This window comes from Marinobacter sp. SS8-8, from assembly GCF_030540945.1.
Taxonomy (GTDB): domain Bacteria; phylum Pseudomonadota; class Gammaproteobacteria; order Pseudomonadales; family Oleiphilaceae; genus Marinobacter.
Map to the genome: position 1 here is coordinate 114567 of NZ_JASSVN010000005.1, position 115343 is coordinate 229909.

Genomic DNA, 115343 nt, shown 5'->3' on the forward strand with positions numbered 1-115343 from the left:
AGCAAAAATCGGCCATCCCAAGGCTGGCGCCAACACCGCGTGGGTTCCGTCTCCCACTGCCGCCACCCTGCATGCCACCCATTACCATCAGGTCAATGTGGCCGACGTTCAGAAGCAACTGGAAAGCCGCACCCGTGCCGCCCTGGAAGACATCCTGACGGTACCGGTGATGGACGATCCGTCGTCGCTGAGCGTCGAAGACATCCAGCAGGAGCTGGACAACAATGCCCAGGGTATCCTTGGTTATGTTGTGCGCTGGATTGACCAGGGCGTTGGTTGTTCCAAGGTGCCCGATATCAATGATGTGGGCCTGATGGAAGACCGTGCCACTCTGCGGATTGCATCCCAGTTGCTGGCCAACTGGCTGCACCATGGCATCTGCTCCGAAGAGCAGATCATGGAAACCATGAAGCGCATGGCAGCCGTGGTCGACAAGCAGAACGCCGGTGATCCTGCCTATCGCCCGATGGCCGGAAACTTTGAGGACAGTGTGGCCTTCCAGGCCGCCCTGGATCTGGTTCTTAAAGGGCGTGAGCAGCCGAATGGCTACACCGAGCCGCTCCTGCACGCATACCGCCTGAAAGCGAAAGCCAAGTACGGGCAGTAAGCTCTGATAACAAAAAACCCCGCCGCGACGCGGGGTTTTTTGTGACCAGCTTTTCATAGCGGGGTCTGACCCCAAAGGGGTCAGACCTCTTTTTCACCAGAATGTGGATGGATCCCTCGAAAAAGCTGAAAATCGGGTCAGACCCGGTGCAGGACATCAGCGGCGTACAGGGTGTTCTGCAGCAGGGTGGCAATGGTCATGGGTCCCACACCGCCGGGGACCGGTGTGATGTAGGCGGCACGTTCGGACGCCGCCCCGAAATCCACGTCGCCGTGCAGTTTTCCGTCTTCCATCCGATTGATGCCCACATCAATCACGGTTGCGCCCGGCTTTACCCACTCTCCCTTGATCAGGCCGGGTTTGCCCACGGCTGCCACCAGAATGTCCGCTTCACGAACAAACTTCTCCAGATCCGGCGTAAACCGGTGGCAAACGGTTATGGTTGCGCCTTTAAGAAGCAGCTCCATGCTCATTGGCCGCCCGACGATGTTGGAGGCGCCCACAATCACGGCGTGCTGGCCCTTGTAGGGAGTATCGATGCTGTCGAGCAGGGTGATGATGCCCGCCGGAGTGCAGGGGCGCAGCGTGGGTTTGCGCTGCATCAGCCGGCCAATGTTGTAGGGGTGAAAGCCGTCCACATCCTTGTCTGGCCGAATCTTCACCAGAATCGGATCCGCATCCAGATGGTCGGGGAGGGGGAGCTGTACCAGAATTCCATCCACCGTCGGGTTCTCGTTCAGTTCGTCTATCAGTGCCTCCAGCGCGCCCTGGGATGTGTCTGCCGGCAGGTCGTAGGAGAGGGACAGGATGCCGGCTTCATCGCAGGCTTTGCGTTTGTTGCCTACGTATACGCGGGAGGCGGGATCGTTGCCGACCAGCACCACAGCAAGCCCTGGTGCACGAAGCCCTTGCTGCCTGCGGGCTTCCACGCCGATGGCGACCTGCTGTCTTACTTCGGCGGCAATGTCTTTTCCGTTGATCAGTTTGGCGGTCATGTCTCGTCTTGTCGGTTGGGCGTTGGTAACTTGGAGGCCGGGCATTGTCTCATGCTTCCGGGGGAACTCCAATTGGGGCGGCGCTAGCCTGCCCCGGGGGAACTTTCGTGCCGGTGTTTTGTCACTGGGGAACCGTCGCTTCAGGGAATTTAAAATTCCGTGTTGACGGAGCCAGTCGGCGCCGGTAATATGCGCGCCAACTTTGCTGAAGCACTTGTTGTTCAGTTCAGTCGGGGTATAGCGCAGTCTGGTAGCGCGCCTGCTTTGGGAGCAGGATGTCGGGAGTTCGAATCTCTCTACCCCGACCATTTTCTGGATATTCGGGTGGGCGAACGGTCAAGCGCCCGTAGCTCAGCTGGATAGAGCACCCGCCTTCTAAGCGGGTGGTCGCAGGTTCGAGTCCTGCCGGGCGCGCCATCAAGTCGTCGGCTTGGTCTGCGCCGGAGCGACCGTAACCGGCAAAGTTGAAACCTTGACGATTCGGTCGTCAAACAGAGAATACCGAAAGGTATGTCCCGATGTGGTGGACGTAGCTCAGTTGGTAGAGCTCAGGATTGTGACTCCTGCGGTCGAGGGTTCGATCCCCTTCGTCCACCCCACTTTTCTTTCAGGTTTGATTCCGCGTTTGGTGAATGTATTGATGGCGGTCTTGCCATCGGTTATTTCTCATCCCGTTGTGCGCGAGTGGCGGAACTGGTAGACGCGCTGGATTTAGGTTCCAGTGGGGCAACCCGTGAGAGTTCGAGTCTCTCCTCGCGCACCATTTCTTTCTTTTCTCGTTTCGCCTTTCTTTTCCGGTTTTGTCCCAGTTCTGGTTTCTGGTGGTTTCGCCGGTCTTATCGGGGGTGCGATTCAAAGTGCCCTGCCAGGTGATTCTCTCGGCGGGGCAAAGCATGATAAACTATCGGCTTTTAATTTTCGGTCCTTTTGCGGGGATTCCCCGAAACCGGACTTTTAGGTTTAATTTCATTCATATACCGAACCTGTAATTTGAGGATCTTCCATGCAAGTGTCTGTTGAAACGACCTCCAACATCGAGCGTCGCATGACGATTGGTGTGCCCGCCCAGGAAATCGACCAGGCGGTCCAGAAACGGCTGCAGGAAACCGCGCGTACCCTGCGCCTTAATGGTTTCCGTCCGGGTAAGGTGCCCATGAGTGTGGTCAAGCGTCGTTTCGGTGACAGCGTCCGCCAGGAAATTGTCGGCGAGGTAATGCGCGACAACTACATCAAGGCATTGCAGGAGCAGGATATTAATCCGGCAGGCTGGCCGAAGTTTGAGCCGAAGACCATGGAGGAAGGCAAGGACCTTGAGTTCGTAGCCATTTTCGAGGTGCTTCCGGAAATCGAGTTGGGCGATCTGAGCAAGATTTCTGTAGAAAAACTGACCTCTGAAATCACCGACATAGACGTCGACAACATGATCGACAACCTGCGTCGCCAGCAGGCCACCATGGAGGAGGTTGGTCGCAAGTCCAGGGAAAAGGATGTTCTGACCATCGATTTCAAAGGTTTCATCGATGGTAAGGAGTTTGAGGGTGGCGCGGCCGAAGGCCATCGCCTGACTCTGGGTTCCGGTCAGATGATCCCTGGCTTCGAGAAGGCCATCGTAGGCGGTAAGGCCGGCGAAGACATGGAGATTGAGGTTACCTTCCCGGAGGACTACCACAACGAGGATCTGGCGGGTAAGCCGGCCAGGTTCGAGATCAGGATTCACAAGGTCGAAGAGCCGCAACTGCCGGAACTGGATACCGAGTTCTTCAAGAAATTCGGTATTGATGCCGAAGATGAAGCGGCATTTCGTGAAGAAGTCAGAAAGAACATGGAGCGGGAGCTGAAGCAGGCAGTTGCGAACAAGGTCAAGAACGATGTTGTTGACGGACTGCTTGAAACCACCGGCCTGGACATCCCGGTTGCGCTGGTGGATCAGGAGATTGATCGCCTGCGCCAGGACGCGGTTCAGCGTTTCGGAGGCCAGGTTGATTTCCAGCAACTGCCGAAGGAGATTTTCCAGGAGCAGGCTGAGCGCCGCGTGAAAACCGGCCTCCTGTTCCAGGAAGTGGTCAAGAAGAATGACCTGAAGGCGGACCCTGCCAAGGTAGACGAAAAGATCCAGGAGATCGCGTCTACGTATGAACAGCCTGAAGAGGTTGTTGCACATTTCAGCAGTAATCCGGAGCAGAAGGCCCAGATCGAGTCCTCCGTACTGGAAGATGCGGTTGTTGATCACGTGCTTGAGCAGGCCGACGTTAAAGAAAAGAAGGTCAAGTACGAAGAGGCTGTGCAGGCTGGTCAGCCCCAGCGCTGATTTGCCCGGGGCCGGATTGGTTCCGGTCTGTTGGCCGACCCCCCAAAACAGCCGGCATGCCCGGCTGTTTTCATCTGGGGCTGCTGCTGGCAAAGTATGGGGTGCAACATTACTGAAACCGCCGTGGCATGAGTCCACGACCTATTGTTCTCAAGGAGTCCAGTCGCATCATGACGCAGAAACCAATTGATGGCCCCGCGATGGTGACCAGTTCCGGACTGGTACCGATTGTTATCGAGCAGACAGCTCGCGGTGAGCGGTCTTTCGATATTTATTCCCGTCTGCTCAAAGAGCGGGTGATCTTCATGGTGGGGCCGGTAGAGGACCACATGGCGAACCTGATTGTGGCCCAGCTCCTGTTCCTGGAATCGGAAAACCCGGACAAGGACATCCACCTTTATATCAACAGCCCGGGTGGTTCTGTGACTGCCGGGATGTCTATCTACGACACCATGCAGTTCATCAAGCCGGATGTCGCTACTCTGTGCGTCGGCCAGGCGGCCAGCATGGGCGCCTTCCTGCTCGCCGGCGGCGCTGCCGGCAAACGTGCCTGCCTGCCCAACTCCCGGGTGATGATCCACCAGCCACTGGGCGGTTATCAGGGCCAGGCAACGGATATCGAGATCCACACCCGTGAGATCCTCAAGATCCGGCACACCCTGAATTCAATCCTGGCCCACCATACCGGGCAGGATATGGAGACCATCGCCAAGGACACCGACCGTGATAACTTCATGGACCCGGCGCAGGCGAAAGAGTACGGGCTGATTGATTCAATACTTGATAAGCGCGTACCGAATAAATAATACTGGAAATAATCGCATCATACTTGTCCGGCGTATCAGACTTTGACGCCGGCAAAACGAGATCAGAGGTATTTCAATGGCAGATGAAAGAAACGGCAGGGGCGACGATAACGGCAAGTTGCTGTACTGCTCGTTTTGTGGAAAGAGCCAGCATGAAGTCCGTAAGCTCATTGCAGGGCCCTCGGTATTCATCTGCGACGAGTGCGTCGATCTGTGCAATGACATTATCCGGGAAGAAATCCAGGAAAATGCGCAGGACGAGCCGAGTGATCGCCTTCCTGCACCGGCCGAAATCCGCACTACCCTCGACGAGTATGTCATTGGTCAGGATCGCGCCAAGGTGGTGCTGTCGGTTGCGGTTTACAACCACTACAAACGTCTTCGTTACGGAGAGGGCAAGGGCGATGTTGAGCTTGGCAAGAGCAATATATTGCTGATTGGTCCAACGGGTAGCGGTAAGACCCTGTTGGCAGAAACCCTTGCGCGTATGCTGAATGTCCCGTTCACCATTGCCGATGCCACAACACTCACTGAAGCAGGTTATGTGGGCGAGGATGTCGAGAACATCATCCAGAAGCTTCTGCAGAAATGTGACTACGATGTTGACAAGGCCCAGCGGGGTATTGTCTACATCGACGAGATCGACAAGATTTCACGCAAGTCAGACAACCCTTCCATTACCCGGGATGTTTCCGGTGAAGGTGTGCAGCAGGCGTTGCTGAAGCTGATCGAGGGTACTGTCGCCTCGGTTCCGCCCCAGGGAGGCCGGAAGCATCCGCAGCAGGAATTCCTGCAGGTGGATACCGGAAACATGCTGTTTATCTGTGGCGGTGCCTTTGCCGGGCTGGACAAGGTCATCCGTGAGCGCACCGAGAAAAACAGCATTGGCTTCTCCGCCTCCGTGGCCAGTCAGGACGATGCCAAGAACACCGGTGATGTCATCAAGGACGTGGAAACCGAGGATCTGGTCAAATACGGCCTGATTCCCGAATTCATTGGCCGTCTGCCGGTGGTTGCAACCCTCAACGAGCTTGATGAGGAAGCATTGATCCAGATCCTGACCGAGCCCAAGAACTCCCTGACCAAGCAGTACCAGAAGCTGTTTGATATGGAAGGCGTCGAGTTGGATTTCCGGGACGATGCGTTGCGGGCGGTTGCCAAGAAGGCTATGGTGCGGAAAACCGGTGCCCGTGGATTGCGGTCGATCATGGAAGCAACGCTTCTGGATACCATGTACCAGATTCCGTCCGAGCATGACGTGACCAAGGTTGTAATTGACGAGAGTGTGATCAGCGGGGATTCCGAACCCTTCAAGATCTACGCCAGCAGTGATCACGCCAAGGCAGTCCCCGAGGATTGAGCCCGCTCGGATGAGCAGCCAGGTCAGACCGGGGTCAGGTGAAAGCATTCATCTGACCCCATTTTAGTTACGCCATTCCCCCGCTCTCCCTCCGGTAAAAATATTGCAATTTACGTCGGCGCCCCAATCAAGGGTGGTATGCTGAAAGAAATATCGTCAGAGGATTCCCTATGACCCGGATACCCGAACATGCCGTGCACGAATACCCGCTGCTCCCGCTTCGAGACGTAGTGGTGTTTCCGCACATGGTGGTCCCGCTGTTTGTGGGCCGAGAAAAATCCATCCAGGCTCTGGAAGCCGCAATGGAGGGCAGTAAGGAAATTCTTCTGGTTGCCCAGAAGGATGCTTCCACGGATGAGCCGGGCCCCCGGGATGTATTTGATATGGGCACCCTGGCCACCGTTCTGCAGATGCTCAGGCTCCCGGACGGCACCGTGAAGGTTCTGGTTGAAGGCAACGCCCGCGCCACCATCAGCGACATTACCGAAGGCGGGTACCTCTCCGGCAGTGCCGTTCTGATGGACGAGGAGAGTCTGCCGGAGCGTGAGCAAGGGGTGCTCATCAAGACCTTGATGGACGAGTTCGAGAAGTACGTGAAGCTTTCCAAAAAGATTCCCTCGGAAGTGTCCAATGCCCTGGCCGGGATTGAGGGGCTTGAGCGACTGTCCGATACCATGGCCGCCCATCTGGAAATGCGCATCCCGGAAAAGCAGGAGCTTCTGGAAGCCCTGGATATCCGTAAGCGCGTTAACCTGTTACTTGGCAAGCTTGATGGCGAGATCGACCTGATTGAGGTCGAGAAGCGCATTCGCGGCCGCGTGAAAAAGCAGATGGAACGCAGCCAGCGCGAGTACTACCTGAACGAACAGATGAAGGCTATCCAGAAGGAAATGGGTAACCTGGGCGAGGGCAACAACGATTTCGAAGAGCTTGAGCAGAAGCTGGAGGAAGCCGGTTTGCCGGAGGAAGCCCGCAAGAAAACGGAAACAGAACTGAACAAGCTGAAGATGATGTCACCCATGTCTGCGGAAGCCACCGTGGTCCGGGGTTACATTGACTGGATGCTGGCGGTGCCCTGGAAAAAACGCAGCCGTGTTCGTCATGACATAGAGAAAGCCCGTGAAATCCTGGACAGGGACCATTACGGTCTGGATGAAGTGAAGAAGCGAATCCTGGAATACCTGGCGGTTCAGAGTCGTGTGAAGAAAGTGAAAGGCCCGGTGCTTTGTCTGGTCGGCCCTCCCGGTGTCGGTAAAACCTCACTGGGGCAGTCCATCGCCCGTGCCACCAACCGAAAGTACACCCGTATGGCGTTGGGCGGTGTGCGTGATGAAGCCGAGATCCGTGGCCACCGGAAAACCTACATTGGTGCGCTGCCCGGCAAGCTCCTGCAGAAGCTGTCCAAGGTCGGAGTGAAGAACCCGCTGTTCCTGTTTGATGAAATCGACAAGATGGGCATGGACCACCGCGGCGATCCGGCGTCAGCTCTGCTTGAGGTCCTTGACCCGGAGCAGAACCACACGTTCAACGATCACTACCTGGAAGTGGACTACGACCTTTCCGATGTGATGTTTGTGTGCACCTCCAACTCCATGGACATTCCGCCGGCTTTGCTGGACCGCATGGAGATTATCCGTATTCCGGGTTATACCGAGGATGAGAAGGTAAACATTGCCCTGCGTTACCTGCTGCCCAAGCAGATCAAGGCCAACGGTCTGCGTAAGGGAGAGTTGAAGCTGCCGGAGGAAACGCTTCGGGACCTGATCCGTTACTACACTCGGGAAGCGGGCGTTCGTGGCCTTGAGCGCGAGATCGCCAAGATCTGTCGTAAGGTGGTACGCGACCACGTTGAGCACGTTGAGAGTGGCGACAAAGCCTCCGTAACGATCACGCAAGAGATGCTTGAGGACTACTCAGGGGTCAAGAAGTTCAAATACGGTCTTGCGGAGGAAAAAAACGAGATTGGCCAGGTAACCGGTCTGGCCTGGACCCAGGTGGGCGGCGAGCTTCTGCACATTGAGTGCGCGCTCACCCCGGGCAAGGGCCGTGTGGTCAAAACCGGCTCCCTCGGCGATGTCATGCAGGAGTCGATTCAGACTGCGCTGACGGTGGTTCGCAGCCGGGCACCGGGTCTTGGCATTGCTGATGACTTCCATGAGAAGCACGACCTTCACGTCCATGTTCCCGAGGGCGCAACGCCCAAGGACGGCCCGAGCGCCGGTATTGGCATGTGCACAGCGCTGGTTTCCGCACTCACCAAGATTCCGGTTCGGGCCGACGTTGCGATGACCGGCGAGATCACCCTGAGAGGCCGTGTGCTGGCCATTGGCGGGCTCAAGGAAAAACTGCTGGCAGCGCACCGAGGCGGTATCAAAACCGTTATTATCCCGGATGAGAATGTCAGGGATCTCAAGGAGATACCGGATAATATCAAGGAATCCCTGGAGATTCGCCCGGTGAAGTGGATTGATGAAGTTCTGGACATCGCACTGGCTTATCCGCCGGAGCCCCGGGCCGAGGATTCGTCGCCGGAAACCGGTTCAGGTAAGCCGCGTGATGAAGAAGGCGATGCGTCAGAACGCATAAATACACATTAAAGCCTTGATGAGTTGTTGACACGCCAGAGAGCCCGTTGGTATAACTGTTTCGCCGTGAAGCAGCCAATACCAAGGGCTCCCGCGCAGTAAGTGCCTATTCCAGACGCCGGTTTAAAGCCGCAGGGAATAAGAAAACTGAAGAATGGAATTCTCTGACCGCTTATGCGATAGTCGAGAACGCCCGAGAAAAAACAAACCAACCTATAACATCTTCAACCTGAAATCGAAGGGGTTTAGTGTGAACAAGTCCGAACTTATCGATGCAATTGCAGAGTCCTCAGATATCTCCAAAGCCGCCGCTGGCCGTGCTCTGGATGCAATGACCAGTTCCATCACCGGTGCCCTGAAAAAAGGCGATCAGGTAACCCTGATCGGTTTTGGTACCTTCTCCGTTAAAGAGCGTGCTGCCCGTACCGGTCGTAACCCGCAGACTGGTGCCGAGATCAAGATTCCGGCCTCCAAAGTGCCTGGGTTCAAAGCAGGCAAGGCCCTGAAAGACGCCGTTAAGTAACGGTTCTTTCTCCGGTGGCTCCTGTCACAGGGAGCCACCCAAGAAGAATTCAAGGCGCATTCCGAACCGGGTGCGCCTTTTTACGTTAAGCCGGCCCTTAACAGCACGCTGAAACCAATCACACTGCACGACCTTGAACAGGGATTCGGGAGAGACATGCTTCAAGATATTCGGGAAAATGCCCAGGGCACGATTGCCAAGATTATCATTGGCCTACTGATCGTGTCGCTATCCATCTGGGGAATGGACGCCATTATCGGCGGGTTTTCTGGTGAGCCTGAAGTGGCAACCGTCAATGGCGAGGATATTACTGAGCGGGAGTTCCTCCGCGCGGTTCAGATGGAAAGTCAGCGCCGGCTGTCCGCCATGGAAACCCCCGATCCGTCCTTACTCAACGAAGATCAGGTTCGTAAAGACGTTCTCGAATCCCTGATCAGGGAGCAGGTTCTGATTCAGGATGCCAATGCTCAGGGTCTTGCGCTTAACGCCGCTGACATTGACGCGCTGATTACCCGGATGCCCCAGTTCCAGGTAGACGGCCAGTTCAATCGTGATCGCTTCGTTGCCACGGTTCGCAACATGGGGATGGGTGTCACGGAATTCCGTGAGGCAATGCGCAAGCAGTATGTTCTCAATCAGATCAGGGCCGGCATTATCCAGAGCGCTGTTGTTGCTGATGAGAATGCGGCCCAGCTGTTACGCATCCAGAATCAGACCCGGAGTTTTCGGGTTCTAGACATCCCTGCCAGCGCGATTGCAGGCAATGTTGCAGTGACCGATGCTGATGTTGAGGCGTTCTACCAGCAGAACGCCGATGCGTTCCAGCAGCCTGAACGGGTAGATGCGGCGTACATTACGCTTTCGCTGGGAGCGCTGGCTGAGAATGTTCAGGTCAGCGACGAGGAACTCCAGGCTTATTATGACCAGCGTGCCGCCGGCCTGGCCAGTGAGGAGCGCCGTGCGTCCCATATTCTGATCGAGGAGGGCAGCGAAGCCGACCAGGCCATGACAGCCATCCAGAAGCGTCTGGAGGCCGGAGAATCGTTTGCTGATCTGGCCAGGGAATACTCCATTGATACCATTTCGGCCCAAGACGGCGGCGATCTTGGCTATGCTGGCCGGGGTATCTACGATAAAGCCTTTGAAGAAGCCCTGTTTGCCCTTGAAGAAGGTGAAATTTCCAGACCGGTACGGACGTCATTCGGCGTCCATCTGATTCGTTTGGAGGACATCCGGCGGTCCGAAGTACCGCCGCTGTCGGAGATTGATGATCAGTTGCGTCGGGAACTGGCTCGTGACAAGGCGCGAGAGCGTTTTGCCGAGGTTCGGGCCCAGCTTGCGGATTCGGCCTATGCGGCAGACGATCTGGCCGGACCTGCGAAAGAGCTTGGTCTGGAAGTGCGTGAAGCCAAGGGAATTTCCCGGGAAGGCGGTCAGGCTCCATTTGATCACGACGGCCTGGTTCGGCAGCTGTTCTCCAAAGACGTGCTGGAGGCCGGTTACAATACCGAGCTGATAGATGTGGGCGACAATGTGTCTGTGGTGGCACGGGTACGTAAATACCACGAGGCGGAGCAGCTGCCTCTGGCAGAGGTTCGCGAGAACATCCGGGCGACCCTGGAGCAACGCAAGACCCGTGAAGCCCTTGTTGAAAGGGCGGAAACAATCATAGCGAGCCTTGAGGCGGGAGAGTCCCTTGAGAGCGTGGGCGAATGGGCCAGCTACCAGAGCCTGGCCAGGAATTCCTCCGAGGCAGCCCCCGCTGTGATACAGCAAGCGTTTTCGCTGCCACGTCCGGATCAAGGCGAAGCCCGCTACGGCAAAACAGTGACAGCGGATGCCGCCTCCGTGGTTGCCCTGGAGGCAGTCAAAGACGGCGAGGTTGCCGAGGGCAGCACGGAACTGAACCAGCTTCGCGATTTCCTGGCATCGCTAGAGGGGCAGCGGGAGTATGCCGCCTATCAGCAGTTCCTGAGAAATCAGGCCGAAGTAGATCGCCCCTGATTTTCGCCAGGAAAAAGGACGCCGCCCGACACCCTGCGGATGTAATAGCGCGGCTGTAAAAGAAGGCCCGGCGTAATAATTTGCCTGGGCTTTTTTTGACCCCCTATCCGGCGGGGAGCGCACTGTAACCCGGTGGTCGTCCTCGGATGGGTGAAGTGGTCTAATTGTTTTGTACACCCCAGTTAAGCATAATTTGACTTAACTGAGGTGTCACAAAATGCTTGACCACGTCACCTGTTGGTGGAACCTGCTGGACGGCCACAGAAAGCACTAAACTCGCCTAACAATAACTCAGTTATTTAGCGGCTCATTTACATACAGCCGGCTGTCAAGGAGGCAGCCGGTGTGCATCTGGCTAACGAATAATTACGAGCCGATGAGTTGTTTGTCGGTCTGTTTGTCGGACACCTGAGTTTTACCAGCTGCGAATCTGAGGGCGACTGCCAATGTGAAAAATGCCGCTAAGCCGCCAAAAAGAGTAATTACGGGAACAATATTCATAGGATATGATCTCCAGTCGTTCTATTTTTGACCCTACGTCCGTTCTTCAGAAGCTTTGTCCCAACGAACAAGTAACAACCGAACCCACCCCTCGGACGACGGGTTGTGTGTAAGCTCACTATTAGTCTACGAGGAAGAAGCTCTGCGGGGTGTAGGCAGAAACCATTATCGCTCGTATGGAAATACCCGTATTTCGATAAAGAATCAGCCATAGTCTTAGAACCGCCCAAACCTAAATCATCTGCTTGCCGTTTGGTTCCGCCGAGGACGAGACTTTGCTGTCTCTCTCGGGTTGACGCCTGAAGCTGCCGCCTGAAGTACGTGAACATGGGGTCAGATGAAAATGGGGTCAGATGAACTTTTCATCTGACCCCATTTTCATCTGACCCCGATAAACAACCCCGATAAACATGCAGACCCGAGGCGCTTGGCCGGTGGCGCCAGGGTAAAGGTCTTATGCTGCGGATTTGGAGGGGCGGGTGAGGCGCAGGAAGATAAGCTGCTCTATTAATCGTTTTGCTATTCTTTCTGTGGCGGTGGTCAGGTTTCGTTTGGCGGGAACCGGGTGGGCTTGAGGCTTTCCTTGATTTTCTTGAGATGGCCGAGGAAATCCGCGCCGCGCTTGAGGGTTACACCGGTTGCCAGAATGTCGATGACGGTCAGGTGAATAATGCGTGACGACATCGGCATGTAGACCTCGGTGTCTTCTGGCGCGGTAACGCCCAATACCACCGTGCAGGTTTCCGCCAGGGGCGAGTCCGGGTTTGTGATGCCGATCACGGTGGCGCCGTTGGCGCGCGCCAACTGGGCAATGTCCACGGTTTCCCGGGTCCGGCCGGTGTAGGAAATCAGCACGATCACATCACCGACGCTGGAGCCTGCGGCAACCATTCGCTGCATCAGGGCATCGTCGTAGGACATGACCGGGATATTGAAACGGAAAAACTTGTGCTGGGCGTCAAGTGCAACCGAGGCGGAGCCGCCCATGCCGAAGAAATTGATCTGTTTGGCCTGGATCAGGTAGTCAATGGCGGTGGCCAGTGCTTTCGGGTCCAGCGCCTGCCGGGCCTTGTCCAGGCTGGCAATGGTGCTGAGCATGATTTTGTCGGCGAATTCGGCAACGGTGTCATCGGGTTCGATATTCTGGCCGATGTAGGGGGTGCCGGTGGCAATGCTCTGCGCCAGGCGGATCTTGAAGTCCGGGAACCCGGTAGCCGAGAAGCCCCGGCAGAATCGGTTGACTGTGGGTTCGCTGACATCCGCCGCCCTGGCCAGGGCGGCTATGCTGTATCGGGTAGCCGCGCTTGGATCGCGGAGAATGGCTTCGGCCACTTTCCGTTCGGATTTGTTAAGGACATCCAGCCTGGACTGGATGTCCTCAAGCAGGTTGTCGTCTCGGTGCGCCTGGTTCGCGGCCATCAATGGTACTCCCTGAATCATGGGCGGTCGGGTCGTTTTGTAAAAACGCGCTGATTATACCGTTTTTTTATCATTTTTTGGGTAGTAAAAATATCATTATTTGCATTTTTTTCTTGGAAAAATCCGTTTTTAGTGTCATTATTTGTTTAACATTACTACATTATGGTTTGTCGTTGGGTCCTGGCCGCCGACTGCCCACCGACTGCCCACCAGAGAGAAGGAACCAATGGCCAACAAGATCAACACCCGTTGTGACTTGATGCTATTCGGAGCCCTGGGTGACCTCGCCCAGCGTAAACTGTTCCCGGCCCTTTACCAGCTGGAGCGCACAAGCCTGCTGGCGGAAGGCAGTCGGGTGCTGGCGATTGCGCGCACTGACGCCGATACCGAAACCGTGCGCCAGCAGCTGTTCGAGAAGCTCAAGCAGCATGTAAAGCCGCAAGAATTTGATCCGGCCCTGGCGGAAGCCTTTCTGCAGCGTGTCGATTATCAGGTTCTGGATTTTAATGAGCCCGAAGGGTTCCACTTGCTTAACCAGTGGCGTGATGATGCCCGCAACGAGCTCATCGTTTATATGGCAACTCCGCCCTCCATGTATGGCGTAATCGCCAGGAACCTTCGGTCGGCCAACTGCGGCACCGAGAAGACCCGGGTGGTGGTCGAGAAGCCGATCGGACACGACCTTGAGTCATCAAAGGTTATCAACAATGAGCTGGGTGAGGTCTTCAAAGAGAATCAGCTGTTCCGGATTGACCATTATCTGGGTAAGGAAACCGTCCAGAATCTTATCGCGCTGCGCTTTGCCAACAACCTGTTTGCCTCTCAGTGGGATCAAAATCACATATCCCACGTAGAGATCACGGTGGCGGAGAGCGTTGGCATTGAGGGTCGCTGGGGTTATTTCGACAAGGCCGGCCAGATTCGCGACATGATCCAGAATCACCTGCTGCAGTTGCTGTGCCTGATTGCCATGGACCCGCCGTCGGATCTTTCGGCGCACAGCATCCGGGATGAAAAAGTAAAGGTGCTTAAGGCGTTGAAGCAGATTACGCCGGACATGATGGACAGCTACGTGGTTCGTGGTCAGTACACCGCCGGCACCAGTAACGGCAAGCCCGTTCCGGGATACCTGGAAGAAGAGGGCGCCAACAAGGGCAGCGCGACGGAAACCTTTGTGGCTTTGAAAGTCGAGATTGATAACTGGCGCTGGTCCGGCGTTCCCTTCTACATCCGGACCGGCAAGCGCCTGCCTGAGAAACTGTCGCAAATCATCATCCACTTCAAGCCGGCGCCGCACTACATCTTTGACCCGGACCAGAAGCATTTGGCCAACAACAAGCTAATCATCCGACTGCAGCCGGATGAGGGCATGTCCCTGAAGATTCTCACCAAGGACCACGGATTGGACAAGGGGATGCGTCTGCGCCAGGGTCCGCTTGAGCTGACCTTCTCTGAAACTTTCGATACGGACCGTATTCCCGACGCCTACGAGCGTCTGCTTTGGGAGGTCATGAAGGGCAATCAGTACCTGTTTGTACGCCGGGACGAAGTGGAATTCGCCTGGCGTTGGGTGGATCAGATCATTCAGAACTGGAGAGACTGTGGCGAGCCGCCCAAGCGTTACGCCGCCGGAACCTGGGGGCCTGTTGCGTCCATCGCCATGATCACCCGGGATGGAAGGAGCTGGTATGAAGACGTCTGATCTGCAGTTTCCTGAAGGCATCCAGGCCCGGTTTGGGAAAACCCCGGATGACGTGGCCCTGAATCTTGCCGACGCTGTTGCAGAGTTTCTGGTTGCCCGCCTGAAAGAGGTCCCCAGGGCAAGCCTGGTGGTTTCCGGTGGCTCCACGCCACTGCCGTTTTTCAAGGCGCTTTCCGGCAAGCCGCTGGACTGGGGCAAGGTGGATGTTCTACTGGCGGACGAGCGCTGGGTAGACGAAGACAACCCTGCGAGCAACACCCGCCTGGTGAGGGACAACCTGCTGCAGAACCATGCCGCATCGGCCCGATACCTGTCCCTCAAACAGCCTGGCGCCACGCCCGCAGAGGGGCTGGACGCAGTGAAAGCGGAGCTGGCGGGCCTGGTCCTGCCACTGGACGTGCTGATTCTGGGCATGGGTAACGACGGCCACACCGCCTCCCTGTTCCCGGACGCACCGGAGCTGGCGTACGCCATGGATCCTGAATGCCAGGACATCGTTGCCGCCACAACGCCGGCGTCGCAACCCCAGAAGCGCATCACCCTGACCTGGCCACCCCTGAGAGATGCCCGCTTCACTGCATTGCATCTCAGAGGCGAGGACAAACTGGCGATTCTGGAACAGGCAATGTCCGATCCGGGCAAGGTTCTGGAAATGCCCATCCGCGCCTTCCTCAAGCCTGGTTTGCAGGTGTTCTGGAGCCCATGAAAAAGCCCCGATCTTTGTTATGGAGAAAACCATGAATCAACTATCCGACTACCATCGCGAGCGCGTCAGGGCAGTGCTGAGCTCCTCACCCCTGGTGCCGGTAATCACCATTAACGATCCTGACGACGCCGTGCCCCTGTGCCAGGCGTTGGTTAATGGCGGCATAAACGTTTTGGAAATCACCCTGCGCACCGAACATGGCGTAAAGGCCATCGAAAAAGTCCGAAAGGCCATCCCGGAAGCCTGGGTAGGCGCGGGCACGGTCACCAGCATCGCCCACTACCGTCAGGTGGAGGCCGCAGGCGCTCAGTTCGTGATTACCCCGGGCGTGACCGAGGCCATCCTCGAATTCGGCGTAACCTCCGAAGCGCCGCTGTTGCCCGGCATTGCCACCATCTCCGAACTGATGGTCGGCTATAATCTGGGCTACCGCGAATTCAAATTTTTCCCGGCCGAAGTCGCCGGTGGCATCCCGGCCCTCAAAGCCTTCAGTGGCCCCTTCCCGGACGTCTCCTTCTGCCCCACCGGAGGCATCCGCCGTAACACCGCAGCTGACTATCTGGCCCTCGACAACGTCCAGACCGTCGGCGGCTCCTGGCTGACGCCTGAGGATGTGGTGGCGGCCAAGGATTGGTTTCAGATCACCGAGATTGCGCGGGGTAGCCTGGCTGATCTCTGATGTAATCTGCCGGATTATCCTTATGGGTAAGCCGGCCGAGATGCGTCAGGAATAGGAAAGTCAGCGAATATCAGAACCAACCCGAACAATCTTCATGGTATTGGTCCCGCCCTGGGCATTCACATAATCACCCTTGGTAATGACCACCAGATCACCATCCTTGACCGCCCCACGGTTAATCAGTTCAGACACCGCCAGAGCATTGGTCCGCTCATTCGGGAACCTTGCGGAATCAAACGGAATCGTCTGAACGCCCCGGAACATGACAACCCGATGCTGGGTTGAGTGATGACGCGAGAAGGCAAAGATCGGCAGGCTGGACTTGATGCGCGACATCAACCTTGGCGTGGCGCCGGTTTCGGTCATACAGATGATGGCCGAGACACCCTCCAGGTGGTTTGCGGCGTACATGGCGGACAGGGCGATGGCCTCGTCAACTTCCGCCATGCTCTCATGAATACGGTGTTTGGACTGGTGCATGGAGGGATGCTTCTCCGCGCCCAGGCAGATGCGCACCATGGCTTCCACCGCTTCTTTCGGGTAATCGCCAACCGCCGTCTCTGCGGAGAGCATGACCGCGTCGGTGTAGTCCATCACTGCGTTGGCGACATCGGATACTTCCGCCCGAGTAGGCATTGGGCTGGTGATCATGGATTCCATCATCTGGGTGGCCGTGATCACCGCACGATTAAGGACCCGGGCCCGGGAGATGATGTGTTTCTGGACACCTACCAACTGGGCATCGCCGATCTCAACGGCCAGGTCGCCGCGGGCAACCATCACCGCGTCGGAAGCGACGATAACCGCATCCAGTGCCTCCACATCGTCGGCAAGCTCGGCACGCTCGATCTTGGCAACGAGGCACGCATCGGAGCCTGCGTCCCGGAGCAGGCGGCGGGCAATGTGCATGTCCTCCGCCGTCCGGACAAAGGATACGGCAACGTAATCGGCGCCCAGCCTGGCTGCGGTAACGATGTCCTGTTTGTCTTTCTCGGTGAGCGCCTCGGCAGAAAGCCCGCCGCCACGCTTGTTCAGGCCCTTGTTGTTGGAAAGGGGGCCGCCGATCAGTACCGTTGAGGTGATGCTGTGCTCAGCCACTGACTGAACTTCCATTTCGATACGGCCATCATCAAGGACCAGAATATCGCCGGGCTCCACGTCCCGGATCAGCTGCTCGTAATCGATCCCGACTCTTTCCTCGGTGCCGGCTTCCTTGTCCATGGTGGCGTCCAGGATGAAGGTCTGGCCGGCTTTCAGCGTAACCTTGTTTTCTGTAAAACGGGCAATACGGAGTTTCGGGCCCTGCAAATCGGCCAGGAGAGCGACAAACCGCCCTTGCGCTGCAGCAGTTTCACGAACGCGGCGGGCGCGGCCGATGTGCTCCTCGGCGCTGCCGTGGGAGAAGTTCAGTCGGGTAACGTCCACACCGGCGCTGATGATGGCAGCAAGGGATTCCGGGGAGTCGGTGGCGGGGCCGAGAGTGGCGACAATCTTGGTACGCCTGAGCATGGTGGGTGTCCTTTGGTTCTTCAAAATGGTCTCGAGCAGAGTGGCGGAATGAACCCGGGCGGCCAGCGTTATTGGCTGGCCTTGATCAGGGCAATGGCATTATCTAGCATACGATTCGAGAAACCCCATTCATTGTCGTACCAGGCCATGACTTTTACGTGACGACCCAGAACCCGGGTGTGGTTGGCATCGTAGATGCTGGAAAGGGCGCTATGATTGAAGTCTACGCTGACCAGTTTCTCGACACTATAGCCCAGAACGGGATTGTTCTCGGCGGCCGCTTTTACCGCTTCATTCACTTCTTCCGCCGTTGTTTCCCGGCTGGCGATGAAGCCAAAATCCACCAGCGATACATTGATGGTGGGAACCCGAACGGCCAGGCCATCCAGTTTGCCGTTGAGTGCCGGAATGACCTTGCCAATGGCGGCAGCGGCGCCGGTCTTGGTCGGGATCATGGACTGGGTGGCGGAGCGTGCCCGGTATAGATCGGAATGGTAGACGTCGCTCAGTTTCTGGTCGTTGGTATAGGAGTGGATGGTTGTCATCAGGCCACTCTCAATGCCAACGGTCTTGTGAAGGGCTTCAACAACGGGTGCCAGGCAGTTCGTGGTGCAGGATGCGTTGGAAATGATGTCGTGTTCGGCGGTCAGCGTTTCGTGATTGACGCCGTACACCACCATGGCATCCGCATCCGGGCTTGGCGCCGATATGATGACTTTGCGGGCGCCGGCGTTCAGATGTGCCGCGGCTTTGTCCCGTTTGGTGAAAAGGCCGGTACACTCGAAGACAACATCAACACGGTGATCTTGCCAGGGCAGTTCTTCCGGGTTGCGCAGTGCGGTGATGGCAATCCGGTCGCCGTTCACGGTCAGGGATTCGGCATCGTGGCTGATGTCGGCATTAAACCGGCCGTGAACACTGTCATACTTGAGCAAATGGGCGTTGGTCCCGGCGTCGCCCAGGTCATTGATGGCAACAACCTGCAGCTGGCTCCGGTAGTTATTTTCATACAATGCTCTCAGAACATTGCGACCGATGCGGCCAAAACCGTTGATTGCGATACGGATCGTCATCGTCTGACTCCTTAGGTGGTCGTTTTTTGTTCGTTCAATCTCTTTGATGTAGTAAATATAACAACAAAAAAAGAAAAAATGAACGTTTTAAAGGTGGAAATGCCAAAAAAAGAAAGTAACATTACGTATATAAACGAACACTCTAAAAGTACGCAATGGAGCCCACCATGCACCCGACCGTCGACAAGGTTACCCAGAGAATTATCGAGCGCAGTCGCGCCAGCCGGCAGGACTACCTCAGCCGGATGACTGCTCTCAAAACCCAATCCCCGCACCGGAGTTCCCTCTCCTGCGGCAATCTGGCCCACGGTTTTGCGGCTTGTAACCAGGGCGATAAAGACACACTGAAGCTCATGAACAAGGCCAACGTGGCCATGGTAACGGCCTACAACGATATGCTTTCGGCCCACCAACCCTATGAAAGGTTCCCGGATCTGATCAGGGAGGCAGCCCGGGGAATGGGGTCCGTGGCCCAGGTTGCCGGTGGCACTCCCGCCATGTGTGATGGCGTGACCCAGGGTCAGCCCGGCATGGAGCTGAGCCTGTTTTCCCGGGACACCATCGCCATGAGTACCGCCGTGGCCCTGAGTCACAACATGTTCGATGCCACTCTGCTTCTGGGGATCTGCGACAAGATTGTTCCGGGCCTTCTGATTGGCTCCCTCAGCTTCGGTTACCTCCCCACCATCCTGGTTCCGGCAGGCCCCATGCCCTCGGGACTGCCGAACAAGGAGAAGCAGCGTATCCGTCAGCTCTACGCAGAAGGCAAGGTTGGCAAGGAAGAATTGCTTGAGGCGGAAAGCAAGTCCTATCACCGTCCGGGCACCTGTACGTTTTACGGCACCGCCAACAGCAATCAGCTGTTGGTGGAAGTGATGGGCCTGCACTTGCCCGGGGCGGCGTTTGTGAATCCTGATACGCCGCTGCGCGAGCAGCTCACACGGGCCGCGACCGAGCAGGTTATCAAGCTGTCGAAGCCTCACGGTGGCGAACTCGGTCTGGGCGACATGGTGGATGAGAGGAGCATCGTTAATGCCCTGGTGGCGCTGCTGGTCACCGGTGGCTCCACCAATCACACCATCCACTGGATTGCGATTGCCCGGGCGGCGGGTATCATCATCGACTGGAACGATTACGCCGAGCTTTCTTCGGTAGTGCCCTCCATGACCCGGATTTATCCCAATGGGCAGGAAGATGTGAATGCGTTCCACGAAGCCGGCGGAACCCCCTTCCTGATCAGTGAGTTGCTGAGCGGTGGCTACCTTCATAATGATGTGAACACAGTGGTCGGTTATGGACTGGAGCGCTACACCGAAATGCCGGAGCTGGCGGATGACAAACTGCTCTGGAAGCCGGCACCGGAAAAAAGTCTGCGCCCGGATGTGCTCAGTACGGTGGCAGAGCCTTTCGCACCGGATGGCGGCTTGCGGGTGCTCGATGGCAACCTCGGCCGTGGCGTCATCAAGGTGTCTGCCGTTGCCCCCGAACACCGGAAGGTGGAAGCGCCAGCGGTGGTCTTCAACGATCAGAACGAACTCAAGGCGGCGTTTGAGTCCGGCGATCTGGACCGGGATTGCATAGTAATTGTTCGTTTCCAGGGGCCGAGGAGTAATGGTATGCCGGAGCTGCACAAACTCACGCCTTATCTTGGAGTGTTGCAGGACCGTGGGTTCAAGGTGGGCCTGGTGACCGACGGCCGGATGTCTGGCGCTTCTGGCAAGGTGCCTGCGGCGATCCATGTCTACCCCGAGGCCCTGGATGGCGGGCCCCTGGCCAAGGTTAAAAATGGTGATCTGGTCTGCATGGATGCCGAAAAAGGTGTTCTTGCCATCCGCGTGGATGAGCAGGAGTTCGCCGGCCGGGAATCTGAAAAAGCGGACCTGACCGGGTATCATCATGGCTATGGTCGGGAGTTGTTTGGCTGGATGCGTCGCGCCGCCGGCAATCCCGAGGAAGGGGCCAGCTTTTTTTGGAATCACGAGGCATGACAGCAACACAGTATTCACTGGTTGGTGATATTGGTGGCACCAATGCGCGCTTGGCCCTGGTGGAGCGGGGCAGTGTCCGGCCGCACGCGATCAAAGTCCTGTCCTGCGGTGATTACAACAACCTTGATGGCGCGGTACGGGATTACCTGGCCCGGGTCGGGGTTGCCGGAGTCGGTGAGGCCTGTCTGGCCGTTGCCTCGCCGATGCGCGGAACCCAGGTGCGGATGACCAACAATCACTGGCGTTTTGATACTGAAGAAGTCCGGCAACAGTTTGGCTGGTCAGCCTTCAAGGTGATCAACGATTTTACCGCCATGGCGCTTGGCGTTCCCCATGTTGCGGATGGCCAACTGGTTCATGTTTGTGGCGGCCCGGGTGACAGCCGTCGCCCCAGGCTCGTTATGGGGCCGGGAACCGGGCTCGGGGTTTCCGGGCTGGTGCCGATCAGGCAGGGTTGGGTGCCGTTGATGACAGAAGGTGGGCACGTGGACTTTGCGCCGACGGACGATACCGAGATGGCGGTTCTGCGTATCCTGAAGGCCCGCTTCGGGCGGGTTTCGGTAGAGCGGATTCTGTGCGGTCAGGGCCTGCTGAATCTGTATCAGGCCCATGCTGAAATACAGGGTGTGCCTGCGCCGCTGGATGCACCGGAGAAAATCACGTCGGCGGCCCTGAACAACACGGATGCCCTGGCGTGCCACACCCTGCGGCATTTCTGCGAATTGCTGGGCCGGGTTGCCGGCAATGCTGTGTTGACACTTGGAAGCACCGGCGGTGTCTTCCTCTGTGGTGGTATCCTGCCCCGTTTCCTGGATTTTTTCCTGGAAAGTCCCTTCCGCAACGGCTTTGAGGACAAGGGCAGGATGCGGCCGCTGCTGGAATTCACGCCGGTTTACGTAGTCACCGAGCCATACACGGGGCTGTTGGGAGCCGCCGAGGCACTGGGTAATCCGGAGGTATGACGGCGGATTACGATTACCGGGGCTGACTCAGGGGTAACCTGTCATTTGGCTCTGATCGTAACGGTACTGGCGGTCTGCAGCATTCATGGTGGTTTTTCGGTACTTGTTGCATGGGGCCTGTGGCCTTATTGTCCCCCGGAAACATCGGTTTATGTGACTGTCCTGATGACGGGGTCTCCATGAGCGATAATCTCTCGCAACTTTCCTTTGAGAATCTCGTCCGCCGTGTGCGGGCCTGCACCCTCTGCGCGGACGCTTTGCCCCATGAACCGAGGCCGGTGATTCAGATTGCCGAATCTGCCCGTATTCTGGTGGTCGGTCAGGCGCCAGGGCGGCGCGTTCACGAAACCGGGCTGCCGTTCAACGACCCCAGCGGGGATCGGCTGCGGCAATGGATGGGTATTACCCGGGACACCTTCTACGACGAGCAGAAGCTCGCAATCCTGCCCATGGGCTTCTGCTATCCGGGAACCGGCAAGTCCGGGGACCTTCCCCCGCGGCCTGAATGCGCGCCCGCCTGGCGTGAGGCTCTTCTGGACCGTCTGCCGGACATCGGGTTGACTCTGGTCATCGGCCAATACGCCCATGCCTGGCATCTGGCCAACAGCCGGAAATCCGTAACGGCCAATGTCCGGCACTGGCGGGACTATTGGCCGGAGGTTCTGCCCATGCCTCATCCCAGTCCCCGGAACAATCTCTGGCTCCGCCGTAACCCGTGGTTCGAAGGAGAGGTTGTGCCTGAACTTCAGGATCGGGTTGTCCGGTTGCTGAGGCCGGACCTGAGCACAAAAAGCTCCGGCCGGAGCAAAGATGCCTGATGGAACGTCAGGCGCTGTGATGGAGAGCGGTCTTGCGAGTTTCTGGGATTGCGGTGTCCATGAGAAACCGGTCCAGGACCTCAACGTCGCTGCCTGTTGCATAGAGACCTTGCTTGGTCCGGCGCCAGAGAATGTCTTCAGAGGCCAATGCCCACTCATTTTTCATCAAGTGAAGCACTTCCCTTTCATACAGCGTGCCTGCGAAATGAAACCCCAGGTCTTCCATCGATCCGCAATCCTTGAGGATGTCATAGGAGGTCATACCGTAAGTGCGAACATAACGGCTGACGACCTTCTCGGAGAGCCATGGACAGTCGTGACTGAGCTTCTGCTCAAGTGATGCATGGTTGTCGAAATCGCCACCGGGCAGCACCGCTGTTTTGGTCCATCGGCCCCCTGCTTCGGGGAAGAACTGGCACAGCTTGTCGGTTGCCGCCTCGGCAAGCTTTCGATAGGTTGTAATCTTGCCGCCGAACACAGAAATAATGGGCGCCTTGTTCTTCTCGCTGCTGACTTCAAAGGAGTAGTCCCGGGACGCTTTCTGCGCGTTTTCCGTCTCACCGTCCATCAGCGGACGAACCCCTGAATAGGACCAGACTACATCCGCCGGTTCAAGCTGGCGCTTGAAGTGGGAGTTCACTATGCTCAGCAGGTAGTCGGTTTCTTCCGGTGAGATTTTTGCTTTTTTCGGATCCCCTTGATAATCCACGTCGGTGGTGCCCACCAGGGAGAACTCGTCTTCGTAGGGAATCACGAAGACAATGCGCTCGTCTTCGTTCTGAAGAATGTAGGCTTCGGTGCCCTTGTTGAGCCGCGGCACCACGATATGACTACCCTTGACCATGCGAATGGTTTTCGGCGCTGGCATGGAAAGAGTCTCGTCAAACAGTTTGCTTACCCAGGGGCCAGAGGCATTCACAATGACTTTTGCAGAGACGGTGGATTCAGCGCCGGAAAGCATGTTCTTAAGGGTGGCAGTCCATCGATCCTGACCGCGCTCTGCCTTGACACATTTTGTCCGTGTCAGAATTTGTGCACCCTTTTCTTCTGCCTTCTTTGCCGTCAGAACCACCAGCCGGGCGTCGTCCACCCAGCCGTCAGAGTATTCAAAGCCCCTGGTAATCTCGGGTTTGAGAGGGGAGTCTTCACCGAAAGAAATTGACCGGGAGCCGGGCAGGATTTCCCGTTTGGCGAGATGATCGTAAAGGAACAGTCCGGTACGAATCATCCAGGCCGGCCTAAGATGAGAACGATGTGGAAGCCTGAACCGCATCGGCCACATGATGTGGGGTGCGTTTCGCAGGAGAGCTTCACGTTCGGCAAGAGCTTCGCGAACCAGGCGGAACTCATAATGTTCAAGATATCGCAGGCCGCCGTGAATCAGTTTGCTGCTGCTGGAGGAGGTTGCGGATGCGAGATCATCCATCTCGCAGAGCAGTACTCCAAGACCTCTGCCAGCCGCATCGAGAGCAATGCCGGTGCCATTTACTCCGCCTCCAACCACCAGTACGTCGAACAGATCCTGACCGTGTGCCACTTTTCAATATCCCAAGACGAATGTTAATAAACAGTTGGAATTATGGGTAAGGGCGGAGTGTTCGTAAAGGAAAATATCCAACAAATTCGAACTTACTTGTCGATAATGTGAAGTTCCACACCGTTCGCCTTGAGTAGCTTCCGAATCGGCCCGGGTGGAGGCGCATCAGTAAAGACATGATCTGCCTGCTCAATGCTCCCAAGGCGAACCATAGCGTTGCGACCAAACTTGGAGTGGTCCGCCGCCAGCAGAACTTCAGCAGAGTTGACAATGATTGACTGGGCAACCCGAACTTCCCGATAGTCGAAATCCAGAAGGGAGCCGTCGTTATGAATGCCGCTGATGCCGATGATCCCGAAATCCATCTTGAACTGGCTAATGAAGTCCACGGCTGCCTCACCAACGATGCCACCGTCACGGTTCCGGACTTCGCCGCCGGCAATGATGATATGGAAGTCTTCCCGGGCAGACAGGATTGATGCAACGTGCAGATTGTTGGTGACTATGCTGAGGCCCCGCTTCTGCAGCAATGCCCTCGCAATGGTTTCGGTTGTAGTGCCGATATTGATGAACATGGAGGCGTTGTCAGGGATGTGTTCCACAAGTGCCTGAGCTATCCGTTCCTTGGCTTCCAGGTTCATGATCTTCCGATCCTGATAGGCGGTGTTCACAGTGCTTGAATCTACGCCGGCACCTCCGTGATGCCGCCTTAGCCGGTTTTGTCCGGCCAGCTCGTTGAGGTCTCGCCGGATAGTCTGTGGCGTTACCCGGAATTTCTCGACGAGCTGTTCAGTGGTTACGAATCCGGTTTTCTGGATCATCTCCATGATCTGTTCAAGACGACGTTTCTGAGACATCTGGGAGCCTTGTTATTATGTTCGGAAGCGAAAGTCTACCTAGCGCTTGGGGAAACTTCAAAAAAGCCCCGGCCATCTCGGGCGGGGGCTTTTGACTGAACCTAACTGCGGATCTAGAGGTTTAAAGACTTGCCAGCCTCCCGCCGGCGTTCCTCCCACTCTTCCCTTGTCTGGGCCGCCTGATCGCCGGGCATGGAATCGATGATGCTGAAATAATCGGAACTGTACTCGTCCTCCACGATGGTGTTTCTTGGTTTTACCTTGACCACATACACCGTCTGGACGTTCTGGTGGTCAAACTCCCGCCAGTACTGTTCGTCTTTCAGGAAGGTGTACCTGTGTCCTTCAAGGGCCTTGATGATTGCGCTGGTATCGGTAGTGCCTGCCCGCTCGACGGCATCCTTGTATTGATAGACGATACTGTAGGCAGAGGCAGCCGCGGTTGACGGGCGCATCTCGTAGCGCTTGGAAAAGGCTTCGACAAATTCCTTGCCGCGGGGGTAGTTCAGTTCGTAGGGTGCATTCCAGACCCAGGGGGAGCCGCCTACGATGCCTTCCATAATCGTGGGGCCAACCTGCCTTGCCATGCCCAGGGTGAGGTTGGGCACAACGATCTGCATTTTCTCGGTGAGCCCCATCTCATAGGCGACATTCAGAGCCCGCACCATGTCGTCACCGAACAGGACCATCATCAGGACTTTGGCATTGCTTGCCTCTGCCTGCTCAAGTGCTTCCCGGAAATCCGTGGTCAGGGCTCTGGGGAACGGGGTTTTGACGCCCTTGTGGCGTTCGGTGTCTTCGGTGCCAGAGAATTTCCGGACCGATTCTTCCACCGACCAGCCCCAGGTGTAGTCGGCGGTGATGTAGAAATAGTCGTCGCTGTGGTGGTTGGTTTTCAGGTATTGGCTCAGCGCCCTGGCTGTCATCCAGGCGTTGTAGGGCTCCCGGAACATGTGTGAGTGGCCTTCGGCGCCGGTCGTCGCGTTTGAGTAGGTAAGGGTGCCAAAGTAGATCCGGTTGCGGTCACGGGCCGCTTTGCCCGAGGCGATGGCTACCGCGCTGGAGACTCCGCCGAACACCATCTGGACGCCCTCACGGTCAATCAATTCCGCAGTGTTTTGGGCACCCCGGGCTGGCTCCCCCCGGGTATTCCGGATCACCAGCTCCAGTTGGCGGCCCATGACGCCGCCAGCCTTGTTGATCTCGTCAACAGCCAGAAAGGCGCCAAGACGCTGTTGCAGCCCCTGGTCCTTGTAACGGCCGGTCTGCGGGTAGTTCAGTCCGATTTTCAGGGTCTCGGCATAGACAGTGGTACTCACCAGCAATAGCAGGCAAGCAGAAAAGAGTACTTTTCTGATATTCATTCAGGTTGGCCTCCGGAATTGCAGCGCCGCTGGTGACGCGGGTTGCGGTTATTCTTTGATTATTTGTTAAGCAGAGCTAGTTTCAGCGCAGAGTATGGAGCCAACAATGGGACTAAAGTGGAATTTTGGGTAACAAATTGTAGGCTGGTGACACATATCAAAATTGCGAGGCCCCTCCGGAGGCTGTGAACGCCCCTGACTTCCTGAAAACCGTCATTTGGTTTCCGAACGGGGACTGGATACACTTCTCTCGAAACGGCCGGTCAGGCCATCAACGAGCGGAGAGCGTCTGGTGCAGGTAGTGACAGGAGGTAATCGCACGTTTCTGAAGTCCGGATTCCGGTGCCGGCTTGTCCTGGCAGGACTTATGCTCCTGCCTCTGACCGCCAGCGCCGACTGGTACAGATTCACCGATACCGCCATGACGACCCCCATCGAACTGGAGTTCTGGGCAGACGATAAAGAGCTGGCGGACCGGGTTGGAACAGAAGTGTTGGCGGTTTTTCATCAGGTAGACGAGCAGATGAGCCGCTACCGTGATGACTCGGAAGTTTCCGGGCTCAACCGCAGCGCGGCCAGCGGACCGGTTGCCGTCAGTGCGGGCCTGTTTCAGGTGCTGCAAAAGGCCCGGGAAGTGTCTCTTCTCAGTGACGGCGCGTTTGACATAACGTTTGGTTCCGTTGGTTATCTTTACGACTTCAGGGCCGGGAAAAAACCCACCAACGAACAGATCCGCTCCGGTCTGTCCCGGGTGAATTTCCGGGACGTGATCCTTGATGAGACCGCCGGCACTGTCGAATATGGCCAGCCAGGTATCCGGGTGGATCTTGGCGGCATTGCCAAGGGCTATGCGGTGGATCTCGGGATCGAGCATCTTGTCAGCCACGGGATCCGCCATGCCCGGCTCAGTGCCGGTGGTGATATGCGGCTTCTGGGCGACAAGCGGGGGCGGCCCTGGTACGTGGGCATCCGGGATCCCCGTTCCGAAGGCCGAAATGCCGTGGTTTTGCCACTGCAGGACGTGGCCGTGTCCACATCAGGAGATTACGAGCGCTTTTTCGTGGATGAGGCAGGAGCGCGCGTTCACCACATACTGTCGCCGGCAACCGGTAAATCGGTGCAGGGCGTTCAGAGTGTCACCATCATTGGGGAGAATGCGCTAACCACCGACGGCCTATCAACCGCCGTGTTTGTGTTGGGGCCGGAGAAAGGCCTGGAGATGATTGAACGCCTGCCAGGGATCGACGTGGTGGTTATCGACGACCAGAGGATGATGCATGTCTCTGAGGGGCTCGTTCCACCCGATCCTGAGTAAGGGTGGAGCGAGCCTGATCAGTTCCCGATCATACCGTTCACCACATTGGAGAAGGCAATCAGGCTGTCCTGCATGGTGCTGTTGCCCAGGCCATGGCCGGTAAAGCGGGTGCCGAAATCAGCTTGCTCGCCATGCAGCGCCATGTAATTCAGTAACACGGTTTGCACTAGCTGGTTAACGTTGTTTGCGGCCGGACTGGAGGCGGTTTCCACAGACGCATCCGAGCGCATGAAGCCGATCTGGTTGCGGATGGCCATTGGCCGGCCGGCCGGGTTATATACCATGAAAAAGGAGGCGGCAGTCTGCTGGTTGTCGCCGGTCCACTCGCCCTTGCCGCGGCCATCCATGGAATCGTCAATCCGTCCGTTACTGGACACCGAGCCGTCACTGAACACATAGAGCATCAGTGGCATGCCTACCCTTGCCGCGTATTCCAGGCAGGCGCCCATGCAGCGCCCCGCCTGTTCGTCCCGGCGTTCTCCGGTGCCGCGCTCGCCAGTGTGGTAGTCATAGCCGCCCATGGTGATCGTGCCTGCGCCGGCGTAGCCGTTTAACACCAGTTTCATCACCGACGCGGTTTTGCGGAACTCGCGATTGTTGTTGAACTCATCCCGGCTAAAAATGCCAGTGGGGCCAACAATCTCAAGGTCCAGTTCCGGATCAAGTTCTGCCGGATTTCCGAATCGGTCCGCCAGGTCGGCACTTTTTATGTAGCCGCAGCGGACCAGGTCCTTGACCACATCGTTGGTGGAAATGCCAGTGTTTATCTGGTTCATCTTGGCGTCGCTGATACGCTGGATGGATTCCATTACGGCCACCGCATCCGACTGATCCAGAATGCCGATAAGATCGCCCACGTCCACCAGACCAGTGACATCCGACGGCCGGTCAATCTTGGTGGGGCGAACCTCCGGATTGATCAGGTTCATTGGCGCCAGTGAGTTACCACCGGATTCTGAGCTCTGGGAGCCTACGAGGGAGAGCAGAGAACCGTCAGCGCCGGCCCGATGAATCCCGTACATCGGGTTATGGGGGTTATTGCCGGTATCGTTTTCGGAACGGGCGGCAATGATGGCGCCATTGGTTGCAGCACGGGTGCCCGCACTGGTGCTCTGCAGGATGCCCCGGAGAAAGCCGCTGTCTGAGTGGAATGCGAGACCCAGTTCGTTATTCACAAAGGCGGGATCGTTGGGCAGCATGTCACCCGGCAGTCCGAGCTTGTTGTAGCCGGCGGTGCTCAGGAAGTCCATCTGGCCACCGGATTTACCCATCAACACGTTGGAGCCGGCAATGTTGGCGCCACCGGCCAGGTCAAAGCAGATAAACGGAATCTTGCCGGCGCCCTGAACCGCAATGCCACAGCTTGCCTTCAGCGTTTCCAGGTCGGGTGAAAGCGCGGCAGAGGCCATCCTGGGGTTCCCGAACAGGCGGAACAGCGAGGCACCGAAAACCGTGGCGGACCCGGCCATCAACCCCTGGGCGATAAACTCGCGGCGAGTCTTTGGCCTACCGTGATCATCGTGGAGCAGGGGGCTGCCGTTGGCCAGGGGCTTTTTACGGGATTTGCGTATAAACATGGTCGGCTTCCTCTACTGAACCAGGGTGGTGGCGCTGCCAAGCACGGCGGCACAGCTTGCCTTGACGACGGTTTCGGTGCGGTCAGGCTCACATCCGGCACCACAGAGGGTCAGCTTGTCCATAAGTTTGCCCAATTCTGTCTGAATCTCACTGTCGCTTGGTTGCGAGGCCAGATTGCTGCCCACAAAGCGCGATAGCAGCGGCCCGGTAATCAGGCTTTTGCCACTGGCATCAAATGCGCTGCTGGCTGGTGCTGCAAAATCGAACCCGGGGAACATCTCTTGCCGCAGTCCGGTGTTGGACACCAGGGTGTCGCAATACTGGATTGCCATCTGGGTGACCGCCATCTGGTGGGACGACAGGAAACCCTGGATGGTTTCGACCGTTGGCAGTTGCTGCTTGACGGTGGTGTAAGTCGCGAATACAGCGGGGTTGGTCGTGGCAACGCCTGTCATCCGGGACATGGACTCGTTGATCTCATCGAAGGTTTTCAGACCGATCCGCGACGACGGCTCGAGATTGGCAGGCTCCGGCTGCGGAGGCAGGGACGGCTCTGACCGGGCAAAGCTGTTACCTCCCAGTTGGTCGAAGGTCAGGAAAAACTCGTCATTTCCGGGCCCGTTTTCCAGCGCAATGATGGTGCCCAAAGAAGAGAGCGGTTGCCCGGTGCCGGGCTCATAACTGTCAGCATCCAGGACAACGTCGAGATTGGCCCAGGCCTGTCCCACCGTCGCTTCTTTGCCATTGATGCCCAGTCGCATGCCCCGAAGCGCAATGTTTGACGGTTCGGCGGTGTCATCCAGGCTGATGAAGAAAGGACTGGTGAACCGGTACGCGTAACTGTCGAACTGGCTGACTTCGAACACAATGAAACTCTCGGGCACGTCGATCAGGTGAGAGACGCCGAACAACAGGTAGAACTTCTGGCCAACACCGACTTCGAAGTTGGCCTGGACCTGCTCCGGTGTCAGCGCACGATTATGGATGGCAACCATCCGGATCGCGCCCTGCCAGGGCGAATTGCCATCCGTTTCGTTGCCCAGCACCAGAGCGAAGCTGTCGTCCCATTCTGTCAACAGTCCACCGTCGTCCGGATCAACATCGCCGGTTGGAACGCCATTCACGAAGATCTGACGCCCGGTTGCCGGGGTGTAGTTCACCACAACGTGCTGCAGGGTTGCCTGCAGAAGCATGTCGGCGTCCTGGGTCGCGAAAGGCGTATTTTCGTCACTGGTGGTGCTGCGATGCAGTACTTCGTAACGCTGGAGCGATTGGCTAAGGGTAACGTTTCGCGTGGTGGATGAACCCGAGTAGGTCACGATACGGGCATCTTCCTGGGTAATATTTCCCGGGGCGACCCAGGCTTCGATGCTGTATTCACCTGAGGCGGTCAGCAAAGTGTGAAGCTTGCGACTCGCCGTGGTACTGCCCTGAGCCTTGCCGGCCGGGACCATGAAGCCCTGTTCGTTTTCGCCGGCCGGGCCAAGGTCGATGCCCCAGCCGCCAACCCAGTCGACATTTCCGCTGAGGGTCAGGTCCAGCGCCGGCGATACGCCGCTGGTGTCAAAGGCTGTCTGGCCTTCGCCAAACTTGAATTCGTAGAGGGCAATCACGTTGTCCTCAAAGCGGCCGCCGGAGTTTGCGAGCAGGCCGTCTGCCTCGAGGTTGAGTGCCTTGCTCGCAACCATCGCCGGGTCTACGGCTTGGGCGCTCAGGTTCTGGACCATTTCCAGAATCTTCAGCTCCATCAAATCGGCGGAAGCCTCGCAATCGTCATCCCAGCAGTTGTGGAAGTCATAGCGCAGGCGCTCGACCAGCCGGGATGCCCCGGGATTAATTGGATCAATACGGCTTTTCGCCTGTTCATAGGCCGTGGTGACATCGGCGCTGGCAATGTAGGGAGTCTGGCCACCATCAGCATGGCATTCGATGCAATACATTCTGAGTTCGGGGTAGACAAAGGTGTTAAACAGGTTGGTGTCGCTGGGCAGGGCAACCGTGGCACCCGGCTCTTTGAGGGCCGGAGCGCGGAGTTCGACGGTTTTTGCAGAGCCTTCAGAGCCGCCGGCCCAGTTGGAAATATAGGTGGTAAGAATGTCCACACACGCCGAAGTGCTCTGCAGCCAGCAATTATGGCCACCGGCCACCTTGGTCACCATTGTGGACTGGGATGGATCTGAAAGATTAACAATGGAGTTTGCCTGGGCATAGGCAAGGTTGACGTCCTGCTCGTTGACGAACGTCGGGGCCTGACCACTGGAGCCATGGCACGCGCCGCATTTATCCTGGGTAACCAGGTTGTCCCACACGGTGCGTTTAAAGTTGGCTACATCATCCGTCGCAGGAGCAGGCCCGTTATAGGTAACCGTACTGGAATTCTGGGAGGTATTCGGCAACTGTTCCGTGGATTCGCCACCACAGGCTGAAAGCAGTAGGGCCAAAGCAATGACAGCAAGGACCGATTTGAGGGAGCTCATGGAAATTCCTTTAAATGTGTTCATGGCGTCCTCACTCCCCCATGCAATACACAGCGGATTCTGCGAATACCTGCTTCAGGTCGTATCCCTGGCTTGCGAAGCTGGCAACCATATTGCTTGCCTGTGAACGGTCCGCGCTGTCTGATGGCGGTCGGAGACAGACATTCTCGAACACCTTCTTGACCTGGCACTCTGCAAAGGCATCCGAATGGGCGAACTCCCTGCCCAGGCTCTTGGCACCGCTGCCGGAACCCGGCAATGAGGGATCCCATCCCAGCCGGCGATTGGCGCCCTGGCGCCAGTAGTTATCCCAGCTGTCGTCGGGCGTCACATAGCCCTGCTCGAAAGTTGCAGAATTGATGTGATACTTGGCCTGAACCCGGGAGCCGGTCTCAGGATCCGTTTCGCCCATAGCGTTGTAGACCAAGCGGCCCAGCTCGCCATCAGGATCGGCATTGGCGTCGTATTCGTAATCGTAATAGGCAAACGCCTGGGCCATCGGGTCCATGCCGCTGTGGCAGCCCACACAGTTGTTCAGGAATACCCGGCTGTCGCCACCGGGACTGCGGGATACGTCCTGACGAATGCGGTCTGGTGGGAGGGTCACATCAGCGACCTGCTCCAGATCGTTGCACATGTGGTTGATCAGGGTGAAACGGAACATCGCACGGTTGGTGCCTGCGCTGAAGAAGGCCCTGGCTGAAGCCCTGGAGGTGATTACCCCGGCCGTGGCAGAGGGGGGTAAGCCGTTATAATTCGATTGGGGTTGCCGGATTAGATAATCTCTGTTGCCGAGATCAATAGCTTGTTCTTCAAGCCATTCATAATGATCATTGTTGCTTACCGAGTAGGGTGGGACGGCCAATTCCGATGAATTGCCCACGAAAATGACATCATCGTATAGGATTTTTCGGAAGTCTTCGTTTTCCCTCACTAAGCCGATCACAGTTGCAATATAGTCGTTCAGCGGAACGAATTTCGACATGGCCTCATTGGTCCAAGGTGCAGCGAAGTTCTTGAGAGTCACGTTGTAAAAAGCGGGATCATTCATGGCAATGAACGCTGCACCTTCTGGATCAGAAGGAATCAGGCTGGCCATGGAATCCAAGATGCTCTCAGAGGGTGGCACGCCGGCAATCCGGTCGTGAATCCGCTTGGCCTGTTCCCTGGCTCCGGCCTGGGCGAGGCCTGCCTGTCCAGACATCAGTGCGACGAGAACTGCGGTACTGCAAGCCTTGCTGATCAGGCTTCTGATCCTGTTCCGGGCGGTCATGTCCTTTCCCTCGATGATCGATAGCATTCGCACCTTAGTGCCTTTTGACATTTGTTAAAAGTTTACGGCTTGCTATATCCTCCGTTTTGAGTTGTGGGCCACGTTATTACATTGCGTTACGTAAAACCCTTGGAGCCTGCCATCGGAACTGACTTAATTTATGTCATGGAATGTCATCCGAAACAGGGTTTGTCACGTTGGAAATTAGGTCACCCAATCTAAACATCTGTCGCAGTGCTCGTCTGGCTATCGCGCTTGGTTCACTTGCTGTGCTTTCTGGCTGCCTTTCGAGTAGCGACAGCCAGCAGGCGGATCCGGTTGTTGTCGAGAATCCGGTGGCTTATGTAGAACGAGCTCTGCTTTTTGACGAGAACACCGGCGCCCTGGTGGAGGACAACCTCGCAGACCCTACGGCCTTCCGTCCCGGTGCCAGGCTGCTACTGAAGGCCAGTGCGACGGCCGATGCTGAAACGCGGGATATTGCTTCCAGAGCGTTCGCCGGGCCGGAATTTCTCGATGACAACGGCCAGTTGCGCTACGACGTTAAAGATCTTCATGTCTCCCATGATGGAGTCAGATTGCTGTTCGCCATGCGCGCCCCGGAAATCGAAGACGCCGATGACGAGGATCAGCCAACCTGGAATATCTGGGAATACGACGTCAGTACCGACGCCCTGCGCCGAATCATCGATTCGGACGTCACTGCGAGGGCCGGGCAGGACGTTGCGCCCGCCTATCTGCCCGATGGCAGAATCGTTTTTTCCTCCACCCGTCAGCGCATCTCCAAGGCGATACTGCTTGATGAAGGTAAGCCCCAGTACTCGGGCCTGGACGAGGAGGGTGACAGCCCTGCGTTTGTCCTGCATGTGATGGACGATGATGGCCAGAACATTGAACAGATCACGTTCAACCAGAGCCACGACCTTGACCCCTTGGTGGCTGACGACGGCACCATTGTGTTCAGTCGCTGGGACAATGCCGGCCAGACCCGCAACAACGGTGTAAACCTCTATCGCGTTAATCCCGATGGCACCGGGTTGAGCTATCTCTACGGTCGTCATTCCCACGATTCCGTGCCTGAGGCGAACGGCATTCAGTACCTTCAGCCTCGCAAGTCGGACAGCGGCAATCTGCTGGTTCAGTTGCGACCCTTTGAGAGTGATGATTACGCCTCTGTGCTGGCGGAGGTAGACGTCGAGCAGTTTGTCGAGGCCAATCTCCGCATCGACGGAACCGAGGGCACGGGTCAACAACCTCTGGTTCCCGGCGTGGGTCTGGACGGGCAGCTATCGTTGAAGGGCAGCTACGCATCGGTTTCTCCCTTGTTGGACGGGACCAATCGTTACCTGGTGAGCTGGACACCCTGCCGGTTGCGGGAGGTAGCAACCGACCGGATTGTGAATTGCACGGAAGATCGCCTGCAGTCGGAAGAGTATCAGCCCGCAGAGCCCGTCTACGGTCTTTGGCTTCTTGACATCAACAGTGAAACACAGCGGCCGGTGGTTCCTCCGGTAGAAGGTGTCCAGTTCGATGAAGCGGTCCTGATGAAAGAACGGCCCCTGGAAGGCTTCATCCCTGAATCGCAGTTTGCTGGTCCAGAAGGCACGCTGAAGGATGCCGGTTACGGCGTTCTGCACATTCGCAGTGTGTACGATATAGATGGTGTCGATACCACGCCTGCGGGCATCGATGTTATGGCCGATCCGCTGCAGACACCGCCCGAGGATCGTCCCGCCAGATTTTTGCGTCTGGAAAAACCTGTCGCCATCCCCGATGAAAACATCCGGGATTTTGATAACAGCGCGTTTGGCCGGAGCCGCGCTCAATTGATGCGGGAAATACTGGGTTACGTGCCGATTGAGCCGGACGGCTCCGTGAAGGTGGCAGTGCCGGCCAATGTTGCGTTTGCGATTAGCATTCTTGATGAACAGGGGCAGCGCATGGACGGGGTTTTGGGCAACAGGCATCAGAACTGGCTAACGGTACGACCCGGTGAGACCCTAGAGTGCTCAGGCTGCCATGACCCCGGTAATCCTGAACCCCATGGCAGGCCTGACGCTGGCCCTGAATCAGCGTGGAGTGGGGCAGTAACTACCGGACGCCCGTTTCCGAACACCGACCCGAGTCTTTATGCTGACATGGGCGAAACCATGGCCGAGGTGTTCGCGCGAGTTAACGAGATCCGCCGGCCGACGCCGGATGTGATCTATGCAGATGAGTGGTCCGGCGCCGAAGTGGACCCGAAACCCGAAAGCTTTACCTACGCCTATGCCGACCTCGAGACACCGCGGCCTATTTCCGAAGTTTGCGCGACCCAGTGGGCGCCGAATTGCCGGATTGTGATCAACTACGAACAGCATATTCATCCGCTCTGGAGTGTTAACCGAGAGGAACTCGATCCGGTCTCCATGGACGTAATCGACGCCACCTGCACTAGTTGTCATACCGACACCGATGCAGTAGATGCCCAGCAGGTGCCCGCCGGACAGCTGGATCTAACCGATGGCCCGTCACCCGATGAACCGTTGCACTTTAACGCCTACAGGGAACTGCTTTTCCCTGACAACGAGCAGGAGCTGCCGAATGGCGCCTTGATAGACGTGCTTGTAGATTCCGGGGAAGTGCTGGAGGACGAGGAAGGTAACCCGATTCTCGATGCCAATGGAGATGTGCAGCCGATCATGGTGACAGTTACTGTCCAGCCTTCAATGTCCGTCAACGGCGCCCGTTTCAGTAGTTTCTTCGATGTGTTCGCAGAGGGTGGAACACATGAAGATCGTCTCACGCCAGCCGAACTCAGACTGATCGCGGAATGGCTGGATGTTGGCGGCCAGTATTTCAACAACCCGTTCGATGCCCCGGAAGACTGATCCAAGGACTAATGCTCGCACCATGCCCATTGCCATCCTGATGTTCGTACTGTTTTTACCGGCCCAGAGCTGGGCCGGCTGGCTGTGGGGTCAGGGTGACGAGGACGTTGCGCAAGTGCAGGTGACCGAGCCTTACATTGAATGGCGAACCGGCCCGGCAACTGGCTATCCGGTTTTTCACACCAGCGAGCAAGGGGAATGGCTGACCATTCTTCAGCGCAAGACAAGCTGGCTCAAAGTTACGGACTCCCGTGGTCGGGAAGGCTGGGTAGCCGTTGCCGATATCGCCCAGACCGTGGACGCCACGGGTAACCGGGTGGATCTTCAGGTCCCGGACTTTGATTCTTTCAGTGATCGGAGGTTCGAGGCCGGTTTGATGATGGGCGAATTTGATGGTGCCGCCGTCACCGCCGGTTACGGTGGTTTCTGGATGACTCGGAACCTGTCCGCCGAGCTCTGGGTCTCCCAGATTCTGGGCAGCGCGTCGGAGATTCGGAAGGTCGATGCCAATCTGGTGCATCAGCCATTTCCACACTGGCGGGTATCCCCCTTTTTTACTCTTGGGGTCGGGCATATCTGGATTGATCCCAAGGCCACCCTGGCTCAGCCGGAAGAGCGGGACAACAGTATTGGCCAGGCCGGCCTGGGCATCCGGGCCTACATCACTGATCGATATTTCATCCGTGCCGAAGTGAAGGACTACAAAGTATTCACGACCCGGTCCACCAACGAAGAAGCGATAGAATGGAAAATCGGACTAAGCATCTTTTTCTGAAACAGCTGTGTGTGTCGGCGAGCCTCTTTATGGCCGCAGCGGCTGCGGCCCAGGATGACCGGCCGCTGATCGAGCCTGATGTTACCCCGGCGCCGGTCACCGAAGCGCTGATCGATACCGAGAATTTTGAGATCGGGGCCTTTGTTGGCGTGCTGAATATCGAGGACTTTGAATCGTCCCTGGTCTATGGCGGCAAGCTCACCTATCACCTGAGCGAGTCCTTCTTTTTCGAGGCCGGCGTTGGCTTTGCGGAGGGGGGTGAAACCAGCTTCGAGAAACTCGCCGGCAACGTCGAGGTGCTCACCGACAGTGAGCGGGACTACAGCTACTACAGCATCAACCTCGGTTACAACGTGCTCCCGGGGGAGGCGTTTCTCACCGAGAACTACGCGTTCAACACCAACTTCTACCTGATTGCCGGGGCAGGGGCCACCGATTTTGCTGGCGATACCCGGTTCACCCTCAATGCCGGCGCAGGCTATCAGGTGCTGTTGACCGACAGTGTTTCTGTTCACCTTGGCGTCCGGCAGCATTATTACCGGATTGATGTCCTGGGGGCGGAGAAAACCGCCATTAATACTGAGGTCAGCACGGGCGTGTCCGTCTTTTTCTGAACAGAGGAGCAATGGCTATGAGAGCATCCATGAAATCACTTGCAATGGCGGGCCTCCTGGCCTGCATCAGCCCCCTGGCAAACGCCGAGGCCATCAATGTGCCGGCGCCGGATTTTACCCTGGAAAGCCGGTCCGGGGAGAATCTGAGGCTGGAGGATCACCGTGGGGAAGTGGTAATGCTGAATTTCTGGGCTTCCTGGTGTGGGCCCTGCCGCCAGGAAATGCCGCTGATGGATACGCTTTACAGTCAATACAAGGACCTCGGCTTTACCATTCTCGCGGTCAATGTGGATGAAAACCGGGACGAAGCCCATCGTTTTCTGGACAAGGTTCCTGTGAACTATCCCATTCTTTACGATCCGGAAAGCTCTGTCAGTGAACTCTACGAAGTCCAGGCCATGCCGACGACCGTCATGATTGATCGCGATGGCAATGCCCGTTACCTGCATTATGGATACCAGCCGGGGTACGAAGACGATTACGAACAGCAGATTCGCGAACTGGTGCGCGAGTAACTTTCGGACGGAACTGTTATGCGAATTTTGTCGATCCTGTCTCCCATACTTCTGGCCACCCTGTTTGCCACAGCCTCTGGTTGTAGTTCTGTGGAGCCCTGGGTTAAACCATACGAGCGAGACAACCTGGCGGATCCCGTCATGAGTCTCAGCCGTCATGGCAAAGCGGATTCCTATATGAATCACGTCTATCAGGCCAGGGAATCTGCCCGGGGAGCGGAAGGCGGTTCGGGAGGTGGTTGTGGCTGCAACTGACGGCAACCGGTTCGTGCTGTCCGCATTGCTCCTGATCGTTCTGCTGCTGTCGGGACATCAGGCCCAAGCGGCAACGCTGCCGGTAGACAACGTGGATGTTCTTTATCATCGCTATGATGGCGGTGGCATGGTCATTGACGGTCCCTCGGTGTTGGTGCGCAAAAGCATTGGCTCGCAGTTTTCTCTTTCCGGACAGTATTACGTTGATTCCGTGTCGGCGGCGTCTGTTGACGTGCTGGCCACGGCCAGCCCGTACAAGGAAGAGCGCAACGAGTACACGTTTGGCATTGATTATCTGCACGACAAATCGATTCTGAGCCTCGGCTTTACCAACAGCACGGAAAACGATTACGAAGCCAATACGGTTTATTTCTCGCTTAGCCAGGAATTTTTTGGAGGCATGTCCACCGTGACCATGGGCTATGCCAGCGGCTGGGACGAAGTTGGCCGCGTTGGCAACGATTCCTTCAGCGAGGAAGCTGATCGCCGGAACTACCAGTTGGGTCTCAGCCAGGTGGTTACCCGCAACAGTCTGGTTGGTCTTGATCTGGAAGTGGTTACAGATGAGGGCTTCCTGCAGAACCCCTACCGTCAGAACCGCTATCTTGATCCGAATGATTCCACGGCGTTTCTTTACCAACCGGAACGTTACCCGGAAACCCGGACCAGTACGTCTGTTGCCGCCAGGGCGCTGTATTACCTGCCTTACCGCGCGTCGATCCGGGCCGAGTATCGCTATTTCAGTGACACCTGGGGCATCAACGCCCACACCATCGAACTGGGATACGTCCATGGGTTGAATGAACACTGGACCCTTGAGGGCTCCATTCGCTACTACACCCAGGGTGAGGCTGATTTTTACAGTGATCTCTTCCCGTTCGAGAACTCCCAGACTCACCTTGCAAGGGACAAGGAGCTGAGTTCGCTCTCCGGAACGACCCTGGCGGCTGGCGCGGTTTACGAGTGGAAGCAGACTTCCCTACCTGGCATTGATCGTTTGCAGTTCAGCCTTCTGGTGGACTGGCTGAACTTCGACTATGACAACTTCCGGGATGTCACCGCCGCCGGCGACTATCTCCCGGGTGAAGAGCCTCTCTATTCCTTCGACGCACTGGTAACCCGGGCCTCGTTGATTCTTGAATACTGAATTTGCAGGAAGATTGACCATGGCGACGTTTCTGAATAATCCCTTTCGTGTGCTGTTGACGGTATTGATCCTTGCAGGGGCCGGACCGGTCTTCTCCCAGGGCAGTGATTCGGGTAACGAAGACACAGCCGTTGCCGAGCGCGTGGAAGATCTGAAAAAGAAGGTCATTCGCCTGAACCGGGACCTGTTCATCCTCGAGGAAGATCTGCTGTTTCCCGCCAGCACCCGGATTGCCGTGTTCCTGAGTGTCGACACCGGCAAGTTCCTGGAACTGGATGCTGTGAAGCTGAAAGTGAACGATGAGATTGTGGCATCACACCTGTACACAGAGCGCCAGGTCAAGGCTCTTGAGCGGGGTGGCATGCAGCGACTCTACGTGGGCAACCTGAAAACCGGGGAGCATGAGATAACGGCCTTCGTGGAGGGAACCGGACCGGATAACCGGGTCTACAAGCAGGCGGCTTCCTTCGGGTTTGAAAAAGGGACCGGAACGGCCGCCCTGGAGATCCGGGTTGAGGATCGCTCGTCCAACTATCAGCCCTCCGTGTCCATCGTGGAGTGGGAGTAAACCGCATCGTGGGGTTGATGGGAAGCAAGCCGTTTCAGGGACGCCCGCTACTGTTCACGGGCGCTTTGCTGTGGCTGACGATTGGTATTCCGGCCCAGGCTGAGGAGTCGCAACCCGAACGGGCCAGAGACCTGCGATACGGATGGGCGCTCTATGACTATCATCAGGGAAATGCCTTTGAGGCTCTGACCCAACTGGCAGTTGCCCGCGAACAAGGCGGCATCCAGGGGCATGGCGATCACCCGGCGCTGGTAGAGGGTGGGCTCATGCTGTCCTGGGGTATGACCCGCGAGGCGAGTCGTTTGTTCACGCGGCTGCTGGGAGAAAACGGCGAAGGCAGCACGCTGTCCCCCGATATCCGCAATCAGGCCTGGTTCTATCTGGGCAAGGTCTTCTATCTGGAAGGCGAGCATACGCTGGCCAGTAAGAATCTGGACCGCGTGGATGGCGACATACTGGCCGACGCCAATTATGACCTGTTCCGGGAATGGATCTACCTGCGCGCCCGGCTGGCCATGATTTCGCCGCGATTCGGTGATGAATCTGAACTGACGTCTCTGAAAGGCCAGTTGGAAGCAACCGATATCTGGTCCCTCTACCTTCAGTACAACTCCGCAGTTTCCGCGCTGGATGCCGGTGACGCCGCTGCGGCAGAGACGGACTGGAAGGAATTGATCGCCATTCTTGATCAAACCAGACATACCGGCGAGCCGGATGCCGAGCGCCAGGGCCTGCTTGAGCGGGCCCGGCTGTCGCTTTCCCGGCTGCATCTTCGTGAAAACCACTTCGACGAGGCCCTGGAGGTTCTTGGCGCCATGCCGATGGATGGGGTCTTCTCGGACCAGGCTCTCTTTGACTATGCCGTAGCGGCGACGGGGCAGGGCCGGCCTGAACGGGCGCTCGACGCCCTTGAATCCCTGTCTGACCGCGCGTTGTTTCTGCCCTGGCGGCAACAGGTTCCCTTCGCCCGAGCCTATGTTCTGGAGCAGATGGGGGTGCCGGAGAGAGCTTTGCCGGCCTTTAAGCGGGCAGCCGACCATTATGAGGCCCGTATCGGCGAGCTCAGCGGCATCCGCAGCCGGCTCAGTGAAGAGAGCCTGATGGCCCAGCTCAGTGTCCAACGTGACGGCGACGGGATGCTTACGGATCCCTACGGCCGTCTTCGCGTGGAACCCGTCGACTTCGGTCTGGCGGAAGTGCTGGCCACGGAAGCGTTTCAGCAGGCTCTCGGCGAACTGAACGAGTTGTATCGGATGCAATCGTTCATTACCGAGCGACAATCCCGTTTCGACGCCTTCAGAACCATACTGGATACCCGGGAGCAGCAGCGTCAGGTTCGTATTGCCCAGACCCGGCAGGCACTCGAGGAGCAGCAGGCAGACCAGTGGCGTCAATTGCACCAGGAATTCCGGGAGACGATTTCCGCTGCGTTGGCAGGGGAGGATGCCGAGTTCTTTATGACCTCGGAACAAAAGGCTTTGAGGGACAAGCTTGATGAGGTCGAGACAACCCTTGCGGAGCTGCCAGACGATGACACCACGGCCAGCCAGCGTGCCACCTATCAAAGGATGCGCGCCTACCTGGATTGGTGGATCGTGGATGATTATGGTGTGAACCGATGGGCGGCGCAAAGGCAGTTGCGGGGCCTCAATCATGAAATGGAGCGCTTCCAGGCTCAGCGGCAACGGGTTGAAGCCCTGATGGCTGAAGACGCCCGCCAGGCAGAGCTGGCTCGCCGTATCGCTGACAGTGAACGGGAGCTTGCGGTTCTTGGGCAAGAGGTGTCTGAGGCATTGGTCAGTGCCCGGCAAATCCTTTTGAACAGGGTAGACAGGATGCTTGCCGCCCAGCAGGCCGAACTCAATGGTTACCTGGTGGCTTCCCGCCACGCCCAGGCCCGGTTGGCTGATAAGCTGTTCCGTGCCTCTCACAGTGCAGGTGCCGGCGATGAGTAGGCGGACACTTGTGACGATGGTCAAGGGAACAGTCGTTGCGGCGGCGTTTGTCCTGGCCAGTGGCTGCCAGATGCTGCAGTCGGTGATCCCCGGCGCAAGCGAGGAAATGTCCCAGGTCCGGGAGGGAACCCTGGCGGCGCTTCCGGTAATGGACGCTCAGCGCAGTGATGACGGCGCTTTGGACGAAGCCACGCAGAGCGGTGATGTCTCGATCGAAACCGTCATGGAAAGCTACAAGGCGCTTTTGCCGCTCGTAGACGACCCCCGGAAGCAGGTGACCATCCGGCATCGTCTGGCCGACCTGGAATTCCAACGGGCGGAGCGGAAAATGGCCGATGCCGCCGTGGATGAGCTTTCCGGTGCCATTGATGCCTATCAGCGTCTCCTGTCGGAACATCCGGATCGCGACGGCAATGACCAGATCTACTATCAGCTTGCCAGGGCCTGGGAACTGCGCGGTGCAACACCGCAGCAGCTGGAAGCACTGAACACCCTGGTCCGCCGCTATCCGGAATCGGAATACTGGATTGAGGCTCAGTTCCGTCGGGCGGATCTCTTGTTCATCGATGGTCGCTACCAGGAGGCGGAGCAGGCGTTCGACGAGGTTACCCTGGCCAGTGAGGAACGCATGGCCGACGCCTCGTTTCTGGTAAATGCGCACTACATGAAAGGTTGGAGCCTTTTCAAACAGGCGGAATATCAGGAGGCCCTGTTCAGCTATGTAGAAGTGCTGGATCTGGTCATGCCGGAGGGGCAGCCGGTGGCCGATGTTGATCAGCGGAGCCAGACCCTGATTGAGGATCTGTTCAGGGTAATGGGACTGTCACTGTCTTATCTTGACGGAGCAGAAACCCTCCAGGCGCTTTTTCGCCAGACCGGCGGGCGTCCCTACGAGATCCTGGTTTACGACCGTTACAGTGAGCTGCTTCTGGAAAGGGAGCAATACGGCGATGCGATCAATGTATTCGAAGCCTATATAGAAGACCACCCCACAAGCCCCTGGGCACCGCGCTATCACATACGAATCATAGAAACCCTCGAGCTCGCCGGCTTTACCCGTACCATTCCCGAGCGCAAGGCTAGTTTTGTCAGCCTCTACGGAATCTACAGTGAATACTGGCAGTCGGCAGGCCCGGACGCCACTGGCTTTATCGAGCAACAGCTGGAACAGCAGTTGCCGGAGCTGGCGGATCGTCACTACCTGTTGGCGGGCAAAGCGCCTGATGACAGGCAGGCCGACAATCAATACCGCAAGGCCGCCAGCTACTACGCCGAGTTTGCCGCTACCTTCCCGGATCATCCTCGCACGCCAGAGCGTCTGTTCCTGCTGGGTGAGACCTACCTGGAACTGGAGGACTGGCCTGCTGCTATTGCTGCCTTTGAACGGGTTGCCTATGACTACCCGGCAGATACATTGCCGGAGCGCGCTCCGGAGGCTGGTTATGCCTCAGTGCTGGCATTCCGGGAGTACGCCGACACCTGGGCCGATGAGCCCGTGTCTGCGCGGTTGGCCTATGAGGAGTTACAGCAGTTGAACCGACTCCGGTTTGCCAATGCCTTTCCCGGTGATCCCCGGGCGCCTGGGGTGTATTACCTTGCGCTGCAACGCGAATTTGACCGGCAAAACTCGGACGAGACAGTGGCCATGGCGGCTCGCCTTGTGGCCTGGCAGCCGGCACCTTCGGCAGAGCTGACCACAGAAGCTTTGCTATTATCCGGCCACGGATTGTCTGAACTGGCCCGATACGGCGAGGCGGAACAGGCCTATCGTGATGCCCTGGCGGTCATGAGTGAAGACGATGAACGCAGGGGCAGCGTGCGTGAAAACCTGGCGGCGGCGGTTTACCGGCAGGCCGAACAGTTGGCGGACGCGGGTAACGTCGAGGCTGCTGTCGACGAGTTTCTGAGGGTCGGTGCAGAGGTTCCCGAATCAGCTTTGCGGGCCAATGCGGAATACGATGCCACTGCTCTGCTCATCACTGCCAATTCCTGGGACCAGGCCATCAATGTGTTGAATGACTTCCGACGTGCTTTCCCGGATCACGAACTGATTGACACGGTTCCTGCAAAGCTGGCGCTGGCTTACCGTGAAACGGGGCAATGGGGGCGTGCCGCAGATGAACTCCAGCGCATGGTTGCGTTGGCCAGTACGCCGGAAGAACGGCGCGAAAACCTGTTGATTGCGGCAGAGCTCTATGATCAGGCCGGTAATCGGGATAAGGCTATCGATACATGGCGCACCTACGCTAACGCCCATCCTGAGCCGGCGGATGTGTATATGGAAGCGGCGAACCGGTTGTCTGAGCTCTATCGGGAAGAGGGGGATTCTGAAAGAAGGGATTTCTGGTTACGTAAACAGATGGAAACGGTTGACCGGGACCCGGAAGCTGCGGACGACCGTATGCGTTATCTGGCTGCTTCAGCGTCTGCGAGCCTGGCTCGCGAAGCCCTTGCACGATACGACAGTATCCGCCTGACGCTGCCGCTCAACGAGAGTATGACGGCAAAAACCGAAGCGCTCGAAAGGGCGGTAACGGCCTATCAGAAAACCGCCAACTATGGCCTATCGTTATTTGCCACTGAGGCGGGTTACCAGATTGCCCACATATACGCGCGTCTTGGCACCGATCTGATGGACTCAGAGCGGCCGACCGGGTTGAGCGAACTCGAATTGGCCCAGTATGAGCTTCTGCTTGAAGAGCAGGCTTATCCCTTCGAAGACAACGCCATCGACATTCATGAGCAGAATATCCGGCGAGCCCGGGAAGGCATATACGATGAGTGGGTCAGGCGCAGTTACGAGGCTTTGAAGGATCTGTTACCGGGGCGTTACCGGAAGGAAGAAGTGACTGCGGGAGTTGTCAATGAATTGGACTAGGGCTTACGGAATCTGTCTGCTGACCGTGCTCGCGATCTCTGGTTGTGTGTCGGCCCCGCCGGAGCCCGGAGATCCGACATCAGACGAGGCCTTGCTGCAGGCTTTGTTCCGTGAGGCCGTTCAGACCATAGAGCAGGGTGACCTGAACGAGGCCCGGTCACGCTTCGAGCAACTCGCCCGCGATTATCCTGACAAGGCCGGTCCTGCGGCCAATCTTGGTATTATTGCGTTCACGGAAGGAGACTTCGAGACTGCCAAACAGTGGTTTGAGCAGGTTCTGGGGGTCAGCCCCCAGCATGTCCATGCGTTGAATTATCTGGGCGTTATTGCCCGTAACGACGGAGAGTTCAGCGAAGCGGAGCAATACTACCGGGCGGCGTTGGCCGCCGATCAGGATTACGCCCCGGCGATTCTCAATCTTGCCTTTCTGCTGGATATCTATCTGGGCAAACCCGCCAAGGCTGTTGAGCTCTATGAGCGTTATCAATCCGCAGCCAGCGAGCCTCACCCAAGACTGGAAGACTGGATATTCGATGCGAAAAACCGAATCTGATGTGGAAGATGTGATATGAGACATTCCGCGTTGACACTATTGCTGGCTTTGACCCTCCTGGCCGCCAACTCCGGGGTTCAGGCTCGGGACTCGTCAGGTGTGGTGACCATTGAAGGAACACGCATTCGCGGCGATCAGGAGGTGCCCACGGTGATGTACCTGGTGCCCTGGCAATCACCGGAAGTGGAAGAGTTGCGGGCGCCGGACGAGCGTCTGATGGTCGGTCAGGGCCTCAGTCCGCTGGAGCGTTACGAATTTCAGCGGTTCATTCAGTACCACCAGGCCTTCATAAAGCAGGCGCCACCGGCAACCGGGGAGTGAACTGTGATGTTCATCACGCTACGAATGTGCCCGCGCGCAAGATTCAACAAACCCTCACACAGATTTTCGCGAACTTACCCTCCCGGGGGAGGGTCGCGCATAGACTGACCTGAAAACCGGACCATGGAGTGCCCAGAAAATGATTGATACCGCCGTTCGCTTCTTCCAGGAAGGTGGCTTTTTTATGTTTCCGATTGCCGTTGTGCTGATCATCGGACTCATTGTTGCCATTGAACGTTACGTTTACCTCTCCGCCCAGAAACTGACCAACCGCCGGGACTTCAATCGCCTTCATCAGATGATTGCCAGGCGCGACCTGAAGGGTGCCCTGAATTACACCCAGGAGTCCGGCAGTGCCATGTCGACCATGATCGGCTTCGGCCTTCAGCGCCTGGCCCGTCGCCAGGGTCGGGAGGAGATCGAGTACGCCATGGAAGAGGGCCTGCTGGATGTCATGCCGCGACTGGAAAAGCGCACTCAGTACCTGGCCACACTGGCCAACATCGCCACCCTGCTGGGTCTGCTCGGGACCATCATCGGCCTGATTGCTGCGTTCACCGCGGTGGCTGCGGCGGACCCGGCCCAGAAAGCGAGTCTGTTGTCGCAGAGTATTTCGGTGGCTATGAATACCACGGCATTCGGCCTGATGTCGGCCATTCCCATGCTGCTGATCCATTCCCTGCTGCAGACCAAGACCAATGAAATTGTCGACAGCTTCGAGATGGCCGGCATCAAGGTTCTTAACCTGCTCAGTGACGGCTCCGGCAACAAGTCCGCCGTTCAACCCCAGGCCCAGAATGCCGCTGCGCCAGCCCAAGTAGCGACACCGGCCGGTAGCCCGGCCTGATAACCCGCCAGAAGGATGTCAGGCCATGAGACGGAAACATCGTCGCCTACAGAGTGAGGCCGATCTCGACATCACGCCGTTCATGAACCTCATGATTGTGCTGGTGCCGGTACTGTTGCTGAATATGGTGTTCGCCCACACCAGTGTTCTGGAACTGAACTTCCCGACCGGTGAGAGCCTGTCGGCGGAGCAGGCCGGGGAACTGCAGATCCAGGTCGTGATCTACGAGGATCGGCTGGTGGTTGCCGATAACCAGGGCGGCGTGATAAAGAACATTCCCCGGCGAGAGGGCGAGTATGATTTTGCGCTGCTCAAAGATGTAATGAAGGAAATCAAGAGCCGGGTGCCGGACAAGAAAGATGTGGTCATCATGCCATCCCGCGAGACGTCCTATCAGTCTCTGGTTTCCGTGATGGATACGGTCCGGTCCTATGAAGCGGTGGTGGCCGGCAGCGTTGTGGAGGCCGAGCTTTTCCCCGAGATTTCACTGGGTGATGCCCCGGTTCAGGCCACGGGATCCGCGGAGGTGAGTTCATGAAAGAATCCGCCAGGGCCCGCCGCCAGAAACGCCACTACCGGCGCAATAAAAGCCAGGGAAAAATGAACCTGGTGTCGCTGATGGACATCTTTACCATCCTCGTGTTCTTCCTGATGGTGAACTCGTCTTCCGACGTGCAGGTACTCAATCAGAACAATACCATCAAGCTGCCGGATTCCTCCGCTAAGCAACCTCCGGGTGATGTGCTGGCGCTGACCGTGACCGACCGGGATATCCTGGTAAACGGTCGACTCGTGGTCAAACGGGACGCCTTCCAGACCTTTGAAGGGCAGGTGGAGCCGTCCCTGAAACAGGAACTGGACTATCAGGCCAGCCGTTCATCGGCACCGGCGCCAGAGGCGGGCCGGCCCATTACTATCCTCGCGGACCGGGAGCTGCCTTACGAGCTGCTCCGGAAAATCATGTCCACCTGTGTGGACGCCGGTTATGCCAGCATTTCCCTGGCGGTTAATCAGCGCACGGAAAAGGGGACCTGATCGCTATGGATTACCGCTATGGGTTGCCCTGGAACCGGGAGCGCGGGGAGCGTAAGCGGCTGCTGGCTGCCGCAGTCGTGGTCGTGCCGTTGTTCCTGGCTTTCGCAGGTTACGTCAGTTGGATAGAGCTGCCGGAACGGGACAGGCAGGAGCAGGAAGCTTTGCCGCCCCAGTTGGCCAAACTGATCATTGAGAAAAAGGAGCCGCCAAAACCGGTGCTGCCGGAGCCTGAGCCGCCGAAACCCGAGGAAAAGTCGGTAGAGCAGGCGAAACCTGAGTCTGAGCCCGAGCCGGTCCCTGAGCCAGTGGTGCTGGAGCCGCAACCGGAGCCCGAGCCGCGGGTTGCCGAGAAGCCAGAGCCGAAGCCGGAAGAGGTGGCCAAAGCCCGCGAAAAGGTAAAGAACACCGGCATTCTGGCCATGGGTAACGAACTCTCGAAACTCAGTTCGCTGGCGGAGTCGGTCAAACTGGATGCGCCGGTAGCCAGGTCCGCCGAGCCTATCGCCCGAAAAACTGGTGATACACTGGCTTCCCGCGCCACCACAAACTCCAAAAGCAGCGGTGTGAACGAGGAAGCCCTGAACCGGGAGGTCCGTCAGGTTGCCCTGGCCGAACGCCAGCGGGCAGAAGTGGCGGAAGCAGAAAGAATTGCCGCAGCAAAAGAAACCGCGCGCCGGGAACAGCAGGAAACGGCCGCCAGAACCCGGAGCAAGGAAGAGTTGCGCCGCACCATGGATGCCAACAAGTCGGCGATCTACAGTATTTACAACCGGGAATTGCGACGGAAACCTTCCCTGAGGGGAAGCATCACGCCAGAGCTGGTCATCGAGCCAGACGGGGCAGTGTCCAGCTGTTCGGTGGTGGAATCCACGCTCAATGAGCCGGCGCTCGAGAGCAAGATCTGTAACCGTTTGAGGCTGGTGGATTTCGGAGCCCGGCCCGGGGTAGACCAGACCCGCATCCGGTATCCGATTGAACTGCTGTCCAGCTAAAAATGCTGGACAGCAGCCTCACTCACCGCTGAACAACCGGAACAGGTTCCGTCCGTCCTGCTTGGCCCGATACATGGCAATGTCGGCACCTTGTAGCAGCTCGGAAGCGGTGGCGCCATCCCGGGGGTAAAGGCTGATGCCGATACTGGAACCCATTTTCAGTGACTCGCCGTTGATGCGGTAGGGATCATCGTTTCTGGCGATCAGGCGTTCTGCCACCTGATAGACATCGTCAGGATGTTCCAGATCGGGCAACAGGACAATGAATTCGTCCCCGCCGAGCCGGGCCAGGGTATCGTCTTCACGCAAACAGCTCTGGACGCGCCTCGTGAACTGCAGCAGTAATTCATCGCCGGCAGCGTGGCCAAGCCTGTCGTTCACGTTCTTGAAATGGTCCAGGTCCATAAACATGACGGCCAGCAGGGATGAACGGCGATGGGCATGGCGAATGGCGTGCTCTAGGCGATCCTCAAGAAGCCGGCGGTTTGGAATGCCCGTCAGGGCATCGTAGTAGGCAAGCTGGCGGATCTGCTCCTCGTTTTTCCGGTTCTGGGTGATATCCGTGAAAAGCCCGGCATAGTGCGTGGTATTGCCATTACTGTCAGTGATGGCGGTAATCGTCAGCAGCTCAAGGTAGATCTCTCCGGTTTTTCGCCGATTCCAGACCTCGCCACGCCAGTAGCCATGGGTAACCAGTGAATTCCACATGCGCTGGTAGAATTCGTCGTCGTGGCGGCCGGAGGACAGGAGCTGCGGCGTTTTACCGACAACTTCGTCCGGACTATAGCCCGTCAGGTGAGTGAACGCCGGGTTGACGAACTCAATGTTTACGTCCCTGTCCGTAACCATGATGCCTTCGAAGGAGGACTCGATCACCCGCTCCGCCAGTTGCAGGGTCTGCCGGGATTTCGCGAGTGCCCGGTCCCTTTGCTCCAGTGCTTCCCGCAAATCGTCCAGGTACATCTGCTCGGCACCCGCGAGCATGTCGTTGTAGCCAATCAGGCCAGTGACCTCACCCCGGCTGTTGGTTACGGCCAGATGCCGGATCCGGTGATTGATCAGCAGGTCCCTGGCACGAATTAACGGCTCGGATTCGCTGACGGTCAGTAATGGCCGGATGGCCAGGTCGGCGGCCAGGGCATTACCGGTATTGCACGCAATCAATCGGACTATATCCCTTTCGGTGAGAATGCCCAGCCCCTCGTCATGGCAATCGACCACGACGGCACCAGCCTGATGCCGATGCATGATCGCCGCAACCTCAGCGAGGGCAACCTGCCCATCCACGACCAGCGGGGGGTGCGGGATGGCGGTACTGACCTCCCTCAGCCGCAGGTAGGGCTCAAGTCCCTGATTGAGGGCAAGGTCGGTCTGGGACAGGATGCCCAAATGTGAACCGGACTCATCGACAATAAGGAAATGCCGTTTCCCGGTATCCCGAAACCGCAGGGCGGCCTCGCCCGCATCCATATCCCCGGGCAGGGTGAGCACCGGCGAGCTCATGACTGAACTGATCGGACGTTCAAAGCTGGCCGGCTCGGAAAAGTCGATTGTCAGGGCATCACGCTCGGTCCAGATGCCGGTCACCTGACCATTTTCGGTAATCAGAATCGAGCTGACCGAGCGCTCTGCCATCTGAGCCGCTGCGTCAGCGATGGGGGTGTCCGGAGAGCAGTGCAGCAAAAAACCGCTGTGCATGATGCGTGATATTGGTAGCGGTCGCCCCATGGGCTTTCCTTTCCTTTGTTTTATTATCAGTCTAACATTTCGCCGCATCCGCCGCTTTAACTTTCACATAGCTCCCGGGAGCGTCCTCAAGTGCGGGCAGTTTGCCATCTCCCGGTACGCGGGCTGGTACTTTCTCTTCAGAGAACGTAGCAATCCACTCAAGCCAGTGTGGCCACCAGGATCCCGGATGGTGTTCGGAGCTGTCGAGCCAGTCGTCGGCGTCCGGTACCAGCGTGTCGTTGGTCCAGTAGCCATATTTTTCCTTGTAAGGCGGGTTGATCACCCCGGCGATATGGCCCGAGCCGGAGAGTATAAAGCGAACATCACCACCGTGCGCCAGCGCGCCTTTGTAGGTGGTTTTCCACTTGGCGATATGGTCTTGCCTGGCCGAGAGGAAAAAGGATGGCACATCGATCTCGGACAGGTTGATGGATTCCCCGGCCAGGGTTAGTGAATCCGGCTGCACCAGCCGGTTATTCAGATACATTTCCCGCAGATAGAAGCTGTGCATCTTCGCCGGCAGGTTGGTGCCGTCGGTGTTCCAGTAGAGCAGGTCAAAGGCGGCCGGTTTCTGTCCCTTCAGATAGTTATTGGTCCAGAACGACCAGAACAGCTCGTTTTCCCGGAGCAGGTTGAAGGTAAAGGCCATGGCGCGGCCGTCCAGATAGCCCTTGCGCTCAAGCATGCGCTCGATCCCCCGGAGGGAGTGATCGTTGATAAACACGCCGATGCCGCCCGGGTCCGAAAAATCCAGCAGGGTTGTCAGATAAGTTGCGCTCGCCACCGGGTTGCGCCGCTTTTTCTTCAGCCAGGCGAGAGTGGAGCCCAACAGGGTGCCACCGATGCAGTATCCGATGACATTCATCCGTTCTTCGCCGGTGGTCTCGGTTACCGCATCCATGGCGGCCAATGGCCCCAGTTGCATGTAGTCGTCCCAGCCCTTGTCCCGGAGCGAGGGCCCGGGGTTACGCCAGGAAATGATAAAAACGGTCTGACCCTGGTTCACCAGCCACTGGATGAAGGAGTTCCTGGTGGTCAGGTCCAGGATGTAATACTTGTTGATCCAGGGAGGCACGATCAGAAGGGGACGCTTGCTGACGGTTTCCGTTGTGGGCGAATACTGGATCAGTTGCATCAGCTCATTCTGAAAGATCACCTTGCCCGGGGTGGTTGCCAGGTTGCGGCCTACCTCAAAGGCGGAGCGATCAGTCATGCCGACGTTGAACAGCGACGGATTCCGGCGCAGGTCTTCGATCAGTTGGCGGCCTCCATCAACCAGATTCATGCCCTTGCGCTCCCAGGTAATCCTGAGCACTTCCGGATTGGTTGCCGGAAGGTTCGAGGGCGAGAGCAGGCTGGTCAGTTGCCGGCCATAGAACAGCATCTGGCCCCTCCCCGCCTCGGGCATGCCTTCCATACCCTCCACCCAGTTCAGGAACGCCCGGGAATTGATCAGGTAGGCCTGGTGCAGAACATCAAAAGGCAAATGCCGGTGCCAGTCGTCAGCCTGGAAACGCCGGTCATCCGGCTCTGGCTCAGCCACGGGCTGTTTTTCCTTGCCGGTCAGCCGGGCAAGGGTGTAATACCCCAGCGCCAGGTGTTTGCGGGCCAGGCCCAGCTCCGCACCGGCAAACCTGAGCGGATGGAGCAACAGATCCTCGGCCATGGTCCGGTAGGCATCCGACATTTCAGTCAGGGTAGAGAGTTTCGCGTCGTCCATGACGCCTGCATCCCCGAGCAGCTTCTCCAGTTGCTGCTGCCCCTGCCGGACATTGGTTTCAAAGCGGTTGACCAGCTGTTTGACGGCTTTCCCGAGCGTATCCAGGCCGAACATGACAATCCCTTACTTGGCGGTTTTCGGGCCCGGTTTGGCAGTTTCTTCCGGCGCCTTCTCGAACACCTTCTGAATCTGCTCCCGGCTTTCATTGAAGTAATCCTGCCAGGCTTTCCAGTCCGAATTGAATTGTTCGCTGAGGGATTTAAGGGTTTCGGCCTGTTCGCCGGTCAGGGTTTTCAGCCCCTCCAGATCCCGTACTTCAGATACTTTCCGGGCCTGTTCCAGGGTGACATCAGCATAGCGACGGAAGGCATTCATCTGCATTTCGGCGGCCTTGCTGAACTGTTCGAACAGGGTCTCGTTCAGACGCGTGGCTTTTTCAGTCAGGTCGTTGGTCATTGCTACAACTCCTTTGTATACAGGTTAAATGAAGCCTTATTCTGCCTCAGTCGGCATGACAAAATTTTGACAAGTATCAACCCCAGGCTCAGCTTATGCTTTACTGTAGACGTTTGTATATCCCGGATTATCCGCACGGGGCAGGAGGCGTAATATGAGTGACCGCAAATCGGAACTGGAAACACTGCGGGCAGACCTGAAGGCCAGGCTTTCCCGTTATGAGGCGCATCAGCATCGAGAGGGCGGCGCGCTGGACAAGGACTTTGAGGAACAGGCCACCCAGACCCAGAACGACGAAGTGGTTGATTCCCTTGAAACAGAAACCCGCGCCGAACTGGCGCAGATAGAGCGTGCGCTTGAGCGTATCGAGAGCGGCGTTGGCGACGAGTGTGAATCCTGTGGCGAGGCCATTGACCCCCGCCGTTTGCAGGTGCTGCCCTATACCACCCTCTGCGTTGACTGTGCTGAAGACTGATCTCGTGGAACCAGGGGCGGCAGCCACGACAGAGCCACCGGTATTTCACACCCGGGGGCTCTGGCAAATGCGAGGCCAGGTGTGCCTGTGCGCCTCACAGGCTGGGGCGGTGGCACTCTGGATGCGGAATTTGTGCTCTGGGCCTCTGCCGATGAGCTTCAGATCCCCGAGTCCGCCATTTTTCGCAAGGATGGCCAGAGCCTTGTATTCCGGGTGGTGGGCGAACGGGGGGAGCTCACAACCGTTTCAACAGGCCGCACCAATGGGTTCTACACGGTCATTCTGGACGGCCTGAGTGAAGGCGATCTTGTGGTCCGCCATCCGGGTCGCCAGTTGGAAGATGGCAGTCGGGTGAGAGTCCGATAGTGTCGGCCTTTTCAGCGCCGACCCGGCCGATAATCACGATACTGGAGTACGGGAATGATCAATCGACTTGCACCTGTGGCCTGGGTAACCGTATTTCTGGCCGTGTTTTTCTGGTCTGCCATCGAGCCGAAGGATCGGGCAACCTGGGTGCTGGAGGTGTTGCCGGCAGCAGTCGGTTTTGGCTTGGTTATCTGGTGCTTTTTCCGGTATCCGCTCACGCCGCTGGTGTACCAGCTGATACTGGTGCATGCTATCATTTTGATGGTTGGCGGTCACTATACCTATGCTGAAGTTCCGGTATTTGACTGGTTCCGGGACTGGTTTGGCTGGGGGCGCAACAACTACGATAAACTGGGGCACCTGGCCCAGGGTTTCGTGCCTGCGATCATTGCCCGGGAACTGGTGATACGGTTCGGTGTTTTTGCCCGCCGCGGGTGGCGATCATTTTTTATCGTCTGCTTCGCTCTCGCCGTGAGTGCCTTCTATGAGCTGATTGAGTGGTGGGTCGCCCTGCTGAGTGGCGAAGCGGCCGAAGCCTTCCTTGGTACCCAGGGCTATGTGTGGGATACCCAGTCGGATATGGCCTGGGCACTGTCCGGTGCCATTCTTGCCCTGATTCTGCTGGGCCGTGTTCATGACCGTCAATTGCAGGGCCTGGAAGGTCGTGATCGTCACAGGTTTCACATTCCGGAAAATGGAATAGAGCGGCATGTCTGAACAACAACCGGCTCAGAGCACATCGGATGGACTTCCACGCAGCCAGGTCGCCGGCCTGATCCTTGGCGCCGCATTTCTGCTGGCAACAATGATTTTCCCACCCCCGGAAACCATGGGCGCAGAAGCCTGGGCAGCCCTGGGTCTGATGCTGTTGATGGCCACCTGGTGGTCAACGGAAGCCATCCCGATTCCGGTCACCGCCTTGCTGCCGATTGTTCTGGTGCCAGCGCTCGGGCTCGGGAACGTTGGCCAGGCCACGTCGCCTTACGCCCATCCGATTATTTTCCTGTTCCTGGGCGGCTTCACACTCGGGCTTGCCATGCAGCGCTGGAACCTGCACCGCCGGATTGCCCTCATGACCCTGAAGGCCGTTGGCAGTGAGCCGCGTCGGCAGATCGGCGGTTTTATGCTGGCCACCGCTTTTTTGAGCATGTGGGTAAGCAATACCGCAACGGCCATCATGATGCTGCCCATTGGCCTGTCGGTGGTGGGCATGTTGGACAGCGGTAATCCCAAGGGGGTTCGCCGCTATGCCACCGCGCTTTTGCTGGCCATTGCCTATTCCGCCAGTATCGGCGGCATCGCAACTCTGATTGGCACACCGCCCAATGCTCTGCTGGCGGCGTATCTGAGTGAAAACCAGGGCATCTCAGTCGGCTTTGCCCAATGGATGCTGCTTGGGGTTCCGGTCACGATCATTATGCTGGCCCTGGCCTGGTGGTGGCTGACACGTCGGGACTTCGGCCTGGGCAGTTCCGGTGATGGCGGCAGCGCAATACGGGAGGAGCTTGTTGCTTTGGGGTCGCTTGGCAGGGGTGAAAAACTGGTTGCCGCGGTATTCCTGGTCACCGCCAGTGCCTGGATTTTCCGACCGCTGTTATCAGACAGCCTGATGCCATGGTTAAGCGATACCGGTATTGCCATCGCCGCCGCTATTGCCATGTTTATTATTCCGGTAAATACCAGCAAACGGGAGTTCCTGCTGGACTGGGAAACAGCCAGGGGTATCCCCTGGGGGGTTCTGTTGCTGTTCGGTGGTGGCCTGGCAATGGCTGGCGTGATCAGCAGCTCCGGCTTGGCGGAATGGATCGCGCAAAGCCTCGGGGCGGCTGGCACCCTGCCAACGCTTGTGATGATTGTGATGGTGACAGGTGTGATTATTTTTCTCACCGAGGTTACCAGTAATACTGCAACGGCCGCCGCTTTTCTGCCCCTTCTGGGCGCACTGGCCATGAGCCAGGAAGTATCGCCACTGCTGCTGACGGTCCCGGCGGCTATCGCAGCCAGTTGCGCCTTCATGATGCCGGTGGCAACGCCGCCCAATGCGATTGTGTTTGCAAGTGGCCACATGCAGATCAGCGACATGATCCGGGCGGGCTTTGCCCTGAACCTCATGGGTATTGTGGTAGTGACGCTTCTGAGTTACCTGCTTCTGGGACTGGTTTTCACCTACTCTTCCTGAATCTCACCGTCGGTAATCAGGCGATGGTCATCGGGCTCCAGGTACCGTAGCTGGTCGTTGTGGAGACTGTTTTTGTGTTATCCCGTCAAACCCCGGGGTCCTCCCGGCCAGTGTCATGAACCAGTTCTCAAATCCTTTCTGGAAAGCCCCCTCTGCAGCGACAGATTTGAGGCACAGTTATCTTTAAGGGGGCAGGCTTTTCGGTATCTTACCGTAACAACATGTAACCCGATAAATACCGTGGCCAATAAAAACAGGGACTTCGTCTGACATGCTGCTGGTGCTCGCCGGATCCATTCTTACATTCACCCTGGTGCAGGAAGCGACCGTTGTGGAGCCTTTTGAGAAGGGCACCATCGTTATTGAGCAGGACGTGGATTCGGGCCCTGTTGAATTGCGCTCCGATGTCCGGGTCGAACCGCTGGTGGCGCAGAAGTTCCGGAACATTGTTCGCCAGGCCTACGATTACAGCTGCGGCAGTGCGGCGCTGACCACGGTGCTTAACTTCTATCTGGGGCGAACGCTGTCCGAGCGCCAGGTGATGGAAGGCCTGCTCCATTACGGCGAAAGCGAGCGGATTGTTGAGCGGCGCGCATTCTCCATGCTTGACATGAAACGGCTCGTTACCGCCCTCGGCTATCCGTCAGGCGGATTCCGGGCCACCATTGATGACCTCAAGGACCTTGATCACCCTGCAATTGTTCCGATCCATCATGCCGGCTTCAAACACTTCGTGGTACTGCGAGCCATAAGGGATGGGCGGGTTTTCCTTGCAGACCCGGCGGTGGGGAATCTTTCCTTCACCCTTGATCAGTTTGAGGAGAAATGGGACGACAACGTGCTGTTTATAGTATTTCCGGGAGGTGACAAGCCCCTCGACAACCTGGAGCTGAAAGAGGAAGACCTTCGCTTTGTCGACGACCAGACCATGACGCTGCTGGCGCTGGACAGGATACCGGAGTTTCACGAATCCACCGAGAGGCGCATCCAGAATCTGCTGGAGCGCCAGAAAAACAATCCCGATGGCAGCGTCCAGAACACCCGAAAGCAGTTGTATTACCGTCGTAATTAACTAGCCGGGGATCACCGGCGCCAGGAAAACTACTAATAAGAAAGGGAGTCAGGATGAATCGTTGGTTTGCACGAGGCGTTATCCTTGTTTCCATGGCAGGTCCGCTTTCGGGCATGGCCCTGGCGGATGAAGGAAGTGTGGATCAGGCGCGGGAGGCGCTGGCCAAACAGGAGGGAGACAAAGATGCTTCACGGCAGTTGGAAGAGGTATTCCAGGCTGCGGAGAAGAATTACTCCCTTCAGAAGAAGGGGTCTCACTACCTGCTTTACTCATTCGACTATACCTATACCGCCGACCAGCGGCTGGACCTTGCCATTACCAACGGCTCGGTGCGGAACCTTGACATAGTACCGTCGGCCACCCACTATTTCACCAATGCCTTTTCCTACGACTTCGGCCTGCTTGATAACCTGACGGTTGGTACCCGAATTCCACTGGTGGTCAAGTACGACACTCAGGATGAACTGAGTGTTTACGATTTCGGTGACATCTCCTTCACCGGCCGCTGGCAGCCCTTTGCCTATGTGCCTGGCAAGATGTCGACCACCCTGTTCGGAACCCTGACGAGCAAGACCGGCGTCAGCCCCTACGAGATCGATATCAACGAACAGCTCTCCACTGGCAGCGGCTATTATTCGGTCGGTGGCGGCGCGAGTCTGTCCAAGGTGCTGGATCCGGTGGTGATCTTCGGTTCGGTGAGCGCCACCTATAATCTGCCCGTAAAAGGCCTTCAGCAAGTCCGGGGAGCACGGCTGCTGACGGAAGTGGATCCGGGGTTCGGACTGTCGGGTTCGGCCGGCTTCGCCTATTCACTGTCCTATGACATCTCCCTCAGTATTTCGGCTCAGCTCAGCTACACCGACGAGACCCTGCTGAGTTTCTCGAATGGCGATCAGGCCGTGGCCCAGGACCAGATGACCGGTTTTCTGAGCCTGTCTCTGGGTACTCGCGTCAGCGATACCACAATAGTCAACACCAGTCTTGGCATCGGTCTCACCGAGGATGCGCCGGACTTTTCCCTGGGGGTCTCCCTGCCCATTAACTTCTCCGGCCTCAAAGAGTGACTGGTGTCGTTGACAAATTACGGGAAGGGAAGGATTTCATGGGACAGAAAAGCCACAATTGTCGGATTCTCGCGGCTCTGATTGCCACGACCATCTCGTGTGGTGCCCAGGCCCAGCTTGCGCAGAACCTGACCATTCATCCCAAGGCCCTGGCGCTCGGGAACGCGGTAACCGCTGATCCTCCGGGCATCATGGCGATTCACTACAATCCGGCGGGCCTGACCAAGCTGGAGGATCGCCAACTGGAAGTGAACCTGATGAGCGTCTACCTGGATATTGATGCGGGATTCACGGCACCTGAAGGCTACCAGATTTTTGGCATAGACGGGCTGGAGACTGATCCCCGGACGGGCAAGCAGAGGGACCCGGTTGCCAATACCCGCAGCCATACCAACAACGTGGCCCTGTATATTCCGGGCTATGGCATTCTGAGGGCGCCGCCGGGGCCGGCCGTTGCGCCATCGGCGGGTGTCAGCATCAATCCGCCCGGGTCCAAACTGACCTTTGGCAACGCGTTTTACATGCCGCTGGCAGCGGGTTTTTACCGGGACAAGGACGATCCGGGCCGGTACCAGCCCCAGGCCACCGCCTTGCAGAGAATTACCTATCTGTCACCAACGGTTGGTTACGAGATCAACGACCAGTGGTCGGTTGGTGTCGGTATTCACCTGTCGCAGATGGGTATCGCCGCGGATCAGTACATGCGGGCGCCCAACATGTTGCTGGGCGTGGCGGAAGTCCTTCAGGATGCCTTCAACTGTGAAAGCGGTGAGGAACCGCTGCAGCCATGGCTTGCGCTGTGTGGTGGTAATGTTGGCCCCTGGGATGATATTGGCGCCCTGAGCATCAACGTGCAGGAAACGCTGTCGCCCACTTTCGCGCTGGGTGTGATGTGGGAGCCGACCGACTGGTTCAGCTGGGGGGCAAGCTACACCTCGGAAGCCGAAATGAACCTGAAGGGCACCTTCGAGATCCAGTATACCGACGACTGGTCCGGCTTCTGGCAAAGCGTCAACGGGTCGGTGCTCGGTGCCATTACCTCGGCCATTCTGAGCCTGCCTTCCGGTGCTCCGAAGGAGGCGGGCAATGTCAGCATGGATCTGGTCTACCCACAGCACTTCCAGACAGGTGTCAGTGTCGACGTGCATCCGAAGCTGACCCTGAACGCGGACATTGGCTGGACCGATTACAAGCAGTGGGACGCTTTCGTTTTTCGTTTCGACCGGAACCTGGAGTTTCTGAATGCGGCGCGGATCCTCTCCCCAGACAACGCCACGCCGAATACCCTGAGACTGCCGCTGGGGTTCAAGAGCCAGTGGAACTGGGCCTTCGGCATGGAGTTTCACGCTTCCTCCCGTCTGGACCTGCGTGCCGGTGTGGAAATCCGGGATTCCGTTATCCCGGACGATCAGCGGCAGATCATGGCACCGTTTGGCGGAGCCAACCTTTATAGCGTTGGCATGGGGTATCAGTGGGACAAGAACACCGAGATAGATATGAACCTCAGTTATCTTCAATCGATCGAGTCGATTCCCGCAAACGCCAGTTGTAACGTAAACTGCGACAATATCAGCAACATTATCTACAACCCCTATGCAGGCCTTGATATCAAAACCTCGCTTCGGGTTGTCATGGCCGGCCTCAGTTTCCGGACAAAATTCTGAGTGCTGCCGAGAACCACAGGGTAATTGTTTCCAGTGACCGATGGCGCTTATCTGAAATTCGCACTGTACCTGCTGTTTGCCACAGCACTGACAGGCTGCCAGGTTGGCGGCTCTGTCGTCTCCGAGCGGGAGGGCTATTTTACCTGGGTTGATGAGCAGGGCAGGGTTCGGTACTCACCGATTGTCGGAGCTGCGGGGCCAGGCGCGGGTGAGAGCAGCGAGGAGGTCGTCGCCGGCGAATCCGGTGAGCCCGGCGGTGGGTTCGCTTTTAATTCCCAGCAACCCCGAACAGGCGAGCAAGCGGCGCGCGGAGAAGAAACCGAATACACCCTGGAGAACTACCCGGACGCGGAACAGCTTGAAAAGGACGGCTATATTCGCCCTGGCCAACCGCAACCCTACTTCACATGGCGGGACGCGGAGGGTAATGTCAGGGTCAGCTATTACCGGCCCGATACCCGCACGGATCGCCAGAAAGGCCTGGTAGAGCCGCCTGTCAGGATTACCGAAGCCAGCGTCTACCTTGCCGGCAATGGCCAGGCGGCATCCGGGCCGGCGCCCGGTTATGATCCGGATGCATTCGCCATACTTGGTATCGAACCTGCTGCCGGTGATTTTCTCGCCCGCTTTTCGGCCACCTGCTGTGAGTCCCTGGATATCCGGAATCGCGAGAGCTGGCAATCGGGCCGGGAGTTCGGCGTGACAATCTCGGAAAGTTCGAACGTTCACTCCTTCCTGACCGGTACCAGCCCCTATCTGCTGGTGGCACTTCCAGAGGCGGACAAGGTTGGCAGCCTTGTCATGCGGCTACGCTCCTACGCCCGAAACGGCGTTTTTGTCCCATCCCTGGTGTTTCTTGACCAGCAGATGGCGCCTATCCGGATAGTGACGGACCTGGTGATGGATTTCCAGCCGGAGAACTGGCGCCGCCGTGGTTACCTGGAAGCCTGGATACCCGCATTTCCGGTTCGGGGAGAGCGGTGGATGGTTGTATTCACCCGCGATGAAGACCTGAGGGGCCAGACCGTTATCGAAACCCGGGCTGGGCCGAAGAAAATCCCCCACGTCAGGCAGGGGGAAATTGCCGTGATGCAGGTGGAGGACTGAAGCCTCAGTCCTCCGGTCTGCCCAGGTCCAGCCACTGCTGCGACAGCCAGTAGTAGCTGCCATCGCCTGCGGGATGGGTGCAGTTGTATCGGAATCGCCGGCTGTTGAAGGTGCCGGGTGCCTGCACCTTCACTTTGCCGTCAATTACGTCAAAGTCGATACGCCCTTTACCGGAGGCGAAGCATGTCAGTTGGCCCGCATCAATCGGTTCAACCAGCGGGAAACGCAGGGTCGGTGGGTTTTCAGAGATCACGCCGTCCGGCAGCTCGCCGGTATCGATAGGGAAAGCCTTGCTGCGAAGCTTGTCTTCAAGGCTCCCCAACTGACCGTAGGCGTTGGCCATGGGAAAGCGGGGCAACCGGGTTTCCGCGGTTTTCGGGCCGATGGCGCCGGATTGCTGGCCGAATCCGTACCAGCCGCGCTCGGCGACTTCACGTTCGAGTGCTTTGTCAAATTCCCCGTAGGGGTAAGCGAACATGGGTGCCGGGGAGTTAAGTTCCCGGGCGAGGGTTTCCTGGGCTGAATCAAGACTGTTGTCAATCCGTGCTTGCCAGTCGCTTTCGGCTTCCCCCGGCTTCCGCGCCAGGTGGCCATGGTCGGCGCTGTGATTGGCTATCGTCACACCCGGACGTTCGGCCAGTTCCTTTATCTGGTCCCAGGTCATATAGCCGTTGCGGCCTACGGCGTCGGTGTTGACAAAAATCGTGTAGGGGTAGGCTTTGTCGGCCAGCAGGGGCGCCGCCGTCTCATAGACTGAGTCGTAGGCGTCATCGAAGCTAATGGCGATGCGGTTGCCTTTCCCGTCGGAGCCGGACAGTGTTTGCCTGGTGCCCTCCAGCAGACCCACAACCTCAAGTTCCAGGTCGGAGATCATCTCCAGTTGGCCCTCGAACAGGGACGCGGACGTGCTGGTGGCGGGCGGCGTCGAATCACTGACATGGTGGTACTGCAGTACAACAAGGTCAGCCTGCGCTGAAACGGCTGCTGCCATCAGAGCAACGACCACTGAGGGTTTCAGGAATACTTTGAGCGGCATAGAGTCTCCTGGGTCTGCGGTGCCCGGGCCGGTTCCGTGGGGCCGGTCAGGTGCTGTGACGAAAGTGGGCTTTCAGTACGGCAAAGGCCTGATTGAGATACTGAATGGTTTCGGTGTTGCCGCCGCGGTCCGGGTGTGCGTGCATGACCGCCCGGCGAAAGCGCTGCTTGACGGCTCGAAAATCCGCCGGAACGGCATTGAACCCCAGCACTTTGGCCGCCTTCCTCGTTTCTGACTGCGCCGGTGCCGGGCCAGGGGCACCTGACCGGAAGTCATCCATCATCCGTTGAATCGCTTCCTCCGGCAGTTGGTATTGGGAAAGGTCCAGGTAGAACTGGCGAAGTGTGTCGACACGGTCCGGACTCCCCTCGCCACTGACCACTGCCTGCGTTTCGATCCGGATGCCCAGGGGCGAAATACGCAGGCTCTCGCCGGTTTCGAATAGCTGGTCCCGCAGCCGGTAGAGCACATGGAACAACAGAAAGTGGACCGGGTAGAGCTTTTCCGGTTCGCTGAAAACGACGTCTCCGAGCAGTTCCCAGGGCGGTTTCTGAAGCACCTTGATCAGCGATAATTCATCCATTCCTGCCGGTGCCGTCCTGAGTTCGTGCTCGACAGCCACCAGCAGGTGCTGAATCTGCTGCTCCAGGCAGGCCTCTGGGTCCACCGCTTTAGGGTGTGAGGTGTTGGTCCGGGAATGGCTGTCTGTCATGGATCCAATGGTACGGTTTTGTGGTTTCGTGGTTTTGCTCTCGACGTCTTCGCGTTTGCGCGATGGCAATATATCCATGTCGGTAACCTGTCCCTGAATCCATGTCACGCGTATAATTCCACGTCCACTTGCCTTATGAACGGCCTTATGAACGTAGTTGGTATGTCCGAAGCAATGATCGCCAGTTCCGAACAGTCTCTCAACCCAGAGCGCGAACGCCGCCAGAAACTCGAGCTGAACAAACTGCAGAAACGCCTGCGCCGCGAAGTCGGGCAGGCGATTGCCGATTTCTCGATGATTGAGGCCGGTGACAAAGTCATGTGTTGTCTCAGCGGCGGTAAAGACTCTTACACCATGCTGGAGATTCTGCTTAACCTGCAGAAGAGTGCGCCGGTTTCGTTTGAGCTGATTGCTGTCAATCTTGACCAGAAGCAGCCCGGGTTTCCGGAAGAGGTGCTGCCCGAATACCTTGAGTCCATGGGTATCGAGTATCACATCATCGAGAAGGACACCTACGGTATTGTTAAGGAAAAAGTGCCGGAAGGGAAGACCACCTGCGGTCTGTGTAGCCGGCTACGTCGCGGAATTCTCTATAATTTCGCGGAGAAGCAGGGCGTTACCAAGATTGCACTGGGTCACCACCGGGACGACCTTCTGGAAACCCTGTTCCTGAACATGTTCCATGGCGGCAAACTGAAGTCCATGCCGCCGGTGCTGCATAGCGACGATGGCCGCAATACGGTCATCCGGCCGCTGGCGTTCAGCCGTGAGAAGGACATCGCCCGCTATGCCGCCCTCAGGGCGTTTCCGATCATCCCCTGCAACCTCTGCGGATCCCAGCAAAACCTCCAGCGCCAGGTGATCAAGGACATGTTCCAGAGCTGGGACAGGCAGCACCCCGGGCGCCTTGAAACCATGTTTCGCGCCATGTGCAACGTTGAACCTTCGCACCTGGCGGATACCAGCCTGTACGATTTCCGGGAAGGCAAGCGGCTGGGCGGCAAGCGCCAGGCGGTGCAAACCGCGGAGCCGTACGAGGCAAGCGGCTTTGGCCGCCTGGATGTGCTGAACATCTAGTGTTGCCAGTGCCCGGCCAGGTTTAGCAAGGGCAGGGTCCAGAGCCCGAACAGGATGAGCAGGCCACCGGTTAGCTTCCGGAACAGCGGGTGCTTCTGTAAACCCCGGATCCAGTTGGCCGCGAAGCCGGTGGCCAGCATGGAGGGTAGGGTACCGAGCCCGAAGAACAGCATGGTCAGTGCCGCCGAGCCCACTGTCGGCTGCATTGCAGCCCATCCGAGAGTGCTGTAGACCAGCCCGCAGGGCAGCCAGCCCCAGAGTGCCCCCAGGGCAAGCGCCTGTCCGCCGTGGTTTACCGGCAGGAAATGTCGGGTCAGGGGAGACAGTCGGCTCCAGATCGGTGCTCCGAGGCGCTCGATATGCCGGATTCCCTGCCACCACTGGCCCATGGACAGACCCATGAAAATCAGCAATAACCCCGCCAGGGTCCGCAGGACCAGGCCGGCCAGTTCCCACTGGCTGGCGGCGGAGGTACTGGCCAGTGCAATCAGGGTTGCGATCACCACGTAACTGCCGATGCGACCAGAATTGAAGGCAAGCAGCATGACCGACTGGCGAAGCCGGAAGCCCCTGCCAACGGGCAAGGCCATGGAAAGTGAGGCGCTGATGCCTCCGCACATTCCCAGGCAGTGAGTGCTGCCGAGCAGGCCAATCAGGAAAGCGCTTGGATAGCTGAGGTAGAGTTCCGGGTTCATCCTTGTTTCGGCTCATCCTCTCCCGATTTGGTCTTTGCGCCGGCCCCGATTGGTCTGCCCGGTGGCTTTTTTGTCCGCCGGCTTGTCGGTCCGCGCGTCGTCTGGGATCATGTCCTTGTCATCATCGTAGAGTATCCGGTGAGCGGGACCTTCAAGGTCGTCGTACTGGCCGTTTTTGACGGCCCATGAGAAGAGCACGATCCCCAGCGTCACCAGTATCAGCATTACCGGAACCAGGAACATTACGATTTGCACGGGTTAAACCTCGCGGAAAAGAGTATAGGGGCACGTTATCAGGCCAGCGTCCGGACGCCAACCGGGGGATTGTCCGGATGCCCCGCGCCAGGTGCTTTGCCAAGTCTCAGGGCGTTAAGGACAACAACCAGTGAGCTGAGCGACATGCCGATCGCGGCCAGCCAGGGTGGCACCATGCCAGCCGCGGCCAGTGGCAGCGCGAATATGTTGTAGCCAAGGGCCCACCACAGATTCTGGCGGATAACCTTGCGAGTCTGGTGGCTGGTTCTCAGGGCTTCAATCAGTTGTGATAGCTGACCGTTGAGCAGCACTGCATCGGCTTTCAATTGGGTCAGGTCTGCTGCGGTGCCCATCGCAACCGAAATGCCGGCTCCGGCCATGGAGGGCAGGTCGTTCAAACCGTCACCCACCATCATGATCTGTCGCCCCTCGGCCCTCAGCTTTTCAAGCACTGCGAGTTTATCTTCCGGGGAGGCCTGGCCGATGGCTTCATCAATCCCCAGAAGGGCGGCAATCTGATCGACATGGCCAGAGCGGTCGCCGCTCAGGAGCAGTGTGCGGATGCCTTCATCCTGCAAAGCCCTGATGGCTGGACGGGCATCGTCACGGAGTTGATCGTCCAGCCTGAAACAGGCCAGCCACTCCTTATCGGAGGCCAGCCAGATTTCCATACCCTGGTGCTGCCCGGTATCCGGGGATGGCGCCCCGGTATGCTGTGCTACGAATTCCCGGTGGCCAATAAAAAGTGCGAGATCCTCCAGCTTTCCGGAAAGCCCTCCGCCAAGGTGGTTCTCCACGTGTTCGATCACGGCTGCGGTTCGTTTATGGAAAACCCTGGCAATCGGGTGTTCGGAGTATTTTTCCAGCCCGGCAGCGAGCCTGAGGCAGGTTTGTTCGTCCATGCTGCCGACAATCGCGGTTTCCACCAGGCTCAGCTCACCCCGGGTCAGTGTCCCGGTTTTATCAAAAACCACGGTATCAACGGTGTTCATTGATTCCAGGGTATGTCCCCGGGTTGGCAGGAAACCAAGGCGGCGGAGCCTGACTGTTGCCGAGGTGATGGCTGTGGGTGTTGCAAGCGACAATGCGCAGGGACAGGTAACGACCAGGACTGAGAGGGTAATGTCGAACGCATTATCGGCCCCGGCCAGCCACCAGCCAATCCAGACGACAGGCGCAAGGATCAGCACCCGGCCAACGAACTTGCCTGCCATTCTGTCGGCCATCCTCGCTACCGGGGGTTTCTCTGACTGCACCCGGTCGAGAATCCTCAGGATGCCGGAGAGGCGGGTCTGGGAGCCGGCTTTCACCACCCGGATATCCAGGGGATTTTCACCGTTGACACTGCCGGCATGGACCAGGTCACCGGGGAACCGGGTCTCCGGCAGATACTCGCCGGTCAGGGCTGCCTCGTTGAGGGTTGACTGGCCCCGGACAATCTCGCCATCAATGGGCAGGGTTTCTCCCGGCCGCACGCGGATCGTATCGCCCGGTTTTACCTGGTGGGCGGGCACAATCTGTGAATCATTATCCGTCACCAGCGTCGCAACGGTGGGCTGGAAGCCGGCAAGAGCATTGCCGGTCAGCCCGGCGCGATAACGCGCCTGAACCTCAATATAGCGCCCCAGGAGCAGGAAAAAGGTGAACATGGACAAGGACTCGAAGTACACCTCTTCGCCACCGAGCACGGTCACCCAGGCGCTGGCGAGGTAGGCAAGTCCGATGGCGATAGCGACCGGCACATCCATGGTCAGATGCCGGCTCTGGATATCCCGGCGGGCATTGCGGAAAAACGGGGCGGCGCTATAGAAAACCACGGGCGTGGCCACCAGAAGGCTGAACCAGCGGAAGAAACTGACAAACTCCGGTGACAGGTCGCTTACCAGCTCAAAATACAGAGGAAATGCCAGCATCATGCTCTGGAAGGAGCCAATGCCGGCAATCGCAAGCCGGATCAGCATGGACCGGTGTTCGTCCTTGAGGACCTGTTCCGCTTCGTCTGCCTGGTAGGGGCGTGCGGTGTATCCCAGTTCGTGGATGGCAATCAGCAGGTCGCTCAGTGGCGCCTGATTCTGGGACCAAACCAGTCTTGCCCGCTGAGTGGTGTGGTTGACCGAGAAGGACACTACGCCCGGCAGCTTTTTCAGGTGGTTCTCCAGTAGCCAGATGCAGGCAGCGCAGGTAATGCCGCCGATCAGTAACTGGGCTTCCTGGGCGCCCTGGATGGGAGCAACAAACGATGCCTGGACCAGTGGATGGTCCATTTCCCTCAGGCGGCTCACCTCTGCCGGAGTCAGCTGTCTGGGGGTAACCGCAGTCTCTGTCCGGAGTTTGTAGAACCCGGTGAGCCCCTCATTGTGGATGGTCTGGCAAACCGCCTTGCAGCCCTGGCAGCAGAAATAGCGGGCTGTACCATCGAGTTCAAGGGTGATGGGCGGCTCTCCGTCGGCTGGCTCGCCGCAATGAAAGCAATCCAGGGAGGTCAACCTCGGGCATACTCCGCTGCTTTGACCGTTATTCCGCCTTCCGAGGGTAACCGGGTTTCGCCCTTCAGGCGCCAGTCATTGGCGGGCCCCCGAAGATCATAGTACCAGCGGCCTTCAATGTCTTCATGAAGCTGGCCGGCGAACCTGCCCGGGGCAATCTCCCTGAACTGAACGGTACGATCCTGGTCCGACAGGGTGGGATGAAACAGGTTAAGGACGAGATACGGAAAATCCGCAGGGCCATCAACGGTATTCAGGTTAATGGTAACGTTCCGTTTGTTGAAATCAATCCGGGCTTCCATGCCAAGGTTGGCAGCCTTCTCGTCCCGTGCGATGGACATATTGATACCGCGGCCTTGCTTGGACCAGTCGTCCGTCACCAACGAATTATCCATGCTCAGGGAAACCGTAATCGCGATGGCGCAATAGACGATTGACGCCGCGGGGAACATAACCAGGAACCAGAGCCAGGGTTGACGATACCAGGGGCCTGTTTGTGTTTCAGTAGTCATAAATCAATGTCCTGTTTCAAAAATTGAAATCGTCGCGAAATGCAGGATCAGCGCGTTGGACCAACAAACCGGCTTTCAGTTTCAAGGTTCAGAGAAGTCTCTGTCTCCGATTGAGCCCTGAACAGGATTTCGCTATTTGATTCGATGATGGATTCCGGCGGCACATCAACAACCGTAGGCACTGACCGGTTTTCCCCGCTTTCCACTGTGACTTTGGCTTCGGTAAGAATCCGGATATCTTCCATGCCGGTCACGGACAGGGAGAAGGTCTGGGGCACCTCGGACATGTTCACAATTTTCAGCGTGTAGGAGTTTTCAATCCGGCCTTCGCCGTTAAAGCTATAGAGGGCACCGCGGTCACGCAGTACATCCAGTTGCGCCGGAACCCGGGTTGCAATCGTGAAGATAATCGCCGCGATCATCAATGACAGCACCGCGCCATAACCAAAGGTGCGGGGCCTCATGAGCTTTGACGCCTTGCCTTCCAGTTCGTTCTCTGTGGTATAGCGAATCAGTCCCCGCGGGTAATTCATCTTGTCCATGATTTCGTCGCAGGCATCAATACACAATGCGCAACCGATGCATTCGTATTGCAGCCCGTCCCGGATATCAATGCCTGTGGGGCAGACCTGCACGCACTGGCCGCAGTCAATGCAATCACCCAGGCCGACTTCCGCAGGATCAACGCCCTTCTTGCGCCCACCCCTTGGCTCGCCCCGGTTCGGGTCGTATGAAACGACACGGGTGTCGGGGTCAAACATTACCGACTGGAAGCGGGCATATGGGCACATGTAGAGGCAAACCTGCTCCCGCATCCAGCCTGCATTCAGGTAAGTGGCAACGGTGAAAAAACCAACCCAGAAGTAGGCCCAGCCATTTGCCTGTAATGTGAAAAGGTCGCCCAGCAGTTCGCGAATAGGGTAGAAGTAGCCGACAAAGGTCAGGCCGGTGGCAAGGGCGATCAACAGCCAGACAGCGTGTTTGGCGGATTTTTTGGCCAATTTCCCCGCTGATCGGGGAGATTTGTCCAGCTTCATGCGCTTGTTGCGGCTGCCTTCGATCCGTTCCTCGACCCACATGAAGATAAAGGTCCAGACGGTTTGCGGGCAGCTATAGCCGCACCAGACCCGGCCGAACAGTGTTGTGACGAAGAACAGAGCAAAGGCGGCGATAATCAGCGTGCCCGAAAGAAGAATGAAGTCCTTGGGAAAGAAAGTAACGCCGAAGAGGTGAAATTCGCGGGCTGGCAGATCGAAATAAATCAGTGGTTGCCCGTCAAGCGTAACCCAGACAAGCAAAAAATATACACCCATCAGCATGGTCAGGCTGACATTTCGGATTCGCTGGAAGAAGCCTTTAACTTCCTTGACGTAGATCTTCTTGCGGCTGGCGTAGAGTTCGACGGTTCCGGATTTATTGTTTTCGCCGGAGGGATCAGAGGATGGGTCAACCTGTTTGACCGGAATCTTACTGCTCATGGTTACCTCCAGAAAAACGGTAATGCAAGGCAACAGGCCCTTGGGCTGCTGGTCTTTTCAAGCCTGCGCCCGCCCTGCGGGCGCAGGCTTGAAAAGACCAGGCCGGGGCACAAGACCCCGACCGGGTGACTCAGTTAGACAGGCTGTAAACGTAGGCTGCCAGAATCTGAATCTGGTCCTGCGAAAGCCGACCGCTTTGGGCTGGCATCTGGTTTTGGCGACCGTTCATGACAGTTTCTTTGACCCAGTCATAGTTAGAGCCGTAGAGCCAGGTGTTGTCTGTCAGGTTGGGGGCGCCCATGGCTTGGTTGCCCTTGCCGTCGGCACCGTGACAGGCCACGCAGGCCTGAGCAAAGACCTGTTCGCCAGCCTTTGCAGCCTCGGCATCCTGTTCCCGGCCACTGAAGCTCAGAACATAATTAACCACCTGGTCAACCTGCTCGTTGGTCATGCTGGGCATGGTGCCTTTGGCAGGCATGTTACCCATGCGGCCATTGTACAGGGTTGCCAGGATGGCGTCCGGCGTTCCGCCATAGAGCCAGTCATCGTCAGTCAGATTGGGGAAACCAACCTGGCCGCGGGCTGCAGAGCCATGGCAGACCGAGCAGTTGTTGGCAAACAGGCGCTGGCCGATTTTCATGGCATCGCTGTTTTCCGCCAGCTGCGGAACCGGCGTCTGGCCAAACTGGGCATAAATCTCGCCGTACTTGTCTTCAGCTGCGGCAACTTCGGCTTCCCACTGATTCGTGGAGGTCCAGCCCAGAAGGCCTTTCCAGTTACCAAGACCAGGGTACAGGGCAAGGTAGCCGAGCGCGAAAATACAGGTAGCGAGGAACAGATAGAACCACCACTTGGGCAGGGGATTATCGTATTCCTCAATGCCATCGAAGGAATGGCCCATAGTACGGTCGGTTTCGCTATCGGTCGTCTGGCTTTTACGGGTTGCCCAAAGCAGCCACCAGCAGCCGAAAACGGTACCGAGCACGATCACACTGATCCAGATGCTCCAGAAGGTACTCATTGTCTGTTCTCCGTTTTTTCCTGTTCGAGCGTACGCTTTTCCACGTCGTCATCGTCGAAGGGCAGGTGGGCTGCCTCCTCATTGGCTTTCTTGCGGTGGGCACTGTAGGCCCACCAGACGATTGCAAAGAAAACCGCCATTACCAGAAGAGTGTGAATGCCGCGTAACTCATTAATATCCATGGGTTCACCGTTTTTCTGAAATCACTGTACCCAGCTGTTGCAGGTAGGCGACCAGAGCCTCAATTTCAAATTTGCCTTCAACCTGGGCGGATGCGTTGGCAATCTGCTCGTCGGTGTAGGGCACGCCTAGGGTCCGGAGGGTCTCCAGCTTCGCGGCGGTCTTGGTATGGTCTACCTGGTCCTCAAACAGCCACGGGAACGCTGGCATATTCGATTCGGGTACCACACTGCGCGGATCGTACAGATGCTGGCGTTGCCAGGCGTCGGAATAACGATCACCTACGCGGGCGAGATCCGGGCCGGTACGCTTGGAACCCCACAGGAACGGGCGATCATAAACGAACTCGCCCGCGACGGAATAATGGCCATACCGCTCGGTTTCCGCACGGAACGGGCGGATCTGCTGGGTATGGCACACGTGGCAGCCTTCACGGATATAGATATCCCGGCCTTCCAGTTCAAGCGCGGACAGGGGCTCAAGGCCCTCCACCGGCTCATTTACGCTCTTCAGGAAGAACAGTGGGACTACTTCGGCAAGAAAGCCACCGCTGATGGTCAGGACAATCAGTACGATCATCAAGCCAATATTTTTTTCAACAATTTCGTGTTTCATCTGATCTCTCTCCCGTTACGCAGGCTGTGCTGCCGCATTGTCCTGCGCAACCGCGTCTTTCTGGCGCACGGTCATGTAGACGTTGTAAGCCATAACAAGCATGCCGGCCAGGAAGATAACGCCACCGAGGAAGCGGACAAAGTAGCCCGGGTACGAGGCTTCGAGAGATTCAACGAAACTGTAGGTCAGCGTGCCGTCCTGGTTAACTGCCCGCCACATCAGGCCCTGCATGATGCCGTTAACCCACATGGCGACGATGTAAAGCACGGTGCCTACTGTCGCGAGCCAGAAATGGGCGTTGATCAGGCTTGTGCTGTACATGGCCCGGACACCCCAGAGCTTGGGAATGAGGTGGTAAACCGCACCGATACTGATCATGGCAACCCAGCCCAGGGCACCGGAGTGAACATGGCCGATGGTCCAGTCTGTATTGTGAGAAAGCGCGTTCACCGTCTTGATGGACATCATCGGGCCTTCAAACGTAGACATGCCGTAAAAGGATAGGGAAACCACCAGGAAACGCAGGATCGGGTCGGTGCGCAGTTTGTGCCAGGCACCTGACAGGGTCATCATGCCGTTGATCATGCCGCCCCACGAAGGCGCAAGCAGGATCAGGGACATAATCATACCCGCGGTTTGTGCCCAGTCCGGCAGGGCGGAGTAGTGCAGGTGGTGACCACCGGCCCAGACATAGGTCGCAATCAGTGCCCAGAAGTGAACGATGGACAGGCGGTAGGAGTATACCGGACGATTGGCCTGCTTGGGGACGAAGTAGTACATCATGCCCAGGAAGCCGGCGGTCAGGAAGAAGCCCACGGCGTTGTGACCATACCACCACTGCATCATGGCGTCGGTGACACCGGCATAGGCAGAGTAGGACTTGAAAGCACTGGCGGGCAGCGCCATGTTGTTGCCAATATGCAAGACAGCAACCGTGATGATAAACGCGCCGTAGAACCAGTTGGCCACGTAGATGTGCGGGGTGCTGCGCTTCATGATGGTTCCGAAGAACACCAGGGCGTAACTGACCCAGACAACCGCGATGGCAATATCGATGGGCCATTCCAGTTCGGCGTATTCCTTGGAAGTGGTAAGGCCAAGCGGCAGGGTGATGGCTGCCGAAACGATGATCGCCTGCCAGCCCCAGAAGGTGAACGCTGCCAGCCCATCTGAAAACAGACGGGCCTGACACGTACGCTGCACTACATAATAGGCGGTGGCGAACAGGGCACTTCCACCAAAGCCGAAGATGACGGCGTTGGTATGCAGTGGCCGGAGACGACCGAAGTGGGTAAAAGGCAGGTCGAGGTTGAGGGACGGCCAGACCAGCTGTGCTGCAATCAGCACACCCAGGGCCATACCTACAATACCCCATACCACTGTCATGATGGCGAATTGTCTCACCACCTTGTAGTTGTATGTCAGGTTTGCATTTACTGTGCTCATAGCCTTACCAATGGGTTTAAAGTGGGGAAATATGCGGGCGCAAGTATGGAGAAACCACTAGCTGTTTGCAATGACTCAGGTCAACTCCTGACATCCGTCAACTGCGCCGAAATCAGCAACATGGCTTCCTTTCTCATGCCGTTATTGGAGTTGTTCAACGCCCGGAATGTGTGTTGCCTGGTTTGCAATGATAGACCCTCAGACAGCGGAGGTGAATTCTGTGACGTTGATTAAGATCAAAGGTTGGGGGAATCGCCCGCAAAGCGTGGCTATTTATGGATGGGTGCCTGAATTCCCGGGGGCTGCGCCAGTTCGGTTGCTTCAGGGGCCTTTATTTCAGGCTTCGGTTCCTTCGGAAAACAGCACGCGGTTGCGGCCTTCTTTTTTTGCGGCGTAAAGGGCTTCATCCGCCCGCTCGAAAAGCTGATTCTGGCTTTCGCCGGCACTCAGGGAGGCAATGCCCGCGCTCAGGGTGATCCTGACCTCGGTTCCATCGGGTGATGTCAGTGGTGTATTGGCGATGTCCGCGAGCAATGTCTCGCAGACTTTTCGAGCTCCGGCCGCGTCTGTTCCGGGCAGCAGGAGCGCGAACTCCTCGCCGCCAAACCGGATAGCAATATCCCGCGGGCGTTTCACATGCCTGGTCAGCATTTCGGCGATAAACCGAAGGCAGGCATCTCCAAAGCTGTGGCCCCAGGTGTCGTTGATTGTTTTGAAATGATCGGCATCCACCAGTGCCAGGGTCAGTGTCTGGCCGGTGCGGCGCGCCTCGGCACACAATTCAGGGAAAATGTTATCCAGGTGCCTTCGGTTGTGCAGGCCGGTCAGGGCATCGTTCGTGCTCAGCGTTGACAGCTGGCGATTGGCCTTTTCAAGCTCCCGCATGATGCTCCTCAGTTGTGCGGTACGCTCATGCACTTTGAACTCAAGCTCGGTGCGTGCGTTATGCTCCACTTCCAGCAACTTCTGGTTGAGCAGCCGCCACCGTTGCACCATGGCATAGTTCAGCAGAATGACCTGTCCACCCATCGCAAACTGCATCAGCGCTTCCCGGGCCAGGAAGTCGGTCAGATAGCCGAACGCCGCCAGTGCATAGATCAGGCCGCCAATCAGCATCACCAACCAGGCCAGCAGGTACCACAGGGCCGGCTGATAGCCCTGTTTCCAGCGAACAACAGCGATGACAAAGAGGCTTGAAATGACGGCCAGTGCCAGCACGGTGTTCAGCACAATGGTTTTGCTGTACGGCAAAAACAGCGTCAGCGCAAGAAATCCGACGCAGGACCAGGCCAGGGTTTTCAGCGCGGTTTCCGAGGTGGTGCCCTTGGAGACTTCCAGGAATGAACGGCCAAAAAGTGTCATGGCCAGCGCGGAAAGGGCCAGTGACAGGGGAATGGACATGTTGGCAAAGCCAGTAGTGTTGGGCCAGAAATACTGGTTGGCAAATCCGCCCATGGCAAACAGAAACAGCCCGAGGGCGGTCATATAAAAGGCGTTGTAAAAGTAGTAAGCCGTTCCAGAGCTGAAGAAAAGCAGCAGATTGAATACGGCAAGCACCAGTAACGCCCCGTAGAATAGTCCCTGGGTCAGCGTCAGGTGGTTGCTTCCGGCAATCACTTCCGCCGGGGTTTCCAGGCTCAGCGGAACATTCAGTGCTCCGCTGCTGTGAATCCTGAGGGTTATCGAGCGGGTTTCGCCGGCATCCAGTGTGACGGGCAGCAGAAAATACCGGTAATCTATGCCGCGAGAAGAAAACGGGTGCCGATCCCCGGTTACGATGGACTCTGTAGTACCCTTCCCCGTCTGCCAGAAGGTGATCTCGTCGAGCAGTGGGTAGCTGAGCTTCAGGTACCACAGGCTGCGCTCCGCCCCGGAGTTCCGGATATGCAGGTGAACCCAGTACACCGATTTCGTGGCACTGAAGACCAGGTCCCGGCCAAGTGCCGGTGTCCATGCAAGGTTTTCCGGAAGCTGCCCGGGCCTGGACGCACGATGGGCCGGTTCGCCGGGCGGCGCACTGTAGAAGCAGATGTACTGCATCAGCGCATTGCGTGCTGCGCTGTCCGTTGCCTCAAGCGTCGGGCACCCGGTCCTGAGCGAGCCGTCATCGGCCATTGCCAGGGCGGGGAGCAGCGAAAGGCTCAGGATGGCAAGCAGGCGCAAAATCAGCGACATTCGGTACTTCCCGCGGATATCTGAGCAGAAAGTGTAGTCAGAGAAGACAACCAGTGCTGTTAAACAGATTCAACTTTTGCAGGTTGGCTTTCCGTTCGCATCTTTCCGGTATTGCATGGAGCAGATTCTCCTGTTGTTTCGGTTCTGGCTTGCGCCGGCCCGGGCTCGAATCCGACGCCGGCCGTGAAATGACAGGCTCAGCTGCCGGTGAAGAAGCGCGGTGACCGGTGGTCGCTCTGCCGTGATATTCTGGTAAACGGGCTCCTCAGGGAGGCGGTTATCGGTTTTCGTTTGAATGCCCGCCATCTCTACCTTGGTCGTGAGGAAGTCATCTGTTTTATTGAGCGGACAGGTTAAAAGGCGCTCTGCTCCAGAACAGTGATGTGTTCTTCATGGTCCATCATGGGAATTAATTCAAGCATGAGGTTACGGCGTTCCTCGGAGTGAAACCAGCGTTCCCAGTCTGCCTCGGATTGCCAGTTTGCCAGGGTAATACGGTGATTGGGGTCGTGACTGTCGATCAGCGTTTCTCCCGATATGAAGCCGGGGGCGCTGACCGCCTGCCGCAAGACCATGCGAGAGCGCTCTTCGTAGGCTGATTCCAGTGTTTCAGCAATGTGACGTTCAATCAGAACCCGGATCATCGCAAACCTCCACGTGCTTTAACTGTTATAAACAATAATTTAGCAGGTATTTCCAAAAAATCAGCTGAAATGACAGGAGATAGGATTTGAATGCATCTGAGTATGACGCTGAACTGGACGCCCGTGGTCTTTTCTGCCCGGAACCGGTGATGATGTTACACAATCGCATAAACGATGTGGAACCGGGTGGCGTCTTGCGGGTCGTTGCCACGGACCCCTCCACTACACGGGACATTCCAAGATTCTGCCAGTTCCTGGGGCATGAATTGGTCGGTCAGGCGGAGTCCGACGATCTGTTCATCTACCTGATACGCAGGGGCGCATAAGAGGGGCTAGTAAAGCGAGAGGCCAACAAAGCGCGCCTTCAGACTTCCGGGCGCAGCTTCCGGAGGTGGCTCAGGAACTGGTTGCGGTTCATCTCACCCAGCACCCTCCGTTGGGGCAACTCCTCGCCGTTGCTGCGGTAGAACAGAATAGCCGGTGGTCCGAACAGGCCCAGTTCGTCAAGCATGGCCTGCTGCTCGGGCGTGTTGTCCGTTATGTCGATCTGCAGCAGCGTGTAGGGGGCGAGCGCCTGAATGACGTCCGGCTGGCTGAAGACGTTGCGCTCCATGACCTTGCAGGAAATGCACCAGTCGGCGTAGAAGTCCAGTACCACCGGACGCTCCCGCTCCCGGGCTTGTCTGAGCATGGCCCTTATTTCTGCAGGCTGTTCCACCCGCCGAAATTCCGCGTGCTGCGCACTGGCTGTGCCACCGTATCCGGCGGATGCGCTTGCCGTGGTAAAGGGTGCCAGTGGTCTGAACGGGTCGTTGGCGCCGCTGGCCGCGCCGGCAAGCAGGGCCAGGCCATAGGCAAACAGGACGAGGCCGAGACCCTTGCACGTGCGTTCCCAGCCTGCCTTTGCCGCATCAAACGCCCCGATCTGAACACCGGTGATGGCAATCAGCAGTCCCCAGAGAGTCAACGCCAGCCAGCCCGGCACCAGGCGTTCAACCAGCCAGATCGCCACTGCCAGCAACATAACGCCATAGACGTGTTTTACCGCCGTCATCCAGTGTCCGGTGGTTGGCAGCACTTTTCGACCGCCAACGGCAACCAGGATCAGTGGAATTCCCATCCCGAGGCCAAGCGCGAAGAGGGCGATACCTCCGATGACGGCGTCCTGGGTGGTAGAGATGTAAAGGAGGCTGCCGGCCAGCGGGGCCGACACGCACGGGGAAACGATCAATGCCGACAGCGCGCCGATGCCGAATATGCTGACCACCCGGCTGCCCGTAAGGCGATGGCTGGCATCGTTGAGGGGGTCGCGGATAAACCGGGGCAACTGAATCTCGAACAGATCGAACATGGAGAGCGCAAATATCACGAACATCAGGGCGAACAGGCTCAACACCCAGGGCGATTGCAGTTGCGACTGCAGGTTGAAGCTGGCGCCGAGCAAACCGGTCAGCACCCCCGCTGCGGCGTAGGTCAACGCCATGCCCAGTACATAGCTGCCTGCAAGGAGCAGGGCATGGCCGGTGGAAGGGGTATTTCTGCCGGAAACCAGCGTTGAAATAATCGGTACCATGGGCAGAACACAGGGCGTAAACGTCAGCCCCAGGCCAAGGAGCAGGAAGACGGCGGCAATCACCAGGGTGGAATGCCCGGCGAGGAAGCCGGCAAGGCCCGTCGCCGTCTCGGTGTTCACGGACCCCTGGTTTTCGGCGCCGTCGGCGCCTTCCGTGGAGGCACTCGGGGACCCGGCATCGCGGTTACCCTGGTAGAACAACACGTCCCGGGTCTGGGGCGGGTAACACAAGCCGGCCTTTGCGCAACCCTGGTAAGTCACCTGCAGTTGGGCTTCCCGAACACCTTCGGGCAGCGTGACCGGAACCCGGGCTTCCACCGGATCAAAGAATACAGTGGATTTTCCAAAAAATTCGTCTTCAATGTCCGTGCCGGGCCTGGAGTATACCGGGTTGCCAATGCCGACGCCCGGGTCCGCGGCCTCGATACTGATCCTTTCACGGTATAGATAGTGGCCCGGGGTGATGTCCCAGGACAGCACCACGCTGTCATTGTCGGTTGCGAAGCTGAATGGCAGGGCTTCGTCTACCGGGAGAAATTCATTGCCGTGACCACCGAACAGGGAACTCCCGCCGCTGCCCAGCGCCCAGGCCGGGTTGGCTGTTGACAGGAGCAGGGCGAGTGCCAGGATCAGATTCAGTGGGTTCGCCCATTGGCGTTTCATCTTCATTACTGCACAGAAGGCCGTCATTGATCGTAGAAGTTCCCGGTTAGTGTCTGATTCTGCCGGACTGTCGCAGTGCGATTGCCACTGGCGCCCGGTTTGCCACGCCCGCAGTGGACACCCGCCCCCCGTCAAAGTTCCCTCTGGTATTGACGGCGGTAAAGTCGCACAATAGCCAGCCAATGCACCACAGTCCAGATGATCTTATCGTGCTGTTTAATGACCTGTTCCGGGAAGCATACCGGACCGAGCTGGTCAGAGGCAGTGATGAACCTGAATACATACCGGAGAGCGGGCCGGACCGGCCGGCACGGGTTGTCTTTGCTCGCGGTTATTATGCCAGTGCTTTGCATGAGATAAGCCACTGGTGTATTGCTGGTGAGTACCGGCGCACGCTTCATGATTATGGTTACTGGTACTGTCCGGATGGCCGTACACCGCAGCAACAACAGGCATTCGAGCAGGTGGAAGTGAAACCCCAGGCCATCGAATGGTTGTTTTCCCTGGCCTCAGGATCCCGCTTCCACGTTAGCGTGGACAACCTTTCCGGAGGCGGAGCCGCCAATGAAGAGCGTTTCCGCCGGAGTGTGTGGGCGCAGGCGGGCGAGTTCCTGGAACGCGGGCTGCCGGCCCGTGCACAGGCTTTTTTTAGCGCGCTGGCGACATTTTATGGAACCGGAGAAATCCTCGGGGAGCGCTGGCGTGAAGATGCCCGGCGCATTGCTCCGTTACCTTCTGAATCAGGACATTTGCAGGAAAACTGAGACTCTATGACATCTGACCCAAAACACACCGGCGACCTGAGATTCAGTGATCTGAACCTCGACAAGCGTTTGCTGGATGCGATTACGGCCATTGGTTTTGAATTTTGTACCCCGATTCAGGCGGAAACGCTGCCCTGGACACTGGCCTGTGAAGATCTGATCGGCCAGGCCCAGACGGGTACCGGTAAGACAGCAGCCTTCCTGATCACGGCTATCCAGAGCCTTCTGGAAACGCCGATTCCCGAATCGGACCGGTGCGCCTCAGAGCCCCGGGTCCTTGCCCTGGCGCCAACTCGCGAGCTGGCCATGCAGATTGCCAGGGATGCTGAGCAGCTGTGCCAGCACACCGGCCACAACGTAGTCACGGTGGTGGGCGGCATGAACTATGACAAACAGCGGGATCAGTTGCAGAACGAGATTGTCGATATTCTCGTTGCCACCCCCGGTCGCCTCATTGACTTCCTCGGCTCCCAGGACGTGTTCCTCGATCAGATCGATATCCTGATCCTGGATGAAGCCGACCGCATGCTCGATATGGGGTTTATTCCGGATGTAAAGCGGATTATCCGCAAGTGCACGCCCAAGGATGATCGCCAGACGCTTCTGTTCAGTGCCACCTTCAATCAGGATGTTCTGAATCTTGCGTCTATGTGGACCAGTAATGCCGAGTTCGTGGAAATCGAGCCCGAGCAGAAAACGGCCGAGCGGGTAGAGCAGACCGTTTACCTGTTGGGCGATGACGAAAAGCTTCCGGTGTTGGTGAATTTCCTCAGGCGCCCGGAAGTGGAAAAAGCCCTGGTGTTTGCCAACCGGCGTGACCAGTGCCGCGACCTGGAAGAAGATCTCAGGAATCAGGGCGTGAAAGTGGCCTTGATGTCTGGTGAAATTGCCCAGAACAAACGTCTGAAAACCCTCGATCAGTTCAAGAAGGGCAGTATTCAGGTGCTGGTTGCCACCGACGTTGCTGGCCGTGGTATTCATGTGAACGGTGTCACCCATGTTTTCAACTACAATCTTCCGGACAATGCCGAGGACTATGTTCATCGCATTGGCCGAACCGGCAGGGCTGGCAAGCATGGGGTTTCCATCAGTTTTGCCGGTGAAAATGACTCTTTCTCACTGCCAGCCATCGAGGCTTACATCAGCCAGAAGCTGAAAACTGCGGTGCCTGATGAAGCGCTCATGGCGGCCATGGACAACCCGCCGATTACCCGCAAGCGTGGTCGCCGCCCTCAGGGGCAGGGTGGCCGCGGTGGTCAGGGCGGTCGCAATCAGCGTCAGCGCAGGAAATGACAGGCCGGATATTATTATGTTGATCGTAGCAGACGAAAACATTCCGTTACTGGACTCCTTTTTTGGCGATATCGGTGAGGTCAGACGTGTATCTGGCCGCTCGATGACTGCCGGTGAGGTTTGCGATGCCGATGTCCTGCTGGTGCGGTCCGTTACCCGGGTAAACCGTGAGCTGCTTGCAGGCAGCCGCGTGCGTTTCGTGGGTACGACCACAATTGGCACCGATCACGTGGACAGGGGCTGGCTCGAACAGCAAGGCATCCGGTTTTCCGCGGCGCCCGGCTGCAATGCCAACAGCGTTGCCGAGTACGTGCTGTCTGTCCTGTCGCTTTATGCGGAGAAGCGGGGTCTGGCCGACTGGTCGCGGCTCAGTGTCGGTATTGTCGGTGTGGGTCACGTTGGAGGCGAGTTGGCGCGCAAACTGGAACGTCTTGGTTTTGACGTTCGGCTTTGCGATCCGCCAAGAGCGGACCTGGAAGAAGGCCAGGAGTTTGTGTCCCTCGAAGAGGTCATGAAGTGCGATGTCGTTACCTTGCACACACCATTAACCCGTAAGAGCAACCATCCGACGTTCCACATGGTTGGCGAACAGGCGCTGGATGGTCTGGGTGCAAGCCAATTGCTTATCAACGCAGGCAGAGGCGGGGTTATCGACTCATCAGCACTGCTGGCTCGCCTCGGCAGGGGCAATGCGCCCACCGTGGTACTGGATGTCTGGGAGCAGGAGCCAAGAATCCACCCTGAGCTCGTTGATCAGGTATGGCTGGCAACACCGCATATCGCCGGGCACAGCCTGGAGGGCAAAGTTGAGGGCACGGAAATGATTTATCAGGAGTTGAGCCAGTTCCTTGGGTTGCCGGTTCGCAAAAAGGCGGGCCAGTTTCTGCCGGAGCCGGCCCTCAGCAAAATTTCCTTTACCAGCTCCGTGGAGGAGGAGGATGCAATCCGCATTGCATTAAGGGCATGCTACGATCCCCGCCGGGACGATATCCGGCTTCGGAACGCCATGAGCGGTTCGGTTGAGGAGCGAGGGGCGGCATTTGACCGGCTTCGTCGGGACTACCCGGTGCGTCGGGAATACTCAAGTCTCAAGATCCAGCTGAAGGGGACGAGTAAATCCCTGCAGGACAGTTTCCGGGCCATGGGATTCAAGCTGAAGATCTGATCGGCAGTGCAGGCGGGAAAGAAAGAACCGGAGCAGGGCCCCGGTTTTCTGTTACAGCTTTGCGCTCTGCAAGGCCTGGATGCGGTCTTCCAGCGGAGGGTGTGTCATAAAGAGCGCGCTCAGTCCGCCCCGGGCGCCGCGGTTGATGCCGAATGCCTGCAGGGTGTCGGGCATCTGGTCCGGGACCTCGCTCTCCTGCCTGAGCCGCGCCAGTGCACTGATCATCGCCGAGCGCCCGGCCAGTTGTGCTCCGGCGATATCGGCCCGGAACTCCCGGCGGCGCGAGAACCAGAACACAATGGTGCTGGCGAGGATCCCCAGTACGATTTCCGCCAGGATACTGACGGCGAAAAAACCGAGTCCATGGCCGCTCTCATTCCTGAACACCACACGGTCAACGAAGGAGCCAATCACCCGTGACGCAAATATCACGAAGGTGTTCACCACCCCCTGAATCAGCGCCAGGGTCACCATATCACCATTGGCCACGTGGCCGATTTCGTGGCCAAGTACTGCCCGGATCTCATCTTTGTTGAAGCGTTGCAGCAGGCCTTCGCTGACGGCCACCAACGCGTCATTCCTGTTCCATCCCGTGGCGAAGGCATTCGACTGTGACGCCGGAAAGATGGCCACTTCAGGCATGCCGATACCGGCGTTTTTGGCCAGTTCAGCGACCGTTCCGACCAGCCAGCGCTCGGCGGGTGTTCGTGGAGATTCAATGACCTTCGCCTTGGTGCTCCACTTGGCCATGGGCTTCGACAGGAGCAGGGAAACGATGGCGCCGGCAAATCCGAAGACGGTGGCGAAAGCCAGTAGCGAGCCATACTGAATACCGTTCTGGGCCAGGTAGCTGTCCACACCCAGCAGTCGCAGCGTGAAGCTGGCGACAAAGATTACGGCAAGGTTGGTTGCCAGAAACAGCAGAATGCGCATGTCAGGTCCCTGTTCAGTCTGTCACGAAAAACCGATGTTCAGACCGATATATAGGGCTTGGGTTCAATCAATCAACGTCCTTACGTTGATTTAATAATTGCCACTGTCAGCAAAGAAGACGGCTTGCATTACCTGGCTGATGCGGCCGGAGTTCCCAGTTTTGAGTGCGGTGCGCACCAGGTGGATATGGGTGGAAAGGTCGTCCTGAACCGAGGGGGGCAGGGTGCTGACGGATGCCTCATCCGCAATCCCCAGCTCCCGGGCCAGAGACGCCGGTGCCGGAGCGCTCAGGCGGATAAACGCACTCCGTGTCAGGACCGCCTGGTCCAGCGCTTCCTGGCGAATGGTATCAACATACCGAACCAGGCCTTCCTCGGCGAGCCAGAGCAGGGCGCCAAAGCAGGCCATGTGCCGCTTGCTGTGCAGGCCGAACTCGTCGGGCTCATCGGGCCCGGCAATATCTTCGACAAACAGGTTTGTCCGCCTCGGGAAGGCGCCATAAAGTTGCACAAGAGCAACTGCGGCATCCTTGTAGAATTCCTCGACGTGAAGGTCCGCCATGATGTGCCCCGCTACTGCTGGTATTTGCCCAGGAAGTTTCCGAGCCGGCCCATGGCGTCTTCCAGGGTGTCTTCCCGGGGCAGGAAAACCACCCTGAGGTGCTGCCTGTCGTCGATATTGAACGCCGAGCCCTGCACCAGAAGGATTTTTTCCTGCAGCAGCAGATCCAATACCAGCTTTTCATCATTCACGATGGGGAAGCGCCTGGGGTCCAACTTTGGGAACAGATAGAGCGCGCCCTGGGGTTTCACGCAGCTTACGCCCGGAATATCGTTGAGCATCCGCCAGGCTGTCTCCCGTTGCTCGCAGAGCCGTCCGCCCGGGGCTACCAGGTCGTTGATGGACTGGTAGCCGCCCAGCGCCGTCTGGATGGCGAGCTGGGCTGGCACATTGGCACACAGGCGCATGTTGGAGAGCATCTCAATGCCCTCGGTCAGGTCTTTGGCGCGGTGTTTGGCGCCGCTGATGATCATCCAGCCTGAGCGGTAACCGGCCGCCCGGTAGTTCTTTGAAAGGCCGTTATAGGTGAAGAACAGAACATCGTCAGCCAGTGAAGCGGTGGAGACATGCTGGGTGCCGTCGTAAAGAATCTTGTCGTAGATCTCGTCGGACAGAACGATCAGGTTGTGCTCGCGGGCAAGCTCGATCACCTGTTCAAGCAGCTCTTTTGAGTAGACGGCACCGGTCGGGTTGTTCGGGTTTATCAGCACAATTGCCCGCGTACGACGGGTAATCTTTTTACGAATATCGTCAATATCCGGGAACCAGCCCTGCTGTTCGTCACAGCGATAGTGCACCGGTTTGCCGCTGGACAGGGTAACAGCCGCTGTCCAGAGTGGGTAATCCGGTGCCGGGATCAACACTTCATCACCCGTATTGAGCATCGCCTGCATGGTCATGACAATCAGTTCGCTGACGCCGTTGCCAAGAAAGATATCGTCAATATCGACCTTGTCGATACCTCGCTGCTGGCAATAGTGCATCACCGCCTTGCGGGCGGAAAACAGGCCCTTTGATTCCACGTAGCCCTGGGCCAGGTGCATGTTGTAGATAACGTCCTGCTGGATTTCTTCCGGCACGTCCAGCTCAAATGTGGCCGGGTTGCCAATGTTCAGCTTGAGGACCCGGTGGCCTTCCTCTTCCAGTCGACGTGCTTCCCGCAGAACCACGCCACGTATTTCATAACACACGTTATCCAGCTTGGCGGATTTATAGTAGTTCTGCATGGGACCCGGGCTTCCTTACTTGTGAGATCGGAAAATGACGCCTGCCAAAACGACAGGCCTTTATTCTAGCGGAGCGACGACCGGCGGTAACAGGGGAATTATGATGAATTATGGCGTATTCAGGCAGATTTACAGTGCAAAGCTGAACCGTTTTGTAAATGTGCGTCCCGGAATGTCTGCAGGACCATGGTTTTTTTAACTGAATTGTGCACAATATAAATGTGGAAAAGGTAAATTCATCATGGGAGAGTCCGATGGCTGGCAGCACGATATACGACTTCGAAGTACGGGATATCCAGGGCAATGAGAAAAGCATGGCGGACTATCAGGGAAAGGTGCTCCTGATTGTTAACACCGCCAGTAAATGTGGATTCACACCGCAATTCGAGGGTCTACAGTCACTCCATAATGAACTGGGGAGCAAGGGGTTCGAAGTGCTGGGCTTTCCCTGCAACCAGTTCCTTAATCAGGATCCGGGCAATGACGACACGATCAGCCAGTTCTGTAGCCTGAATTATGGGGTTGAATTCCCGATGTTCTCCAAGATTGAAGTCAATGGCGACGGCGCCCATCCACTGTTCCGGTTTCTCAAGCGCGAGGCCAAAGGCCTGATGGGGTCAGAAAACGTGAAATGGAACTTCACCAAGTTCCTGGTCGGCCCCGATGGCAAGGTAGTCCGCCGCTATCCGCCCACAACCAAACCCGAGGATATTCGGGCTGACATCGAGAAGTTACTGCCGGCATGACCGTGCAGAGTGACCCGTTTGGCGACATGCAGAGTCTCGACAACCAGATCTGCTTCGCATTATACGTTGCAAACCGGGCGGTAACCGCTCGCTATCGTCCGCTGCTGGTGGATCTTGGCCTCACGTATCCACAGTATCTGGTGATGCTGGTGCTTTGGGAGCAGGCAAGAAGCGGACGGCTAACGAGGGTTTCTGATCTGGGAGCGCGGCTTCGGCTGGACTCGGGAACCCTGACACCGATGCTGAAGCGCCTGGCGGACCGGGGGCTGGTTATCCGCCAACGGAACCTGGATGACGAGCGGGTGGTGACGGTAGCGTTGACCAAAGCAGGGCATGACTTGCGAGAGCAGGCCGGTCAGATTCCCGGGCGCCTCTTGCGCGGCATTGGTGTCGAACCGGGCCGGCTGGTTGCGCTCCGGGATGAACTCAGGCGGGTCCTGGGTGCTCTGGAGCAGCAGGTGGGCGCCAGCGATTGATCACAGCCCTGAGCTCGTCATATTTATAGGGTTTGCTGATGTAATCGTTCATTCCTGATGCCAGGCAGCCCTCCCGGTCGCCCTCCATCACGTTGGCCGTAACGGCAATAATGGGCAGGTTCTTCCAGTCCGGGTTCTGGCGTATCCGTTGCGTTGCCGCATAGCCGTCCATCACGGGCATCTGGCAGTCCATCAGCACCATGTCATAATGCGTTCGTTCCAGCGCATGGATGGCTTTCTGGCCGTTCTCTGCGTGGTCTGTCCGGTGCCCCAGTTTTTTGAGCAGACTCGTGGCCACCAGTTGATTAACCTGATTGTCTTCGACAAGAAGAATCGACAGCGGCTGATCGGTGTCGGATTGCGATGGCTCCGGCGTGATGCTAACACGGTTTTTCGGGGAAGCCTTGACTTCCACGCCTGCTGGCCCGGCATCATGCACCGCCAGCGGCAGGGTAACAGTGACGTGGGTGCCGCTGCCCTCCCGGGAGTCCACCAGGATCTGGCCATGCATTCGCTCCACCAGCTGACGGCAGAGCATCAGCCCAAGACCGGTTCCGCCATAAAGCCGCGTGGTGTCCGCGTCGGCCTGGGAGAAAGGTGAGAATATCCTGTGCAGGCCCTCCTTTGACAAGCCAACCCCGGTATCTACCACGTCGATTCTGAGACTGCCGCCAGAATAGCCCGCCCGGACCCGGACGCCGCCCTGTTCAGTAAATTTGATGGCGTTGCTCAACAGGTTGTTGAGCACCTGCCGGAGCCGGGTCGGATCGCCTAGAAAACTCTCCGGGAGGTCCGGATCTGTTTCGTTAATCAGGTAAATGTTCCTGCGTCGGGCTTGTTGGGTATGGAGCGTTGCGCATTCCTCGATCAGCCGCCGGACGCTGAACGGGATGTTTTCGAGGCGAAGCTTGCCGGCTTCAACCTTCGAGATGTCCAGTATGTCGTTCAGAAGCTCCAGCAGGCTCTCGCCGGCACTCAGGGCGATCTCTAGCCGGTTGCGTTCAGCGGGATCAAGATCTCCCTCCAATGCCAGTGCAAGCAACCCCAGAACGCCATTCAGGGAAGTACGGATCTCGTGGCTCATGTTGGCCAGGAAACTGGCTCTCGCCCGGGCGCGGCGTACGGCGTCTTCCTTGGCTTTCACCAGGGCGCGGTTACCCCGTTGCAGGGCCTGGTTTTTCTCGGAGATTTCACGGGTACGGTCTGCAACTTCCTGCTCAAGCTGAGTGGAGTAGTGTTTCATGGCGCTCTCGGCATGCCGGAGTTGTGCCAGGCTGGTATCCATGGTTTCAAGGTGCTGGTTGATGATGCCAACCATGGTTCCGATCTCGTCTTCCCGGTGGTTGTGTGGTACCGGTAACCTGACTTTCTCCGGAGAATTCGCGCGCACCTGGACGAGGGCGTTGATGACATTGAGCATGGGTCGGGTGAGCACGAAATAGAAAATCAGAAGCAGCGCGGCGGACAGGATAAGGCTTTTGAATAGCCCGCTCATGAGAGTGTAGCCGGCTCGTTCAAGAAACTGAGCGCCATAGTGGAAGGTATCGATGGTGAGAACGAGTTCTCCGAGGGGCAGATCCTCAAGCCGAGGTACTCTCAGTTCCTGCCTGAACACCCGGTATGAGCCGAACAGAAGGTCGCTGGCCCAGCGGTAGGGCGACGTAGGGCTGCTTTTGCCAGAAGCCGCCATGGTCCCGTTCTCGCTGTCGACAATTCGGGCATTGATCACTGCCGGATGTTTGAGCAGGCCATCCAGCAATTCTTCCGCCAGCCGGATGTTGATGTTGTAGGCAATCTGGGAGGCCGGGCTGTTACTGATATCCAGCAGCGCGTGGATTTCGCTTTCCAGGGATTCCCTGGCGCGAAAATAATCCAGGGTGATCTGGATAAAATTGAGCACCAGCCCCAGGGCCATGGCAACCAGTACGCTGTCACGGGTGAGTCGGTAGGAAAGCCGCTGGTTGAAGCGTTTGCTCACGGGTATGCACTGTCCCTGTTGGCGGGCCAGACCTGGTTGCGACCCGGTCTGTGCCGTCAGTCGTAGTCGGCCTTTTTCTTCCACTCATCATCGTGGAGGAAGGTGTCCCATTCCCGGTCCAGCTGGGACTGGGATTCATGGTACTTGCTATCCTTGCCGTCTGCGCTCATTGCCTCCAGCTCCTTGATGCGTGTCCGGAAGCTCTTGACCGCTTTCATGGCAAGGGGGTTGTCACGGGACTTGCCCATTTCGGTGCTGGCCAGGTGATAGGCGTGGATGGCCTTGCGGAACTGGTTCTGGCGGACATAATCCCGGGCCTGGAACACATGCAGGTCCGCGTGGGTCTTGTGAACCAGAAACAGGACATACCTGAGGTTCTTCTTGGCAGTGCCAGCGTCAATCCGCCCGCTTTTATGCATTGCCTCAATCATTTTGAACAGATTCTGGAGCAATTCCTTGACGTAATTGGATTTTTCCGGGGAATCGATCTTTACCGGCACGGTGGTGTCACGTTTTTCCATGACCTGCTTTTTCAGGTCGGTTGCCGAATCCTGCCACTGTTTAACCGGGAGGCTGGACTTAAGCCCCGCAAGTTCGTTGCACGCGTCTTCCATGCGTTTGATCAGCAGGAGCTTAAGGTCGGCGGTCAGGTACTGGCCGGGGATCTCCGAGAGCAGCCGAAAGGCGCGGTTGTACGCGTCCTCCTGGGCGGTGATTTTCCGGGCCCGCTCGATTCGGGCGCGCTCTCGCATCTGGCTGATCACGATAATGACAATCGAGACGGTAACGATGGCAGCCAGCACAAGGATGATCGTAGTGGTATCCATTTTTTCAGTAACGACTCCGGCTTCAGGATCAACGGACGGCGGGAATGCGGGCCCTGCCTCAAAATACCGATATTATTCAGAAAGTATCCGGAAGATTAGCAGAAATACGGCGCTGAATCCGTTTTCAAATGTGAAAGTTCGTGTTGTACATTGATTACGTGAATCTTCCGTATCCGGTATATTGTCCCCGTGAATGAAGGTTCTTTTACCCCGTTATGATGGCGTTCCGGAGTTGTCTGTGGATATTTCCCGTGTTGATCTGAACCTGCTCGTTTATCTGGATGTGCTCCTGCGCGAGCAGAATGTAACCAAGGCGGCCAACCACCTGGGCATTACCCAGCCTGCCATGAGCAATGGGTTGAGGCGGTTGCGTGATCTGTTCAGCGATCCATTGCTGGTGAGAACCAGTGAAGGTATGACCGCCACGGAGCGCGCTCGGGAGCTTCAACCGCTGGTACGCGGGATACTTTCAGACATCGAGCAGGCAGTGCAGGAGAAGACGCCGTTCTCGGCCCTGGAAAGCCAGCGGGTGTTCAGGATTATGGCCAGTGATTACGCCGAGTCCTGTCTGATGCCCCGCGTACTCCGTCGCATTCGACAAGAGGCGCCACAGGTGACGCTGGACGTCCTGACCCCAAGTGACGTCAGCTTTCTCGACGTCGAGCAGGGCAGGCTGGACATGGCCATTAACCGGTTCGACAAGATACCCCAGTCGTTCCACCAGAAAACTCTCTGGACCGAATATTTCGCCTGCCTGATGAATGCCCGTAATCCGATGCTCAGGGAGCCGTTTACGCTCGATACCTATCTGGATGCCAGTCACATCTGGGTCAGCAAGACCGGCTTTGGTGTCGGCGTGGGTGTTAACCCGAAGGATGTCCAGCGCCTCGGCTGGGTTGACGAAGCCCTGTCCAGGATGGGGCGCAAGCGCCAGATTTCCGTCTTCACACGGCATTATCAGGTGGCAATGCTGCTTGCTGAGCAGCATGACCTGATTGCCACATTACCCTCCCGTGCCGCTTGGCTGCAGAGGGACAATCCGAATCTTGTCGTCAAGGAGCCGCCGTTCGAGATTCCGCCCTTTGAGTTAAAAATGGCCTGGAGCCCGTTGCTGCAACACAACGCCGACCATCAGTGGCTGCGCAAGTTGATCGTTGAAGTTGCCGGTGAAGTGGATGCCGAATTTGCCCCGTTCGGTGCCAGGTTCGAAGCGCCGGGTGGGCCACAGGCCCATCACTCAGGGCGGTAATTCCCGCAATTCCAGTGAGGGGCGGGCGGCATCCCACATTCGCTGGAAAGTCTCCGATAGAAGTCTCACCCGGCCACCGTCGGAGAACCTGGCAAAACCCTCCGGCTTGTAGAAATCATGCCGGTAAACCACGCCCTCCCGGTCCGCCAGGATGAACGGCTGATCCTCCACCGGGTAATCTTCATTGATCAGGCGCAGTTCCATCCGGCTGGGTAGCCGGCGCATAAGCTCGACCAGTTGGTGGCGGCGCTTCACCAGCGGTTTGTCATCGTGAACCAGCAGGCGTACCTCACTGAGTCGATGGCGCCTTGCGAGTGCGGAGATCAACTCCCGGAAGCGATGGCGGTCGTACAGATCGTGTTCCAGCAGGCGGTCGTAAAGCCAGATTCGCTGACCTGCCTGGCCAACCACGGAATCCATCAGGCCCAGGAGCCTGGCCTCGGTATCAAACAGCCAGGACTCCGTGTCATTCCCCAGAATCATCGGCCGGTCTTTGCCGGCAAGGGCCTCGGCCGCGAGATCCGGTGCCAGGCAACGCATATCAAAGTGAGGAATGCCGGCATCGTCGTAGACATCCGAGCAGACATGAAAGCCGGAACGCTGGTAGAAGGGGATAGCGTGTTCCTGGGCAGAGAGCCTGAGCTCTGAAAACCGGCCAGTGGATTCATTGATCAGGTGCCGCAGCAGGGCCTCGCCAATACCCTGCCCGCGGTACTCCGGCCGTATCGCCATGCGACCAATGTGGCCGGTTTCCTCCAGCGTCGAGAACAGCCGTGCGACGCCAGCGGGGGTGTTATCGGGCAGGACCGCCAGGTAATGATCCGCAATTTCGTCGGTTTCATCCCACTCCAGCTCCGGAGGGACCTTTTGCTCGTCAATGAACACCTGCTGACGAATGTCACGGATTGATGCCGGAGCAAGTTGCCAGCTGTATTTTCTGAACCGGATATTCATGATGATGCCTGACAAGGTGAGCGGGTGAGCCCTGATAAAACCGTGCGGAGCCATGGGTGAAGTGCAAAGCACTTCACGGGAAAGCCATGGACGGCTTGCCCCGGACCTTTAGCGCGACGCAGGAGCGATAAGCGCTAAAGGGCGGGGCCGAGCGTACATGGACGTATTCACAGCGTGTTTTATCAGGGCTCACCCGCTCACCGATAACTCAATCGACTGAGTCTATTCGAAGTAAACAGAGCCCTGATTATAGAGTGTGGTCAGAAGCCCAAGCAACGCTTCATCTTTGGCAAAACGAACCAGTGCAGCCATGTCGATGCGGGCCGCGGCGCACAGCAATGGAGCGAGGGGGCGGGCGTCGCCCTTGAGCAGGAACTGTTCGCCATCAACAAACAGGGCAGTCTCACTGGCAAAATCGTAATAGGCAAAGCGGGAACCTTCGTTCCAGCGCATCTGCTCGCCAGCGTGGATTGCCTCGGCAATACCCTCTGCGGATGCAGGCTCCTCGGCCGGCACAACAATGTCCATGCTCTTGGGTGCCGTCGAGTGCTGGCCGAACCAGAGGGCCAGTTGCCGGCGGTCCCCAAGCTTTTCCCGGATAACATTCTCCAGACGGTCAACCGTATCGGGTTGAATGGTGCCGGGGTTGTCCTGGATTTGCAGGTCCGGGTCGTTCAGATGGTCGGCGGCATCGGACTGGCTGCACAGAAAGTCGGTGAACCCGGTAAGAATGTCGTCGATGGTCGGCGCCCGGAAACCCACTGACAGGGTGATGCAGTCGTCCTCGGCAATACCATGGTGTCCGATGCCTGGCGGCAGGTACAGCATGTCGCCGGGGGACAGGGTGACGGTTTCTTCGCCATCCCAACTGCTCAGAATCCGCAGTGGGGTGCCTTCCACCTGCGGAGAGGCGTGGTCGCAGTGGCCGCCAAAGGTCCAGCGCCGGTGGCCCTGAGCCTGAAGCAGAAAGACATCATACTGGTCGTAGTGAGGGCCAACGCTGCCGCCCTTGGGGGCGTAACTGGCCATGATGTCATCCAGGCGCCAGTTGGGGATAAAACGGAAGTGTTCCAGCAGATCAGCGATGTCCGGCACCCAGTGGTCCAGCCCCTGAACCAGCAGGGTCCAGTCCTGCTCGGGCAGAGTGCTGAACCGGTCCGGCGAGAAGGGGCCATTATGGAGTTGCCAGGGTTTGCCGTCGTCGTTTTCAATGACAATCCGGGACTCCACGCCTTCCTCGCAGGCAAGGCCCGCGAGCTCATCGGCATCGACCGGGCACCGGAAACCTGGAAACGCCTGACGGATGACCAGGGGCTTCTTCTGCCAGTAGTCCCGGAGAAATTCACAGGGTGTCAGTCCGCCAAGCATGTCCATGGGTGTGCTCCCGGTTTCAGATGTTCTGTGCCTGATCGACCGCGTTGCCGATGTAACTGCCTGGCGTCAGCGCCATCAGTTCCGCCTTGGCTTGCTCCGGAATCTCAAGGCTCTCAACGAAATTCTTGATGACTTCCGGGGTCATTGCCTTGCCGCGGGTCAATGCCTTGAGCTTTTCATAGGGCTTTTCGATGTTGTAGCGGCGCATCACGGTCTGGATCGGCTCAGCGAGCACTTCCCAGGCCTGGTGAAGGTCGTCATCAAGACGGGCCGGGTTGATTTCCAGCTTGCCCAGTCCCTTGAGGCTGGCCTCATAGGCGATCAGGCTGTGGGCAAAACCAACCCCCAGGTTGCGGAGCACGGTGGAGTCGGTCAGGTCCCGCTGCCAGCGGGAAACAGGCAGTTTGGCGGAGAGGTGGCTGAACAGGGCATTGGCGATACCCAGGTTGCCTTCGGAGTTCTCGAAGTCGATGGGGTTGACCTTGTGGGGCATGGTGGACGAACCCACTTCGCCTTCCACGGTCTTCTGCTTGAAGTAACCGAGTGAAATATAGCCCCAGATGTCCCGGTCCAGGTCGATCAGAATGGTGTTGAAACGGGCGACGGCATCGTACAGCTCGGCGATGTAATCGTGTGGCTCGATCTGGGTGGTGTAGGGGTTCCAGTCAAGGCCGAGGCTCTCGATGAATTCCCGGGCAGTCAGCGCCCAGTCAATGTCGGGGTAGGCTGAAATATGGGCGTTGTAGTTGCCGACCGCGCCGTTGATCTTGCCCAGCAGCTCGGTTTCCCGAATCTGTTTGACTTGCCGGCGTAACCGGTAGACCACATTGGCCAGCTCCTTGCCTACGGTTGTGGGTGAAGCGGTTTGCCCATGGGTGCGGGACAGCATGGGCTGTTTGGCGTGGTCGTGGGCCAGTTGAGCCAGCTTGTCGACAACCCGTTCCATGGCCGGCAGCATGCCTTGGTCCAGACCTTCCCGGAGCATGAGTGCGTGGGACAGGTTGTTGATGTCTTCCGAGGTGCAGGCAAAGTGGACAAACTCGGTCACCGCATGCAGTTCCGGAACGCTGGCGATTTTGTCCTTGATGAAATACTCCACCGCTTTCACATCGTGATTGGTGGTGCGTTCGATTTCCTTAATGCGCTCGGCGTCCTCCAGGCTGAATTCGCTCACGATGCGGTCGAGTACGGCATTGGCTTCAGTGGAAAAAGCAGGCACTTCGGTTACGCCGGGGTGCGCGGCCAGTTTCTGCAGCCACCGGATCTCGACGGTCACGCGGTTCCTGATCAGGCCATATTCACTGAAGATTTCACGGAAGACGCTGACCTTGCTGGCATAGCGTCCATCGACCGGGGAAATGGCGGTCAGGGCGGTGAGTTCCATCGAATACCTCTCAAGTCATCAAAGAATCGTGTCAAAAGAAAATCAGGGGGTGCACATCATACACCAGCGCAGGCACTGAATCAGCGCTGTCAGTGGTACAGGGAGAGATTCGCTTCCTCGGCCAGTTTCCGGGTCAACAGGATGACCTTCTTGCGGGAAAAAATCAGTTGCCAGCGGCGCCCGCCGGTCTGGCGCCAGAGCACCGCCGACCGAATACCCGCCAGCAGAAGAGCCCGAACCTTCGCGGCGTTCTCATCCTGTTGCAGGACCGAGGGGTTGCCGCTCACCTGGATGCGCATCCGGAAAGTGCTGATGGTGTCTGCGTATACCGAGGCCAGGTTGCTGATCAGGTTGGGGTGGGTATAGCCGAAGTGGCTGGCGGTGTGCCGCGCCTGGTCGATCCTGCTGCCGATGACGTCCAGCATGTCTGACCGGCGGTTCAGCCTGGATTCCAGCTGAATGAGATTCAGGGCATAGCGCAGGACTTCAATATCCTGCTGCTTGCTCTGCTCGCTGAGCACAGAGGAAAGCGTTACCAGGCCCTCCCGAATATCCCGGAGTTCACCGCCGTAAACATCCAGGGTGTTCTCCGGATTCGTGGCAAACAGGGAGCGTATGGACGTTTCCAGACTGGCCTGGTTACACTGGCCGCCGTGGGCAATCTGCTGAACCAGGTTGGCGGCCTGGAAAACCCCGGCCAGGGCCAGGGTCTGGTCTTTCAGGGAACGGCTCATACGGATTCTTCCTGAGCCCGGGAACCGGTCAGGCGGGCCGGCAGGGGCTTGCCATCACGCCAGGTTTCCTCAATGACACCACCGCCGAGACACACCTCGCCGTCGTAGAGGACAACCGATTGTCCCGGCGTGACGGCCCGTTGGGCGTCCGCAAAATCGACCCGCAAGCCACCGTCAATGACAGAAACCTGGCAGTCCTGATCCGGCTGCCGGTAGCGGGTCTTCGCCTTGCAGCGGAAGGATTCTGAGGGAGGCTGGCCGGCGACCCAGTCAATCGGACCGGTTACCAGGCCCCGGGAGAACAGCAGGGGATGGAGCTTGCCCTGAACGGCAATGAGCACATTGCGACTGAGGTCCTTTTCCGCCACATACCAGGGCTCATCGCCAAATTCACTGAGGCCGCCGATGCCGAGGCCCTGGCGCTGGCCAATGGTATGGTACATCAGGCCCTGATGGCGGCCGATCTTCCGGCCATCCGGTGTTTCGATATCGCCGGGCTGGGCGGGCAGGTACTGTTTCAGGAAGTCCCGGAATTTGCGCTCACCGATAAAACAGATGCCTGTGGAGTCTTTCTTGTCGTGGGTCACGAAACCCTGCTGCCCGGCAATCCGGCGCACTTCCGGTTTCTCGAGTTCGCCCACGGGGAACAGGGTCCGTGCGATGCGGTCGCCTGAGACCGCGTGCAGGAAATAACTCTGATCCTTGTTCGGGTCCAGGCCCTTCAGCAACCGGGCCTTGCCCCGGGTGCCGGCAATCGGGCGCTGGCGGGCGTAGTGGCCGGTGGCAATATAGTCAGCACCCAGGGTGATGGCGTAGTCCAGAAAAGCGCGGAATTTGACTTCCTTGTTGCACAGAATGTCGGGGTTCGGCGTGCGGCCGGCCTGGTATTCCGACAGGAAGTGTTCGAATACCCGATCCCAGTACTCGGCGGCGAAGCTGGCAGTATGCAGTTTGATGCCGATGGCATCGGCAACGGCCCGGGCGTCCGCCAGGTCGGTCATGGCGGTGCAGTATTCGGTGCCGTCATCCTCATCCCAGTTCTTCATGAACAGGCCTTCAACCTGATAACCCTGATCCTTGAGCAGCCAGGCGGCCACGGAAGAATCCACACCGCCGGACATGCCGACGATCACGCGGGTGTTGCATGGGCTGGTTGCAGAATGAGCTTCAGGTGCGTTGGTCATTACAGCGTCGCTACCGGTTAAAAAACTGCGAGTTTACCATTTTCCTAGTACGCCGTCTTTGAATCGACGACGACGTCCAGCGGGTATTGGCGGCCGTTTCGGTAATCTTCTATGCACCGCAGGACAAGCGGGCTGCGAAGTTTTTCGCCGAGGCCACGAATCTCGTCAAGGGTCAGCCAGTGGGCGGCAATGATGCCGTCATCCAGGTGGTCTGAAACCTTCGCCCCTGCCCGGGCAACGTAACAGAAGCGATAATAGGTAACGCCATTGGCCGGCGCCTTGTAGGTGTAGATGCCCAAAAAGTGTACCGGGTCAATCTCCCACCCGGTTTCCTCCAGGGTTTCCCTGCGAACGGCATCGAGTATGGCCTCGTTTTCCTCGATATGGCCGGCGGGCTGGTTGAAAACAACCTTGCCGCCGCTGAACTCCTCCACCATGAGAAAACGTCCTGCCTGATCTTCAACAACAACCGCTACAGTGGCGTGGGGTGTCCAGGTCATGACTTTCTGGTTCTCCGGGATCGGGCCCCGGGTCCGGCACCACCGGGGCGGGATTTGGTGTTTGAGCTGGCCGGCAGGTTGACGGTGACTCTCCGGTATTCACCGGACTTCAGGCCATCCAGGGTCCAGTCGCCAATGCGGTAACGGATCAGTCGCAGCGTCGGGAAGCCGACCGCGGCGGTCATTCGCCGGACCTGCCGGTTCCTGCCTTCGGTCATGGTCAGCTCCAGCCAGCTGGTTGGAACGCTATCGCGGTGCCTTACAGGAGGTGTCCGGGGCCAGATGGCCGGCGCGGACATTCTTGTGGCTTTTGCTGGCCGCGTCAGGCCATCTTTCAGATCAACGCCTTCCGTCAGACGCCTCAGGGCGTCGTCTGAAATCTCACCTTCCACCTGCGCCCAATAGGTCTTGGGCATCTTGAGTGCCGGCGATGCAATCCGGTGCTGCAAAGCACCCTCGGATGTCAGCAGAAGCAGGCCCTCAGAATCATAATCCAGTCGACCGGCCGGATAGACGCCGGGAATCCGCAGGTAGTCCGCCAGCGTCGCGCGCGGCGAGTCTCCTCCAGCGGCGCCATCGTCGGTAAACTGGCTCAGGACCTGAAAGGGTTTGTTGAAAAGAATGAGCTCGGCCATGCACTCGCAGGTTTCCAGAAGTTGCAGTGTGCTTCAGAGGCTAGGGTACTTCAAAGGTAAGGACTGACAAAGTCAGATTTCGGCGTCGGATCGCAGCCGTTGGCAGGATCGCCAGGTTTTCAGAGAAAAACAACACACCCCACCCGCTCTCGCCGGTGGGGAGTCAGACCCAGATGCCAGACAGGTCAGCCGTTTACTGCACGGGGCGGATAACCGTCCCGACCGGGTTCCTGTTGCCCCGATGCTTTCGCAGCGTGGCTTCCGGCACCTGTCTGGGCCTTGCTGACGGGCTGCTCTTCCGGAATGATGTTGACTGCGTGAATGCCCTTGTCGCCTGGCTTTTTATCAAAGGATACGGCCTGACCGGCTTTCAGGGTCTTGTAACCGTCCATTTGGACCGACGAGAAGTGAGCAAACAGGTCGTCACTGCAACCATCCTCGATGATGAATCCGTACCCTTTGGCATTGTTGAACCACTTGACTTTGCCTCTTGGCATGATGAACTCCCCTGTTCTTTTGCTGTCACTGTTCTTGTTCATGGTTTCGTGGTGTTTGTCTTTCGGCGGTTGCACCTTCGATTCGAATCCCCGCCCGAATTGAGTTACACAAACACTGCATGGATTAACATTATTTTACAATGCCAGTTAACTTTCGGCCAATCGTTGCGTCGAGTCAATAGTTTCTGTGCCGGGAATGTGTGGTTGAACGCAGTCTGGAAGCGGTATCATGTTCGTATCGGGAAATATCCCGCGCGCCCTGCTTGAAAACCCCGGGGCCGACATCCACATTTAGACAGGAGCACCGATAAACCGGTAAGCAATGATGCGGACTATCGAAAATTCTCTACTAGTATTGAATCAGGGGGAGGACGAACAGCCGGGGCGGCAGGATGAGCTCAGCGTTGCTCCCGAGAAGCCTGCTCTCAAGCGCCCGGCGCGCTACAGGGTGGTGCTGCTGAACGACGATTACACACCCATGGATTTTGTGGTGGATGTGCTGATGACGTTCTTCGGAATGAACGAGGAAAAGGCGACACAGGTGATGCTGCTCGTCCATACGCAGGGAAAAGCCGTATGCGGGGTATTTACCCGGGACATCGCGGAAACAAAGGCGGCACAGGTGAACCAGTATTCCTCGGAATGCGAACATCCGCTCCTTTGCGAGATTGAACGTGCGGACTGAAAGACGTTGGGGTGGCCCATGCTGAGCAAAGATCTGGAAATTACGCTGAACACGGCCTTCAAGAATGCCCGCGATAAGCGTCATGAGTTCATGACTGTGGAGCATTTGTTGCTGGCCCTGCTCGATAACGAATCGGCGGTGGGCGTCCTGAAGGCCTGTGGTGCGGACCTCAAGCGACTTCAGGAGGAACTGGTCGAGTTTGTTGACTCAACAACACCATTGATCCCGAGCAGTGACAGTGAGCGGGAGACCCAGCCCACGCTGGGTTTCCAGCGAGTGCTGCAACGGGCGGTGTTCCATGTTCAGTCCTCGGGCAAGAAAGAGGTAACCGGGGCCAATGTGCTGGTCGCTATCTTCAGCGAGCAGGAAAGCCAGGCGGTGTATGTGCTCAAGAAACAGAGCATTGCCCGCATTGATGTGGTCAATTTCGTCTCTCATGGAATCTCCCGGGTTCAGGGCGTCGAAGATCAGGAAAGCCATGATCAGGCTTCCCATGAAGAAGCCGGAGAGGAGGGTGGCCCTTCCAAGCCACTGGAAAGTTACGCAACCAATCTCAACGAGCAGGCCCGCCAGGGCCGGATTGATCCACTCATCGGGCGCGAGCACGAGGTTGAGCGGGTAGTGCAGATTCTGGTGCGCCGTCGCAAGAACAACCCGCTGCTGGTCGGTGAGGCCGGCGTAGGCAAGACCGCCATCGCTGAAGGGCTTGCCAAGCGAATCGTGGATGGTCAGGTACCCGACATCATTTCCGATGCGGTGGTCTACTCGCTGGATCTCGGTGCCTTGCTGGCGGGTACCAAGTATCGCGGTGATTTCGAGAAACGCCTGAAAGGGCTGTTGGCGGAACTCAAGAAAGAGAGCCACGCGATTCTGTTTATCGACGAGATCCACACGATTATCGGTGCAGGTTCTGCGTCCGGTGGCGTTATGGATGCTTCCAACCTGCTGAAGCCGATGCTGAGTTCCGGGGAGATCCGTTGCATTGGCTCCACCACGTTTCAGGAATTCCGTGGCATCTTCGAGAAGGACAGTGCGCTGGCCCGCCGCTTCCAGAAAATCGATATCAATGAGCCCAGCGTTGAGGATACCTACCAGATCCTCAAGGGGCTGAAGCCGAACTTCGAGAAGCACCACGACCTCAAGTACACGGACAAGGCCTTGCAGGTTGCCGCGGAGTTGGCGGACCGGTACATCACTGATCGTCATCTGCCAGACAAGGCTATTGATGTGATTGATGAGGCGGGCGCCCGGCAGCGGTTGCAGCCGGAAGGCAAGCGCAAGAAGACCGTCGACGTAACTGATATCGAAGATGTGGTAGCGAACATAGCCCGCATTCCGCCGAAGAACGTCTCCACCAGCGACAAGGACCTGCTTCGCAATATCGAACGGGACCTGAAGATGGTGGTGTTCGGTCAGGATCCGGCCATCGAGTCGCTCTCTACGTCCATCAAGCTGGCCCGTGCCGGCCTGAAGGCGCCTGAGAAGCCGGAAGGTGCGTTTCTGTTCGCCGGGCCGACAGGTGTCGGTAAAACCGAGGTCACCAAACAACTGGCCAAGGTTCTGGGAATTGAGCTGGTGCGCTTTGACATGTCGGAGTATATGGAGCGCCACACGGTCTCAAGACTGATCGGTGCGCCGCCGGGCTATGTCGGATACGATCAGGGCGGCCTGCTGACGGAGTCTGTCACCAAGCACCCCCATTGTGTGTTGTTGCTGGATGAAATCGAAAAGGCCCACCCGGAAGTCTTCAACCTGCTACTGCAGGTGATGGACCACGGTACACTGACGGATAATAACGGCCGTAAGGCAGACTTCCGCCACGTAATCCTGGTTATGACAACCAATGCCGGGGCGGAAAGTATGGCCCGCCGTTCGATTGGCTTCAGCGAACAGGACCACAGCACCGATGGCATGGAGATTATCAGCAAGACCTTCACGCCGGAGTTCCGCAACCGTCTTGACGGTATCATCCAGTTCGGCGACCTGCAGAAGGACACCATTACCCATGTGGTGGACAAGTTCCTGACCGAACTGCAGGCACAACTGGACGAGAAGCATGTTGTGTTGCATGTGGATGATGCTGCGAAATCCTGGCTGGCGGACAAAGGCTACGACGTCACCATGGGTGCCCGTCCGATGTCCCGTCTGATTCAGGACAAGGTCAAGCGCCCGCTGGCCGAGCAGATCCTGTTCGGACGCCTGTCAGAGAAGGGCGGGGATGTGTATATCCATCTCCGTGACGATGAGCTGGTGTTCGAGTACGAGGACGAACCGGCGGAAGCCGTCTGAGGTGCCAACGTAAAGAAAAACCGCTGTCCGGGCAACCGGGCAGCGGTTTTTTATGGCTTGACAAAAAAAGCCCCCGAAGAGGCTTCCAGATGTCACCTGAGCCTTAGCGGGCGCGGTACACAATGCGGCCCTTGCTCAGGTCGTAGGGAGTCAGCTCAACCTTGACCTTGTCACCTGTCAGGATGCGGATATAGTTCTTGCGCATCTTGCCGGAGATGTGAGCGGTGACAACGTGACCGTTGCTCAGCTCAACCCGGAACATGGTGTTTGGAAGGGTGTCGATAATAACGCCTTCCATTTCAATGACATCTGATTTCGCCATTCAGTAGAAACCTCGTTTGGATATGCTTCTCGTGATTTTAAATTGCGCAATTCTGCCTGATTTGTCCGCGTTTGGCAAAGTCAGCCATCACTCAGTTCTCGCCAGCGACCGTCACGCAGCGCCTCAATGGGACGGAACCGGGTTTTGTAGTTCATTTTCCGGCACTGCCTGATCCAGTAACCGAGATACAGATGGGGCAGGCCCCTGCGGCGGGTTTCCTCAACCTGCCAGAGGATGGCGTAGGTGCCCAGGCTCCGGTCTTCCAGTTCGGGGTCGAATATGGTGTAAATGGCGGAGAGACCGTCGTCCAGCAGGTCCACGGCTGCCAGCCCGACAAGGTGGTCGTCCCTGCGGATTTCGAGGAACCAGGAATCGGTTGCCCCCTCCACCAGGAAAGACGTGAACTGCTCCCGGGATGGCGGGTACATGTCGCCGTCCTGGTGCCGCTGTTCAATGTAAGTGGCGTAGAGCCGGTAGTATCTTTCGGTGAAGCTGGCCGGCACCATTGTGCACTGCAGGTCCTCATTTTTCCGGAGTACCCGTCTCTGGCTACGATCAGGCCTGAAATCATCGACCTTCAGGCGAACGGGAATGCAGGCATTACACTGCTCGCAGTGGGGGCGGTAATAATGGGACCCGCTGCGGCGGAAGCCGAGGACAGTGAGCTGGCTGTAGAGTTTTTTGTCGATATGGGCCCGCGGATCCACGAACATGGTCGTTGCCTCGCGGTCTGGCAGATAGCTGCAATTGTGTGGTGGGGTCGCAAAGAATACCAGGGTTCTGAGATTGCTCATTTACGCCTCCGGCCCGGGCCATTGCCAGCGGAAGGTCCAGTCGGTCTGATCCGGTTTCTGATCGATGCTCGTCCTGAGTATAGATAAAAACTCTTCCCGGGGAATAACTCTGGCGCCCATGGTCAGGAGATGGCGGCTTTCCACCTGGCAGTCCATGATTCGGTAGCCCCACGCGTTTAGCTGATGGGCAAGGTGGACCATCAGCACTTTGGAGGCGTTGGTCTCCAGGGAGAACATGGATTCACCGAAGAAGCACCGGCCGATGGTCAGGCCGTACATCCCGCCGGCCAGATCGCCGCGGCGGTTCCAGACTTCGATGGAGTGCGCCGTGCCCATTCGGTGCAGTTTGGCGTAGCTGGTGATCATGTCTTCTGTGATCCAGGTGCCCTCGGCCCGGGTGGAGGCGCACAGGCGGATAATTCGCCCGAAGGCCAGATCAGCGGTGACCACAAAGCGTTGCTGGTTCAGGGTGCGGCGGAGGCTTCGGGATACGTGGATTTCGTTCGGGAACAGCACGCATCGGGGGTTGGGGGACCACCAGAGTATGGGTTGTTCGTCGCTGTACCAGGGGAAGATACCGTTCCGGTAGGCGAGGATGAGTCTGTCTGTGGACAGGTCGCCACCCAGGGCCAGTAGCCCGTCTGGGTCGTCCAGGGCTTCGTTGGCGGGGGGGAACCAGAGTTGGTCAGGGTCTAGCCAGGGTAGTGAGGTCATCCTTATCCGGCATTTACTGGGGGGTTGGGCTTTGGGAGTAGCGGCTGCTGGAACCCACTTCTGAAACATGCTGTGAATACGTCCATGTACGCTTGGCTCCGCCATCCATGGCTCCGCACAGTTTCAGAAGTGGGTTCCCAGCAGCCTTTGCAAACTCCTGAGTTCGCGTTCCTTCTTCGTACTCTTACTCAATCACAATCAGTTTTGTTGATCCAGAAACTTTTCAGCATCCAGGGCGGCCATGCAGCCGAAGCCGGCGGAGGTGACGGCCTGGCGGTAGACGTGGTCGGCTACGTCACCGGCGGCGAAGACGCCGGGGATGCTGCTCTGGGTGGCCATGCCTTCGAGGCCGGAGCGGATGCGGATGTAGCCGTTTTCCATGTCCAGCTGGCCCTGGAACAGGTCGGTGTTGGGTTTGTGGCCGATGGCGATGAAGACGCCTGCCAGTTCCTTGTCCTGAGTCGAGCCGTCTTTCATGCTTTTGATGCGCATGCCGGTGACGCCGGTGCCGTCGCCCAGGACTTCGTCGAGGGTGTGGTCCCAGACGATGTTGACGTTGCCGTTTTTGGCTTTCTCGAACAGTTTGTCCTGGAGGATTTTTTCGGCTCTGAGGCTGTCTCGGCGGTGGACCAGGGTGACCTCGTCGGCGATGTTGGAGAGGTAGAGGGCCTCTTCAACGGCGGTGTTGCCGCCGCCGATGACGGCGACTTTCTGTTTTTTGTAGAAGAAACCATCGCAGGTGGCGCAGGCGGAGACGCCCTGGCCTTTGAATTTCTCTTCGGATTCGAGGCCGAGGTACATGGCGGAGGCGCCGGTTGCGATGATCAGGGCGTCGCAGGTGTATTCGCCGCCGTCGCCCTTGAGGCGGAAGGGGCGGTTGCGCAAGTCGGCTTCGTTGATGGTGTCATAGACGATGCTGGTTTCAAAGCGCTCGGCGTGTTTGAGCATGCGCTGCATCAGTTCGGGGCCCTGTACGCCGTCATTGTCGCCGGGCCAGTTGTCCACGTCGGTGGTGGTGGTGAGCTGGCCGCCGACTTCAATGCCGGTAATCAGGGTCGGGTTCAGGTTGGCGCGGGCTGCGTAGACAGCAGCGGTGTAGCCCGCCGGGCCGGAACCGAGGATGATCAGTCGGGAATGTCTGGTGTCGCTCATTGAAGATCTCTCACTGAAAAAGCCGTAGGTTGCCCGGCCCGGTATTCAGGGCCAGACGCTTCAAGGAAAAGTGGAAAGGCTAACATGAAAGACGCGGCCTGCCATTTGTTTTGGGTAATACCGCTTATAAAACCTTGCTATTTACTCAAGCACTGGAACGGAGGCAAGCAGCTGTCTGACACGTTCGGTGCTTTTGCCGGATTCGCCCTGCTCCAGGCGATGTTCCGCCACGGCCGGGAAGACGGCCTGGATGTCATCCGGCAGTACGTGATGCCGGCCCTCCATCAGGGCCCATGCCTTGGCAGCTCGCAGCAGGCCGAGTCCGGCTCTGGGCGAGAGCCCGTACAGCAGTCCCGGCATTCTGCGGCTTTGCTCCAGCAGGCGTTGAATATAGTCCAGCAGGGCCGGGCTGGCGGTTATCCGGGTTACGGCTTCCTGGAGGGTCTTCAGATCGTCCCGGGAGAGCAGGGTGACAAGCCTTTCGGTCAGCACGCGCCGGTCTTCGCCTTCCAGCAGTTCCCGCTCGGCCCTGGGGTCGGGATAGCCCAGGCGCAGGCGCATCAGGAACCGGTCCAACTGGGATTCCGGAAGAGGATAAGTACCACCCTGTTCGCTCGGGTTCTGGGTGGCAATCACGAAGAACGGGTGGGGTAATGGCCGGGTTTCACCCTCGATGGACACCTGGCGCTCTTCCATGGCTTCAAGCAGGGCGCTTTGGGTGCGTGGTGATGCCCGGTTGATTTCATCGGCCAGTACTACCTGGGCGAAGATCGGACCCGGGTGGAAAACCAGGCTGCCGGCCTGTTTGTCGTACATGGAGTAGCCAAGCACATCGGCTGGCAGCAGGTCGTTGGTAAACTGGATGCGCTGGTAGCTGAGCCCCATCACTTTGGCCAGGGCATGGGAGAGGGTGGTTTTGCCCATGCCGGGAATGTCTTCAATCAGCAGGTGGCCCCGGGCCAGAAGCCCACAGAGAGCAAGACGGACCTGTTGATCCTTGCCCAGAAGTATCTGGTTCAGTTCACTGACAACGGTATCGACCAGTTTTTTCATTCCCGGCTCAGTCCCTCACGCGTTTGAGAATATCGCCATAGGCGTCAACCCTGCGGTCTCTCAGATACGGCCAGATGCGACGAACCGATTCACTGCGGTTGCGATCAATCGGTACGGTCAGTATGCATTCGGAGTTGTCATCGGCCCGGGCAAGAAATTCGCCCTGGGGGCCGCAAATAAAACTGTTACCCCAGAAGCGGATGCCATCGCCCTGGCCGGAAGGATCCGGCTCGGTGCCAACGCGGTTTGGTGCCACCACCGGCAGATTGTTGGCGACCGCGTGGCCTCGTTGCACGGTTATCCAGGCTTCCAGTTGCCGGGCCTGTTCGTCGGGGTTGTCGGTGACATCCCAGCCGATGGCTGTGGGGTAGATAAGAATCTCGGCGCCAGCCAGGGCCATCAGTCGGGCCGCTTCCGGGTACCACTGGTCCCAGCAAACCAGGACGCCCAGCCTGCCCACGGAGGTGTCAATGGGAGTGAAACCACTGCGGCCATCGTTGAACTGCGCGTCACCGGGGGTGAAGTAGAACTTTTCATAGAAACCGGGATCATCCGGGATATGCATTTTCCGGTACAGCCCGGCCATGGAGCCATCTTTCTCAAACACCACGGCGGTGTTGTGATAAACACCGTTCATCCGCCGTTCAAAGATGGACCCTACCAGGACAATGCCCAGCTCACGGGCCAGATCAGACAGTCTCTGGCTGGTCGGCCCCGGTATGGGTTCGGCCAGCCCGAAAACCGAGGTGTCTTCGGTCTGGCAGAAGTACAGCGTGGCGTGGAGCTCCTGCAGAATAATCAGATCAGCACCGTTTGCTGCGGCTTCCCTGGCAAGTTTTTCCGTGGTGGCGAGGCTGGCGGCCTTGTCCGGACTGCAGGCCTGCTGAATGGCTGCGATGGTGATCCGGTTGTTGCTTGAATCAATGCTCATCAGGTAACGACCCCGGCCGGAATCTGCATGGTGACACAGTGAAGGCTGCCGTGCTGATGAATCAGGGCCCGGCAATCAATCGGCACAATGTCGCGGGAAGGGAAGATCGCCTTCATGACGGTAATTGCCTCTTCGTCCTGGGCAACGCCATAGACGGGAAGCAGCACCGCACCGTTGATAATCACGAAATTCGCATAGGTGGCAGGCAGGCGTTGTCCGTCTGCATCCTGGATCGCCTCCGGCCAGGGCAGGGCTGTCAGCTTGTAGGGAGTACCGTTCGGCTGGCGGAATTCCTGCAACTCCTCCTCCATGGCAGCCAGGGCGCTGTAGTGTTCGTCTGCGACATCCGGGCAGGCCACATAACAGATGTGGTCCGGGGCGCAGAATCTGGCCAGTGTATCGACATGGCTGTCGGTGTCATCGCCTTCAAGATAGCCGTGGTTAAGCCAGAGAATGCGGGTAACGCCCAGAACCTCGGCCAGCAGTTGCTCAATCGCGGTCCGGTCCACGGAGGGATTTCGCGAGGGGGTCAGCAGGCACTCAGAGGTGGTCAGCAGAGTGCCCTGGCCATCGGATTCGATGGAGCCGCCTTCCAGTACAAAGTCGACTCGCTGCATCGGGGTGGCGCCGAATACGCCGGCGTTGGCCAGGTGATGGTTGAGGGCGTCGTCTTTTTCGAAGGGGAATTTTCCGCCCCAGGCATTGAAGCGGAAATCGAGCAGCACCGGGCCGTTATCGGTTGCGATGGTAATCGGACCATGATCCCTGGCCCAGGTGTCGTTTGCCGGTGCCGGAACGGTGCGTACCCGACCCGGAAAGCCGTTTTCCTCAGCGTACCGGTTCAGATCCCGGTCAAGTTCCTGCAAACGGGCGACGTACTCGCAGCTGATCAGGAGGTTCTCGTAGCGAAGTACGGCCCTGGCAATGTCGAGGAATACCGGCTCGACCTCATCAAGTATATCCGCCCAGTCTGTTCCGGGGTGAGGCCAGGTCAGCATTATGGCACTCTGGGGAGCCCACTCTGCGGGCAATACGCGTCTGGTTGTCACTTCGCAGCCACCTTAAATCACAAAGGACGCCATTCTAACCAAAGGTCGGCTGAACGTCAGGACATGAGTGGGGAAATTCGGGCCTTTGAGGGCCGCTATCGGCTATTCAGCGATTGTGCTTGAGAACGGTATGGATTACCCGATCATTTTCGAAATAAACGACAAAAGTCGGGTAGTGCCACTGGCTGATGGGAGGTTGGCCAACCGGACCCTGAATTTCCAGGGGGGCGCCCCAGGAAGCCCGCACCGAAGCCTGGCTCATTCCGGTGCCAGGAACGTTTGCCTGGTCGCGATCTGCCTGGGTTCCCACCGGTACGCGGATTTGCTCTGCAACCGCAGATGCGGCCGGGAAAAGGGTCAGGGTGGTAGACAGAGCCAGTACGCCGAGCAGGATTCTGTTTTTTTTCATTGATCGATCTCCATGAAGGCTAACGTCCTCTGAAAGTTTGCTCCGGAGGACATGGATAAAGCGTAATATCCGAAAAAGATCAGTAAAAGTCACCCGTTTTCCCAGTCTACTCTTTTTGGCGCTGGCGAATCTGCCACCGCATCACATGCCGCGCGATCTGCTGCCGGTCGCCGTCATCAATCCGGGCAAACTCGGTGTGGACCCTTGCCCCACCTGAGGCGTCGGGGTGTACCTCAAGTACCCGGGCGATAGCCTGAGGCTGGAAAAGCTCCGGCGGAAGTGTCATGCGGACCGCAAGCCGGTCCCCGGGTTGCCAGGCCGGCGCACTGCTTGAGAATGACAGGCCACCCTCGCTCAGGGTCACATCCTGCCAGTCCTCCGGTTGCAACGGATTTTGCTCAAAGGCCATAATGCGCGCAAGCGTATCCAGCTTGCCGTTCAGGGATTTGATGAGTCCGGTAAGTAACCGGTCTCTCTCGGCAAGGCTGGCAAGCTGGGACTTCACGTCCTGGTCCAGCCGCCTGAACTCCGCTTTCAGGCTTTCAAGATGGTCGCCGTCGAAAGCATCCGCATCCAGGGGTGTGTCGGGCGCAAGCTTGCGGATTTCCAGGCCGATTCGGTCTTCAATGCGGAAAAAGTCCCGGCGCTCGGGTGAATAATCCGCCGGTTCGCTGGGGATGTTGGATGACGGCATCTTGGCTCCGGAAAACTGAAATTTTATTGATACAGAGTAGTTTAGCAGTTTCCCTCTGTGCTGGAAGGTGCCAGGGAAAACCAGACCACGACAGATCTGAAGGTAGCAACAGGCGCCTCTCCATGTTCAGACCCTTATCGTTTTATATAGGCTTGCGATACACGGCGGCCAAGCGCCGGAATCACTTCATTTCCTTTATCTCCCTGACGTCGATGATCGGGTTGATGCTGGGTGTTGCGGTCCTGATTATTGTTCTTTCCGTGATGAACGGATTCGACCGGGAGCTCAAGCAGAGAATTCTCGGTATGGTGCCCCACGCCACGATTCAGGGCACAGGCCCCCTGGACGACTGGAAATCCGTGGATGCCCAGGTTGAGGAGCATCCCCGCGTGCTGGCAGCAGCGCCCTTTATTCAGGGGCAGGGCATGGTCACTGGCGGTGGGAATGTCCGCGGCGTGGTGCTCAATGGCATCCTGCCGGAAGAGGAACGCACCGTCTCCATCATTGAAAATCACATGATCGAAGGCAGGCTTGATGACCTGGTGTCCGGTGAGTTCGGCATTATTATCGGTCGGCTGATGGCGGCCAGTCTGCGCCTCCAGGTGGGTGACAAGGTTACGGTGGTGCTGCCAGAGGCATCCATAACGCCTGCGGGTGTACTGCCGCGGCTCAAGCGATTTACGGTAAAGGGCGTGTTCAGCGTCGGGGCGGAGCTGGATGGCAATTACGCCCTGATCCACATGGATGATGCCTCGAAACTCATGCGCACCGGAGGCAAGGCGCAAGGCATTCGCCTGCTGGTGGATGACCTGTTTGCAGCTCCCCGGGTAGCGGAAGAGGCTGCGAAGCAGCTTGGCGGGCGTTATTACGTATCCGACTGGACCCGCACCCACGGCAATCTGTTCCAGGCCATCCGCATGGAGAAAACCATGATCGGTCTGCTGCTTATGTTTATTGTCGCCGTGGCGGCGTTCAATATCGTGTCCACCCTGGTGATGGTCGTCACCGACAAAACCGGTGACATCGCCATTCTCAGGACGATGGGGGCGACTCCGGGCCGGATTATGCGGATTTTCATTGTTCAGGGTGCGGTGATCGGTATCTTCGGCACGGTCATAGGCACCTCACTGGGTGTGTTTGGCGCGCTCAATATCAGTACCTTCATTTCCTGGCTTGAAGGCGCGCTGGGGCACCAGTTTCTCAGTGCCGACGTCTATTTCATCAGCTACCTGCCTTCGCAGCTGCAATGGCAGGATGTTTTCATAATCAGTGGCGCCGGCCTTGCCATGAGTCTTCTGGCTACCATCTACCCGGCCTGGCGGGCTTCGCGAGTGGATCCCGCGGAGGCGCTTCGCTATGAGTAAGGAGCATTCGGTCATGGCGGATTCATCCCTGGTGATTGACTGTCGGCAGGTAACCCGTACCTACAGTGAGGGCCCCGAAAAACTCACCATTTTCTCGGATATTTCCCTGAACGTGGCGCCCGGAGAAACAGTCGCCATCGTTGGCAGCAGTGGCGCCGGTAAAACCACCCTGCTCAACCTGCTTGGCGGGCTGGACAAGCCGTCATCGGGCCAGATTTCCATCTGCGGCAAGGATATTCACCGGCTTTCCGAAGCCGGCCGCGCCAGGTTCCGTAACCGTTACCTTGGGTTTGTGTACCAGTTTCATCATTTGCTGCCGGAATTCTCGGCACTGGAAAACGTCATGATGCCCTGCGTACTGGGTGGCATGGCGGTCGCTGACGCCCGGAACAAAGCGGAAACGCTGTTAGGCAGAGTTGGCCTTGCTGCGCGCCTGACCCACAAGCCGGGTGAACTGTCGGGCGGTGAGCGTCAGCGGGTGGCCATTGCCCGGGCGCTGGTCAATGAGCCGGATTGTGTACTGCTGGATGAACCAACCGGCAATCTTGACGAGCACACGGGAGAAGGGGTCAGGTCACTGATCGAGTCGCTCCGGGATCAACTGGGCATTGCATTTGTCATGGTTACCCATGACATGAAAATGGCCCGGAGTCTGGGGCGGGTGTTTCGGCTTGAACAGGGTCGGCTGATTCAGGAAGCCTGATCGGTCTCCCGGCGACGTTTCCGGCGATTGACCCGCCGCACCTGCCAGTCTGTGCGTATTTTCCGGCGCCACAGGAATTGGATGACCAGGTAAGCAAGGCAGGCTGACACGGTCGCAACAATGAGGGACCCAAGATACAGGGGGATGCCTATGTCCATGAGCCGTTCAGTGATCCAGGACCATGACAGCTGAAACTCGAAACTGAGAACCGGGCGGCTAAGGGCCCAGGCCCCGACTTTGTAATTGAAATAGAAAATCGGTGGCATGGTTACCGGATTGCTGATCCAGACCAGAACAACCGACAGCGGCAGATTGGCGTTGAACCAGATCGCGAAAAATGCAGCAGCAAGCATCTGGAAGGGCATGGGTATGAAACAGAACCAGACACCGACAAGAAAGGCGCGGGCAACACTGTGGCGATTGATATGCCAGAGATTGGGTTCGTGAAGGATATCGCCCAGAAAGCTCAGCGACTGCATCGCTTGCACCTTCTCTGGTGAGGGCAGATAGCGTTTCATGAACTTCTTCGGCATTGGAAGTTCTGCCTTTAAACGGAGTTAAAAGACCGGCACATCGGATGTCGCCGGTAAATGTGACATACGGGAGGACAAGGATTGTCCGGAAGTCTGAACAGCTCGCCGTACCCGCCGGGCAGGCGCGGTGCCTCGGTCCTGGGCGTTATCGCCTTCTCTGGTGGCGTCATCTTACTGTATTGGCTGTCGATACTGCCACCTCCGCAGTGGCTGTTAGCACCCGGACTTCTGCTTTTTTTGACCCTTTTCCGTCCGGCGTCTGTCGTGATTCGCCGGTTAACGGTTTTGGCTCTCGGCTTTCTGGTGGGGCTTTCCTGGGCAGCATGGCATGCCCGTAGCCAGCTTTCGGAAGTGTTGCCGCCTGAAGCCGAAGGGAAACGTCTGTCGGTATCCGGTTACCTGTGTGATATCCCGTCACCGGGAAGTTTCGACAGTTTGCGCTTCAGTTTCTGTGTTACCCGTTGGCATAACCTTCCCCCGGTAAACGTCCCGGGCGCGCGCCCGCCCGATTTGCTGCGGCTGGCCTGGTATGGTCACGCAGCAGAGCGATTACCGGGGGGCCGTTTGCGCCTGGAGGTCAAGCTCAAAAGACCGCACGGGAACCTCAACCCGGTGGGTTTCCGGTATGAAAACTGGCTGTTCCGGAAAGGCTACCGGGCCACCGGCAGTGTCCGAAGCGTTCAGCTGGACCCAACCGTGCCTTGTTCCCTGCACTGCCGGTACCGGAGTGCACACCTGGCGTTGAGCGACTGGGTGCAAAACCGGTTCGGCGGCACCGAACACTTCGCACTGGTTTCCTCACTGTTGATTGGTCATCGCGGGTACATGACACAGAAGCACTGGGATGTTCTGAAAGCAACGGGAACCATTCATCTGGTCGCGATCTCCGGTTTGCACCTGGGGCTGGTCGCCCTGGGTGCGGGTTTTTTGTGCCGACGCCTCTTGCTGGCCTGGCCGGCCGGCCGCGTGAGCGAACTCAATGGACGCCGGATTGCCTTTGTTTCCGTACTGGTATGTTGCCTGGCCTACGCTCTTGCGGCCGGTTTTACCGTGCCCACCCGCCGGGCACTGGTCATGGTGATCGTGGGCGGCTGGCTGTTTCTGTTGGCCCGACAGTCACCCGTCTGGCAACCGTTTCTGGTTTCCCTGGCGGTGGTTTTGTTGCTGGATCCTTTTGCACCCCTGGATCAGGGATTCTGGCTGTCGTTTGCGGCCGTAGCGGTACTTATCGCCGTATTCTCAGCGCGACTGGCAGGAGCCGGTTGGTTGGCTAGCCTGTTGGTTGCCCAGATCTCGGTGTTTGCCGGCTTATGGCCAGTTCTGGAAACTTTCGGGCAGGGGCAGCCCCTGGCGGGATTGCTGGCAAACCTGATTTCGATTCCCTGGGTATCCCTCGTGGTTATGCCCCTGCTGGTCACGGGCGGGCTGATGACTGCCGCTATTCCGGAAGCGGCGAACCTGTTCGGTCCCGCATTTGATACGGTGCTCGGTCTGCTCTGGCATTTTCTGGACTGGCTCGCACGTTGGCAAGTGCCCGAAATCGCTGCCAGCACCGAAGAAATCGCTGCGGTATCGATGCTGACTGTGTTTATGGTGTTTGCGCCATTCAACGGGTTTCGGCTGGTGGCGGTTGTGTCGGCACTTGTGTGGCTGGGATCTTCACCCTCATCGTTACCGCAGAATGCCCGGGTGGATCAGCCCGAAATCCGGGTTTGGGATGTCGGGCAGGGCTTGTCGGTGCTTGTCCGTCACGGTCGGGAGGTCCTTGTCTACGACACCGGGCCGGCCGTGCCCGGGGTGTTTTCAGCCGTTGAATCGACGCTGTTGCCAACTCTGAAGGCCGAGGGCATCCACAGAATCGATACCCTGGTGATAAGCCATGGGGACAGTGATCACGCCGGAGGTGTATCAGAGCTCGCGGAGCAGGTTGAAATCGGTCGCGTTGTTGCCGGCGAAACCGGGGCAATCAGGAATCAAATTCCGGGTGTGCCCATCGTACCCTGTGAACGGGCCACCGAAACCTTTGGAGCTCTGACCATCGACTACTGGCAAGGGGAGGGTGCTTCCGAGGGCAACGATGCGTCCTGTGTGATCCGGATCCATCATCCCGAATCGGGTATTGAATGGATACTGCCCGGGGATATTACCGAGTCCGTGGAATCGCAGTATCTGGCCTTTCTTTCGGTCGGCGGTAAATTGCGTCATTCGGGCAGTCGGGTGGTCATCGCTCCCCATCATGGCAGCAAGACATCCTCTTCTGAAGCCTGGGTTCAGGGGCTTGATCCCGACTGGGTAATCTATACCGCCGGATACCGCCACAGGTATGGTCATCCCCATCAAATGGTAACCGCCCGTTACCGGCGCTCTGGTGCGATCCCACTGAACACCGCCTGTTCCGGCAGCGTATTGATGACTATCGCCGATAACCGGTTGGTGTTAAAGGAAATGCGTCGTGAGGCGCCGTTCTGGATCGGTGGCCCGGGGCTGACCCGTGACCAATGTAAAATACCGTGACATTGCCGCTGTGGCCTCCAGGGGTAGCTATGCTAAAGTAGCGCGGCTTGTAAACAATCAGGGAGACCAAGCGTGTTCGAGCTGTTGAAAGCCGGTGGCATTCTGATGGTGCCAATTGTTGCCTGTTCCATACTGGCGCTTGCCATCATTCTGGAACGTTTCTGGACCCTTCGTGCTTCCAGGGTTGCGCCGTCGCAGACCATTAACGAACTGTGGCGCTGGATCAAGAAAAAAGAACTGAATGGCCGGAAACTGAAAGCCCTTCAGGGATCATCTCCCCTTGGCCGGATTCTGGCCGGCGGCCTGATCAACGCCAAGCATGGCCGCGAAATCATGAAAGAGAGTATTGAGCACGAAGCCAGTCAGGTGATCCATGACCTGGAGCGCTTCCTGAACCCGCTGGGCACCGTGGCCACCATCACACCGTTGCTGGGGCTTCTGGGTACCGTGATCGGCATGATCAAGGTCTTTGCCGAGATTCAACTGGCTGGTGTCGGTAACGCGGGCAACCTGGCCGGTGGCATTTCCGAGGCGCTGATTACCACGGCCGCCGGCCTGAGTGTGGCCATTCCCGCGCTGATCTGTCACCGCTATTTCATCCGCAGGGTAGACGAGCTGGTGGTCGGCATGGAACAGGAAGCCATCAAGCTGGTTGAGGTTGTGCACGGAGACCGCGAAATCGACGTGGAAGGAGCCTGAACACCGTGAAGTTCAAGCGCCAGAGAAGCCAGGAAGTCGGGGTTGACCTGACACCATTGATCGATGTGGTATTCCTGCTGCTGATTTTCTTTATGGTTTCCACAACCTTTACCCGGGAGAGCCACCTGCAGGTGGAACTGCCGGAGGCAAGCGGGGAGCCCGCAGAGGCCTCGGAGGTCAAGCAGATTGACGTGGTGATCAATGCCGAAGGGCAGTACATCCTGAACGACCGCACGCTGGTCAATAACCAGCGTGAAACCCTGGAGCGGGGTGTGCGTGAGCTGGCAGAGGGTAACAGCTCGATGCCGTTTATCATCACGGCGGATGCCCGCACCCCCCACGAATTTGTGGTTCGTGCCATGGATGTTGCCGGCCGCCTGGGGTTTGCAAAGCTGAGTATCACTACGGAGCGGGAGGCTGAGAATCAGTGAGGGTAACCGAGCCTCTGCCTGATCCCTCTCCGGCAGTGCCGGCCGGCAGCTGGGAAACCTACAAGCGTTTGCTGGCCTACGTGAAGCCGTTCTGGATGGCGTTTTCCCTTGCTGTGCTTGGCAACGTTATCTATGCCGCTGCCTCGACCGGTATGGCGGCCGCCATGGAATATGTGATTGCGGCCATTGAGAACCCGACCGACCAGAACCGTCTGTTGCTGACCCTGGTTATCGTGGGTGTGTTTGCGTTTCGCGGGGCCGGAACCTTCCTGAGCCAGTACTTTATCGGCTATGTCGGCCGTCAGGTGATTAACGCACTGCGTAACGACGTATTCAATCGCCTGATGACGCTGCCCTCCCGGTACTTCGATGACCATGCGGCAGGACGTTTGGTTTCCAAGCTTACCTTTAACGTCGAGCAGGTGGCGGAAGCCACCACCAATGCGGTGACGATTACCCTGCGTGAAGGCCTGACCATCATTGGCCTGCTGGGTTTCATGTTGTACACCAACTGGAAGCTGACACTGATTTTTCTCGCCGTCGGACCGCTGATCGGTGCGGTGGTGAGTTATGCCAGTAAACGTTTCCGAAAAATCAGTCAGCGGATTCAGGGGTCCATGGGAGACATCACCCATGTGGCCTCCGAATCCATTACCGGATACCGGGTGGTGCGGACCTTCGGTGGTGAAGACTACGAACGCCAGCGTTTTCGGGAAGTTAACGATAAAAACCTCAGGCAAAGTCTCAAGATGGCATCGACTCAGGCGATCAGTGTTCCTGTCATTCAGGTGCTGGTGGCCATTGCGATCGCCGGTCTGGTCTGGATGATGCTGGCTCCTGAAATCCGGGGTGGGATGACCACCGGCCAGCTTGTGGCGTTTATAACCGCGGCGACGACCATGGCCAAGCCCATCCGGCAGGTAACGTCGGTCCACGCCAAGATACAGAAGGGCGTGGCGGCGGCTTACGATGTGTTCGAAACCATTGACGAATCGCCGGAGCAAGACCCGGGCAGCTATTCCCCCGGCCGTGTTGAAGGCAAGATCGAGTTCGATGATGTGTCTTTCCGGTATCGGGATCAGTTGGACAACGTACTGGAAGGCATTTCGCTGCGGATTCCCGCAGGGCAGAGTGTTGCGCTGGTCGGCCGCTCCGGAAGCGGGAAATCCACCCTGGTAAGCCTGTTGCCGAGGTTCTATGAATTTACCGGTGGTGATATCCGCATCGATGGCCATTCACTGCGGGACTTCTCGCTTAAGGCCTTGCGGGCACAGATTGCTCTGGTCACCCAGAGCGTTGTGCTGTTCAACGACACCATCGCCGCCAATATCGCCTATGGTGCGCTCAGGGATTGCAGTCGCGAAGAAATCCGGGAGGCAGCGGCCAAGGCCCATGCCCTCGAGTTCATTGACCGGATGCCCGAAGGCCTGGACACCATGATTGGTGATAACGGCGTGATGCTTTCCGGTGGCCAGCGCCAGAGGCTCGCTATTGCCCGGGCATTGCTCAAGAATGCACCGATCCTGATCCTGGATGAGGCCACGTCTGCGCTGGATACGGAATCCGAGCGCCACATTCAGGATGCCCTTGAAACCGTGATGCGGGGGCGTACCACCCTGGTGATCGCACACCGTTTGTCCACCATCGAAAAGGCAGACCGGATACTGGTGATGGAAAACGGTCGTATTGCTGAATCCGGCCGTCATGATGAACTTCTTGCCACCGGTGGCGCCTACGCTCAGTTGCACCAGATGCAATTCAGTGAGCAGTCATGAGCTCGTGGCTAGACCGTCTCTGGTATGGCAGACATCGTCCTCTGGGGTTTCTTGCACCGTTTTCCTGGCTATACCGCAGCCTGGCGGAAGCCCGCCGCCGCTCTGCGTGGGAGGCTCGTGATGACTCGCTGCCGGTTCCGGTTGTGGTTGTTGGCAATATCACCGCAGGTGGTACCGGTAAATCGCCCCTGACCGCCTGGCTGGTTTCTGAACTGGCCGGTGACGGGTGGCGCCCGGTGATCCTCAGCCGCGGGTATGGTGGCAAGGCTGCTAATTACCCCCTCGAAGTTAACGCCCGGACCAGCCCCCTGGAGGCCGGCGACGAGCCTGTAATGCTGGCTCTCAGCACCGGGTGCCCGGTTGTTGTGGATCCCCAGCGCCGGCGCGCGGCGGAATATGCCCTGGACAGAAATCTCGGAAACCTGCTTGTCTGTGACGACGGTCTCCAGCACTACAAGCTGCCCCGGGATGTGGAATTGTCGGTGTTCGATGGCAGGCGTGGCGTTGGCAACGGTGCGCTGATTCCGGTGGGACCACTGCGCGAACCGCTCTCCCGGCTTGCCTCCGTGGATTTTGTTATTGTTAACGGAGCGGATCATTCCGATCAGGTCATGGGGAGTTTTGCCGGTATAGAGCACCCACAGATCTACTCAATGGTACTCGAACCCGGAACCCTGGTTCACGTCAGGACCGGTAAACCCCGGCCCATTTCTGATCTGAAGGGGCTGCCTGTAAGGGCGGTGGCGGGAATCGGCAATCCGTCCCGTTTTTTCGATACACTCAGGGCACTGGGCGCCGTGGTTACCGAAGCAGCTTTCCCGGATCATCATCGCTTCCGCGTTGCCGACCTGAATGCCGGCCCGGATGATTTGATCGTTATGACTGCGAAGGACGCGGTGAAATGCCGTGGTTTCGCTCCTGACAACGCCTGGAGCCTGGCCGTTGAGGCCAGGTTGCCGGACCGGTTCCGGGACGCTCTTCTGGCGCGGGTTCGCCAGTGCTCTGAACAGTTAACTTCTTGATAGCGAGTGAGTAAGCACCATGGATAAAAAATTGTTGGCAATGCTGGCCTGTCCGGTCTGCAAGGGCGACCTGAAGCTCAATGACGCCCGAACCGAGCTGATCTGTTATCAGGATGCCATGGCGTTTCCGATCCGGGAGGGGATTCCGGTCATGCTCGCCACCGAGGCCCGGACGCTGTCCACCGACGAACGCCTGCACAAGCGTTAAAGTCAAAGGCCATCAGGGTAGCGACACTATGTCTTTTACCGTTGTGATTCCGGCGCGATATGCCTCCACCCGCCTTCCCGGGAAGCCGCTGGCGGATATCGCCGGAAAGCCCATGATTCAGCATGTCTGTGAGCGCGCCGGCGAAAGCCGGGCGGACCGGGTGGTTGTCGCGACCGATGACGAACGTATCCGGAGCGTCTGCCAAGGCTTCGGTACTGAAGTGGTCATGACATCGCCAAACCATGCCAGCGGCACCGACCGGCTGGAAGAAGTCGCACGGGTGCTCCGTTTTGAGCCGGACCATCGTGTCGTAAACGTGCAGGGTGATGAGCCCCTGATTCCGCCGGAGCTGATCAATCAGGTGGCGGACAATCTGGAGTTTTACCCGGACGCCGCCATTGCCACCCTGTGCGAGCGCATCCACGATCCGGAGCAGGTTTTTAACCCCAATGTGGTCAAGGTGGTGTTCGACCATCAGGGCATGGCCCATTATTTCAGCCGTGCGCCCATTCCCTGGGCCCGGGACCATTGGCAGGATGGCACGCCTTTGACCCGTGTCGACGTTTCCATGCCTGATCACATCGGTTACTTCCGGCACATCGGCATCTACGGTTACCGGGTCTCGGTGCTGGGGCAGTTTGTCCGTTGGGCGCCCGCGCCAACCGAGTTCACCGAGTCCCTTGAGCAATTGCGGGCCCTGTATAACGGCGCCCGGATCCACGTGGATGTGGCGTCGGTGAATCCGCCCGCCGGTGTGGATACCGAAAGCGATCTGAAACGGGTGAGGGAATGGCTGGAAAGGAGAAGCAACGACAATGGCTGAACAGGTAGACATTGATTCCTGTGGTACTG

At 57.8% G+C, this 115343-nt stretch carries 107 protein-coding genes and 4 tRNA genes (1 of these 111 only partly in view); 60 read left to right on the forward strand and 51 right to left on the reverse strand.

The features are described from left to right. Positions 1-607, forward strand: the 3' end of a protein-coding gene (locus QPL96_RS07245; protein WP_303286658.1) for a malate synthase G. 1574 nt of this gene lie to the left of the window's left edge; the window shows 607 of its 2181 coding nt (coding positions 1575-2181); its start codon lies off the left edge, out of view; its stop codon occupies positions 605-607. Between the two features lie 137 nt (positions 608-744). Here the strand turns inward: QPL96_RS07245 and folD are convergent, their stop codons facing one another. Beyond that, a complete protein-coding gene (gene folD / locus QPL96_RS07250) occupies positions 745-1602 on the reverse strand; it encodes a bifunctional methylenetetrahydrofolate dehydrogenase/methenyltetrahydrofolate cyclohydrolase FolD (protein ID WP_303286660.1) in 858 nt (285 codons plus the stop codon). Between the two features lie 231 nt (positions 1603-1833). On the opposite strand from folD, the gene QPL96_RS07255 reads away from it, so the two are divergent. The 10 genes from QPL96_RS07255 (at position 1834) to QPL96_RS07300 (ending at position 11188) form a co-directional block, all read left to right on the forward strand. Further along, positions 1834-1910: transfer RNA gene (locus QPL96_RS07255), tRNA-Pro, on the forward strand. Between the two features lie 32 nt (positions 1911-1942). Further along, positions 1943-2019 (forward strand) — tRNA-Arg (locus QPL96_RS07260). Positions 2020-2125: 106 nt separating this feature from the next. Further along, positions 2126-2201 (forward strand) — tRNA-His (locus QPL96_RS07265). Between the two features lie 79 nt (positions 2202-2280). Then, positions 2281-2365: transfer RNA gene (locus tag QPL96_RS07270), tRNA-Leu, on the forward strand. 240 nt (positions 2366-2605) lie between these two features. After that, positions 2606-3910, forward strand: a complete 1305-nt coding sequence (gene tig, locus QPL96_RS07275) for a trigger factor (RefSeq protein WP_303286661.1) — start codon at positions 2606-2608, stop codon at positions 3908-3910. A 170-nt stretch (positions 3911-4080) separates the two neighbouring features. After that, a complete protein-coding gene (clpP, locus tag QPL96_RS07280) occupies positions 4081-4716 on the forward strand; it encodes an ATP-dependent Clp endopeptidase proteolytic subunit ClpP (protein WP_303286662.1) in 636 nt (211 codons plus the stop codon). Between the two features lie 76 nt (positions 4717-4792). Continuing rightward, entirely contained in the window at positions 4793-6076 is a 1284-nt protein-coding gene (gene clpX, locus QPL96_RS07285) for an ATP-dependent Clp protease ATP-binding subunit ClpX (protein ID WP_303286664.1), read from the forward strand. A 170-nt stretch (positions 6077-6246) separates the two neighbouring features. Then, positions 6247-8673: an endopeptidase La gene (lon, locus tag QPL96_RS07290; protein WP_303286666.1), complete on the forward strand. Its 2427-nt coding sequence runs from the start codon at positions 6247-6249 to the stop codon at positions 8671-8673. Positions 8674-8911: 238 nt separating this feature from the next. Next, complete coding sequence (locus QPL96_RS07295; protein ID WP_303286667.1) at positions 8912-9184, forward strand: HU family DNA-binding protein; 273 nt, start codon at positions 8912-8914, stop codon at positions 9182-9184. Positions 9185-9340: 156 nt separating this feature from the next. Next, positions 9341-11188: a SurA N-terminal domain-containing protein gene (locus QPL96_RS07300; protein WP_303286668.1), complete on the forward strand. Its 1848-nt coding sequence runs from the start codon at positions 9341-9343 to the stop codon at positions 11186-11188. 366 nt (positions 11189-11554) lie between these two features. Here the strand turns inward: QPL96_RS07300 and QPL96_RS07305 are convergent, their stop codons facing one another. Then, positions 11555-11689, reverse strand: coding sequence for a hypothetical protein (locus QPL96_RS07305; protein WP_303286669.1), 135 nt, complete (start codon positions 11687-11689; stop codon positions 11555-11557). 540 nt (positions 11690-12229) lie between these two features. After that, on the reverse strand, positions 12230-13108 hold the full coding sequence (locus QPL96_RS07310; RefSeq protein ID WP_303286671.1) for a MurR/RpiR family transcriptional regulator: 879 nt from the start codon (positions 13106-13108) through the stop codon (positions 12230-12232). A 226-nt stretch (positions 13109-13334) separates the two neighbouring features. Here QPL96_RS07310 and zwf point away from each other — a divergent pair, with 226 nt between their 5' ends. Genes zwf through QPL96_RS07325 form a run of 3 tightly spaced genes read left to right on the forward strand, consistent with a single transcriptional unit; the run spans position 13335 to position 16195 of the window. Beyond that, positions 13335-14810 carry a glucose-6-phosphate dehydrogenase gene (gene zwf / locus QPL96_RS07315; RefSeq protein ID WP_303286673.1) on the forward strand — a complete coding sequence of 492 codons (1476 nt, stop codon included), beginning with the start codon at positions 13335-13337 and terminating at the stop codon, positions 14808-14810. Further along, a complete protein-coding gene (gene pgl / locus QPL96_RS07320; protein WP_303286674.1) occupies positions 14797-15516 on the forward strand; it encodes a 6-phosphogluconolactonase in 720 nt (239 codons plus the stop codon). The genes zwf and pgl overlap by 14 nt, the downstream gene beginning before the upstream one ends. 31 nt (positions 15517-15547) lie before the next feature. Then, positions 15548-16195 (forward strand): bifunctional 4-hydroxy-2-oxoglutarate aldolase/2-dehydro-3-deoxy-phosphogluconate aldolase, encoded by a 648-nt coding sequence (locus tag QPL96_RS07325; protein ID WP_303286676.1) that lies wholly within the window; start codon positions 15548-15550, stop codon positions 16193-16195. Positions 16196-16255: 60 nt separating this feature from the next. On the opposite strand, the gene pyk is transcribed toward QPL96_RS07325, so the two are convergent. Next, positions 16256-17704: a pyruvate kinase gene (pyk, locus tag QPL96_RS07330; protein ID WP_303286678.1), complete on the reverse strand. Its 1449-nt coding sequence runs from the start codon at positions 17702-17704 to the stop codon at positions 16256-16258. 68 nt (positions 17705-17772) lie between these two features. Beyond that, complete coding sequence (gene gap / locus QPL96_RS07335) at positions 17773-18777, reverse strand: type I glyceraldehyde-3-phosphate dehydrogenase (protein ID WP_303286679.1); 1005 nt, start codon at positions 18775-18777, stop codon at positions 17773-17775. A gap of 167 nt (positions 18778-18944) precedes the next feature. Between gap and edd the strand changes: the two genes are divergently transcribed. The 3 genes from edd (at position 18945) to QPL96_RS07350 (ending at position 22545) form a co-directional block, all read left to right on the forward strand. Further along, the gene (gene edd / locus QPL96_RS07340; protein ID WP_303286682.1) at positions 18945-20765 is read left to right on the forward strand and encodes a phosphogluconate dehydratase; all 1821 of its coding nucleotides are present in this window, start codon (positions 18945-18947) and stop codon (positions 20763-20765) included. After that, positions 20762-21727: a glucokinase gene (gene glk / locus QPL96_RS07345; RefSeq protein WP_303286684.1), complete on the forward strand. Its 966-nt coding sequence runs from the start codon at positions 20762-20764 to the stop codon at positions 21725-21727. The genes edd and glk overlap by 4 nt, the downstream gene beginning before the upstream one ends. A 179-nt stretch (positions 21728-21906) precedes the next feature. Then, positions 21907-22545, forward strand: coding sequence for a uracil-DNA glycosylase family protein (locus QPL96_RS07350; RefSeq protein ID WP_303286686.1), 639 nt, complete (start codon positions 21907-21909; stop codon positions 22543-22545). A gap of 7 nt (positions 22546-22552) precedes the next feature. Here QPL96_RS07350 and glpD read toward each other — a convergent pair whose 3' ends face one another. From glpD to QPL96_RS07365, 3 genes are all read right to left on the reverse strand, one after another. Further along, complete coding sequence (glpD, locus tag QPL96_RS07355) at positions 22553-24082, reverse strand: glycerol-3-phosphate dehydrogenase (protein ID WP_303286688.1); 1530 nt, start codon at positions 24080-24082, stop codon at positions 22553-22555. A gap of 92 nt (positions 24083-24174) precedes the next feature. Then, positions 24175-24939: a DeoR/GlpR family transcriptional regulator gene (locus QPL96_RS07360; RefSeq protein WP_303286690.1), complete on the reverse strand. Its 765-nt coding sequence runs from the start codon at positions 24937-24939 to the stop codon at positions 24175-24177. A 113-nt stretch (positions 24940-25052) separates the two neighbouring features. Further along, complete coding sequence (locus QPL96_RS07365; protein ID WP_303286692.1) at positions 25053-26303, reverse strand: substrate-binding protein; 1251 nt, start codon at positions 26301-26303, stop codon at positions 25053-25055. A 367-nt stretch (positions 26304-26670) separates the two neighbouring features. Between QPL96_RS07365 and QPL96_RS07370 the strand changes: the two genes are divergently transcribed. Next, the gene (locus tag QPL96_RS07370; protein WP_303286830.1) at positions 26671-27618 is read left to right on the forward strand and encodes an FAD:protein FMN transferase; all 948 of its coding nucleotides are present in this window, start codon (positions 26671-26673) and stop codon (positions 27616-27618) included. Positions 27619-27635: 17 nt separating this feature from the next. Here the strand turns inward: QPL96_RS07370 and QPL96_RS07375 are convergent, their stop codons facing one another. From QPL96_RS07375 to QPL96_RS07385, 3 genes are read right to left on the reverse strand one after another with little or no spacing between them, the layout of a single operon-like run. Then, positions 27636-29195 carry a general secretion pathway protein GspF gene (locus QPL96_RS07375; protein ID WP_303286694.1) on the reverse strand — a complete coding sequence of 520 codons (1560 nt, stop codon included), beginning with the start codon at positions 29193-29195 and terminating at the stop codon, positions 27636-27638. A 12-nt stretch (positions 29196-29207) separates the two neighbouring features. Then, positions 29208-31673: a LamG domain-containing protein gene (locus tag QPL96_RS07380; RefSeq protein WP_303286695.1), complete on the reverse strand. Its 2466-nt coding sequence runs from the start codon at positions 31671-31673 to the stop codon at positions 29208-29210. 31 nt (positions 31674-31704) lie between these two features. Further along, the gene (locus QPL96_RS07385; protein ID WP_303286696.1) at positions 31705-32973 is read right to left on the reverse strand and encodes a hypothetical protein; all 1269 of its coding nucleotides are present in this window, start codon (positions 32971-32973) and stop codon (positions 31705-31707) included. Positions 32974-33116: 143 nt separating this feature from the next. Between QPL96_RS07385 and QPL96_RS07390 the strand changes: the two genes are divergently transcribed. The 15 genes from QPL96_RS07390 to QPL96_RS07460 all read left to right on the forward strand — a co-directional run bounded on the left by QPL96_RS07390 (position 33117) and on the right by QPL96_RS07460 (position 48271). After that, a complete protein-coding gene (locus QPL96_RS07390) occupies positions 33117-35816 on the forward strand; it encodes a hypothetical protein (RefSeq protein ID WP_303286699.1) in 2700 nt (899 codons plus the stop codon). A 22-nt stretch (positions 35817-35838) separates the two neighbouring features. After that, positions 35839-36591, forward strand: coding sequence for an SH3 domain-containing protein (locus tag QPL96_RS07395; protein ID WP_303286701.1), 753 nt, complete (start codon positions 35839-35841; stop codon positions 36589-36591). Continuing rightward, positions 36561-37205 carry an outer membrane beta-barrel domain-containing protein gene (locus QPL96_RS07400; protein ID WP_303286703.1) on the forward strand — a complete coding sequence of 215 codons (645 nt, stop codon included), beginning with the start codon at positions 36561-36563 and terminating at the stop codon, positions 37203-37205. Before QPL96_RS07395 ends, QPL96_RS07400 begins: the two co-directional genes overlap by 31 nt. 29 nt (positions 37206-37234) lie before the next feature. Next, entirely contained in the window at positions 37235-37720 is a 486-nt protein-coding gene (locus QPL96_RS07405; RefSeq protein ID WP_303286705.1) for a TlpA disulfide reductase family protein, read from the forward strand. 18 nt (positions 37721-37738) lie between these two features. Beyond that, positions 37739-37975, forward strand: a complete 237-nt coding sequence (locus tag QPL96_RS07410; RefSeq protein WP_303286706.1) for a DUF4266 domain-containing protein — start codon at positions 37739-37741, stop codon at positions 37973-37975. Beyond that, on the forward strand, positions 37956-39122 hold the full coding sequence (locus QPL96_RS07415; RefSeq protein WP_303286707.1) for a DUF3570 domain-containing protein: 1167 nt from the start codon (positions 37956-37958) through the stop codon (positions 39120-39122). The genes QPL96_RS07410 and QPL96_RS07415 overlap by 20 nt, the downstream gene beginning before the upstream one ends. A 19-nt stretch (positions 39123-39141) precedes the next feature. Then, positions 39142-39690, forward strand: a complete 549-nt coding sequence (locus QPL96_RS07420) for an AraC family transcriptional regulator (RefSeq protein ID WP_303286708.1) — start codon at positions 39142-39144, stop codon at positions 39688-39690. A gap of 17 nt (positions 39691-39707) precedes the next feature. Continuing rightward, positions 39708-41645: a tol-pal system YbgF family protein gene (locus QPL96_RS07425; RefSeq protein ID WP_303286831.1), complete on the forward strand. Its 1938-nt coding sequence runs from the start codon at positions 39708-39710 to the stop codon at positions 41643-41645. Next, on the forward strand, positions 41638-44523 hold the full coding sequence (locus QPL96_RS07430; protein ID WP_303286709.1) for a tetratricopeptide repeat protein: 2886 nt from the start codon (positions 41638-41640) through the stop codon (positions 44521-44523). The genes QPL96_RS07425 and QPL96_RS07430 overlap by 8 nt, the downstream gene beginning before the upstream one ends. Beyond that, on the forward strand, positions 44510-45076 hold the full coding sequence (locus tag QPL96_RS07435) for a tetratricopeptide repeat protein (RefSeq protein ID WP_303286711.1): 567 nt from the start codon (positions 44510-44512) through the stop codon (positions 45074-45076). Before QPL96_RS07430 ends, QPL96_RS07435 begins: the two co-directional genes overlap by 14 nt. A gap of 15 nt (positions 45077-45091) precedes the next feature. Next, entirely contained in the window at positions 45092-45397 is a 306-nt protein-coding gene (locus QPL96_RS07440; RefSeq protein ID WP_303286713.1) for a hypothetical protein, read from the forward strand. Positions 45398-45536: 139 nt separating this feature from the next. Next, positions 45537-46244 carry a MotA/TolQ/ExbB proton channel family protein gene (locus QPL96_RS07445; RefSeq protein WP_303286715.1) on the forward strand — a complete coding sequence of 236 codons (708 nt, stop codon included), beginning with the start codon at positions 45537-45539 and terminating at the stop codon, positions 46242-46244. A gap of 25 nt (positions 46245-46269) precedes the next feature. Beyond that, entirely contained in the window at positions 46270-46782 is a 513-nt protein-coding gene (locus tag QPL96_RS07450; protein WP_303286717.1) for a biopolymer transporter ExbD, read from the forward strand. Then, positions 46779-47279, forward strand: coding sequence for a biopolymer transporter ExbD (locus QPL96_RS07455; RefSeq protein ID WP_303286719.1), 501 nt, complete (start codon positions 46779-46781; stop codon positions 47277-47279). The genes QPL96_RS07450 and QPL96_RS07455 overlap by 4 nt, the downstream gene beginning before the upstream one ends. Positions 47280-47284: 5 nt before the next feature. Beyond that, positions 47285-48271 (forward strand): AgmX/PglI C-terminal domain-containing protein, encoded by a 987-nt coding sequence (locus QPL96_RS07460; RefSeq protein WP_303286721.1) that lies wholly within the window; start codon positions 47285-47287, stop codon positions 48269-48271. 18 nt (positions 48272-48289) lie between these two features. Here QPL96_RS07460 and QPL96_RS07465 read toward each other — a convergent pair whose 3' ends face one another. Genes QPL96_RS07465 through QPL96_RS07475 form a run of 3 tightly spaced genes read right to left on the reverse strand, consistent with a single transcriptional unit; the run spans position 48290 to position 52175 of the window. After that, complete coding sequence (locus tag QPL96_RS07465; protein WP_303286723.1) at positions 48290-49999, reverse strand: diguanylate cyclase; 1710 nt, start codon at positions 49997-49999, stop codon at positions 48290-48292. A gap of 31 nt (positions 50000-50030) precedes the next feature. Then, a complete protein-coding gene (gene phaC, locus QPL96_RS07470) occupies positions 50031-51833 on the reverse strand; it encodes an alpha/beta hydrolase (RefSeq protein ID WP_303286725.1) in 1803 nt (600 codons plus the stop codon). Between the two features lie 9 nt (positions 51834-51842). Next, on the reverse strand, positions 51843-52175 hold the full coding sequence (locus tag QPL96_RS07475; protein ID WP_303286727.1) for a phasin family protein: 333 nt from the start codon (positions 52173-52175) through the stop codon (positions 51843-51845). 154 nt (positions 52176-52329) lie between these two features. Between QPL96_RS07475 and QPL96_RS07480 the strand changes: the two genes are divergently transcribed. The 8 genes from QPL96_RS07480 (at position 52330) to QPL96_RS07515 (ending at position 60102) form a co-directional block, all read left to right on the forward strand. Continuing rightward, positions 52330-52650 carry a TraR/DksA family transcriptional regulator gene (locus QPL96_RS07480; RefSeq protein WP_303286729.1) on the forward strand — a complete coding sequence of 107 codons (321 nt, stop codon included), beginning with the start codon at positions 52330-52332 and terminating at the stop codon, positions 52648-52650. 87 nt (positions 52651-52737) lie between these two features. Then, the gene (locus QPL96_RS07485) at positions 52738-53016 is read left to right on the forward strand and encodes a hypothetical protein (RefSeq protein ID WP_303286731.1); all 279 of its coding nucleotides are present in this window, start codon (positions 52738-52740) and stop codon (positions 53014-53016) included. 54 nt (positions 53017-53070) lie between these two features. Then, complete coding sequence (locus tag QPL96_RS07490) at positions 53071-53733, forward strand: DUF2238 domain-containing protein (protein ID WP_303286733.1); 663 nt, start codon at positions 53071-53073, stop codon at positions 53731-53733. After that, the gene (locus QPL96_RS07495) at positions 53726-55195 is read left to right on the forward strand and encodes a DASS family sodium-coupled anion symporter (RefSeq protein WP_303286735.1); all 1470 of its coding nucleotides are present in this window, start codon (positions 53726-53728) and stop codon (positions 55193-55195) included. Before QPL96_RS07490 ends, QPL96_RS07495 begins: the two co-directional genes overlap by 8 nt. Positions 55196-55466: 271 nt before the next feature. After that, positions 55467-56267: a C39 family peptidase gene (locus tag QPL96_RS07500; protein ID WP_303286737.1), complete on the forward strand. Its 801-nt coding sequence runs from the start codon at positions 55467-55469 to the stop codon at positions 56265-56267. A 53-nt stretch (positions 56268-56320) separates the two neighbouring features. Continuing rightward, entirely contained in the window at positions 56321-57331 is a 1011-nt protein-coding gene (locus QPL96_RS07505; RefSeq protein ID WP_303286738.1) for a transporter, read from the forward strand. Positions 57332-57369: 38 nt separating this feature from the next. Beyond that, positions 57370-58995, forward strand: a complete 1626-nt coding sequence (locus QPL96_RS07510; protein ID WP_303286740.1) for an OmpP1/FadL family transporter — start codon at positions 57370-57372, stop codon at positions 58993-58995. A 33-nt stretch (positions 58996-59028) separates the two neighbouring features. Further along, positions 59029-60102 (forward strand): MalM family protein, encoded by a 1074-nt coding sequence (locus QPL96_RS07515; RefSeq protein WP_303286742.1) that lies wholly within the window; start codon positions 59029-59031, stop codon positions 60100-60102. A 4-nt stretch (positions 60103-60106) separates the two neighbouring features. Here QPL96_RS07515 and QPL96_RS07520 read toward each other — a convergent pair whose 3' ends face one another. Further along, positions 60107-61138, reverse strand: a complete 1032-nt coding sequence (locus QPL96_RS07520; protein WP_303286744.1) for a polysaccharide deacetylase family protein — start codon at positions 61136-61138, stop codon at positions 60107-60109. A 46-nt stretch (positions 61139-61184) separates the two neighbouring features. Next, a complete protein-coding gene (locus QPL96_RS07525; RefSeq protein ID WP_303286746.1) occupies positions 61185-61958 on the reverse strand; it encodes a DNA-J related domain-containing protein in 774 nt (257 codons plus the stop codon). Positions 61959-62012: 54 nt separating this feature from the next. Here QPL96_RS07525 and ttcA point away from each other — a divergent pair, with 54 nt between their 5' ends. Continuing rightward, positions 62013-62927 carry a tRNA 2-thiocytidine(32) synthetase TtcA gene (ttcA, locus tag QPL96_RS07530; protein WP_303286748.1) on the forward strand — a complete coding sequence of 305 codons (915 nt, stop codon included), beginning with the start codon at positions 62013-62015 and terminating at the stop codon, positions 62925-62927. Here the strand turns inward: ttcA and QPL96_RS07535 are convergent. From QPL96_RS07535 to QPL96_RS07585, 11 genes are all read right to left on the reverse strand, one after another. Further along, the gene (locus QPL96_RS07535) at positions 62924-63622 is read right to left on the reverse strand and encodes a sulfite exporter TauE/SafE family protein (protein ID WP_303286750.1); all 699 of its coding nucleotides are present in this window, start codon (positions 63620-63622) and stop codon (positions 62924-62926) included. The two genes, ttcA and QPL96_RS07535, sit on opposite strands and share 4 nt — an antisense overlap. A 12-nt stretch (positions 63623-63634) precedes the next feature. Then, on the reverse strand, positions 63635-63865 hold the full coding sequence (ccoS, locus tag QPL96_RS07540; protein WP_303286832.1) for a cbb3-type cytochrome oxidase assembly protein CcoS: 231 nt from the start codon (positions 63863-63865) through the stop codon (positions 63635-63637). A 50-nt stretch (positions 63866-63915) separates the two neighbouring features. Continuing rightward, the gene (locus QPL96_RS07545; RefSeq protein WP_303286752.1) at positions 63916-66363 is read right to left on the reverse strand and encodes a heavy metal translocating P-type ATPase; all 2448 of its coding nucleotides are present in this window, start codon (positions 66361-66363) and stop codon (positions 63916-63918) included. Beyond that, entirely contained in the window at positions 66360-66875 is a 516-nt protein-coding gene (locus tag QPL96_RS07550) for a FixH family protein (RefSeq protein WP_303286754.1), read from the reverse strand. The genes QPL96_RS07545 and QPL96_RS07550 overlap by 4 nt, the downstream gene beginning before the upstream one ends. Positions 66876-66922: 47 nt before the next feature. Then, a complete protein-coding gene (gene ccoG, locus QPL96_RS07555) occupies positions 66923-68353 on the reverse strand; it encodes a cytochrome c oxidase accessory protein CcoG (protein ID WP_303286756.1) in 1431 nt (476 codons plus the stop codon). Positions 68354-68483: 130 nt separating this feature from the next. Further along, the gene (gene ccoP / locus QPL96_RS07560) at positions 68484-69374 is read right to left on the reverse strand and encodes a cytochrome-c oxidase, cbb3-type subunit III (RefSeq protein WP_303286758.1); all 891 of its coding nucleotides are present in this window, start codon (positions 69372-69374) and stop codon (positions 68484-68486) included. Further along, positions 69371-69556: a cbb3-type cytochrome c oxidase subunit 3 gene (locus tag QPL96_RS07565; protein WP_303286760.1), complete on the reverse strand. Its 186-nt coding sequence runs from the start codon at positions 69554-69556 to the stop codon at positions 69371-69373. The genes ccoP and QPL96_RS07565 overlap by 4 nt, the downstream gene beginning before the upstream one ends. 4 nt (positions 69557-69560) lie before the next feature. After that, entirely contained in the window at positions 69561-70169 is a 609-nt protein-coding gene (gene ccoO, locus QPL96_RS07570; protein ID WP_303286762.1) for a cytochrome-c oxidase, cbb3-type subunit II, read from the reverse strand. A 15-nt stretch (positions 70170-70184) separates the two neighbouring features. After that, entirely contained in the window at positions 70185-71615 is a 1431-nt protein-coding gene (gene ccoN, locus QPL96_RS07575) for a cytochrome-c oxidase, cbb3-type subunit I (RefSeq protein WP_303286763.1), read from the reverse strand. Positions 71616-71951: 336 nt separating this feature from the next. Continuing rightward, the gene (locus tag QPL96_RS07580; protein ID WP_303286765.1) at positions 71952-73790 is read right to left on the reverse strand and encodes a diguanylate cyclase; all 1839 of its coding nucleotides are present in this window, start codon (positions 73788-73790) and stop codon (positions 71952-71954) included. Between the two features lie 353 nt (positions 73791-74143). Continuing rightward, entirely contained in the window at positions 74144-74434 is a 291-nt protein-coding gene (locus QPL96_RS07585) for an antibiotic biosynthesis monooxygenase (protein ID WP_303286767.1), read from the reverse strand. A gap of 86 nt (positions 74435-74520) precedes the next feature. Between QPL96_RS07585 and tusA the strand changes: the two genes are divergently transcribed. Then, a complete protein-coding gene (gene tusA / locus QPL96_RS07590; RefSeq protein ID WP_303286768.1) occupies positions 74521-74760 on the forward strand; it encodes a sulfurtransferase TusA in 240 nt (79 codons plus the stop codon). 38 nt (positions 74761-74798) lie between these two features. Here the strand turns inward: tusA and dsbD are convergent, their stop codons facing one another. Continuing rightward, a complete protein-coding gene (dsbD, locus tag QPL96_RS07595) occupies positions 74799-76697 on the reverse strand; it encodes a protein-disulfide reductase DsbD (RefSeq protein WP_303286770.1) in 1899 nt (632 codons plus the stop codon). 155 nt (positions 76698-76852) lie between these two features. Between dsbD and QPL96_RS07600 the strand changes: the two genes are divergently transcribed. Genes QPL96_RS07600 through pdxB form a run of 3 tightly spaced genes read left to right on the forward strand, consistent with a single transcriptional unit; the run spans position 76853 to position 79892 of the window. Continuing rightward, a complete protein-coding gene (locus QPL96_RS07600) occupies positions 76853-77434 on the forward strand; it encodes an elongation factor P hydroxylase (protein WP_303286771.1) in 582 nt (193 codons plus the stop codon). Between the two features lie 6 nt (positions 77435-77440). Next, positions 77441-78727: a DEAD/DEAH box helicase gene (locus QPL96_RS07605; RefSeq protein ID WP_303286773.1), complete on the forward strand. Its 1287-nt coding sequence runs from the start codon at positions 77441-77443 to the stop codon at positions 78725-78727. A 16-nt stretch (positions 78728-78743) separates the two neighbouring features. After that, positions 78744-79892 (forward strand): 4-phosphoerythronate dehydrogenase PdxB, encoded by a 1149-nt coding sequence (gene pdxB / locus QPL96_RS07610; RefSeq protein WP_303286775.1) that lies wholly within the window; start codon positions 78744-78746, stop codon positions 79890-79892. A gap of 51 nt (positions 79893-79943) precedes the next feature. Here the strand turns inward: pdxB and htpX are convergent, their stop codons facing one another. From htpX to QPL96_RS07625, 3 genes are all read right to left on the reverse strand, one after another. After that, positions 79944-80825, reverse strand: a complete 882-nt coding sequence (gene htpX / locus QPL96_RS07615; protein WP_303286777.1) for a protease HtpX — start codon at positions 80823-80825, stop codon at positions 79944-79946. 90 nt (positions 80826-80915) lie between these two features. Continuing rightward, entirely contained in the window at positions 80916-81386 is a 471-nt protein-coding gene (locus QPL96_RS07620) for a hypothetical protein (RefSeq protein WP_303286779.1), read from the reverse strand. Between the two features lie 11 nt (positions 81387-81397). Then, a complete protein-coding gene (locus tag QPL96_RS07625; protein ID WP_303286780.1) occupies positions 81398-82612 on the reverse strand; it encodes a pyridoxal phosphate-dependent aminotransferase in 1215 nt (404 codons plus the stop codon). A 254-nt stretch (positions 82613-82866) separates the two neighbouring features. Between QPL96_RS07625 and QPL96_RS07630 the strand changes: the two genes are divergently transcribed. Continuing rightward, positions 82867-83358, forward strand: coding sequence for a glutathione peroxidase (locus QPL96_RS07630; protein WP_303286782.1), 492 nt, complete (start codon positions 82867-82869; stop codon positions 83356-83358). Next, a complete protein-coding gene (locus QPL96_RS07635) occupies positions 83355-83834 on the forward strand; it encodes a MarR family winged helix-turn-helix transcriptional regulator (protein WP_303286784.1) in 480 nt (159 codons plus the stop codon). Before QPL96_RS07630 ends, QPL96_RS07635 begins: the two co-directional genes overlap by 4 nt. Here QPL96_RS07635 and QPL96_RS07640 read toward each other — a convergent pair. Both QPL96_RS07640 and QPL96_RS07645 read right to left on the reverse strand, forming a co-directional pair. Beyond that, a complete protein-coding gene (locus tag QPL96_RS07640; RefSeq protein WP_303286786.1) occupies positions 83785-85812 on the reverse strand; it encodes an ATP-binding protein in 2028 nt (675 codons plus the stop codon). The two genes, QPL96_RS07635 and QPL96_RS07640, sit on opposite strands and share 50 nt — an antisense overlap. Positions 85813-85868: 56 nt before the next feature. Beyond that, positions 85869-86639, reverse strand: coding sequence for a hypothetical protein (locus QPL96_RS07645; protein WP_303286788.1), 771 nt, complete (start codon positions 86637-86639; stop codon positions 85869-85871). 238 nt (positions 86640-86877) lie between these two features. Here QPL96_RS07645 and QPL96_RS07650 point away from each other — a divergent pair, with 238 nt between their 5' ends. After that, entirely contained in the window at positions 86878-87888 is a 1011-nt protein-coding gene (locus QPL96_RS07650) for a LysR family transcriptional regulator (RefSeq protein WP_303286789.1), read from the forward strand. Here the strand turns inward: QPL96_RS07650 and QPL96_RS07655 are convergent. The 8 genes from QPL96_RS07655 to cspD form a co-directional block, all read right to left on the reverse strand. Then, entirely contained in the window at positions 87877-88842 is a 966-nt protein-coding gene (locus tag QPL96_RS07655; RefSeq protein ID WP_303286790.1) for a GNAT family N-acetyltransferase, read from the reverse strand. The two genes, QPL96_RS07650 and QPL96_RS07655, sit on opposite strands and share 12 nt — an antisense overlap. Positions 88843-89064: 222 nt before the next feature. Beyond that, the gene (locus tag QPL96_RS07660) at positions 89065-90216 is read right to left on the reverse strand and encodes a cupin domain-containing protein (protein WP_303286791.1); all 1152 of its coding nucleotides are present in this window, start codon (positions 90214-90216) and stop codon (positions 89065-89067) included. 16 nt (positions 90217-90232) lie between these two features. Beyond that, positions 90233-91600: an adenylosuccinate lyase gene (gene purB / locus QPL96_RS07665; protein ID WP_303286792.1), complete on the reverse strand. Its 1368-nt coding sequence runs from the start codon at positions 91598-91600 to the stop codon at positions 90233-90235. A gap of 89 nt (positions 91601-91689) precedes the next feature. Then, the gene (gene hflD / locus QPL96_RS07670) at positions 91690-92334 is read right to left on the reverse strand and encodes a high frequency lysogenization protein HflD (RefSeq protein WP_303286793.1); all 645 of its coding nucleotides are present in this window, start codon (positions 92332-92334) and stop codon (positions 91690-91692) included. After that, positions 92331-93518, reverse strand: a complete 1188-nt coding sequence (mnmA, locus tag QPL96_RS07675) for a tRNA 2-thiouridine(34) synthase MnmA (RefSeq protein WP_303286794.1) — start codon at positions 93516-93518, stop codon at positions 92331-92333. The genes hflD and mnmA overlap by 4 nt, the downstream gene beginning before the upstream one ends. 44 nt (positions 93519-93562) lie before the next feature. Then, complete coding sequence (locus QPL96_RS07680; protein WP_303286795.1) at positions 93563-94018, reverse strand: NUDIX hydrolase; 456 nt, start codon at positions 94016-94018, stop codon at positions 93563-93565. After that, the gene (locus QPL96_RS07685; RefSeq protein WP_303286796.1) at positions 94015-94653 is read right to left on the reverse strand and encodes a pseudouridine synthase; all 639 of its coding nucleotides are present in this window, start codon (positions 94651-94653) and stop codon (positions 94015-94017) included. Before QPL96_RS07685 ends, QPL96_RS07680 begins: the two co-directional genes overlap by 4 nt. 185 nt (positions 94654-94838) lie before the next feature. After that, positions 94839-95150, reverse strand: a complete 312-nt coding sequence (gene cspD / locus QPL96_RS07690) for a cold shock domain-containing protein CspD (RefSeq protein WP_303286797.1) — start codon at positions 95148-95150, stop codon at positions 94839-94841. A gap of 325 nt (positions 95151-95475) precedes the next feature. Between cspD and clpS the strand changes: the two genes are divergently transcribed. Further along, positions 95476-95835: an ATP-dependent Clp protease adapter ClpS gene (gene clpS / locus QPL96_RS07695; RefSeq protein ID WP_303286833.1), complete on the forward strand. Its 360-nt coding sequence runs from the start codon at positions 95476-95478 to the stop codon at positions 95833-95835. 18 nt (positions 95836-95853) lie between these two features. Next, positions 95854-98124 (forward strand): ATP-dependent Clp protease ATP-binding subunit ClpA, encoded by a 2271-nt coding sequence (gene clpA, locus QPL96_RS07700; RefSeq protein ID WP_303286798.1) that lies wholly within the window; start codon positions 95854-95856, stop codon positions 98122-98124. Between the two features lie 103 nt (positions 98125-98227). Here clpA and infA read toward each other — a convergent pair whose 3' ends face one another. The 9 genes from infA to QPL96_RS07745 all read right to left on the reverse strand — a co-directional run bounded on the left by infA (position 98228) and on the right by QPL96_RS07745 (position 105242). Beyond that, on the reverse strand, positions 98228-98446 hold the full coding sequence (gene infA / locus QPL96_RS07705) for a translation initiation factor IF-1 (protein WP_014421226.1): 219 nt from the start codon (positions 98444-98446) through the stop codon (positions 98228-98230). Positions 98447-98526: 80 nt separating this feature from the next. Further along, on the reverse strand, positions 98527-99240 hold the full coding sequence (locus QPL96_RS07710; RefSeq protein ID WP_303286799.1) for an arginyltransferase: 714 nt from the start codon (positions 99238-99240) through the stop codon (positions 98527-98529). Further along, positions 99241-99954, reverse strand: coding sequence for a leucyl/phenylalanyl-tRNA--protein transferase (gene aat / locus QPL96_RS07715; protein ID WP_303286800.1), 714 nt, complete (start codon positions 99952-99954; stop codon positions 99241-99243). It abuts the gene before it with no gap. Between the two features lie 198 nt (positions 99955-100152). Continuing rightward, positions 100153-101106, reverse strand: coding sequence for a thioredoxin-disulfide reductase (gene trxB / locus QPL96_RS07720; protein ID WP_303286801.1), 954 nt, complete (start codon positions 101104-101106; stop codon positions 100153-100155). 141 nt (positions 101107-101247) lie between these two features. Then, a complete protein-coding gene (locus tag QPL96_RS07725; protein ID WP_303286802.1) occupies positions 101248-102159 on the reverse strand; it encodes a MoxR family ATPase in 912 nt (303 codons plus the stop codon). A 7-nt stretch (positions 102160-102166) separates the two neighbouring features. After that, positions 102167-103090 (reverse strand): carbon-nitrogen hydrolase, encoded by a 924-nt coding sequence (locus tag QPL96_RS07730; RefSeq protein WP_303286803.1) that lies wholly within the window; start codon positions 103088-103090, stop codon positions 102167-102169. Further along, positions 103090-104139 (reverse strand): agmatine/peptidylarginine deiminase, encoded by a 1050-nt coding sequence (locus QPL96_RS07735; RefSeq protein ID WP_303286804.1) that lies wholly within the window; start codon positions 104137-104139, stop codon positions 103090-103092. Before QPL96_RS07735 ends, QPL96_RS07730 begins: the two co-directional genes overlap by 1 nt. Positions 104140-104245: 106 nt before the next feature. Next, positions 104246-104548 carry a hypothetical protein gene (locus QPL96_RS07740; RefSeq protein WP_303286805.1) on the reverse strand — a complete coding sequence of 101 codons (303 nt, stop codon included), beginning with the start codon at positions 104546-104548 and terminating at the stop codon, positions 104246-104248. Between the two features lie 106 nt (positions 104549-104654). Next, positions 104655-105242 carry a PilZ domain-containing protein gene (locus QPL96_RS07745; RefSeq protein WP_303286806.1) on the reverse strand — a complete coding sequence of 196 codons (588 nt, stop codon included), beginning with the start codon at positions 105240-105242 and terminating at the stop codon, positions 104655-104657. A gap of 122 nt (positions 105243-105364) precedes the next feature. On the opposite strand from QPL96_RS07745, the gene QPL96_RS07750 reads away from it, so the two are divergent. Both QPL96_RS07750 and QPL96_RS07755 read left to right on the forward strand, forming a co-directional pair. Then, complete coding sequence (locus tag QPL96_RS07750; RefSeq protein ID WP_303286807.1) at positions 105365-106606, forward strand: lipoprotein-releasing ABC transporter permease subunit; 1242 nt, start codon at positions 105365-105367, stop codon at positions 106604-106606. Positions 106607-106619: 13 nt separating this feature from the next. Continuing rightward, a complete protein-coding gene (locus tag QPL96_RS07755) occupies positions 106620-107309 on the forward strand; it encodes an ABC transporter ATP-binding protein (RefSeq protein ID WP_303286834.1) in 690 nt (229 codons plus the stop codon). Here the strand turns inward: QPL96_RS07755 and QPL96_RS07760 are convergent. After that, on the reverse strand, positions 107297-107842 hold the full coding sequence (locus tag QPL96_RS07760; protein WP_303286808.1) for a DUF2062 domain-containing protein: 546 nt from the start codon (positions 107840-107842) through the stop codon (positions 107297-107299). The genes QPL96_RS07755 and QPL96_RS07760 overlap by 13 nt on opposite strands. Before the next feature lie 81 nt (positions 107843-107923). On the opposite strand from QPL96_RS07760, the gene QPL96_RS07765 reads away from it, so the two are divergent. From QPL96_RS07765 to kdsB, 7 genes are all read left to right on the forward strand, one after another. Beyond that, complete coding sequence (locus QPL96_RS07765; protein ID WP_303286809.1) at positions 107924-110356, forward strand: DNA internalization-related competence protein ComEC/Rec2; 2433 nt, start codon at positions 107924-107926, stop codon at positions 110354-110356. A gap of 72 nt (positions 110357-110428) precedes the next feature. After that, positions 110429-111055 (forward strand): MotA/TolQ/ExbB proton channel family protein, encoded by a 627-nt coding sequence (locus tag QPL96_RS07770; RefSeq protein WP_117617401.1) that lies wholly within the window; start codon positions 110429-110431, stop codon positions 111053-111055. Between the two features lie 5 nt (positions 111056-111060). Beyond that, on the forward strand, positions 111061-111486 hold the full coding sequence (locus QPL96_RS07775; protein WP_303286810.1) for a biopolymer transporter ExbD: 426 nt from the start codon (positions 111061-111063) through the stop codon (positions 111484-111486). Continuing rightward, entirely contained in the window at positions 111483-113261 is a 1779-nt protein-coding gene (gene msbA / locus QPL96_RS07780) for a lipid A export permease/ATP-binding protein MsbA (RefSeq protein ID WP_303286811.1), read from the forward strand. The genes QPL96_RS07775 and msbA overlap by 4 nt, the downstream gene beginning before the upstream one ends. Continuing rightward, the gene (gene lpxK, locus QPL96_RS07785) at positions 113258-114283 is read left to right on the forward strand and encodes a tetraacyldisaccharide 4'-kinase (protein ID WP_303286812.1); all 1026 of its coding nucleotides are present in this window, start codon (positions 113258-113260) and stop codon (positions 114281-114283) included. The genes msbA and lpxK overlap by 4 nt, the downstream gene beginning before the upstream one ends. 19 nt (positions 114284-114302) lie before the next feature. Continuing rightward, positions 114303-114491, forward strand: a complete 189-nt coding sequence (locus QPL96_RS07790; protein ID WP_303286813.1) for a Trm112 family protein — start codon at positions 114303-114305, stop codon at positions 114489-114491. A gap of 28 nt (positions 114492-114519) precedes the next feature. Continuing rightward, on the forward strand, positions 114520-115314 hold the full coding sequence (gene kdsB, locus QPL96_RS07795; protein ID WP_303286814.1) for a 3-deoxy-manno-octulosonate cytidylyltransferase: 795 nt from the start codon (positions 114520-114522) through the stop codon (positions 115312-115314). Positions 115315-115343 lie beyond the last annotated feature (29 nt).

Coding starts and splice junctions, on each gene's coding strand:
- folD (WP_303286660.1), bottom strand. CDS start 1,602: ATGACCGCCAAACTGATCAACGGAAAAGACATTGCCGCCGAAGTAAGA.
- tig (WP_303286661.1), top strand. CDS start 2,606: ATGCAAGTGTCTGTTGAAACGACCTCCAACATCGAGCGTCGCATGACG.
- clpP (WP_303286662.1), top strand. CDS start 4,081: ATGACGCAGAAACCAATTGATGGCCCCGCGATGGTGACCAGTTCCGGA.
- clpX (WP_303286664.1), top strand. CDS start 4,793: ATGGCAGATGAAAGAAACGGCAGGGGCGACGATAACGGCAAGTTGCTG.
- lon (WP_303286666.1), top strand. CDS start 6,247: ATGACCCGGATACCCGAACATGCCGTGCACGAATACCCGCTGCTCCCG.
- QPL96_RS07300 (WP_303286668.1), top strand. CDS start 9,341: ATGCTTCAAGATATTCGGGAAAATGCCCAGGGCACGATTGCCAAGATT.
- QPL96_RS07305 (WP_303286669.1), bottom strand. CDS start 11,689: ATGAATATTGTTCCCGTAATTACTCTTTTTGGCGGCTTAGCGGCATTT.
- QPL96_RS07310 (WP_303286671.1), bottom strand. CDS start 13,108: ATGGCCGCGAACCAGGCGCACCGAGACGACAACCTGCTTGAGGACATC.
- zwf (WP_303286673.1), top strand. CDS start 13,335: ATGGCCAACAAGATCAACACCCGTTGTGACTTGATGCTATTCGGAGCC.
- pgl (WP_303286674.1), top strand. CDS start 14,797: ATGAAGACGTCTGATCTGCAGTTTCCTGAAGGCATCCAGGCCCGGTTT.
- QPL96_RS07325 (WP_303286676.1), top strand. CDS start 15,548: ATGAATCAACTATCCGACTACCATCGCGAGCGCGTCAGGGCAGTGCTG.
- pyk (WP_303286678.1), bottom strand. CDS start 17,704: ATGCTCAGGCGTACCAAGATTGTCGCCACTCTCGGCCCCGCCACCGAC.
- gap (WP_303286679.1), bottom strand. CDS start 18,777: ATGACGATCCGTATCGCAATCAACGGTTTTGGCCGCATCGGTCGCAAT.
- edd (WP_303286682.1), top strand. CDS start 18,945: ATGCACCCGACCGTCGACAAGGTTACCCAGAGAATTATCGAGCGCAGT.
- glk (WP_303286684.1), top strand. CDS start 20,762: ATGACAGCAACACAGTATTCACTGGTTGGTGATATTGGTGGCACCAAT.
- QPL96_RS07350 (WP_303286686.1), top strand. CDS start 21,907: ATGAGCGATAATCTCTCGCAACTTTCCTTTGAGAATCTCGTCCGCCGT.
- QPL96_RS07360 (WP_303286690.1), bottom strand. CDS start 24,939: ATGTCTCAGAAACGTCGTCTTGAACAGATCATGGAGATGATCCAGAAA.
- QPL96_RS07365 (WP_303286692.1), bottom strand. CDS start 26,303: ATGAATATCAGAAAAGTACTCTTTTCTGCTTGCCTGCTATTGCTGGTG.
- QPL96_RS07370 (WP_303286830.1), top strand. CDS start 26,671: ATGCTCCTGCCTCTGACCGCCAGCGCCGACTGGTACAGATTCACCGAT.
- QPL96_RS07375 (WP_303286694.1), bottom strand. CDS start 29,195: ATGTTTATACGCAAATCCCGTAAAAAGCCCCTGGCCAACGGCAGCCCC.
- QPL96_RS07380 (WP_303286695.1), bottom strand. CDS start 31,673: ATGAGCTCCCTCAAATCGGTCCTTGCTGTCATTGCTTTGGCCCTACTG.
- QPL96_RS07385 (WP_303286696.1), bottom strand. CDS start 32,973: ATGCTATCGATCATCGAGGGAAAGGACATGACCGCCCGGAACAGGATC.
- QPL96_RS07390 (WP_303286699.1), top strand. CDS start 33,117: ATGTCATCCGAAACAGGGTTTGTCACGTTGGAAATTAGGTCACCCAAT.
- QPL96_RS07395 (WP_303286701.1), top strand. CDS start 35,839: ATGCCCATTGCCATCCTGATGTTCGTACTGTTTTTACCGGCCCAGAGC.
- QPL96_RS07400 (WP_303286703.1), top strand. CDS start 36,561: ATGGAAAATCGGACTAAGCATCTTTTTCTGAAACAGCTGTGTGTGTCG.
- QPL96_RS07405 (WP_303286705.1), top strand. CDS start 37,235: ATGAAATCACTTGCAATGGCGGGCCTCCTGGCCTGCATCAGCCCCCTG.
- QPL96_RS07410 (WP_303286706.1), top strand. CDS start 37,739: ATGCGAATTTTGTCGATCCTGTCTCCCATACTTCTGGCCACCCTGTTT.
- QPL96_RS07420 (WP_303286708.1), top strand. CDS start 39,142: ATGGCGACGTTTCTGAATAATCCCTTTCGTGTGCTGTTGACGGTATTG.
- QPL96_RS07425 (WP_303286831.1), top strand. CDS start 39,708: ATGGGAAGCAAGCCGTTTCAGGGACGCCCGCTACTGTTCACGGGCGCT.
- QPL96_RS07430 (WP_303286709.1), top strand. CDS start 41,638: ATGAGTAGGCGGACACTTGTGACGATGGTCAAGGGAACAGTCGTTGCG.
- QPL96_RS07435 (WP_303286711.1), top strand. CDS start 44,510: ATGAATTGGACTAGGGCTTACGGAATCTGTCTGCTGACCGTGCTCGCG.
- QPL96_RS07440 (WP_303286713.1), top strand. CDS start 45,092: ATGAGACATTCCGCGTTGACACTATTGCTGGCTTTGACCCTCCTGGCC.
- QPL96_RS07445 (WP_303286715.1), top strand. CDS start 45,537: ATGATTGATACCGCCGTTCGCTTCTTCCAGGAAGGTGGCTTTTTTATG.
- QPL96_RS07450 (WP_303286717.1), top strand. CDS start 46,270: ATGAGACGGAAACATCGTCGCCTACAGAGTGAGGCCGATCTCGACATC.
- QPL96_RS07455 (WP_303286719.1), top strand. CDS start 46,779: ATGAAAGAATCCGCCAGGGCCCGCCGCCAGAAACGCCACTACCGGCGC.
- QPL96_RS07460 (WP_303286721.1), top strand. CDS start 47,285: ATGGATTACCGCTATGGGTTGCCCTGGAACCGGGAGCGCGGGGAGCGT.
- QPL96_RS07465 (WP_303286723.1), bottom strand. CDS start 49,999: ATGGGGCGACCGCTACCAATATCACGCATCATGCACAGCGGTTTTTTG.
- phaC (WP_303286725.1), bottom strand. CDS start 51,833: ATGTTCGGCCTGGATACGCTCGGGAAAGCCGTCAAACAGCTGGTCAAC.
- QPL96_RS07475 (WP_303286727.1), bottom strand. CDS start 52,175: ATGACCAACGACCTGACTGAAAAAGCCACGCGTCTGAACGAGACCCTG.
- QPL96_RS07480 (WP_303286729.1), top strand. CDS start 52,330: ATGAGTGACCGCAAATCGGAACTGGAAACACTGCGGGCAGACCTGAAG.
- QPL96_RS07490 (WP_303286733.1), top strand. CDS start 53,071: ATGATCAATCGACTTGCACCTGTGGCCTGGGTAACCGTATTTCTGGCC.
- QPL96_RS07495 (WP_303286735.1), top strand. CDS start 53,726: ATGTCTGAACAACAACCGGCTCAGAGCACATCGGATGGACTTCCACGC.
- QPL96_RS07500 (WP_303286737.1), top strand. CDS start 55,467: ATGCTGCTGGTGCTCGCCGGATCCATTCTTACATTCACCCTGGTGCAG.
- QPL96_RS07505 (WP_303286738.1), top strand. CDS start 56,321: ATGAATCGTTGGTTTGCACGAGGCGTTATCCTTGTTTCCATGGCAGGT.
- QPL96_RS07510 (WP_303286740.1), top strand. CDS start 57,370: ATGGGACAGAAAAGCCACAATTGTCGGATTCTCGCGGCTCTGATTGCC.
- QPL96_RS07520 (WP_303286744.1), bottom strand. CDS start 61,138: ATGCCGCTCAAAGTATTCCTGAAACCCTCAGTGGTCGTTGCTCTGATG.
- ttcA (WP_303286748.1), top strand. CDS start 62,013: ATGTCCGAAGCAATGATCGCCAGTTCCGAACAGTCTCTCAACCCAGAG.
- QPL96_RS07535 (WP_303286750.1), bottom strand. CDS start 63,622: ATGAACCCGGAACTCTACCTCAGCTATCCAAGCGCTTTCCTGATTGGC.
- ccoS (WP_303286832.1), bottom strand. CDS start 63,865: ATGTTCCTGGTTCCGGTAATGCTGATACTGGTGACGCTGGGGATCGTG.
- QPL96_RS07550 (WP_303286754.1), bottom strand. CDS start 66,875: ATGACTACTGAAACACAAACAGGCCCCTGGTATCGTCAACCCTGGCTC.
- ccoG (WP_303286756.1), bottom strand. CDS start 68,353: ATGAGCAGTAAGATTCCGGTCAAACAGGTTGACCCATCCTCTGATCCC.
- ccoP (WP_303286758.1), bottom strand. CDS start 69,374: ATGAGTACCTTCTGGAGCATCTGGATCAGTGTGATCGTGCTCGGTACC.
- QPL96_RS07565 (WP_303286760.1), bottom strand. CDS start 69,556: ATGGATATTAATGAGTTACGCGGCATTCACACTCTTCTGGTAATGGCG.
- ccoO (WP_303286762.1), bottom strand. CDS start 70,169: ATGAAACACGAAATTGTTGAAAAAAATATTGGCTTGATGATCGTACTG.
- ccoN (WP_303286763.1), bottom strand. CDS start 71,615: ATGAGCACAGTAAATGCAAACCTGACATACAACTACAAGGTGGTGAGA.
- QPL96_RS07580 (WP_303286765.1), bottom strand. CDS start 73,790: ATGTCGCTGATTTTGCGCCTGCTTGCCATCCTGAGCCTTTCGCTGCTC.
- QPL96_RS07585 (WP_303286767.1), bottom strand. CDS start 74,434: ATGATCCGGGTTCTGATTGAACGTCACATTGCTGAAACACTGGAATCA.
- dsbD (WP_303286770.1), bottom strand. CDS start 76,697: ATGACGGCCTTCTGTGCAGTAATGAAGATGAAACGCCAATGGGCGAAC.
- QPL96_RS07600 (WP_303286771.1), top strand. CDS start 76,853: ATGCACCACAGTCCAGATGATCTTATCGTGCTGTTTAATGACCTGTTC.
- QPL96_RS07605 (WP_303286773.1), top strand. CDS start 77,441: ATGACATCTGACCCAAAACACACCGGCGACCTGAGATTCAGTGATCTG.
- pdxB (WP_303286775.1), top strand. CDS start 78,744: ATGTTGATCGTAGCAGACGAAAACATTCCGTTACTGGACTCCTTTTTT.
- htpX (WP_303286777.1), bottom strand. CDS start 80,825: ATGCGCATTCTGCTGTTTCTGGCAACCAACCTTGCCGTAATCTTTGTC.
- QPL96_RS07620 (WP_303286779.1), bottom strand. CDS start 81,386: ATGGCGGACCTTCACGTCGAGGAATTCTACAAGGATGCCGCAGTTGCT.
- QPL96_RS07625 (WP_303286780.1), bottom strand. CDS start 82,612: ATGCAGAACTACTATAAATCCGCCAAGCTGGATAACGTGTGTTATGAA.
- QPL96_RS07630 (WP_303286782.1), top strand. CDS start 82,867: ATGGCTGGCAGCACGATATACGACTTCGAAGTACGGGATATCCAGGGC.
- QPL96_RS07635 (WP_303286784.1), top strand. CDS start 83,355: ATGACCGTGCAGAGTGACCCGTTTGGCGACATGCAGAGTCTCGACAAC.
- QPL96_RS07645 (WP_303286788.1), bottom strand. CDS start 86,639: ATGGATACCACTACGATCATCCTTGTGCTGGCTGCCATCGTTACCGTC.
- QPL96_RS07655 (WP_303286790.1), bottom strand. CDS start 88,842: ATGAATATCCGGTTCAGAAAATACAGCTGGCAACTTGCTCCGGCATCA.
- QPL96_RS07660 (WP_303286791.1), bottom strand. CDS start 90,216: ATGGACATGCTTGGCGGACTGACACCCTGTGAATTTCTCCGGGACTAC.
- purB (WP_303286792.1), bottom strand. CDS start 91,600: ATGGAACTCACCGCCCTGACCGCCATTTCCCCGGTCGATGGACGCTAT.
- hflD (WP_303286793.1), bottom strand. CDS start 92,334: ATGAGCCGTTCCCTGAAAGACCAGACCCTGGCCCTGGCCGGGGTTTTC.
- mnmA (WP_303286794.1), bottom strand. CDS start 93,518: ATGACCAACGCACCTGAAGCTCATTCTGCAACCAGCCCATGCAACACC.
- QPL96_RS07680 (WP_303286795.1), bottom strand. CDS start 94,018: ATGACCTGGACACCCCACGCCACTGTAGCGGTTGTTGTTGAAGATCAG.
- QPL96_RS07685 (WP_303286796.1), bottom strand. CDS start 94,653: ATGGCCGAGCTCATTCTTTTCAACAAACCCTTTCAGGTCCTGAGCCAG.
- cspD (WP_303286797.1), bottom strand. CDS start 95,150: ATGCCAAGAGGCAAAGTCAAGTGGTTCAACAATGCCAAAGGGTACGGA.
- clpS (WP_303286833.1), top strand. CDS start 95,476: ATGCGGACTATCGAAAATTCTCTACTAGTATTGAATCAGGGGGAGGAC.
- clpA (WP_303286798.1), top strand. CDS start 95,854: ATGCTGAGCAAAGATCTGGAAATTACGCTGAACACGGCCTTCAAGAAT.
- infA (WP_014421226.1), bottom strand. CDS start 98,446: ATGGCGAAATCAGATGTCATTGAAATGGAAGGCGTTATTATCGACACC.
- QPL96_RS07710 (WP_303286799.1), bottom strand. CDS start 99,240: ATGAGCAATCTCAGAACCCTGGTATTCTTTGCGACCCCACCACACAAT.
- aat (WP_303286800.1), bottom strand. CDS start 99,954: ATGACCTCACTACCCTGGCTAGACCCTGACCAACTCTGGTTCCCCCCC.
- trxB (WP_303286801.1), bottom strand. CDS start 101,106: ATGAGCGACACCAGACATTCCCGACTGATCATCCTCGGTTCCGGCCCG.
- QPL96_RS07725 (WP_303286802.1), bottom strand. CDS start 102,159: ATGAAAAAACTGGTCGATACCGTTGTCAGTGAACTGAACCAGATACTT.
- QPL96_RS07730 (WP_303286803.1), bottom strand. CDS start 103,090: ATGAGCATTGATTCAAGCAACAACCGGATCACCATCGCAGCCATTCAG.
- QPL96_RS07740 (WP_303286805.1), bottom strand. CDS start 104,548: ATGAAAAAAAACAGAATCCTGCTCGGCGTACTGGCTCTGTCTACCACC.
- QPL96_RS07745 (WP_303286806.1), bottom strand. CDS start 105,242: ATGCCGTCATCCAACATCCCCAGCGAACCGGCGGATTATTCACCCGAG.
- QPL96_RS07750 (WP_303286807.1), top strand. CDS start 105,365: ATGTTCAGACCCTTATCGTTTTATATAGGCTTGCGATACACGGCGGCC.
- QPL96_RS07755 (WP_303286834.1), top strand. CDS start 106,620: ATGGCGGATTCATCCCTGGTGATTGACTGTCGGCAGGTAACCCGTACC.
- QPL96_RS07760 (WP_303286808.1), bottom strand. CDS start 107,842: ATGCCGAAGAAGTTCATGAAACGCTATCTGCCCTCACCAGAGAAGGTG.
- lpxK (WP_303286812.1), top strand. CDS start 113,258: ATGAGCTCGTGGCTAGACCGTCTCTGGTATGGCAGACATCGTCCTCTG.
- QPL96_RS07790 (WP_303286813.1), top strand. CDS start 114,303: ATGGATAAAAAATTGTTGGCAATGCTGGCCTGTCCGGTCTGCAAGGGC.
- kdsB (WP_303286814.1), top strand. CDS start 114,520: ATGTCTTTTACCGTTGTGATTCCGGCGCGATATGCCTCCACCCGCCTT.